This window comes from Ensifer sp. NM-2 (assembly GCF_003024455.1).
In the GTDB taxonomy this organism is placed as follows: domain Bacteria; phylum Pseudomonadota; class Alphaproteobacteria; order Rhizobiales; family Rhizobiaceae; genus Ensifer; species Ensifer canadensis.
Genome location: NZ_PVZR01000002.1, coordinates 1 through 115,343 on the forward strand (window position 1 = coordinate 1; position 115,343 = coordinate 115,343).

The window sequence follows — 115,343 nt, forward strand, 5'->3', positions numbered from 1 at the left end:
GCGCCTTGGCCATGTCCCCTTCCGAAATCGCCTGGCCGTGGGCGTCATAGGCAGAACCGCCGACGAGGCCTTCGTCCGTCACGAAGCCGGCGCCAAGCTCGGCATTCATGTAGGCGATGATTTTGCGCACTTCCGCCATGGCTTCCGGGCCGATGCCGTCGCCGGGAAGGATGAAAAGCTTACGATCGGCCATTTCGGCACTCCTGTCGTTTCAGTGTTTGTGTTGGTGCAGGGCGGCTCATGCGGTGACCTTCGGCCATGGCCGCTGTTGCGGACGCAGGGTCTCGAATGCTCGTGCAAGGCGCAAGACCCCGATATCGTCAAACTGCTGGCCGATGATCTGAAGCCCGATCGGCAAACCGCTGGCAGTATAGCCGCAATTGACCGAGATCGCCGGCTGTCCGCCCATGTTCACCGCGACCGTAAAGGCGATGTGCTCGAACGGCTTCTGTGGGTCATTGATCGGCGAGGCCCATTCGGCGGGATAGGACGCGGTCGGTGCCGTTGGCGAGAGGATGAAATCAAAACCGGTCAACGCCGCATGGATGGCGTTGCGCATGGCGTCGATCTGGGCGAAGCCGGTATAGACGTCGCGGCCGGAAAAATCCTTGGCCGTCTCGATCCAGTTGAAGATGTAGGGCAGTATCTGCGCCTGCTGTTCCGGCGAAAGACGCGAGACGTCTTCCCAACCGCGCGCACGCCAGAAGCGATCGAGGCCATCGATCATCTCGCGGGTGAGGAAGGGCTCGACAGGCTCAATGATGACACCGGCGTCCGCGAAGAGTTTTGCCGCTTGGCTGACCGCCTGCTCGGTTTCCGCGCTAACCGCCTGGCCAAAGCCGGCATCGAGCCAGAGGCCGATCTTCAATCCCCTGACATCGCGTTTAAGGTCGAGCCAGGGGATATCGGCATAGGGCAACGACATGGTGTCGCGTGCATCCGGCTTCGACAAAACGGACATGTAAAGCGCCGTATCGGCGACAGTGCGGCTCATCGGCCCGGCGACGCGGCCGATGAACGGCGGATTGATCGGGATCCGGCCCGCCGAAGGCTTCAGACCAACGACGCCGCACCAGCCGGCCGGCAGGCGGACGGAACCGCCGATATCGGTGCCGATATGGAGCGGACCGTAGCCGGCGGCTGCGGCCGCACCTGCTCCGGCGCTCGAACCGCCGGGATTGGTCGACAGGTCCCAGGGATTGCGCGCCAGCTTGTGAAAACTGGAAAGGCCGGAAGACAGCATGCCGTAATCAGGCATGGTGGTCTTGGCCAGAATGACGCCACCCGCCTCGCGGGTGCGCGCCGCCGGCGGCGCATCGGTCACGGCCGGCACCAGCGGCACGGCCGCGCAGCCAAGCGGCACAGCCGTTCCCTTTGTCGCAATGTTCTCCTTGATCGTCACCGGCACGCCATCGATCGCGCCCAGAGGCTCACCCTTGCCCCAACGTGCCTCGGACGCCTTCGCCGCCTTGCGCGCCTCGTCCGGATCGTAGGCCCAAAGCGCATTGAGTTTCGGCTCGGATGCATCGATGCGCGCGATGACAGCATCGACGACTTCGACGGGAGAGAGCTTTCGCAGGCGGTAAGCCTCGACAAGATCGACGGCGGTGAAATCGGCAAGATCGGACATGGGCAATAATTCCTGCAACAAGAGCAACTCCGGAGAATTGCAGAATTTCAAAGAGTTCTAGGCAAAGTGACAGCGGGCGGACCAGGCCGGCGTCACCGGCTTGGCCATGGGCGTTTGGGCGAGACAGATATCCTGCCTGCGCGGACAGACGGCGGCATAGGCGCAGCCCTCTGAGGTCGTGGCGGTATGGACAGGCGTTTGCGGCGGGGCGTTCGACCGGACCCGCTTGCGGCGTCCGGCAAAGGGTTTCGGCACGGCGGCGACAAGCGCCTGCGTGTAGGGGTGGCGCGGGTTGTCGAACACCTCGTTGGTCGGTCCCTCCTCGACGATCCGCCCGAGATGCATGACGGCGACCCGGTCGGTGATGGCGCGAACCACGCCCAGATCGTGGCTGATGAACAGATAGGAGAGCCCGAGCCTCTCCTGCAGATCCATCATCAGGTTCAGCACCTGCGCCTGGATCGAGACGTCGAGCGCCGAAACCGGTTCGTCGGCAACAATCAGCGCCGGTCGGGTGATGAGTGCGCGCGCAATGGCAATACGCTGGCGCTGGCCACCGGAAAACTCGTGCGGATACTTGTCGACTGACGCCAAGGGCAAGCCGACCGCCTCCAGCACCTCCTCAACGCGCCGGTTGCGCTCAAGCGCGCTGGTTCCGCGTTCCAGTGAGACGATGGGTTCGCAGATGATGGTCCGCACCGTGTGGCGCGGATCGAGTGACCCGTAGGGATCCTGGAAGATCGCCTGAAATCCCTTGCGCGCCTCCCGCAACTCTGATCGGTCCAGCGAATAGATATCCTTGCCGGCAATGGTAACCTGCCCCGATTGCGGGCGTTCAAGCCCCATGACGGCGCGCGCAAGGGTCGATTTTCCCGAGCCGCTTTCGCCAACGATGCCGAGGCTCTTGCCGGCGCCAAGCTCGACGCTGACACCGTGCAGCACGCGCAAGCTGGTCTGCTTGGAAAAGATCGATGGGCGCGGCAACTGGTACTCGCGCACCAGATCGATGGTCCTCAGAATGACATCGCTCATGGTGCCACCATCCTTTCGCGTGGATGAAAGCAGGCGGCGCGATGCTCCACATTCCTGTCGGTATCGATCAGATCCAGTGGCGGTATCGCCCGCCGACAGTCGGGCTGAACGAAGGCGCAACGCTCAGCAAAGGAGCAATGGTCCGGCCGCGCAAAAGGATCGGGAACGATGCCCGGGATTGCGTTCAGCCTTGGCCTTCCCCCGATCTGGCGCGGAGCAAGGGCAGCTCCATGAGGAGACGCAGCGAAGAGGCCCCTCGCATAGGGATGCGCCATGCGCGCGAACACGTCGTCGGTGCGCCCCGTCTCGATGACACGCCCAGCATACATGACCGCGATACGGTCGGTCATTTCGGAAACCACGCCGAGATCGTGGGTGATCAGCATCAGGGCCGTACCAGTATCTTCGATCAGGTCATCGAGCAGATCAAGAATCTGTGCCTGCACCGTCACATCGAGCGCGGTCGTCGGTTCGTCGGCGATCAACAGGTCCGGTTCGCAGGCGATCGCCATGGCGATCATCACGCGCTGCCGCTGGCCGCCGGAGAGTTGATGCGGGTAGAGGTCCAGATTGAAGCGCGGCGCCGGCAGACCAACCCTGTCCAGCAAGGATCGCGCCTTCTTTTCCGCATCGGCTCTGGTTTCGCCAAAATGAAGGCGTCGCCCTTCGGCGATCTGGGCGCCGATCGACTTGACCGGGTTGAGGGCGGTCATCGGCTCCTGAAAGATCATCGCAATGCGCCGGCCGCGATATCTGCAGAATTCGGCTTCGGGCAGATCTGCGAGGTTGCGGCCATCGAACATCAACTCGCCGCGCACCCGCATGCGCTGCGGCAGCAGTCCCATCACGGCGAGCGCCGTCATGGATTTGCCGCTGCCGGATTCTCCGACGATACCGAGGCGTTCGCCGCGATTGAGCTCAAGATCGACGTCGGAGACGATATCGACCTGGGTCATGCCCGCTGACAGCTCGACCGACATTCCGACCATTCGTAGCAAGGGTGCCGTCATCTTTGTCGCCTCACGCGCGGATCGAGAATGTCGCGCAGGCCATCACCGAGGAGGTTGAGGCCGAGCACGGCGAACGTGATCGCAAGTCCCGGGAAGATGGCGAGCCATGGGGCCTGATAGATGAAGGTCTGGGCATCGTTCAGCATCTTGCCCCAGCTTGGCATCGGTGGCTGGGTGCCAAGACCGACATAGGAAAGCCCAGCTTCTGCAACGATTGCTAAGGCGAACTGGATCGTCACCTGGACCAGGAGCACGTGGTTGATGTTGGGCAGGATGTGCAGAAAGGTGATCGCCACGTCGCCGCGACCGGCGCAGCGGGCCGCCTGCACATATTCGCGCTTCCAAAGCCCCATCGAAGCGCCACGGGTCACGCGGGCAAAGACCGGAATGTTGAAGATGCCGATGGCGATCATGGCATTGGTCGCGCCGGGGCCGAAGATGGCCGTGATGATGACCGCCGTCAGCAGTGCAGGAAAGGCAAAGGCAAGATCGCTCATGCGCATGACCAGGCCATCGACCCAGCCGCCGCGGGCCGCAGCCCATGCACCGAGCGGCACGCCGATGCCGGCGCCGACGAGCACCGCGACGATCGAGACCGCGATCGAGTTGCGCGCCCCGGCCATGATCATCGACAGGATATCGCGGCCGAAATTGTCGGTGCCGAACCAATGGGCGAGGCTTGGTCCCTGAAGCTTGTCGCGGAAATTCATCGCCGTCGGCGAGAAGGGTGTCCAGACGGTGGAAACCACGGCCATCGCAATGAGGATGGCGGTGACCGTCAGGCCGAACATCAGGCTTCGGCTACCAAAAAGCTTGGCCAACAGGCCTGGTTCCGAAGTGATTGCCGAGGTGCTCATCAGTGGCCTCCCCTCGACAGGCGCGGATCCAGATAGCCGTAAACGAGATCCACGAGAAAATTGATGGTGATGACGGACGCGGCAAGCAGCGTCACGAGCGTCTGCACGGTCACCAGATCGCGCTGCGCGATCGCCTGAAAGACCAACCGGCCGACACCCGGCAGATTGAAGACGTTCTCGATGATGATCGTGCCGGCAAGCAGAAACGAAAACTGCAGGCCGATGATGGTGACGACGGGGATGAGTGCGTTCGGCACCGCATGCCTCCAAAGCGCACCAGCGCGCGAGAGGCCCTTGGCGCGGGCAGTGCGGATGAAATCCTCCCCGAGCGTTTCGATGACGGCCGAGCGGGTGACGCGTCCGAGAATGGCGGCGAGTGGCAGGCCGAGCGCAAAGGCTGGAAGAATGAGCGAGTGGAGGCCGCTCCAGATACCGTCCTGCCAGCCGGCAAAGCCCGAGGCCGGAAACCATGCAAGTTTCAGCGCGAACAGCAAAATGAACAGAAGCGCGAGCCAGAAATTGGGGATGGCGACGCCAACTTGCGCGATGCCCATGACGACCGTGTCGCCGGCCTTGCCGCGATTGGCCGCGGCATAGACGCCAATGGCGATCGCAACCACGACCGAGATCGCCATGGAGAGGAGAGCCAGGGGCAATGTCACCAGGATGCGGGGTCCGAGTAGTTCACGGATCGGCACCGAATAGGTGAGACTCATGCCGAAATCGCCGACGACAAAGCCACCGATCCACTGGAGGTAGCGGATCCAGATTGGCTGATCGAGGCCCAGCTGCCGGTGCAGCGCCGCGATCGCATCCGGGTCGGCGTTCATGCCGAGCATCAGCACTGCCGGGTCGCCGGGCAGCACCTGCATCAGCAGAAAGACGATGATAGAGGCGACCAGGGTCGTCAATATGAGCGACACAAGGCGACCGCCAACAAAGGAAATCACATCAACCTCCCGGAATGAGCGAGCGTTGACCGGCGCCGGGGACGGTCAACGGCTGATCTGCATCCGCCCCCATTTGTGGAGGGGCGGATGCTGGAGCGGGATGAGGAAAAGTGTGTGCGGTTTTCAGCCCGCATACCGCTCCACCTCATGAGAAGCGATCAATTCTCCCAGTAGGTCTGGGTCTGATCGTCCGCCGGCACCGGCATGTTCTTCCACAGACCCTTCACCTTCTTGTTCCAGACGCCGATCTTCGGAAGAGCGTAGAGGAAAACGTTCGGTTCATCGGCCGCCAGTTTACGCTGAAGCTGGCCGACGAGATCGAGCTGCTCAGCTTCCGTCGACGCGAGCGTGAAGGACTTGTAGAGCGCCTTGTAGTCCGGGTTCTGGTAGTTGAAATAGTATTTGTCGCGAGCGTAAATATCGAGATCGCGGGCTTCGGCGTGTGCGATGATCGTCGCGTCGAAATCCGAGTTCTTGAACACCTGGTCGAGCCATTGCGCGAACTCGATCGGAACGAGGTTCACCTTGACGCCGACTTCGCTGAGCATGGCCGCGATGATCTCGCCGCCGCGCCGGGCATAGGCGGGTGGCGGCAGCATGATGGTCATTTCCAGACCTTCGACACCGGCCTCCTGCAGCAGTTGCTGCGCTTTGCCCGGGTCATAGGGATAGGTTTCGTTCAGATCGACATAGCCGGGCTCCACCGGGGAATAATGCGAACCGATCGTCTCGCCGAAGCCCGAATAGGTGCCTTCGACCAGGGTCTTCCGGTCGATCGCATGGGCAAGCGCCTGACGAACCCTGACGTCGTCAAACGGCTTGCGCGCATTGTTCAGCGCAAGAACCACCTTGCCGGAGGTGCTGCCGACCTCGACCTGGAGGTTGGGATCGCTTTGGAACTGGCTGACGAGTTCGGCGGCCTGGAACATCGGGAACGCATCGACGTTGCCGGCAAGAACGGCGGCTGCGGCTGCGGACGGGTCGCTGATGAACTTGAAGGTGACTTCCGTCAGCTTGGCCGGTTCGCCCCAGTAATCGGCGTTCTTGTTCAGCACGACCTTGTCGCCCTTCGCCCATTCCTTGAACGCGTAGGGGCCAGTACCGACAGGCTTGGTCTTGTTGTCGGCGGCCGATGACGGCGCGATCATGACCGCGTCACCCCATGCCATGTTGAACAGGAAGTTGGATGCCGGGCGCTTCAGGGTCACGACTGCGGTTGCCGGATCCGGGCACTCGGTCTTTTCGATCGGCTCGAAGAGGCCCTTCTGCGCATTGGTGGAGTCCGCTGCGACGGCGCGCTCATAGGAGAATTTGACGATCGAGCAGTCGAATGGCGTGCCGTCGTGGAACTTGACGCCCTGACGAAGCTTGAACGTGTAGCTTTTCTGGTCGTCGGAGATCGCCCAGCTCTCGGCCAGGAGCGGCTTGACGGTGCCATCTTCAACCACGCGCACCAGGCCTTCGAACAGGTTGCCGTAGGTGATATAGCGGATCGGCGCGGCGGCGCCCGCGGTCGGGTCGAGGCCCGGCGGTTCCAGCACCTGGCCGACGGTAATCGTGTCCTTGGCCAAGGCTGTGGTCAGCGATGCGGCGATGAAGCACGAAGCAAGTGCCCATTTCGTCAAGTTAAGCATGGTTCCCCCGCTTTGCGGTTTGGTTGTTTATGGTCCCACTGCATGTTTCCATTAATCGCATCCGATTGAAGGAAACATGCAGTCAATCAAAGTGCCGCGACTTTCGTGCGCCCTAAGAGACGCGCGGCGCTGTCGTCATCAGATCGAACGCCCGCCATCGACGTCAAGTGCAACGCCGGTGATCATCGACGCCTGCGGCGATGCGACGAAGGCGGCGGCCTCGGCGAGATCCTCGGGCTTCAGCAAGCGGCCCAACGGAATGGAATCGCGGAACTTCTGGCGAATTTCCTCGGTATCCTCGCCCATGAAGGTCGTCAAAAGCGGCGTCTCGCCGGCAACCGGATTGAGGGCAACGACGCGAATGTTGAACGGAGCAAGTTCGATCGCCAGCGCCTTGGTCGCGGAGACCACCCAGCCCTTCGTCGCATTGTACCAGGCAAGGTTCGGCCGCGGCCGGTTGGCGCCAGTCGAGGCGATATTGACGATCACGCCTGTCTTGTTCTGTTTCATGTGCGGCAGCAGCGCGCGCGTCATGAGATAGACGCCACGCACGTTGACGCCGAGGATCCTGTCGAACTCGTCCGGCTCCACCAGTTCGGCGTTTTGTGGCTTGTGGCCGATGCCGGCATTGTTGATGAGAATGTCGACGCGGCCGAACTTCTCGAGGCTCGCGGCAACGGCGGCGTCGACGTCCGGTGATTTGGAGATGTCGCAGACGACGGCAAACGCATTGCTGCCGAGTTGCTTGGCCACGCGCTCGGCCCCTGCGGCATCGCGGTCGACAACGACCACCTTGGCACCGCCGTCGATGAAACGCTTCGCAATGCCCTCGCCGAAACCGGAGCCTGCACCGGTGATGAGAGCGATCTTACCTTCTAGTGACACTTGTTCCTCCCGACGCTGAACTAGCCGTGGTAAACCGAGATGGTTTTCATGCTGGCGAAGCCGTAGAGGGCTTCGAAACCCTTCTCGCGGCCATGGCCCGATTTCTTGACGCCACCGAAGGGCAGCTCGACGCCGCCGCCTGCGCCATAATTGTTGACGAAGACCTGACCGGCATGGACGGCGCGCGCCATGCGCAGCTGCCTACCACCGTCGTTTGTCCAGACCCCGCAGACGAGACCATAGGCGGTGCCGTTTGCGAGGCGAACGGCCTCCTCTTCGCTGTCGAACGGCATGATCACCTGGACCGGGCCGAAGATTTCGTCCTGTACCGTGCGGTGCTCGTGCGGCACGTCGCGCAGCAATGTCGGTGCGACATAGGCGCCGTCAGCGGGTGCGTCGGCGACGATCTCGCCCTCAGCCGCGATCTTCAGGCCATCCTTGGCGGCATCGGCAAGGAAGCCCTCGATGATCGCCTTTTGCCTATGCGAGACCACCGGGCCAAGCGACAGATCGGCGCTGGCCGGTCCGACCCTGAGCGCGCGATATCTTTCGCTCATCTGCGCCACGACCTCTTCGTAGATGGCGCGCTCGACGAGGATGCGTGACGAGGCCGAACAGGTCTGCCCGGCGTTCTGGATCCCGGCGTTGACCAGGAATGGCACGGCGCGGTCGAGGTCCGCATCGGCAAAGACGATCTGCGCCGACTTGCCGCCGAGTTCAAGCGTCACCGGCACTGCATTCTTCGCCGCCGCCGCCTGCACCATCTCACCGGTGCGCACCGAACCGGTAAACGAGATGTGGTTGACATCAGGGTGTTCGGAAAGCGCGGCACCCGCCTCCGCGCCCAGCCCGGTGACGACGTTCAGCGCTCCGGGTGGCAGGCCCTCTTCTTCGGCAATGCGCGCAAATTCCAGGATTGTCAGGCACGCCTCCTCGGCAGGCTTGACCACTGCCGCATTGCCCATGGCAAGGGCTGCGCCGAGGCTCCGGCCAAGGATCTGCATCGGATAGTTCCACGGGATGATATGACCCGTAACCCCATGGGGCTCGTAAATGGTCAGCACGGTGAAGCCGTTCTGATAGGGAATGGTGTCGCCATGCACCTTGTCGGCGGCGCCGCCATAGAATTCCAGATAGCGCGCGAGCGCGACGACATCAGCCCGCGCCTGCGTCAGGGGCTTGCCGACATCCTGCGCTTCGAGCTCCGTCAGAAGGTCAATGTTGCGCAGCACCGCTGTCGAGATCCGGCTGAGCACCCGTCCGCGTTCGGTTGCCGTCATCTGCCCCCATTGGCCGCCAAGCGCCGAGCGCGCCGAGCGCACGGCCAGGTCGATGTCGTCCCGGTTTCCCCGGGCAATGCGCGCGAATATCTCACCGTTGGAGGGATCCCTGACGGCGATGTGCTCGCCGCCAATTGCGTCCTGCCACGTGTTCGCGATGAAATTGCCGTAAGTCTTCACATCATGCCTCATTGCCAGTCTCGCCCTGCGGGAGGAGCGTTTTCAATCTCATGGCCGTCGCATGGATATGCGCGCGCGCCAGCTTCTCAGCCTGATCAGGGTCCCTTGCCGCTATCGCCTCGACAATGAGCCGATGCTCGGCAACGGCAGTGCTGGCGCGTTCGCTGGAAAGCGAAAAGGCCGGAGCGAAGACCTGAGAGGTCATCCGCAGAAGCGGCCCGAGCGACGCCAGCGACGCATTGCGCGAAGCACTGACGATTGCCTCGTGAAAGACGACGTTGGACTGGGTGTAGGCGCCGGGATCCCAGCGCTCGACGACCTTCTGTTGCTGATCGATCTGTTTCGCGAGTGCTTTGATTTCGGATGCTGTGGCGCGCTCGGCGGCATTGCGCGCCGCCACGCCGTCCATCGCCTCGCGCACAGCATAGGCATCGAGAAGCTTCGGCAGGTCGGCGGTGGCCACCCTGACACCGCTGCCCGGTTTGTTCACAACGAGCCCGTCGCGCTCCAGCACCCGCAAGGCCTCGCGAAGCGGCGTACGGCTGATGCCGAATTCGGCAGCGATCCGCTCCTGGCGCAACGTCGCTCCAGGCGCATAGACGCCGGCATAGATGCGCTCGCGAAGCGCCTGGGCAACTTCGTCGAGCAGGCGCGATTGGCTTCGCCATTCAAAGGTTTGACTCATCGATCCCTCCCAAGATCGAGGCAAATTGTATCCAGGATACAGACGATGTCAATTGCGATTGATGGGCCAGCGAACCGCCACGCGGGATCGGGACCGGAAGAGGCGTGATTTTCCGACGCAGACCCCTCGCTCAACGACAAAATTATTTACGGTTGACAATCGCAGTCTAAGACATCAATCTTGCAACTAAGATATCAGTTAGCGGATAGATATGTCTGAGATTGTCACCATACCGGCACTTCCACTTGACGAGCTCCTTCGGCCGTCCCTGATCGAGGGTGCGGGCAACACGACGTCAAAGGTCTATCGCCTGCTTCGGCAACTGATCGTCGAGGTGAGGTTGCTGCCTGGCCGCGCGTTGCCGGAAAAGGAGGTCGCCGCGATCCTCAACGTCAGCAAGACACCGGTTCGCGAAGCGATCATCCGCCTCTCGGAGGAAGGCCTGATCAAGGTCGTGCCGCAGGGCGGCACGTTTGTCGCGACGATCGAGGTCCAGCGCTATATCGAGGCGTGCTTCATTCGCTTTCGGTTGGAGGCCGGAGCGGCCGCAGAGGCGGCCAAGCGCCACACGTTCGAAGATCTCGGCCGCCTTGAACTCTGCCTCAACCAGCAGATTGCAGCCGTAGAGGGCGAGGATTACACGAATTTCTTCGAGCTCGACGAGAGCTTTCATAAAGCCATCTTCGCAGCCGCGCGTCTGAGCGGTGTGTGGACCTTCGTCAACCAGGCGAAGGGCGAGATCGATCGCATGCGCCATTTGAAGATGGTCTTCGGCGTTCGCCGCACTGCAGAAGTCATCGAGGAACATCGGGCGATCGTCGATGCCATTCGTGAAGCTTCGCCGGATGCGGCCGTGGCGGCAATGAGCCGACACCTCGGCTCGCTCGAAAGCAAGATTACCGAGCTCTCACGCGACCCGAAGCTGTGGAGCTACATTGAATCGATCAATGCGACAACGACAGAAAAACGGAGGCCGCGGCGCAACCTGACCTAAGGGGTTCGCGCCGGCGGGAGGAATCAAATGTCTGCAGTTGAACTGAACGACGTAGTGAAACGCTACGGCGCACTCGAAGTCGTGCACTCCATCAAGCTGTCGGTATCACCGGGAGAGTTCGTCGTTCTGGTCGGACCGTCGGGCTGCGGCAAGTCCACGACCCTGCGCATGGTGGCCGGGCTCGAAGACATTTCAGATGGCACGATCTCGATCGGTGGCCGCGTCGTCAACCGGGTCGCGCCGAAAGATCGCGACGTCGCCATGGTGTTCCAGAACTACGCGCTCTACCCGCACCTCAATGTCGCGGAAAACATCGCCTTTGGACTGCGCGTCCGTGGCGAGAAGAACGACGTCGTCGAAGCCGCTGTCAACGAGGCGGCCGCCATTCTCGATCTGATGCCCTATCTGAAGCGCAAGCCCGCGGACCTTTCGGGCGGCCAGCGACAGCGCGTGGCGATGGGTCGCGCGATTGTGCGAAAGCCACAGGTGTTTCTGTTCGACGAGCCGCTGTCCAATCTCGACGCCAAGCTGCGCACACAGATGCGCGCGGAGATCAAGCGGCTGCACAAGCGCATGGACGTCACCAGCATCTACGTGACGCACGACCAGGTGGAGGCCATGACTCTTGCCGACCGCATCGTCGTCATGAATGGCGGACGCGTCGAACAGGTCGGCTCGCCCATGGAGCTTTTCCTCAATCCGGCCAATGCGTTTGTTGCGAGCTTCCTGGGATCGCCGCCCATGAACCTCGTGGCAGCGCGCGTAGAAGCGGCAAACGGCGCTGCCGTTGCCTGCGTCGACGGCAACGGTCCGGTCCAGTTCCGCATGCCGGCTGCAATCGCCGCCGGCATGCGCGCCGGCCAGAAAGTTCTCGTCGGCCTGCGTCCCGAACACCTCGATATCGAAGTCGGCCGCCCGGGGGCCGACACCCAGGAGATAGCGACGGCCGTGGACCTCGTCGAGCCTCTCGGTTCGGAAGCGCTGCTTCATTGCAGGATCGGCGGCCAGCCGGTCGTCGCCAAGGTCGATACGCCCGTGGACGGGAGAAGCCTGTCGGATGTCGCCAGGCTGGCGATCCCCACCGCCAGACTTCATGTCTTCGACGTGGAGACCGGCAAAGCCATCAACGGACAGGCGTGAGGCAGATGATGGGATCGAAGATCGCCCAGCATATCAAGGACCTGGCGGAGGATCTTCGCCGAGACTGGCAGCTTTATGTGTTGTTGTTGCCGATGCTCGTCTGGTTCCTGCTTTTCCTCTACAAGCCGATGGAAGGCTTGCAGATTGCCTTCAAGGACTTCAGCCCGTTCCGTGGCGTTGCCGGCAGTCCCTGGGTCGGGTTCGAAAATTTCCGGACGCTGCTCAATGACCAGATCTTCATCCGCGCCTTCATCAATACGATCACCATCAGCGGCCTGGGGCTGATCTTCGCCTTCCCGGTGCCAATCATCCTGGCCTTGATGTTCAATGAGCTGCAGAGCGAAGTCGGCCGGCGTTTCTCACAGACCGTCGTCTACCTTCCACACTTCATTTCGGTGGTGATCGTTGCAGGCATCGTCATCAACCTGCTGTCGCCAACCACGGGCGTGGTCAACCTCGTGCTGTCCAGCCTCGGCTTCGATCCGATCTACTTCCTGACACAGCCGGAATGGTTCCGCACCGTGTTCATCGGCTCCAACGTCTGGAAGGAGGCAGGCTTCGAATCGATCGTCTATCTCGCTGCCATCGCCGGTATCAGCCCGACACTCTACGAATCCGCCCGGGTCGACGGCGCCTCGCGCTGGCAGATGATGTGGCGCATCACCCTGCCCTGCATTCTGCCGACGATCATCATCATGCTGATCATCCGCATCGGCAACCTGGTCGAGGTCGGTTTCGAATACATCATCCTACTCTACCAACCGGCCACCTACCGCACCGCCGACGTTGTCTCGACTTATGTCTACCGGACCGGCCTGCAGGGAACCCAGTACGACCTGGCGACTGCCGCCGGCCTGTTCAACGCGGTCATCGCGTTTGCCCTCGTCTTCACGGCCAACCGGATCAGCCGGAAGGTCTCATCAACCTCGCTCTGGTGAATGTCATGGCCACTTTCAGCCTATACTCGCGCGGCGACCGTATTTTCGGATATGCGAATGCGGCCCTGATCGGACTGTTCGTCCTGTCGACCCTTTATCCGTTCATCTATCTGCTGGCGGTATCGATCTCGTCAGGTGCGGCGGTCACCTCCGGGCAGGTCATTCTGTTTCCCAAGGACCTGACGCTTGCGGCCTATGAATTCGTGCTGTCCGACCGCCTGTTCTGGATCGCCTACGGCAATACCTTCATCTACACGTTCGGCGGCACCGCGGTCAGCCTGGCGATCATGATCCCCGGCGCCTATGCGCTGTCGCGCACAAGGCTGCGCGGACGCAAATTCCTGAACCTGATGGTGGCATTCACCCTCTGGTTCAATGCCGGCATGATCCCGTTCTTCCTGAACATGCGCGACCTTGGCCTCCTGGATTCGCGTTTCGGCCTGATCATCGGCTTTGCCTGCAATGCCTTCAACGTCATCCTGCTGCGCAACTTCTTCGAGTCCGTGCCGAAATCCTTCGAGGAAGCGGCGAAGATGGACGGCGCCAGCGAATGGCAGCTGCTCTGGAAGGTATTTATTCCGCTGTCCAAGCCGGCCATCATCACCGTCGGTCTGTTCTGCATCGTCTCGCGCTGGAACAGTTACTTCTGGGCCATGGTGCTGCTGCGCGGCGAGGAAAAGATCCCGCTCCAACTCTACCTGAAGCGCATCATCGTCGACCTCACCGCCAACGACGAGTTTGCCAGCAGCCTGCTGAGCTCGCGCTACTCATTCGAAACCGTCACAGCCGCGATCATGATCGCCTCGATCATTCCGGTGCTGCTGATTTATCCGAGCATCCAGAAATACTTCAACAAGGGCATCACCCTTGGTGGGGTCAAGGAATAACGGCCAATTCTGTTTAAGGAGGAGAAATGGAATGAGACGTTTTGGGAAAAGGCTTTCGCTACTTGCCACCTGTGCGCTTCTGCAATTGGGCAGCGCCGCCGCCGAGGACGCGTCGACGAAGATTGTCGACGATCCGCTCGAACTGACGATCCACTTCCATTTCCGCGACAAGTACGTCTACACGGAGAACTGGCCCGTTGAGAAAAAAGCGGCCGAATGGACCGGGATCCATGTCAAGAACGTGGCCTCGCTTGCCACCAGCAACAGCCGCGACGCTTTCAACCTGTTGATGGCGTCTGGCGATCTGCCTGATATCGTGGGAGGCGATGTGACAGGCGGCCTCAAGGACGACTTTATCCGCTACGGCATGGAAGGCGCCTTCCTGCCGCTTGACGACCTGATCGCCGAAAACGCCCCCAACCTGAAGAAGTTCTTCGACGATCATCCCGTGGTGCGCCGCGCCATCAGCGCGCCCGATGGGCATATCTACTTCATCCCTTATGTTCCGGAGGGAGAGTATTCGCGCGCCTGGTTCATCCGGCGGGACTGGCTGGACAAGCTCGGTCTCAAGGAGCCGCAAAATGTCGACGAGCTCTACACCGTGCTCAAGGCATTTCGCGAGAAAGATCCCAACGGCAACGGCAAGAAGGACGAGGTTCCCTATTTCGCCCGCGAGCCGATCGAGGCGGTGCGGCTCATCAATATGTGGGATGCGCGCGTCTCGGGGTCGGAACGCTACGGCGACTTCATGGTCGAGGACGGCAAGATCGTCCACCCGTGGACGACGGCAAACTACAAGACCGGGATTTCAAAGGTTGCCCAGTGGTTTGGCGAAGGGCTCATCGACACGGAAGTCTTTACTCGCGGCGCACGCGTTCGCGAATACATGCTCGGTAACAATATCGGCGGCATGACCCATGACTGGTTCGCCAGCACCTCGAACTATACCGAGGCTCTGAAGGACAGCGTTCCCGGTATCAATTTCGCACCGATGCTGCCACCGAAAACGGTATCGGGAAAGCGCTTCGAGGACAGTCGGCGTGCGACCGTTCAGCCTGCCGGCTGGGCGATCTCCTACACCAATCAGCACCCCGCCGAGACGATCAAGTACTTCGACTTCTGGTTCTCCGAAAAGGGTCGCATTCTCTCCAACTGGGGTGTCGAGGGCGTCAACTACGACATGAAAGACGGCAAACCGGTCTACAAGGACAGCGTCCTCAAGAACCCAAAGCCGGTGAACGCCCAGATGTGGGAGATCGGCGCCGGCGTGCCGCGCGGCTACTGGGCCTCCTACCCGTCCGAACAGCAGTGGACCAACAAGATGGCCCTCGACGGGATCGCCATGTACGAGAAGGAACCCGGCCTGCTGCAGCCCGAATTCACCGGCGTCTCGATGAGCGCCGAGGAACGGGCGGTCTACGACAAGTACTGGCCGAGCCTGCTCACATACATGACCGAGATGCAGCAGACCTTCGTGCTCGGCGCACAGAATGTCGACGCCTCCTGGGATGCCTATCAGGCTCGCCTCGAACAGCTCGGCCTGCCCGAGGTCATCAAGGTCATGCAGACGGCCTACGACCGCCAATACGCCAAGAACTGACACATCAGGGCGCGGCGCGGCCGCGCCCTATTCACTCCCCGACTTGTTAAAGGACGTCATTTTCGATGCCCAAAGCTGACGAAGCCCCACGACTGCATTATCTCGACGAGCCGAAACCCGGCACGCTGACGATCACCTATCAGCCGAACGGCTCCGCCATCCAGGAGAACCCGCCGCGTTTCAGCTGGCTGCCGGCGCTGGACGACAATGCCCGCTATGCCCTCAAGGTGTCGCGCGATCCATCCTTTCCGCCGGCCGATACACTGCTGTTCGAAGACCTTGCCTGGAACTTCTTCACGCCGGACGTAACCTTCGAACCCGGCGTCTATCACTGGGGCTTCGCGCTGTGGGATAACGCATCCAAAACCGTTGTGTCCGCCTGGAGCAGCGTTCGCACATTCGAGATCCTGCCCGGCTTGCCGGAAACGCCGCTGCCGCGCGCGGAAACCCGTTGGGAGGCTGCGGATCTTCGCCATCCCCGACTTTGGCTCGGTCCGAGCGAGGTCGGCGATTTCCGCGAGTGCCTGAAGAAAGACGCAGATCATTGCGGTTGGCAGGGCTTTTTCGACAAGTCCGTCACCCCGTGGCTCTCGCGCGATTTCATCGCAGAGCCTGCCCTCTATCCCAACAACGTGCGCGTCGCGAAACTCTGGCGGCAGATGTACATCGATTGCCAGGAAGCCATCTACGCGGTGCGCCATCTGGCGATCGCCGGCGTCATTCTCGACGATCCCGCGTTGATCACCAGGGCGCGTGAATGGCTGCTGGCGATCGCGCGATGGGATCGTACGGGCGCCACCGCGCGTTCGTACAACGACGAGGCAGCCTTCCGCGTCGTCACCGCACTCGCCTGGGGCTACGACTGGCTGTGGGATCATCTCGACGACACGGAACGGACGGAGGTCCGCGACGTCCTGCTGGCGCGGACGCGCGAAGTTGCCGATCATGTCCTGTGGCGCGCGCGCATCCATGTCTTCCCCTATGACAGTCACGCCGTGCGCTCGCTATCGGCCGCATTGACGGCCGCCTGCATCGCTCTTGCTGGAGAAAGCGACGAGGCAGAAGGCTGGCTCGACTACACGATCGAATTCCTGTTCACACTCTATTCCCCGTGGGGCGACGCGGATGGCGGGTGGGCCGAGGGTCCGCATTACTGGATGACAGGCATCGCCTACCTGACGGAGGCCGCCAACCTCATCAAGAACTTCCTGGACGTCGACCTCTACAAGCGGCCGTTCTTCCATAAGACCGGCGACTTCCCGCTCTACACCAAGGCGCCGGGTACCCGTCGCGCCTGTTTCGGAGACGATTCCACCCTCGGCGACCCGCCGGGCGTGAAGGTTGGCTACAATGTCCGCCAGTTCGCAGGCGTCACCGGCAATCCCTACTACCAGTGGTACTACGAGCGCCTGAAAGCCGACGCCGCCGGAACCGAAATGGAGTTCTACAATTACGGCTGGTGGGACCTCAATTTCGACGATCTCGTCTACCGCCACGACTATCCGCAGATCGCAGCCCAGGCGCCCAGCGACCTGCCGCCGGTGAAATGGTTCAAGGATATCGGGTGGGTCGCCATCCAGAAATACATGGACGATCCAGCGCGGCATATCCAGTTCCTGTTCAAGAGCAGCACCTTCGGCTCGCTCAGCCACAGCCATGGCGACCAGAACGCTTTCCTGCTCTATGCCTTCGGCGAAGATCTGGCCATCCAGAGCGGCTATTACGTGGCCTTCAACTCCACCATGCACCGCAACTGGCGACGCCAGACCATTTCCAAGAACGCCATCCTCATCGACGGCAAGGGCCAGTATGCCGACGGCGACAAGACGATTGCAAAAAAGGCCGGGGGACGGATTGTCACCGTGCGCGAGGAGCCGTCCCATGTCTTCATCAGCGGCGATGCGACGGCGGCCTACCGGGCTGCAGATCCTGACGTATTGCGGGCCGAACGCGACGTCTACTTCACCGCAAGCGATTTCGTCGTTCTGGTCGATCGCGTCGAGTGCTCCGGGCCAAAGCCCGTTCAATGGCTGTTTCATGCGACACGACCGATGGACGTCGGCACCAACAGCTTCCGCCTGACCGGAGAGCGCGCCGGCCTTTACGGGCAGTTCGTGCACTCGACCTCCGGCCCGCCCAATGTTCGCCTGGTCGAAGGTTTCGAAGGTGTCGATCCCGCCGACGTCGAGGGCATGGATACCCAATACCATATCGAGGCCAGCCTGCCCTCGGCGAGCAAGCACACGCTCGTCACCCTGCTCGTTCCCTATTCGCTCGATGAGCCGCGGCGGGTCTTTAACTTCATCGACGACCAGGGGTTCAGCGCCGACATCTACTTCACCGATGTCGACGACAACCAGTTGCGCATCGTCATCCCAAAGAACTTCTGATCACGAAAGGATATTTCCATGAACGGACTGAAAGACAAAGTCGTGCTGGTCACCGGCGGCGGACGCGACATCGGCAAGGCTTGCGCCGAGCGACTTGCCAAGGAAGGCGCAAAGGTCGTCGTCACCTATTTCGGCTCCGCGTCAGGCGCCGAGCAGAGCGTCGGCGCGATCAAAGCGGCGGGCGGCAAGGCGGTCGCACTTAGAGCGGACATGACCAATGCGGCGGATGCCCAGGCTGCGGTCGACAAGGCCCTGTCGGAATTCGGCAGGCTTGATGGCCTCGTGCACGTCGCCGGCGGCATCATCGCCCGCAAGACGCTGTCCGAGATGGACGAGGCGTTCTTCCGTGAAGTGATCGACGTCAATCTGACGTCGTTGTTCAACGCAACCAAAGCCGCGGTGCCCGCCATGAATGAAGGCGGCTCGATCGTCACCTTCGCGTCCCAGGCCGGCCGTGACGGCGGCGGTCCCGGCGCCGTCGCCTACGCGACCTCCAAGGGGGCCGTGATGACGTTCACGCGTGGCCTGTCGAAGGAACTCGGCCCGAAGATCAGGGTGAACGCCGTCTGCCCTGGCATGATCTCCACGGCTTTCCACGACACCTTCACGAAACCGGAAGTGCGCGAGCGGGTTGCGGCAGCGACACCGCTCAAGCGCGAGGGACAATCGGCCGAGGTCGCAAGTCTGGTCGCCTTCCTTGTCTCCGACGAGGCTGCCTTCATCACTGGCGCCAGCTACGACGTCAATGGCGGCACGTTCTTCTCGTAGGACCAGAACATGACAGTCACATCTCCGATCCATGGGAGCAGGGTCGCCCTGCTCGGGACCTCGCTCGTCCAGCAGAATCACCAAGCCGGCGAGCGGCATATCCGATCGTCGGCCAGGGGCTGGTCGACATGGGCGGAGGTGCTGACCCATGGCCAGCTCGATATCACCGTCTTCCACGACCCACGCGTACATCCTGGCTGGGAGCCGAGCGGGCGGGTGGGTGACTCGCGCGGCTTCGGTGGCCTTAACGCCGGTGTCTCCGGCCAAAAGGCCCTAGATATCGCCAACCGGATCGACCAGGTCCTTGCGCTTGATTTCGACCTCATCATCGTTGACGCGGGAACCAACGACATGATGGTGGAGACCAAGGAAACCATTCAGGCGATCCGCGAGGCGATCGTGTCCCGCCTGCTCGATGCCGGCAAGCTGGTCATCCTGCTGCCGATCCTTGCCCGCGGGACGCAAAAATGGTCGGCCGGCGGATCGGAGCGTGCCAAGGCGCAATGGATCAACCAGAAGAGCCGTGCCTTCGCGGCGCGAAGACCCCGTTGCCACATCTTCGACTGGAACGGCGCCTGGGTCGACTGGCATAGCGCGGACGGCGTTCCACACGCAGGATTCTCCGATGACGGCACGCATTTTTCCGTGCCGGGCGGTCATGCCGTCGGCAAGGCGTTGGCCGAGTACCTCCGCGGGCTGCTTGCTCCGCACGTTCCCGAACGGTGGGCGCGGGACGATCGTTTCAACCCGGTTCACAATCCCCTCGGAAGTTTTGTTCCCGATCCGCTTCCGGGCAACGCAAAGGCGTTTGCCCGGCCGCCGTCCGATTGCGACGTCACGGCCAGCCGTGCCGTAAGCAGCACCGGTCATCCGGCAGGCTGGCAAGAAATCAGTCTGGAAGGCGGCCATTGCGTCCTGGAGATCTTACCGGAAGGATTCATCAATCCGCTGCCGGCCGGCGCCTGGGTCCGGGCGAGCTGCGCGGTCGAGGTCGACGCACATGACGGCTGGCGGGACATCTCCCTTGTGCTTGAAGACTGTGGCCCGGAAGGTCTGACTGCACAGGCACTTGCACCTTTCGATCTCGGCGACGGCAACCTCGCGTCCTATCCGACCGAGGCATGGTCAGGCATGCTGAGGACACCGCCGATCAAAATCAAAACGCCATCCCAGAGGCTTCGGCTCGCGCTCAACCTGCGCATTGTCTCATCTGGGCGCCCGGCAACGATGCGTTTCTCCACGCCGCTACTACGCCAGGTCGACCCGCCCAGGCCGAACCGATTGACCGGTTCGCCGTCTGCAGGACATTCCCGGTGCCGCGAGTGACTTCGAAGGGACCCGCCTATCCAGACGCGCCCGCTGCGAAAGCGACAACGCGGTCAGGGGCCGATTTGAATCAGGCCTCTTTTGCTATCACCGTCGAGAGTGTCCATGGCCGCGAACAAACGCTCGCGCTCGATGAGCCAGGGCTTGAACTGCTCATTCACGTCCAGGACGAACACCAGATCTTCGGCCTCCAGATATCCCGCCACGGGTGAGTGGTGTCCTGCTCCCGCTCCAAAAATCGTCCTACGATCGAAGTTGATGATGTAGCGACGGTCGGGATCGTTAGCGTGCGTCATGTGCTCACGGAACTGCTCGGCGGTCAGGTTCCGCAGCACGGTGACCTGGCGGCTCGTCTTCTTTCGCGCAAGCTCAGCCAGCTCGTCCAAAGTGAGCCCTATTATGCAGTACCCCGTCCAGCACGTACCTGTTCCGGACAGGACGTCGGCCTCGGTCGTTTCGTCTTCACCGATCGAGCGGAAGCTGTTTGCAAGGCTTGCAGGTCCACACCGCGAACCGTTCGACTGCCACGTGACGCGTTTGTCAAAGGCAGAAGCGACCGGGAGGTTCCAGGCTTTTTCGAGAAGATCTGAACTGCGAATGACAGATGTCTCGATCGCTTTGGGAGCAACGGATGTCTGAGAAGGCACGACGAATGTCGCCGCAACGAGCAAACCCAAGGCGGCCGCAAAGCCAAGCACGACCCGATGTTTCATTGTCTGATCCCACAAGGCAAGGACGATCAGAAACAATGAACCAGGGACAAGATGTCATCAATGGAGGCCGATCTGCCTTGCACCTTCGCGAAACAGCGTCTGCTGTTCGGGCCCCAGATGAAACGCGGTCAGAAAATCGCTCAGGCTGTAACCTGAAAACCGATGGTGGATCGACGCCACGTAGCCACGCCCTTCGTCGAGCCGGCCGATGAGCGCCAGCGATAGCGCCGCGATCGCCAGAATGTGGGCATGGGCATTCGGCCGAGCCGCAGCCTTGACGGCCCAGCCGGCGGCCTCCTCAAAGCGTCCGAGGCGCACGAGTGCCAGCGCCCGGCTTGCCAGCATGCCGAAGAGCAGCGGATCAAATGGACTGAGTTTTCGCGAAAGATCAGCCGCCACAATAGCTGCCTGCGCATCGCCGGACTGAGCCTGGACGAAAGCGAGCGAATAATGACCAAGCGCAAAGCTGGGGCTGAGTTCGACCGCCTGTTCCAGCTCGCCGACGGATTGGTCGTGCAGGCCCCGCAGCCAGAGCGCTCGGCCGATTGCCCAATGCGCGGCCGGGTCGCGATCATCGGCCATCATGCTTTGGCTGGCTGCCCGATACGCGAGCTCGACCTCCACGTCCTGATCCGCCCAGTGCTGGAAGGCGCTTTGAAAATGGGTGAAGGAAAGGCCCGCGTGAGCGCGGGCGAATGTCGGATCGAGGTTTATCGCGGTCTCGAAGAAGTGTTGGGCCTGTTCATTGTTGCTCCTGGTGAAGCGATACATGTGCCAGAGCCCACGGTGATGCGCCTCCCACGCATCGAGAGAACTAGGTGGCTTCAGGATTGCCCGGTTGCTCTCAAGCGATTCGACTTCACGCTCGATGGTGACGACGATCCGGCTGCCGATCTCGTCAAGCAGAAGAAAGGTCTCCGCGGCATCGTACTCGAAGACCTCGGCCCAGACGATACGGGCGCTGTGCGCCTCCGTAAGTTCGACGCAGACGGTGATGCGCCTTCCGAGGCGCTGGAACGAGCCGTTGACGACATAGTCGACGCCGAGCATCCGGCCAGCCTCGTGCGGTGTGTACCGGCGGTCGCGCAGGGCGAACATGGTGCCCTGGGCGATCACGCTGAGGCTTCGCTGTCGGGCGAGCCGTGTGATGATGTCGTGAACGAGCGCATCCGACGACCCACCCGGAATGGCCATCGGCGACGTGTCATCGAAGGGCATGATGGCGATCGAGGCACGGCGATGCGTCTGAGGTGCTGCTGTTTCGCTCGGCGCCGTTTCGGCGACGGGCCCCGGATGCACTATGAACGTCTCGTCAGCCTGAGCCCTGGCCGTGCGCCAGATCTCTCGAAGAGGTTTGCTGTCAACGCCTTCACTATCGAAAAGCTTGGCAGTCGCTGCCAGGTGCTCCTCTCCTTCCCGAACGCGCCCGTCGGCAGCAAGGCTTTGCAGCAGCAGCTCGTGGGGACGAAGGTCAAAGGAGGCAAGGGCAATCCAGCGATCGAGATAGCTGCGCACTTCCTCATGGCCGGCGCGTTGTACGATGTGATCGAGGAGAGCCGCATGGGTATCGCGCAATCGGCGCCGTTGGAAGGCCAGCCAGCTGTCAAATGCCGGGCAGCGCTCAATCGCAAGGCCGTCAAGAAAATCGCCGACAAAAAGATCGGCCAGGGATCGCAACTGTTCCGGTGCAAGCGTCCTGAAGCCGTGTCGATGGGCTGCGGTAACCTCGATCGCATCGACCGAGCAATCCGACAGATTGAGGGCGATCGTATCGCCCTTGGAACGGACGCGCTGCTCACCGATCAGCGACCGGATCTTGCTCAGACACCATCGCAGTTCACCGCGCGGATCGTCGGGAACATCCCACAGAAGGTCGCAAAGCTGAGCCCTGCCAGAGGGATGAGGCGAAAGCGCCAGATAGGCAAGAAGAGCACGCACCTTGCGCGATCCGGGCAACGGCACGTCCACGCCTTCACGGCGAATTGCCAATGGTCCGAGCAGTCGGAGCGTTAACGACGGCATGTCGATCTGCCTTCGCCCGTAAGGTTCCATGGTCATTACCACGCCGGCTCCCACGCCGGTTCCCACGCTCTCTGCCTAAACCAGAAGCCGCGGAAGATCAGATGCTCGAAACAGGCCTGTGACAGACGCACCATGACCCAATCAAACTGCCTTAAGGAGGAAAAAATGTCCACATCCGCAGCTCTAGCCGACCAGAACCACCAGCCTGCCGTCGACTTCGGCGCGCTCAAGGCCCGGCAGCAAAACGCGTGGTCTTCAGGCGATTACGCCGTCGTCGGCACGACCCTGCAAATTGTTGGCGAGAGCCTCTGTGAAGCGCTCGATCTGCGCGCCGGTTCCAAGGTGCTCGACGTCGCCGCTGGCAACGGCAACGGTGCGCTTGCCGCCGCCCGGCGCTGGTGCGACGTCACCGCGACGGATTACGTCCCTGCGCTCCTGGAGCGCGCTCGTGAGCGCGCCAAGGCTGACCGGCTCTCCATCACCTTCCGGGAGGCAGATGCAGAAAACCTGCCCTTTGCCGATCAGTCGTTCGACACTGTGCTCTCGATTTTCGGCGTGATGTTCACGCCCGATCAGGAGCGGGCCGCCGGCGAGCTCCTTCGTGTCTGCAAGCGCGGCGGCTCCATTGGCCTTGCGAACTGGACCCCCGATGGCTTCATCGGGCAGGTGTTCAAGACGATCGGTCGCCATGTCCCACCGCCGGCAGGTGCCCGCTCGCCGGCGCTCTGGGGATCGCGCCCGCGTCTCGAGGAACTGTTCCCGGCCACGTCCGCCTCGGTTGCGGCAATGCCGCGGGAGTTTGTGTTCCGCTACAAGTCGCCCGAGCATTGGCTTGAGGTCTTCCGGACCTTCTACGGCCCTGTTTTGAAGACCTTCGCCGCCCTGGAACCCGCGGGACAGGACGCGCTCGCTACCGATCTGCTGGCGCTCGTTGCACGCTTCAATCGCGCCGATGGCGGCACCATGGTGGTGCCGAGCGAGTATCAGGAAGTCGTTGTTACAAGGCTCTGAGTCAAGGCTATGTTGAACCATGTCACCGCCGCGCACGCGTCTCGATCCGTGCTCGGCGGTGTACATCGAAACGGTCCAACCTTTCGACGATATGTCATCGATGAACCTCCCAAGCGAGCGATCAACGTAACGCCGACGACACTCACCCTCTCACTGGATAGCCCAGCGCCACAAACTGGCTGCTGATGAGGTGCTTCTGTATCGAGCAGCCGCGCGGACGTGCACGCGACCTGTGATCACGTGCCCATTTTCCCGACAACACGCTTGTTTTTCCTTCGGCGGTCGGTCCGCTTGACTCCTCCCTAGAACGCATCTAGTAAGTTGTAGGCCTAACCCTACATTTGGACATCATGACCCGATCAACCTCGAATGCAACTCCCACGCTGTCGCTGACAGACCTGCCAGGTCCGGACGTGCCCATTCGCCGTCTGAGCCATCCTTGGCGCTGGATCAGCGGTGGTGCCGTCATCCTCCTGCTGGCAGTGATCGGTCGCGCCTTTGCGGTTGGTCAAATCCAGTGGACGGTCGTCGGGCAGTTTCTAACGGCCGGCGTCATCATCACCGGTTTCGGCTGGACCCTTTTGATCTCGGCCTGCGCGCTTGCACTTGGCGTGGTCCTCGGCTTCGCCTTCGGGATCATGCGCCTTTCGGAAAATCCAATCCTGCGCTTTGCCGCCTGGCTTTACGTCTGGATATTTCGCGGCACGCCGGTGCTGCTCCAGCTCCTCATCTGGTTCAACATCGCACTCGTCTTTCCCCGTCTCTACATTCCGGGCCTGGTCGACGAGCGCATGGTTGATGTGGTGACGCCCTTTGTCGCTGCCGTTCTTGGTCTCGGCGTCAACGAGGGCTCTTATCTGACGGAAGTGGTGCGCGGCGGAATCTCGTCCGTCGATCGCGGCCAGAAGGAAGCGGCCCACACACTCGGCATGACGCCCGGCCAGACGATGCGGCGCATTATGCTGCCGCAGACCCTTCGGTTGATCCTGCCGGTTCTTGGCAACAGCGCCATCGGCATGCTGAAATTCTCCTCGCTCGCCGCCACGATCGCCATGGGCGAAATGCTGAACGCGGCCCAGCGGATCTACTTCATCAACGGCGCGGTCATCGAGCTGCTGTTCGTGTGCGCCGCCTGGTACCTCGCCGGAACGACGGTCCTTTCCATCGGTCAATATTATCTCGAACGCCATTTCGGCCGCGATGCCGCTGCCAGCAATCGAAGCTGGTTCAAAGGACGGGCGCGGCGTCTCGCCGCTGTGAGGGAAGCATGAGTCTCGCGGTCAAGGCGGTAGGTATCCGCAAGAGTTTCGGCAGCCACGAGGTATTGAAGAACCTCGACCTCGAAGTCGCCTATGGTGAAGTGCTGTGCATCCTCGGCCCTTCGGGCAGCGGCAAGAGCACGTTCCTTCGGTGCATCAACCATCTCGAAACGCCAAACGGCGGTTATGTCTGGGTCGATGGTGCGATCATGGGCTACGCGCTCCATCGCGGCGCCCTGCAGGAGCTGCCCGTCAAGCGACTACGCGCACAGCAGAGTCAGCTCGGCATGGTGTTCCAACACTTCAATCTGTTCGCGCATCTGACGGTGCTCGGCAATGTCATCGAAGGGCCGATGATCGTGCGCGGATTGCGCCGGGCCGAAGCCGAAGCCCGCGCCATGGATCTGCTGGAGCAGGTCGGCATGGCGGCCAAGGCCGAAAGCTATCCGTCGCAGCTTTCAGGCGGCCAGAAACAACGCGTGGCAATCGCCCGGGCGCTCGCCATGGAGCCACGGGTGATGCTGTTCGACGAACCGACCAGCGCGCTCGATCCGGAGCTTGTCGGCGAGGTGCTGGAGGTCATGCGCAATCTGGCGCGCGGCGGTACCACCATGATTGTCGTCACCCATGAGATCGGCTTTGCCCGCGAGGTGGCAGACCGCGTCGTGGTGATGATCGACGGAGAAATTCGCGAGACCGGCGCGCCGGAACAGGTCCTCAGCAACCCCGGTGATCCGCGCGTGCGCACATTCCTCAGCCGCGTTCTGGCCTGAGAAATTTCAGCTTAAAAATGGGAGAACAGAAAATGAAACGACTGCTACCAATAGTTCTGGGACTTGCCTCCACCACATTCATCAGCCTGTGTGTAGCCGGAGGGGCCCATGCCGCGGCCGATGAGAAGCTGGCCGCCGCCCTGCCCGAAGCCGTGCGCGCCGCTGGCAAACTAAACGTCACCATCAGCCTTGCCTATCCGCCGATGGAATACAGCGATGCCGGCTCGACCGACCTGAAGGGTTTCGACATCGATCTCGCCAAGGCCGTCGCCGAGCGCCTCGGCCTGACGGCCGAGTTCCAGAACGTCGAATTCCCGCAGCTCATTCCTCAGGTCGTCACCGGCCGGTCCGACATGATCATGACCGCCTTCTCCGACAAGGTCGAACGCCAGACACAGCTCGATTTCATCGACTACTTCAAGACTGGCAACGTCTTTTATTCCACGGCCGATCAGCAGGGAGAGATCAAGGTTGAAACCGATCTCTGCGGCAAGACCGTGGCCGTGGCGACGGGCACCAGCTGGGTCACATGGGCGGAAAATGTCGGCAAGACCAATTGTGCTGCCGACAAGCCGATCACGGTCATCCAGATCCCCACACAGGCCGAACACATCATGCAGATCCGCCAAGGCCGTGCACAGGCCTCGGTCATCGGCCTGGAGGGCCTGCTCGATCTGATGAAGCAGGAACCGGGCAAGTTCTACCAGATCGGCAAGGTCGACGAGATCAATTACTACGGCATCGCCTTTGCCAAGGCGAATGGCCCCTTGCGCGATGCGGTGCTTGCAGCGCTCGAGGCGCTGAAGGCGGATGGTACTTATGCACAGATCCTCGATCGTCATGGCTTGAAAGATGCTGCCGTGGAAGAGTTCAAGGTGAACGGAACCACGAAGTAACGGAGCCAAACGGAGCCCGCCTTGACCCATCCCTCCATGCCTGACGCCCCCATCGCCGCCGACGACAGATTGTCGAGATTGCGCCTCGATCTCTATTCGAGCGAGCAACTTTACCGGCAGCTCTACCGGGCTCTTCGAGCCGCAATCCTGAGCGGCGATTTTTCCGAGGGGGAAGCCATTCCCTCGGAAAACCAAATGCGTGACCAGTTCGGCATCGCCCGGACCACGGTGCGCAATGCGATGGCTCTTTTGGTGTCGGAGGGACTGGTCCAGCAGGTTCGCGGCCGGGGCACGATCGTTTCGCACCGGCCGATCAGCCACAATATCTGGAACTTCGGCAGCTTTACGGAACTCGCCCGCCGACAAGGCCAACGCCCGACGACGCGGGTACTGGAGCATCGGGTTGAGAACGGTGAACTGTTCCTGGTGCGCGCTCGCGGGCTTGCCAACGGCGAGACCGTCAACTGGCTGAACGTCGATACGTCGCAGCTCGATCTCGCCCTCTATCCAGGCATCGACAGCTACGATTTCGCGGCGCAATCACTCTACGAGGTATTGCGCCGCGACTATGACCGCAACCCCATTCGCTCGGAATTGCTTTTGACGGTTGTGCCGCCATCCGACCGTTTGCGGGAGGTGTTTGCTCCGGCACACGACGTGCCGGGCTATCTTTGCGCCAGCGGGGATGTGCTCGACGCCGACGATCGGTTGGTCGAACGCACGTCGATCGTCTACTCGCCGGCGGTCCAGATGAAATTCGCCACCCGTTGGGGGCGTGATACCGCGCCGGCCTGATGGCGGCGCGACGCAGGAGAACGAACATGAGCCGCTTCGGCGAGACCTTTACGACGCCAAAACCCATTCTCGGCATGTTGCACCTGGCAGGCGACAGCCCAGAGGGCAAACTCGCCCAAGCCGAGGAAGAAGCCCGCATTATGGCGGGTGAAGGTGTCGATGGATTGGTAGTTGAGAATTATTTCGGCCACGCCGAGGATGTGGAGCGGGTGCTGGAGCGGCTGTTCGGCCTTGATCTCGGCACGCGCATCGGCGTCAATGTGCTACGCGATGATGCGCGCGCATTTGAACTTGCCCGACACTATCCCGTCGCCTTCATCCAGGTCGATTCCGTTGCCGGTCATTTGCCGCCCGAGACGGATGCTCCCTTCGCCGCAGACCTTGCCACCCGCCGTGAAGGCGTCTCGGCGCTGCTGCTCGGGGGCGTGCGGTTCAAATATCAACCGGTCCTATCCGGCAGGCCGGAAGCAGAGGACGTGCGCATCGGCGCCTCGCGTTGCGACGGCCTCGTGGTGACCTCCGATGCGACGGGCCGGCCGACCGACATGGACAAGGTGGCGCGTTTCCGTGCCGCAGCCGGGGGTGGTGTACCGCTACTGATCGGAGCCGGCCTTACCGAGGCCAATGCCGCCGAACAGCTTACCCACGCAGACGGCGCCGTCGTCGGAAGCTGGTTCAAGCACGACCATAAGGACACCGGCCGGGTTGAAGCGGCCCACGTCGCCGGCTTGATGCGCGTCGTGCGTGCTGCCAGGAGTGCCGCATGAGCGCTCCGGATGCCGTCCTCGCCCGGCCGGTGACCGCCGAGAACTTTTCGCGGTTCGGTACGACCTACAACCTGACCGACGATTTTGATCCCAAGGCGATATGGACAGCGGGCGACGGCTGGCGCGACGGGTTCACCGCCGCACCGCTGATTGAGGGCTCTGGCCACCTTGGCATCACGCGCGGCGGCGGCGGACCATGGCTCTGCGCGGCAATGGAGCGGCACCTGGGAACCGAAGAGGCGCTGTTCTGCGCATCGCAACCGATCGTGCTGGCCGTCGCGCCCGCATCCGACGCATTGGCACCGCATCGCGATGACCTTGAAGCATTCGTGATTGCGCCGGGGCAAGTGGTAGTGATGCATCGTGGCGTCTGGCACGACGCTTGCCGCGGCGTTTCGGGCCCTGCGCCCTACTATTGGATGGCGATATGTGGCTTCGGTGAAAGCCCCTGGGTGCCTGTGGCTGGCGGACCACGCCTGATCAAGGCGGCCAACCAGGAAGGACTGAGCGCATGACAACCTTTTTCATCGGTGACGTGGCGCTCGACGAATATTACACCGCCGATCGCTGGCCGGGTCGTGCGGACAAGGGCATGGTCGCCGAACTGCCGGCGGAAACCGGCGGCTCTATCGCCAACGCCGCTGTGGTACATGCGGCACTGGGCGGCCGAACGCAGTTCATCTCATTGCTCAACGACAGCCCGCTGTCAAAACGGCTGATTGCCGACCTCGTGGAGAACGGCGTCGGCGTCAGCCACATGCTGACCGACCCTGCTATTCCCGAATCGCGCAACCTGATCTTCCTGGTCGATGGCGAGCACATCGTGCTGACTGTTGAGATGGGCGAACAACCGATGTGGCTGTCACCGGACAGTTTGACGGCGCTGCGTCAGCCCGGATTGATGTATACGACCCTCTATCGTGTCCGCCGGCTGCACGTGCGGACGGAAAGCGGCATTCTGAAACAGGCCGGACTTCTGGCCGACCTGCGCCAGCACGGGCGCCGCGCCATCTTCGATCTCGACGTCGGCGGCTGCACGCCTGAGGACATGCCCTATCTCAAGGGTGCGGCGGTGGTCATCTTCAACCAGGTCGGCTTCCGTACCGCCTTCGGCCATGAAGACCTGTCGTGCATCGGAGACTGGATGCGCGATCATGACATCGACTGGGTGGTGCGCACGCTGGCGGCCGAGGGTGCAGAGGCGCGTAACGGTGACACGATACTGCGCGCCAGTGGGTTTCCGGTCGATGTCGTCGACGTGACTGGCGCTGGCGATACCTTTGGCGGCGTGCTGACCTGGTGTCTTGAGCAGAACCAACCCTTTGCCGATGCCTTGAACTTCGCCGTGGCTGCCGCAGCCCGCTCAGTCACCGTCCATGGTCCCCGCGGCGGCAAGGCCAACGCCGACGAAATCCTTCGCTGGTGCGATGACAGAACCCGGCACCGGCCGCGCCATTGAGCGCGGATTTCGATGATATATTGTCCCGGGCGACGGTACAGATTGCTTGCCAGCAGTCCAAACCCGTCCAGATAGCGGTTGAATCTGTTTAACGGCGTACCTCAACCGCGCTCAATAGTAAGGTGAGACGCACGCTTGTCGCGGACCGTAATAGGGCTGGAATGAATCGTCGTATGCCCTATAGGAACGGTAGCGCGCGTAGCACCAGCGCATATGTGCACTGCCGCCGCCGTAGACTTGGCGGTAGTAGCGTGGCGCATAATAGCGTGGCGCATAATAGCGCTGCCGGTAGTAGTTCCCGCCATAGTAGTTCCCGCCATAGTAGTTATTGCCGTAGTAGTTCCCGCCGTAGTAACCGGGGCCATAATATCTGGGTTGAGCCAGCAGCCCGCCGATAACGGCGCCGGCGGCAAGCCCACCCAGTGCCCAAGCCCAATCGTCACCACCACCGTTGTGATGACGTCCGTGGTTGTACCCGCCATACCCGCCGTAGCCGCCGTAGCCGCCGCGATATCGCCTGTACTGAACCAGCTGGGCTTGCGGCGCCTCAATCCCTGGCGCGGCAATTGTGGGAAATGCCATGACCGGCGGAGCGCTTGTCAGCGCAGTCGCAAGCGACAAGGCAACGATTGCAAACCTTTTCATTGGCTTCACCTTTCCTCTGCAGCGCCACACGTCGAATTCGGCGCGCAAAGGACACTGCAGTCCTTTAGATCGCGGCCTAATTCTACCCTAAAATCGAACTTGAGTTGAGGAATTATATATCGGCCGGAAAGCATCCCGTTCCGCTCATGGACGCTTGAATGAAATGCTTCGAATGCGGGAATGCCTGCCTTCTCCGCAAACCCTGGAAGGTGCCCCGCTTCAACAGCTACCGGTCGCGCTGAGACCGTTCGCACGCAGTTTGTGTTTTCGACCAGGCGATCGCGCTCAAACTGAACGAAATGTCCGCCTGCCCTTTACAAAGCCGTTTCGCCATGGACACATTCGCGTTCGGAGGAATGGAGGAGCGTGGCAGCAATGCCATTGAAGTTCCATGGTTTCACATTCTGAACATGTCCGCGAGATCGAGCGGGTGGGACAGGGCCTGGCAACGGGACGCGACGACATTGTCGTCAAGTCGTGGCTGCGGTGCCTTGATCAGCACAAGCTGGATCCAGCGCAGACATGCGAAGCCTACATCCTGCCTGAACAGCGCCTTCGCGAGCATCGGCAGGAAGCCGAGGACCTTATCAGGATCGCGCGGTCAGGCCTTGAAAACCTCTACAACCAGGTCGCCGGACAGAACTACGTTCTGCTGCTCTCCGACAGGAAAGGCGTGACAGTCGAATTTCTGGGCGATCCTTCCTTCGACAACAACCTGCGCCGGGCCGGCCTCTACCTTGGATCCGACTGGGCCGAAGCGCGGGCGGGTACCTGCGCCGTCGGTGCCTGTCTGGAGACCGGAGAAGCCTTGACGATCCACCAGAGCGACCATTTCGACACAACGCATACGCCGCTCTCCTGCACCGCAGCGCCGATCTACGATACAGAAGGCGGGCTTTCGGCCGTTCTCGACATTTCTCTGCTCAGCTCTCCAATCCTGAAGGCAAGCCAGAACCTTGCGCGCCACCTTGTGGCCGCCACCGTGCGTCGTATCGAGCTCGCCAACCTGATGGCTCGGACGCGCCATGAATGGGTGCTGCGCTTTGCCCGCTCGCCCGAGTTTCTCGACGTCGATCCTGAGGCGGCGATCTCGATCGACGGCCGCGGCCACATCATCGGCATGACCCATGGCGGCGCACGGATCCTGGCGCGTTCGGCCGGGCTCGACTGGCGTGACCCGCAAAACCTCATCGGGCAACCGATGTCCCGTTTCTTCGATATCGGGGTTGATGGCCTGGTGGAGTTGACCCGTTGCAGGCCGACTGAGGAACGGCTTCTGACCGCGCGTGACGGAAATGCTCTCTTTGCCCACGCGATCGAACCGCAGTTTCCTGTCGGCCGGTCGGCCGGCAAGATCGCAACGGCCTCGCCCTCTCGACGGCTCGGCGGCCAGGTGCCGGTGATCGCAGCTCTTCAGGATCGGATCACCAAACTCGCGCCGACCGCATTGCCGGTCCTCATCCAGGGCGAGACCGGTTCGGGCAAGGAGCACCTCGCCCGAACAATCCATGACTGCAGCGGCCTCAAGGGTAAGTTCGTTGCGATCAATTGTGCCGCGTTGCCCGAGCATCTGATCGAGAGCGAACTCTTCGGCTATCTGCCCGGCGCCTTCACCGGGGCATCGCCCAAGGGGCGCAAGGGCCTGATAGAACAGGCCGACGGCGGAACCCTCTTCCTCGACGAGATCGGCGACATGCCCCTCACCCTGCAGACAAGATTGCTACGGGTCCTGGCGGAACGGGAGATCCTGCCGATTGGCGGGCAGGAACCGAAATCGGTGAACCTGCGCATCGTCTCGGCAACGCACCGGCCGCTGCAGCAACTGGTGCAGGAGGGGCGCTTCCGCGAAGACCTGTTCTATCGTCTGAATGCCGTCGTGTTCCATATGCCGCCGCTTCGCGATCGGGCGGATTTCGAATGGCTGCTCGCAACACTCCTCGAAAAACACCGCACCGAGGAGCGACCTTTGCACATCTCGTCGGACGCGCTGGCCGCGCTGAAGGCGCATGGCTGGCCCGGGAATATTCGCGAGCTGGATAACGTTCTCGCCGTCGCCGCTGCCGTCTGCGACGAAAACAGGATTGAACTCGGCGACCTGCCGGACCACCTCACAGCGACGCCGACAGGCAAGACTGAAGGTCCTTCCCCAATCGGAAAGACCGATGACGGCACGGCGCTCGAGATCATGCTCTCTTCCTGCGGCTGGAACATCTCCGAGGCGGCCCGGCGCCTGGGCGTCGATCGCTCCACCGTCCATCGTCAGATCAAGCGCCACCGGCTGCGCGCCAAGCACTAGCATGCAACAGGTGTGGCACCACACCTGTTGCATCCGCCTCAGGTGGACGATGCCCACCAGGTCGAGCTACGCCATTGATTAGCAACGATATTCAAACCTGACCCAGCCCTGGCACGCCCCTTGCTCCGTACTGTCGCAACAAAAGGCAGAACGGAGGAAACATGCGCGCACTCAGATTTCATGCAGCCAGGGATCTGCGGCTTGAACAGATCTCGCCACCCGATCGCAATCCGGGGCCAGGCCAGGTCCTCATCCGCAATCGCTTTGTCGGCATCTGTGGCACGGACCTGCACGAATACGCCTATGGCCCGATTTTCATTCCGAGGGAACCCCACCCGTTCACCGGCGCGCGGGCGCCACAGATTCTCGGGCACGAGTTCGGTGGCATCGTCGAGGCGATCGGCGACGGCGTAAACACCATTGCGGTCGGAGACAGGGTATCCGTTCAACCGCTGATCATGCCGCGATCCGGCGACTACTTTGCCGATCGCGGTCTTTACCATCTCAGCACCGACCTCGCCTTGGCGGGCCTCAGCTGGCAATGGGGCGGGATGGCGGACTATGCCATGCTCAACGAATACAACGTCCAGAAGATCCCCGATGCGATGAGCGACGAGGAGGCAGCCCTTGTCGAACCGACTGCGGTTGCCGTCTATGCCTGCGATCGCGGTGGCGTGACGGCGGGAAGCAGCGTGCTCGTCACCGGTGCCGGACCGATCGGCATCCTGACACTACTGGCGGCAAGGGCAGCCGGCGCCGCACAGCTGTTCGTCTCCGACATCAACGATGCGCGGCTCGATTTCGCAAGATCGATCCTGCCCGATCTGATCACGATCAATCCCAAACGGGACAATCCCGGCGACATCGTTCGGGCGACCTCGGAAGGCAAGGTCGGTTGCGATGTCGCGATCGAATGCGTCGGCAACGAACATGCGCTGAAAGCCTGCGTCGATGCCGTGCGCAAGCAGGGTGTCGTCGTGCAAACGGGTCTGCATCCGCACGAGAATCCGCTCGACTGGTTCCAGGTGACCTTCAAGGACATCGACCTGCGCGGATCCTGGGCCTACCCGACCCACTACTGGCCGCGCGTCATCCGGCTGATCGCATCGGGTCTGCTTCCGGCCGCCAAGGTTGTGACGAGCACCATCCCGCTCGACCGGGCCGTTGCCCAAGGCTTCGACGCCTTGCTCGATCCGGCCGGCAAGCAACTGAAGATCCTGATCGACCTTACAAAATGATCATCCGGGCACGCCGGGGAAGGAGGAGCTTCCCCGGCGTTTGCCACCTGACACCCGAGCAACACGGAGGAGATACCATGCTTGAAGACAGCCCCAACACGAAGATAGACGCAGCCCTTGCCAAGCTCGGCAAGGCGCTGGAGCGCGGAGATGTCGAAGCCGCGGTCAACCTGTTCCAGGCTGACTGCTATTGGCGAGACCTGGTCACGTTCACCTGGAACCTGCGCACAATGGAGGGCCACGACCAGATCCGCGACATGCTGACAAGGCAACTGAAAACAATCAAACCATCGCGATTTCGCCAGGATGAGAAGGAACTGGCAAGCGACGGCGACGGCATCACGCAGGGCTGGTTCGAATTCGAAACGGATGTTGCACGTGGCTACGGTCATATCCGTCTGAAGAATGGCCTGATCTGGACGCTATTGACGACGATGAGCGAGCTCAAGGGGCATGAGGAACCCAAGGGTCTGAAGCGACCGATGGGGGCGGAACACGGCCACGACCCCAATCGCAAGACCTGGAGCGAAAAACGCCAGGCGGAAGCCGCCGGACTTGGCTACGAGACGCAGCCCTACGTCGTCATCATCGGCGGCGGCCAGGGCGGCATTGCGCTCGGTGCGCGCCTGCGCCAACTCGGCGTACCTACGATCATCATCGAGAAGAACGAGCGACCCGGCGACAGCTGGCGCAAGCGATACAAGTCACTCTGCCTGCACGACCCCGTCTGGTACGACCACCTGCCCTACATCCCCTTCCCGGAGAACTGGCCGGTCTTTGCGCCGAAGGACAAGATCGGCGACTGGTTGGAGATGTACACCAAGGTGATGGAGCTCAACTACTGGAACTCGACCACCTGCAAATCCGCTTCCTATGATGAGGACAAGCAGGAATGGACCGTCGTTGTCGAGCGCGATGGCAAGGAAGTGGTGCTGAAGCCGAAACAACTTGTGCTCGCCACGGGCATGTCCGGCAAGGCCAACGTTCCCAAATTCAAGGGACAGGAGATTTTCAGGGGCGAGCAGCAGCATTCCTCCCAACATCCGGGCCCCGACGCTTACAAGGGCAAGAAGGTGGTGGTGGTCGGGGCCAACAACTCGGCGCACGACATTTGCGCCGCACTGTGGGAGGCGGGCGCCGACGTCACCATGGTCCAGCGCTCCTCGACCCACATCGTACGATCGGATTCGCTGATGGAGATCGGGCTCGGCGACCTCTATTCCGAGCGGGCGGTTGCGGCCGGCATGACGACACGCAAGGCAGACCTCATCTTCGCCTCGCTGCCCTATAGGATCATGCACGAGTTCCAGATCCCGCTCTACGACAAGATGCGCGAGCGCGACGCCAAGTTCTACGCGGATCTCGAAAAGGCGGGCTTCATGCTCGACTGGGGCGCCGACGGCTCCGGCCTGTTCATGAAATACCTACGCCGCGGCTCGGGATATTACATCGATGTCGGTGCCTGCGACCTCATCATCGACGGCTCGATCAAGCTGAAATCCGGCTCAGACGTTGATCACCTGACCGAAACGTCGGTGGTACTCAAGGACGGCACGGAGCTACCGGCGGATCTCGTCGTCTATGCCACCGGCTACGGCTCGATGAACGGCTGGGCGGCCGATCTCATCAGCCGCGAAGTTGCCGAAAAGGTCGGCAAATGCTGGGGTCTGGGCTCCGACACGCCAAAGGACCCCGGACCGTGGGAAGGCGAGCAGCGCAACATGTGGAAGCCGACACAGCAGGAAGCCCTCTGGTTTCACGGCGGCAACCTGCATCAGTCACGGCACTATTCGCAGTACCTCTCGCTGCAATTGAAAGCCCGACAAGCCGGCATCGAAACGCCGGTCTACGGCTTGCAGGAGCGCCATCACCGCGGCTGACGCCTTGAGGATTGGCCGGAGCCGGCCTCCGGCCAATCCTGTCGCATCGCTTGCGCTGTATTAGATCAGAAAGGCGCTGGCATTCTCAACTCAACGGAAAGCCCATTGCCGAAACCAGCCTGAGCCACGGCTTGCGCCATCCGCCCTTTTGGTCGGCCGTGTCGAGCGCATACATCGTGACCTGTGCCCCGAGCCAGCGAAAGGGTTCCGGCGGCACGACGTTGGGCAGCTGCGTTGCGAAATCCAGCCTGCTCTCCGAAGTCTTCGAGCCGTCGAGAATGTCGAGCGCTATGCGTGCGCCGAATCTCGACGCGGAGACCCCAAAACCTGAATATCCGCCGGCATAAACGACCTTGCCTGCGTGGTATCTCTGGAAATGCACCGCCATGCGTGTGCTGAGATCTATCGGGCCGCTCCAGGCATGCGTGAAGCGGTGGCCCTGCAACTGCGGAAACGTATCGAAGAACGCGGCCGCCAGCGGCTCATAGGTGTTGACGTCGCTATCGACGCTTGGTGACGTCGTGCCCGCGAAGGCATAGCCGAGCCTTCCCCCGAAGATGATCCGGTTGTCTTTCGTCAGGCGCATATAGTTCATCTGGGTCCGGGTATCGTAGACACCCTGCCGGTTCTTCCAGCCGACCGACGCCAGCTGTTGCTCAGACAACGGCTCGGTCGCGAGCACCCGATCTCTGACGGCGACGACACGGCGCTTGATGCCGGGATGGCCGGAAGCGAATGCGTTGGTGGCCAGCAGCACCTTTGGCGCGGTCACCGAGCCGAAGGGCGTCTTGACCTTGATCTTGGGCCCGACCTCATCGAGCGCCAGCAACTCCGTATTCTCAAAGATCTCAACGCCGAGAGAAAGGGCCGTTCGTTTCAAACCCCAGGCGAGCAAGGCCGGGTGCACCGTGCCGCTGATATCCTTTGACCAGATCCCGGCCTTGTAGCGCGGCGATCCGATCTGCGCCTGGACCGCGTCCTGATCGAGAAACACGGCCTGATGGCCATACTGAAGGTGCAGTTCATGCTCCCTGCGAAGAGATTCGAGATGGTCTGCATCCACGGCAACGGTCAGTTCGCCGCCCCACTCCGCGTGGCAGTCGATACCATGGTCGAAAATGGTCTGCATGAACCCATGCATGTTTTCCTTGCCCAACCGCTCCAGCTCGGCGATGTCGTTGGGGAACACGCGCACCGCATTGGACAGGCCGTGCATCACCGACGTGGAGACGACGCCGCCCGGGCGACCGGAAGCGCCGTTTGCGACGGTGCTCTTTTCGATCAGCACCACATCGAGATCGGGTTGGGCCTGTTTGGCCTGGATTGCGCCCCAGAGGCCAGTGAAACCGCCACCGACGATCAGCAGATCAGCCTTTCGATGGGCCGTCAGCGGCGGCAGCGCCTCTGGAGCATCCGGCCGATCCAGCCAGAACGGCGACATCTTCACGTCGGCAAGCGACGCTACCGACGGTCGTTGCATTGGGTGTGCCATAGGTCACCCGTCAGTCTTTGCTGTATGCAAGACGTAGACTTTGCGCATCGTCTCCAGCACCTCGAACCGGACCTCAACCCCCTGCGGCAGCAGGTAGCTTTCGCCGGCTTGGAACGTCTCCACCGATCCGTCCGGGCTGGTGATCGAGACTTTTCCCGAGAGGATGACGCTGTACTCCACCCCGTCAGGGTAGGAGAGCATTTCGGCATAGGGCGTCGATTGCCATGTACCGACGACGATCGAGCCGTCGGCGCTCTCGAAGTGGACATCGCCCATCTCGTCGGCAAAACCCGACAGGATCGCTTCGACGGGCACGACGCTGCACTTTTCCAGCTCGCGCAGGCCGACGCCATTGCGATCGATTTTCATTACCTTGGACATGTATGCTCCTGAATGCATGGTCAGTGGTTGGCGGGACGGGAGGCTGCCCGGCCCCGCCGGATGCGGTTTGGGGCTGCTATTTCGCCCGATAGACTTCCGTTCCGGCGACATAGGTCGCCTCGACATGCCGCTTGCGAATGGACCGGTCGACGGGGTCGGGAAGCTTGGCGTCGAGCACGACGAAGTCTGCCCATTTGCCGGTCGAAATCGAGCCGATCTCATTGGCCCACGGCGTCATGTTGGCGCCGGCCTGGGTGTAGGCGAACAGGGCCTCGTCAAAAGTGACCGCCTGCTCGGGGTGCCATGGACCATCGCCGAGCCCGAACGGGCTTTCGCGGAAAACGGCATCGTTGATCTGGGTCAGTGGGCTGAGCGGCGATGTCGCCCAGTCGGATCCGAACACGACGGGAACCTTGTGCTCCAGCATCGACTTCCAGACATAGGCATGGCTTTCGCGCTCATGGCCTACCCGCTCGGTGATGTATTTTCCGATCGTGCCGGTTGCGTGGTTCGGTTGCATCGACGCGACGATGCCGAGCTTCTTGAACCGCTCGATATCGGGCGGAGAGATGATTTCGATATGCTCGACGCGATTGGGGTATTTGCCGGGCGACTGGCCTTTTTCGAATGCGTTCAGCGTCATCTGCACGCCGGCATCGCCGATCGCGTGGACGGCAGTCGGGAAACCGTTGTCGTTGGCAGCCTTGATCAGTGCGCTGAGATCAGCCTCCGACTGGAAGGGCTCTCCCTTCCATCCCGTGCGATCCGAGTAGTTTTCAAGCAGGTAGGCCGTGTGGGTCGACAGCACCCCGTCGACGACCGACTTGGCGTAACCGACCGTCAGGAGTGGCCCCTTCACCTTGGTCTCGCCGCTGGCAGCCACGCGGCTGTCGACGGTCTCACGATCCTTTGCCGCCGCCGGAATATTTGCAGCCTTGTCCTCGAAGAAACCGTACCAGACCCGCAATGACAGGTTCTTGTCCTCGACGAGTTTCAGATAGTCGTAGACAGCGGCGATGGACGACATGTCATGAACGCCGGTCAGGCCGACGCTGTTGGCAAACTTCACGGTCTGCAGCAGCGCTTCGGCGCGTTCCTTGTCGGAATAGGCCGGCTTCTTGTTGGTGATGAGGTCGCCAGCGCCTTCTAGCAGGATCCCGGTCGGATCTCCGGTCTTGGCGTCGACGACGATCTCGCCCCCGGCGGGCACCTCGGATTTCGCGGTGACGCCGCCGATTTCCAATGCCTTGGTGTTCACCCAGATCGAGTGGAAATCGATATCGCGCAGAACGACGGGGCGATCCTTGACCACGGCGTCGATGTCTTCCTTCGTCGGAAGCTTGCCCTCCTTCAGCGTATAGTCCCAGCCGCCTCCGGTGATCCACACGCCTGGCGGCAGGCGTTCATCCGCCTCCTTGATCTTCTTCAGCCAAGTTTCCTTGTCTGGGATGTAGGAGAGATCGACACCGGTGACGTAGTCCGTACCGCTTGTCAGATGCGTATGTCCATCGATGAAGCCGGGCGTGACAGTCTTACCGCCGAGATCGAGCACCGTGGTCTTGTCATCGGCGAGCGACCGGATCTCGGCGCTGGTGCCGACCGCCACGAACTTTCCGCCCTCGACTGCAAAGGCTTCCGCTCGAGGCGCATTCGGATCGACGGTCCGCACGTCGCCATTGACGGCGATAAGGTCGGCAGCTGCATTCGCGGCCGTCGACGATGATCCGGCCGCAAGCGCGGCGAGCATGGTGCCAGCCAGAAGCTGGTGCAGCAGAACAGGTGATTTCTTGGTGCGCACGTCTTTCCCTCCCGAGGTCCGAACAGATGAAGCGGATGCATGGAGTAAGCGGCAATGCGGCCGGATGCGGAATACTCCAAAGGGCTAGGTTCGCCGATCGGCGGTTGGCGCGGGCGTTCCGACCATGCCTGCAGCAGGCCATGGCCATGCCTTGCGGCCGTTTCGAAACTGACCTACGCTCGCGCGAGGGAGGACATTTTCATGAACGGGAGTATCGCGACGAGCGAGCCAGGCATGGTGACGCAGTCGCCTGCAATCAATGAACTGGCAATGTCACTGATCGGCAATATCGGTCGGCTTGATTTCCAGGAGCGCTTGACCGAGGCACTGAAGCAGCACGTTTCCGTGGATGCGGGGCTGATCCTGCTCTATCGCGGCGACAGTGCGCCGAAGATACTCTTCAACGATTGGCAGACGCATCGCGGCCTGTCCGACATCCGGCATTACCTTCAGGGCCCCTACCGGCTCGATCCGTTCTATCAACTCGCTGTCGAGAACGAAGATGACGGGCTTTATCGCCTGAGCCAGATCGCGCCTTCGTTCGATCGAACCCAGTACTACCGCGAATACTACCAGCATTCCGGACTTCATGACGAGTTCAACTTCATCGTCAGCCTCGACGATGCCTCGAAGATCGCGATCTCTCTCGGCCGCAAGCGGTCGAGCATCGCGTTCAGCGCACAGGAAGTGCAACTGCTCGAGAGCCTCGCTCCGATCCTGCGCACGGCAGTCATCCGCCATTTCCGCGACCTCAGACCCGAGACGCTTGATGGCGAGGGTTCCGCGTTGCAGAAGGCGCTTGCCCAGGCGATAGGCAATTTCGGCCGCAGCGTCCTGACGGAGCGCGAATGCCAGGTCGCTCAGCTCGTTCTGCGCGGCTACTCCGTCAAAGGGGCTGCGACGCGACTCGGCATCTCGCCGGCAACAGTGAAGCTCCACCGCCGAAATCTCTACTCGAAGCTGGATATCACGTCACAAACGGCGCTGTTTGCGTTGTTCATAGATGCAGTCTCTTCGGCCAGGAACGTCTACGAAGACCCGCTATCCGGCTACCTCGCCAAGCGCGGGCAGCTCACGGGCGAACTTGCCTGCAACTGACGGATGTCCGTTGCAGGCGACTGAGGCCTTATTAACGCTATGGGCTCCGCCACCGGACCGAACGCCTAAACGGCAAGACTGCTCTTTGCCGATGGCCTGGAGACGATGCGTGATGCCACCAGGCCGAAGACGACGACACCAAGGATGATCGTCGAGATGGCGTTGACCTCAGGGGTCACGCCGAACTTGATCTGCGAATAGATCTTCATCGGCAAGGTCGAGGCTCCGGGCCCGGTCGTGAAACTCGATATCACGAGATCGTCGAGCGACAGCGTGAACGACAGCAGCCAGGCCGAAACGAAGGCCGGAACCATGTTCGGCACGGCCACCTTCATGAACGCCAGGAATGGCGGGCAGCCAAGGTCTCTTGCTGCTTCCTCCAGCGACGGGTCGAGTTCGGCCAGTCGGGATTGCACCACCACTGCCGCAAAGCACATGGTGAAGGTGGCATGGGCAAGCGTGATCGTCACCGGGCCGCGATCGACGCCCAACGTCACGAACATCAACAGCATCGACACGCCCATGACCACCTCCGGCATCACCATCGGCGCCACCAGCATGCCGTTGAAGATATGATGGCCGCGAAAGCGCCGAATTCTGACAGTCACGATCGCCGCAAGCGATCCGAGAACGGTCGCGAATGTTGCCGAGATCGCCGCCACGAGAAAGCTGATCTTGGCGCCCTCGACGATCGACTGATTGGTGATAGCGGCCGTGTACCACTGAGTGGAGAACCCGCCCCAGACGGTGACCAGTCGCGAGGCGTTGAAGCTGTAGGCAACCAGAACCGCGATCGGCAGGTAGAGGAAGGTGAGCCCGGCGAAGATGGAAAGCCGGTTGAACCAGGATGGCTGGGGCATAGTCGCTCCTCATTTAGAGGTTCGAGACAAACGTGTCTGAAACAGGACGATGGGTATCACCAGGATGACGAGAAGCAGCACGGTGACGGCGGAGGCCACCGGCCAGTCCCGGTTGTTGAAGAACTCGATCCAGATCGTCCTGCCGATCATCTGGGTGTCCGCACCTCCAAGCAAGTCAGGCACGACGAACTCGCCGATGACCGGGATGAAGACCAGTGCACATCCTGCGGCAACGCCCCTGAGGCTGAGTGGAAAGGTGACGCGCCAGAACGCTGCCATGCGCGAGCATCCGAGATCGCGTGCCGCCTCGATCAAGGTACGGTCGCTGGCACTGAGATTGGCGTAGATCGGCAGCACCATGAACGGCAGGTAGGTGTAGACGATGCCGATATAGATCGCGGTCTCGGTGTTCATGATCCGCAGCGGCTCGGAGATGATGCCGAGGTTAAGGAGCAGCGAATTCAACAGCCCGTCGTTGCGCAGAATGCTCATCCAGGCATAGACGCGGATCAGCATCGAGCTCCAGAACGGCACGATCACGAGGAAGATGAGGAAGGAGCGCGACGCCGGCGCGCAACTTGCAATGCCGTAGGCGAGCGGATAGGCGATCGCCAGCATCAGTATCGTCGAAATCGCCGCCACCTTCAGGCTCGTGAGATAGGCAAGGAGATAGGTGTTTTCGCCCAGCACAAAAATGAAGTTCTCAAGATTGAGGCGAATGCTGAGCAGCGATCCCTGCCAGGCAAATAGCGGCTCATAGGGTGGCATGCCGAGGCGAACGGACGAGAGGCTGATCGCCAGCACGAGCAGAAACGGCATGAGAAAGAAGACGGCCAGCCAGCCATAGGGCACGAGCAGCAGTGCGCGCCGGCCGAGATCAGGTTTTGATTGCATCGTGTCGTTCCCCTAGTCGGCCAGCAGACGGGCGGCCTGCGGCATCCATGAGGCATAAACGGTGTCACCGACCGCCAGATCGTCCTGCGCCCCCAGATTGACGCGCAGCGCGTCCAGCGTTGCCCCGCTCTTCAGGCGCACCCGATAGTGGCGCCCTGCCCCGGCGTAGCTGAATTGTTCGATGGTACCTTCGAGACCGCTGCCCTGTTTGTTGAGCTCGACCCTTTCCGGCCGCACCGATACCCAGAAGCGACCATTGGCGGATATATTGTCACTGGCGGTCGCAAAGATCGAACCGCCGGCCTCGGCACTTTCGACCGTCAGCTCGTTGCCGGAGCGTCTGGACGTGCCGCCTTCGAACACGTTCGCCTCGCCCAGGAATTTCGCGACATAGCGGGAAACCGGCGTTTCGTAGACTTCGGCAGGCGACCCGATCTGCAGCACTTTGCCCTGCCGCATGATCGCGATGCGCGACGACACGGTCATTGCCTCATGCTGGTCGTGGGTGACGATGATGAAGGTCAGCCCCAGCTCCCGCTGAAGCCTGACCAGCTCGTGCTGGGTTTCGGTGCGCAGGTTCTTGTCAAGCGCGCCGAGAGGCTCGTCCAGCAACAGCACCTTCGGCCGCTTGACCAGTGCCCGCGCCAACGCGACCCGTTGCCTTTGTCCTCCAGACAGCTGCTGCGGCTTGCGATCCAGCAGCGCCGTCAGTTGCAGCTTTTCGGCCGCCTCGCCCACACGCTGCCGGATCTCAGCTCCTGCCAGCCGGTCCTGCTGCAGGCCGAAGGCGATATTCTTGCCCACTGACAGATGGGGAAACAGCGCGTAGGACTGGAACATCATGTTCGTTGGTCGGCGATGGGCCGAAACGTCCGTGACATCTTCCCCGTCGAGCCGGACGACCCCCGATGTCGGCGTTTCGAAACCGGCGATCATGCGCAGCAAGGTCGACTTGCCGCATCCGGATGGACCAAGAAGCGAGAAGAATTCCCCCTTCCCGATGCCGATCGAAACATCATCAACGGCGCTGAACAGACCGAAGGACTTGGAGAGATTCTCGATTGATACGTAGGATTGCAACACGGATGTCCTTCTGCTTCCGCTTTTCAGGCAAGACATTCAGTTGCCGGCCCTAAACGCAGTCCACACCCGGGTCCGCTCGCGCGCCTGGCGTGGCGGCAGCGACTTGTCGACGAAGAGCTTGGCGCGGACTTCCGCGGGCGGATAGACGTTCGGGTCCGTGCGGATCGCCTCGTCGACCAGTTGCGTGGCTGCAGCATTGGCGTTTGCGTAGAACACGTGATTGCTGATGTCGGCGACTGTCTTCGGCTCGAGAACGTAGTCGATGAAGGCCAGTGCCTGCTCCGGATCGGGCGCATCGCCGGGCACGGCCATGGTATCGACGGAGATGATCGTGCCTTCCTTCGGGATTGAATAATTGACCGCGATGCCGTTGTTGGCTTCCTCGGCGCGCGCTGCAGCAATGCCCGCGTCACCGCTCCACATCATCGCCAGGCACAGCTGGCCGGATGCCATGTCCGCCACCAGTTGGCCGCTCTGCATGTGCCGGATGTAAGGCCGCAGCGTCAGGAGCAGGTCCTTGGCCTTGTCGAGATCTTCCTGTTTTGTCGAATAAGGATCAAGGCCAAGATAGTTCAGGGCGATCGGAACCACCTCGTTCGGCGCATCGACGATACCGATGCCGCAGTCCTGAAACTTTGCCGCCAGTTCCGGCTTGAAGAACATGTCGAGGCTGTTCGTCGGCGCGTCGCCGACCCGCTCCTCAACGAGCTTCGGATTGTAGGCAATCCCTGTCGTCAGCCACATGTACGGGACGAGGTACTGATTGCCCGGGTCGTGTTCGGCAACGAGCTTCAGGAGATCCTTGTCCAGATTCTTATAGTTTTTGAGACTGGAAGCATCGATCGGCTTCAGTGCACCCGATTGGATGAGCCGCTCGCCGACAGTCGCGCTTGGAAAGGCAACATCGAAACCGCTTCCCCCTGCCAGCAAGCGTGTCTCCAGGACCTCCAGCGAATCGAAGAAATCGACACGCGCGTCCACGCCGCTACGCTTTGCGAAGTTAGAAACTGTGTCTTCGGCAAAATAGTCGGAGAAGTTATAGATAAACAGCTTCTCATCGGCCCTCGCTCCCCCCTGCCCATAGAGCAAGGCGATCGAAGCGATGGCAACCGAGTGCATCAGCGAACGGCACGAACCAGACATGTTCCCTCCCAAGGCAGAATGGCCTTCGTTTCGGGAAAAACTGCGGGGCCAGGCGCAATGGGTCAACACTCCCTTTGGCTAGGCTGGGCGGCTGTTCGATGCCGCTGCACATGATCTTCAGCTTTAAAAGCCCATGTTTCCAAGGGCTCAGCACGACTATGTCGCGCCGGATCCTGATGCTGTGTAGAGGAACGCAGGGAGTGATTTCAGCCGAAGCACAGATTGCCTGCGGCTCCGATTTGAGCGCGTTGCCGGCGACATTGCGCCAGCGGCGTCATTGGCCGAAGCCGCCAGAAAAGGTGACGGGCAAGGGCGCCTCGTCGAGCGAACAGAGACATACGCCTGCCAGCCCGTTTCGGTGTGAATCCTGCAGGACTTGGGCCGAGAGTTACTGTCGTCCCAATTGTTCGTCGGAGCCCGCTATGCCAGGTCTGTTGCCGTTACTGACGGAGATCAGCTTCATGACTTCCTCCAGCGCGGGCATCGACAACCCTGCTCCCTGCCGGGTCACCGCAACGGCGCCGAACGCATTTGCAAGCCGGCAGCATTCGGATCCAGGCAATCCCGACACGCGCCCGATTATATGTCCTGCCGCGAAGGCATCACCTGCCCCTGTCGTGTCGACCGTAGCGACGGAAAACCACGGCGCGCTTTCAGCCCCGGAGTTTTGGTAGAGAGACGAACCCGTGACATCATGCTTGAGCGCGATCCTTCGCACGCCCTGACGCAACAGGGACTTGATCGCCTCTTCAACAGGAATTTCGCAGCCTTCTCCCGCAAGCGGTGCAAGATCGGCCCTGCCGAGCATGATGGTATCGAGCTTCGGCAGCAGATTGCGCACATGCGGCGCGACCGACAACGCAACACCGGCCGGAATATCCAGTGTCACGGGGATCCCGTGCCGCTGCGCAAGCTCGATCGCTCTATATGCTGCGTCGGATTGCGGGTTTTGCAACAAGGCGTAGCCGGAGAGATGAAAGAGCGCTGCATCCTCGAACGGGGCGTCGACGATCGATGCCGGGGACAGGTGTGCGTTGGCCCCGCGATAGGCAAACATCGTTCGCTCACCGCTCTTGCCGACGGTCACGATGTTCGTTTGCGTCGGCTCAGACGGGTCCCGGCCGATCCACGCCGTCGAAACACCGATGTCCTCGAGCCACGACAGCGCCTGCTCTCCCAAGGCATCTTGCCCCACGCGCCCGATCAGCCGGCAGTCGTGGCCGGCGCGTGACAGCGCGATAGCGGTATTTGTGGCCGAGCCGCCCAGCATGTGCCGCTGGGCCGTTGCGATCGCCTCTCCTCCCTCGAGCGGATACTCGGGGATATCAAGCACGAGGTCGATATTGATATCGCCAAGGAGGACGATCGCTGCCATTGCGCAAACCCTAGAGATCGAGATGCATTTGTTCTATCGCCTGATCTACGTCGGCGATGATGTCGTCAACATGTTCGATACCGACCGAGAAGCGCACCAGGCCATCGACAACGCCCATCGCCTCCCGCTCCTGGCTGGGAATATCGAGAAAGGCCATGGTCGCCGGCATCTGCGTCGTGGTGCGCAGTCCGCCGAGGCTTGCCGCGAACGAGCCGAGCTTCAGCCGCTTCAAGAGCCGTACGCCCGAAGCCTCGTCTTCGACGCAGAAGGAGAGCATGGCGCCACCGCCGCGCAACTGCTCGCTCGCCGAGGCATGGTTCGGATGCGAGGGCAGCCCCGGATAGAAGACACGTTTGACCTTGGGATGCGCTTCAAGATGTTTTGCAAGGGCAAGCGCATTGGCGCACTGCTTTTCCAGGCGCAACGCAAGCGTCTGTGCCCCGCGCAGCAACAGCCAGGCATTGAACGGCGACAGCGGCGCGCCAAGCTTGTTGAGCGTATTCCAGCGGACGTCCTCCAGCCAATCCGCAGGCAGGATGTCGGACTTCAGCGTGATCACCCCGCCGACCGCGTCGTTGTGGCCGCCGATGAATTTGGTGGCGCTTTCGACCACGACGTCGACGCCGAATTCGTGAGGCCGGCAAACGGCCGGAGACGCGAAGGTGTTGTCGCAAATGACCACGATGCCGCGCGAATGGGCGAGCTCCACCAGCGCTTTGAGCGGCGGCACCTTCATGGTTGGATTGGCGATCGCCTCGACATAGAGAACTTTGGTCTCATCGGTAAACGCGTTTTCGACCGCTCGGACATCGGTGCAATCGACAAGGCTCACTTTCAGCCCGAAATCGCCAGCGCGGTGATCGAAGAATTCGTGCGTGCTCGAATAGGTGGTGAGATCGGCAACGATGTGGTCGCCCGCTTTCAGGATGCCGAACAGCGCATGCGAGATCGCGGCCATTCCGGAAGCGGTCGCCAGGCATGCCGTGCCGCCTGTTAGCTGGGCGATATGTTCCTCGAACTTGTATTCGGTCGGGTTGCCGCAGCGCGAATAGATGTTCACTTCCTTGCGCGCACCGGCGACGATCTGGTCGTAGATGTCGCCGCCATACTGGAAATTCGCCGACATGTAGATCGGATAGCTGATCGACTGGGAATGCTCTTCGGGCGTGTAGAAGACTGCCCGGCTGGCAAAATCGAGCTCTTTAGGCGACATGAAACTTCTCCTGCATTGGACCCGGACTTGAGCCGGGTCATTAACGGCTATTCCTTGACGGCACCGCCGAGCAAAGCGGCGGTGATCTGGCGTTCGAAAAAGATGAAGAGAACCAGCGGCGCGATGGCGGCGATCAGGATGGCCGCCAGCATCACCGGATAATTGGTGATGTGCTCGCCGACGAAATCCGTGAGGCCCACGGGCAACGTCTTGCGCGCCGGATTGTTGATGAAGACGACCGGAAACAGGAAATCGTTCCAGACCCAGATCATGTTGACGATCGCCGCGGTGAACATCGCCGGGCGCGCGATCGGCAGCGCGACGCGGGCGAAGATGGACCACTCGGAAGCACCATCCATGCGCGCCGCATCGAAGAGTTCGCGCGGCAGCGTGTTGAAAAAGGCCTGCATGATGAAGATCGTGACCGGTACGTTGAAGGCGGCAGTCGGCAGCACGACACCCATATGCGTATCGAGCAGTCCGGCGCCACGAAGCATCACCACCAAGGGCACGAGCGCGACATAGGCGGGGATCGCCATGGCCGCCGTCAGGCTGAGTTCGACGGCAGGCATCCAGCGTGGCCGATAGACTGCCAGCGCGTAACCGGCGAGGGTTGACACCGCCACGGTGAGAACCGTCGCGCCGGCCATGATCAGCAGCGAGTTGACAGCGTAGCCGCCAAGCGCGCCGCCGCTCCAGGCGCCGACATAGGCGTCAAGCGAGAAGCTCGTGGGCAAAGACCAGACCGAGCGCATGAACTCCTTGTTGGTCTTGAAGGTGCTGTAGATCATCCAGATGAACGGGAAGACAACCAGAAGCACATGCAGCGTCAGGAGAACGAGGACCACCGTATTGGTGACTGTCCAGCGGCGAACGGCAGCCATGGCTCAAGTTCTCCCGCCGACGCCGGCTCTTTTCAGATACCGGAAGACGAGCCACGCGCCGACCGCCGTCAGCAGCATCTGCGTGAAGCCGATGGTTGCCGCATAGCCCATCTCGAAACTGCCGAAGCCCATCTTGTAGAGGTAGGTGGAGACCACCTCGCTTGCGTGGTTCGGGCCGCCATTGGTGAGCACAAAGACGAGCGAGAAGGTCTTGAGCGAACCGATGATCGCCAGCAGGGAATTGGCGCGAACCGCGTCGCCGACCATGGGGATGGTGATCGAGAAGAACTTGGTGAAATGGCCGGCCCCATCGATCTCGGCGGCCTCGTAGACGCTTTCGGGCACACTCCTGACCGCCGCCACGAATAGCAGGACATAAAGGCCGAGATAGGTGAAGCTCATCACCACCACTACGGCTGAGAAAGCCGTGCCGGATTCGCCGAGCCAACCGCGCTTCAGGCCATCCAGCCCAAGCGCACCGAATGCCGCGTTCACCAGACCGAAATAGGGATTGTACATGAAGCGCCAGAGCAGCCCGATGCAGATCTCGCTGACCATCACCGGCACGAGATAAAAGAACAGGAATATTCGGCTGAACGCAGGCACGATGCGCACCAGGCAATAGGCGATGCAGAGCGCAAGAAACACCTGAAAGACCATCGCCGAAAGCGCGACGAGAAGGTTGCGGCCAAGCGCCCGCCAGAAGATCGGGTCGCCGGCAAGACGGACGAAATTGCCCGCTCCCTGAAATACCGGCGCAGACGCTCCGTCCCAACTGAAGAGCGAGAGCCAACCGGCATAGACGACGGGATAGGCGACGAAGGCTGCAATGAGCAGGAATGCAGGCGACAGAAACAGGAGCGCCGCTCTGTTGTGGCTGTTGGCAAAGCCCTTGTTGGTACTCATCGTTCTTGGGCTCCATGGAGGGCTCGCGCGGCGAGCGGCTTGCCGCGCAAGCTGGTCATGTTGCTGGCGCCAACTACTTGTCGGTCCGCAGCGCATCCTCGAGGCGCTTGGCCGCATCGGCCGGCGGCACCGAGCCGTCAAGCACACCCTGGAGCGACGTGTAGTAGATGTTGGTCGCAGCCGGCGGCATGGCGGTGTCATAGAAGGGATCGAGGTGGCCTGCCTTCGCCATCAGCTTGCCGCTGATATCGAACAGGACAGGTCCTGCGGCTGCCTCGGTCGTTGCGTCCTTCACCGTCACCATCGTCTTTCGAAGCTCGACATACTTCGTCATGACCTGGCTCGACGTCAGGAACTTGAGCAAGGTCACGGCATCGGCCTTGTTTTCCGCCTTCTGCGAAATGCCGAAGGTGGCGGCGACGCCGGCCAGGACGTCGGACTGGTCACCAGCCCCGTCCTTGACTGTCGGGAATGCGAAATAGCCGAGTTCGAAGCCTTCGGGCGCATCGGCGGACGCGCCGATCTGCCAGGTCCCGTTCAGCATCATGGCTGCCTGGCCGTTGAGGAAGAGCATGTTGGCTTCCTGGTCGCCCATGCCGTTGAAGCCGATCGGGAAATAGCCTTTGCTCGAAAGCGCGGCAACATGTTCCAGCGCCTTGGTCGCCTCGTCGCCGAGCGCGGCCTTGGCATCCTTGTTGACGAAGGCGGAAACGACGCCGGATCCCTTGAGACGCATCTCGAGATACTGGAACCAGAACGTCGCCGGCCAGGCATCCTTGTTGCCAAGCGCAAACGGGACAATGCCCGCGCCCTTGATCGTCTCGGCCAATGCCAGAAGCTCATCGTAGCTCGACGGCACCGTCCAGCCGTTTTCCGCAAAAAGCGCCTTGTCGTACCAGAAGACGACGGAGTCGACATCGACGGGAACGGCGTAGGCGTGACCATCCTTGCTTGTCTGCGCGAGGGCGCTTTCGAGGAAACTGTCGCCCCAGCCGTCCTTGGCAAGGTCTGCGTCGAGCGCGTACATCTGCCCGCCATTGACGAAGGCATTCAGAAAGCCGCCGGGCAGCGTGTAGAATACGTCAGGCGGGTTGCCCGACGCCATGGCCGTGTTGAGCTTGGTCTTATAGGCCGACTGTTCGGCCGCAACGACATCCAGCTTGATGTCGGGATGCGCCTTGGCGAATTCGTCCAGGGCGAAATTGATGAAGTCGACCTTGTCCTGTTGGCCCGCATAGGCGTGCCAGAAGGACAGCTCACCGGCCGCGGCCGGAAGGGCGGTCAGCACCATGGCCGCACCAGCAATCAACAAACGCTTCAGTCCCATGACATCCTCCCAGAAGTCCAGCAGCGCATCTTCTCGCGTTGATGTAGTGATGCCACATCATATAAGTCGTGTCTATAGTGACACCACAACATGACTATGCTAGCCTCTTCGCCAAGGCGCACCGCCAACCCGAAAAAAGGCCCCGTCAATGGTCAATGATTTGCGAGGCAACAGCAGCATTCCGGCCAGCATCCGGCTGCGAAGTGTGTTGCCGAAATTGTCAGATTCCGAACGGCGCGTGGCGCTTTGGATGCTCGACAACAGCGACAGCGCAATCCGCCAGTCGATGTCGGCAATCGCCCAGGCGACGGATGTCAGTGATACGACCGTGCTGCGCATGTGCCGCACCGCGGGCTTTGAGGGATTCACCGATCTCAAGCTGGCGATGGCTCAGGAGCCGCGCATCGTTCAAGCCGAAATGTCGTCCGAGCCGCAGACAAGCGACCTGCAGGCCGCAAGCCGATTGTTTCGCGCAATTGGCCAGGCCCTGACCGATACGCTCGGTGTTCTCGATGAAAAGACCCTGGCTGCGGCGATCGATCTGATGGCCGGTGCCAAGCACATTTTGGTCGGCGGCGTGGGCGGGTCCGGCATCGTCGCGCAGGCATTTTATCAACGCTGTATCCGGCTGGGACTGCGATGCGATGCGCCAGTCGATTCCCAACTGCAGATCATGCATGCGGCGCTGACTGGGCCGGGCGATCTCGCCGTCGCCATTTCCTATTCCGGCATTACAAGCGATCCGGTTCTCGTGCTGCAGGAAGCCAAGGCGCGCGGCGCCTCAACGCTCTGCATCACCGGAAATAGCAGCTCGCCGCTAGCGCGACTCGCCGATGTCGTGCTCGTCAGCGTCTCGCATGAGCAGGGCAGCGAGCCGATGGCAGCGCAGATCGCGCAGATGACATTGGTCGATGCGCTCTATTCCGTTTTTGCCGCACGCAATGCCGAGCGGGTTCAACTCACCGAGGAGCGCATGGTCAAGGCGATCCTCCCGAAATCAATCTAGCCAAAACACGAGCAGGGCATTGAAAACACAAATCTATACCATGCAGACAGTTGCCGAGGCCCTGGCTGCGGCGAAAGTCGGCGTCGACTATCTCGGCCTCACGCCTTCGAACCGGGGCTTGCCCGGCGAGATCAGTTTCGCCACTGCGCGCGAGATCGCCGATGCCCTTAAGGGCAAGGCACAACGGGTGGCGCTGTCGGTGGAGAGTGATCTCGAGGCGATCGCCGAGATGGTGGACGCGGTGCAGCCTGATGTGCTGCATCTGTGTGGCGACATCGAGCTCGTGACCCCTGAGCACGTCAAGACGTTGCGCACGAAGCTGCTGGCAAAATACCCCGACCTGAAGATCCTCCAGGCCATACCGATGACCGGGCCGGAGGCGCTTGATCACGCAGCGCGCTTCGAGCCGTTTGCGGACATCTTCATCCTGGATTCCGTCGCTGCCCATATCGGCGGCATTGGCGCTGCCGGCGTCACCCATGACTGGTCGCTCAGCCGCGAGATCGTAAAACGCAGCAAACGGCCGGTGATCCTGGCGGGCGGCCTCAAGCCGGAGAACGTCGCAGCTGCGATCGAGGCTGTCCGGCCCTGGGCGGTGGACTCACTCACCCATACGAACCGCCCCCTCGCCGAGGGTGGCTTTCGCAAGGACATCGACAAGATTTCGGCCTTCGTCGCTGCGGCCAAGCACGCCTGAAATGATACTTTCATCTCGATCTTCCGGTATGGCTTGACGAACCCGAGCACCCCGGCCGGCCCGGCAGAATGGCGCGGCATCGCAGCACATCCACCTGCGCCCACCGATCCGCCGCTGTCACCGAGCAATAGGATGACCGGCACCCGACTGTATTGACCAACCTTGCGGGGAACGCCCTGGCCGGCCGCTGCAATTTCGAACGCTTGGCACGCCGCTGCAGCAAGACCATCGAAACGGATAGAATACGGCGGGTCACGCGCATATGGGTCTGTTTCAGTGGCGTGCCGGTCTGCCGCCTGTTACTGAAGCAATGTATCGCTTGGTTGAACGAGCGGGACGACAGGACCCCATCAGCCACGAAAGGAAGCGACCATGGCGACGACACCACGAAGACCATCCAATCCAAAAGATGCCGCCGAGGCGCTGTTCAGGCCGGCGAAGAAGGTGGCAGCTCCCGCGGTCGAAAGACCTGCGATCCCGAACACCAAGGAACTCGTATCGCTGAAGATCGACAGCGATGTGCTCGCCCATTTCCAGGCGGACGGGCCCGGTTGGCAGGATCGTATCAACGATACCTTGCGCGCCGCCATGAAACCGTCAGTTTGATCGTCGGCGCTGAACGCGGCGTAATTTCGCGCGCCTTGAGCGTCATCGAACCGCAGATCTCTCACTCATCGCTGCGCGCTATTGCTGCCCCCCGGTGCCTTTGGAAAGGCATCGCCCGTCCGCGAAGGCGCTTCGGGTAGCCGGATGCCCAAATAGCGAGGGGAGCGCGACGGCGCCAACGGCATCATAGGCTAGCCTTGAATGCCGGTGTCAGAAACGACTTCGCCGCTTTGCCGGGCAGGGCGCTGATCTGGCTGCGCAGTTATCCTGTCTGAACGGATCCAGACGGCAAGAAGGTCATAAAAGACGCTGAGCACAATCGGGCCCAGAAACAGGCCGATCAATCCATAGGCAAGCGTGCCGCCGAGCACCCCGACCAGGATGACGAGCATTGGTGTGGAAAGGCCACGAGCGACCAGAATGGGCTTCATAATGTTGTCGATCAACGCGATCGGAACGAGGAGAAGCGTCATGAGCAAGGCTGACTGGAACTCCATTGTCATCCATCCCCACACGATCAGGGGCAGGAAAACAGGAAACGGCCCGATTTGCACGATACACAGGATCATCACGACAAACGCGATCAACCCGGCTGCGGGCACCGCGAAGAGCTTCAGAACCAACGCGCACAATATCGTCTGAATGAAGGCCACGCCGATGACGCCCCTTGCGACGTTTCGGATCGTGGCGGTTGCAAGACGTACGAACCCTTGCCCTCGCTCTCCGGCGATCCTGTGCGCAAACACATTCAAGAACTCGGAGATCTTCAAGCCAGGGCGAAACAGAAAGCCGGTGACAATCACCGACGCAATGAAACCTACAAATCCCAACCCGATGCTGGCAAGAACGCCGATGGCCTTGCTGCCGGCTTGCAGCAGTGCCGGTTGGAACCGGTTAAGGGCGGCCGCCAGATTGTTTGAAGCAAGACTCCAGGCATTGTAGATCCGCTCTCCGATGATGGGCCAGTTCCGAACGGCCTCTGGCGGCGCCGGCATGATTGCCTCGCTACCCTTGAGCTTTTCGTACACCACTTGCGCGCCGTCGAGCGAGCCGAAGATGAGAGCCGACAATGGGCCGATAATGAGGGAAAGGTTCACCAGCGTAATGAGCACGGCCGCGAGCTTTCCGCGACCACCAAGCATTTTTTCAAGCCTGCGATAAAGCGGATACTGCGCGACTGCCAGGATAGCGGCCCATATGCCGATAATGGCAAAGGGTACCACTAGCGTCAGCGACCAATAGGCAAACAGCCCAACAATACCGAACCGGACGAGGTCCGTGATCCGTGTTTCGATTGAGGCCGTCGCCACCGGAGCAGGCGCTAAACTATTGCTTTTACCAAGTCGATCGTCATCCATGACAGCGCCCCCGCCCCCTCGTAGGACGAACATATGGCAAGGCAGTTAGATCCTGCCCTGCCACCATTTCGAGCTAAGCTATTGGCGCTTCCCAGTTCAGGAAGAAGCCGATATCCCCGGGTATCCCTCCAGGGAACGTGACCACCATTGCCTTCAGCTTGTAGCCCTGAGGTTGCGCGGCAGCTTTAAATCGATCGTACAGTTCCTTGGCCTTGCCCTGCAGCGTCTCGGGCCATTGCGGATCGGCATTGTTGATTGCCCTGCCGTTGTCGGTGCAGAAATCGGAGGGAAACGTGTAGACGAGCGCCTCCATCTTTCCATCTGCAACAGCCCGCATGACCACCTTGCGGATGATTGCCCGCTCCGCTTCGCCGACGTGATCCTTGAAGAATTCATCGGCGAACTTCGCGCGTTCCTCACGCTCCCGATCCCTGATCTTGTCGTCGCGTTCCATTGCGGCGAGCTGTTTTTCGAGCAAGTTCTTGCGCAGATCGGCCGCGGTCGGAATGGCGGCGGGCTGTCCTGTATCTTTTTCCGCACTCATCGCTTTATCTCCAACAGATTGTTCGCTCATCGAGTGGTTCAGGCATCGAACGGGGAATGCAGGCGTCCCAGCACCATCGCTCCGTCGTTGCCTGCATTTCTAGTGACCGGCGGATCCCTGGATATCCGGCACCACATTACGCGGGCTCGTGTCTTCAATAAAGCCCGACGGCCGCTTCTGACGCTTACCGAGCTCGGGTTCTTCGAACTTCACGCGCTCGTAGGGTATCGATTTGAGGATGTGCGAGATGCAGTTGATGCGCGCGCGCTTTTTATTGTCCGAGGGAACAATCCACCAAGGCGCGAGTTGGCTATCCGTCATCCGGATCATCTCGTCATAGGCACGCGTATAATCCCACCAGCGGCGATAGGATTCCAGATCCATTGGGCTCAGTTTCCATTGCCTCAACGGGTCATCGATACGGCGGCGGAAGCGACGCTCTTGCTCATCCTCGCTCACTGTCAGGAAATACTTCAGCAAAGTGACGCCATTCTCGACGATCGCCGCTTCAAACCGCGGCAGCGCCTCGAGAAAGTGTCGCGCCTTCTTTTCCGTACAGAACCCCATGACGCGCTCGACCCCCGGCCTGTTGTACCAGCTGCGGTCGAAGATCACGACTTCCCCGGCGGCAGGCAGATGAGCAATGTAGCGCTGCATGTACATCTGGGACTTCTCCCGGTCCGTGGGTGCAGGCAGGGCGACCACACGGAAGACCCGTGGGCTCACCCACTGGGTTATGCGCTTGATGACGCCCCCCTTGCCGGCGGCATCACGTCCCTCGAAGATGATGACGATACGTGCTCCTGACTTTTGCACCCAGGACTGCAGATGCGACAACTCGACCTGCAACTTTACGAGGCGCTTTTCGTAACGGCGCGCCTCTTTCTTCGTTTTTTTTTCACTTTGTGCCTCAATGGGCCTATCGGTTATGTCGTCCATTTCTTTGTCCTCACGTTTCTCCACCCTTCGATTTATTGCCTTGTCGAAAGCACGTCGTTTGCCCGGCTCAACAGGCGCACACGAAGGGATCAGTTCGCGCGTCAATGGAACGCGTCCTGCCCGAAAGCCTTCTTGGCGACCGAATAAGACTTGCTGCGCTCGCCCTTGCCTGTGCGGGTTTCCTCAACGACACGAGTTGAGGGTTCCGCACCCGGTCCGGGGCATCGAATTCGGGGCTTGATTGCATACGGGTAAGCTGTGTTTCTAATTCAGCGTCGGTCGGCGTTGTCGCGCAAGCCGCCTCCGAGCCGCCTTCAATGCCAAAATCCATGTTCTTCCCCCCAAAGTCTTAAGGAGGGCGCACGAGCCAACACCGCCGGTATGCTCGCCGCGTGTTTGCGCTCGTGCCGCACAACGTCAGGCTACATTATTATCTATGCATATGCGAATGTTTTGTCCGGACAATAATGCCTATCATTAACGATCCACGTCGCTCCAAGCCGGAACACTTTGGCGGCACCTTTGACCGGAAGTTATTGCCGTGTCGGACATGGTGATGCGGGAGCCTCTGTGCCAACACGGACCATTCAGAGCGCACCCACGGCATCCAGTTCCAATAATCGCGACGGCTTGCCCGGCGCGCCCATTTTGAAGCGGAGCGCGCCGCGTCTCTACGTCGGCAAATGCGGCGCGATCAACGTCAAAGTGGGGAAATAGGTCCGATAGCGGCCGACATCACGCGTCAGCAACGGCAAGCCGCTGACGGCCGCGTGCGCGCCGATGAAAAAGTCGGGGAGCACGCCGGTCCTCGTCCCACCCGCCTTGCGATATCGGGTAAAGACCTTGCTAGCCAGAAAGAGAGCTTCGCGAGGCACCGATGTCAGTTCCAAGCCTGCCTGGTCGACGAACGTTTCGACATCTTCGATACGGTCGTAGCGAACGGAAAGCTCGGCATAGACGATGTCGTTGATCCACAGTTTCCCACGAAGACTTGCGTTTTCGAGCTGGGTTATGGACCAATCAGCCCATGTCGGATCGTCGGTGACAACGTCGAGAAGAACATTCGTGTCGACAAGTATCACGGTTCGCCACGCGTCAGGGCCATGATCGCGTCAGTATCCAGCCCTTTACCGGCGTGCCCTCGCAGCTTCGAGAAGCGGCTGGGCTGCTGCTTCTTGGCCGCATGTACCAGCACGATGCTTCCATCCGGGGCGCGCTGGAAATCAACCTTGCTTCCAGGCACGATACCCAAGAGGTCGCGCACTGCCTTCGGGATCGTAACCTGCCCCTTGGCTGTAACTGTCGTGGTCATTGTCGGTACCGTTGTAAGGAATGGTTTCATCAAGGTATTACTTCGCAGCCCGGCTTTCAAGAGGAGCGGCCGCACAGTGTCTGGTTGCGACACGCCTCCTCAGGCTAAAGGTCGGCCGACGCAATGGGACACACAATCTCAGCCCGGTGAGGTGCGTGGATTATCCAGACGCCGAGGCGGTGGCGGGTATACGCGTTCAAGTCGATACGCATTCCGGAGTGCAGCAACACTGTGCACGGTTTTCAAACAAAATCGCTCGCGGATGATCGGGAAACCGCTCACCCGCGAATATCCTTACGCCTTGACGCGCAAACCCTTTGGATCATAGGCCGGGGACAGATGCGCGGTCACGGAGAACCGGTCACCAGCAAGCTCGACTTCGAATCTCCCGCCCTCCAGGAATTCCTTGCTGACGCCAGAGGAATGTTCGATCAGGCCAAGGGCGACGGAGCGGCCGAGCGTGTGGCCGTAGGCCGCCGAACGGACTTCGCCGACGGACTTGCCATCGCGAAGAACCAGCTCACCGCCCCATAACATCGGCGACGGATCATCGACGGTGAACTGCACGATGCGCCGCGTGGGCACCCCCTTCCCCTTTGCGGCGATCAACGCGTCACGGCCGAGAAAGCCGTCCGGCTTGTCGAGCGAGAGCGCGAAAGCAAGGCCCGCCTCGTAAGGGTTGACATCCGGCGTCAGCTCGCGGCTCCAGGCGCGATAGCCCTTTTCCAGCCGGAGCGCCTCGAGCGCATAGTAGCCGCAATCGCTCAACCCGAAATCACGCCCGACCTCGTGCAGCGCCTCATAGACGCCGACGGCGAACTCCGTCGGCACAATCAGTTCCCAGCCGAGTTCACCGACATAGGTCATGCGGTTGGCATAGGCCGTGGCATAGCCGATATCGATCTCCCGGATCGTCGCGAAGGGAAAGGCGGTATTGGAGAGATCGGCTGATGTCAACCGGGACAGGATATCCCGCGCGCGCGGACCCATGAGCGCCAGAACCGCGTAGGCAGAGGTGACGTCAGTCAGCGTCACATGCGCTTCGGCCGGCAGGTTCTTGCGGATCCAGTCGGCGTCGTGCACCGGCTGCGCCGAACCGGTGATGAGGAGGAAGCGGTCCGCCGCCAGCCGCAGCACGGTCAGGTCGCTTTCATAGCCGCCGCGCACATTGAGGAGCCCGGTATAGACGGAACGACCGATCGCAACGTCGATATCGGCGGCGCAGATGCGGTTGAGTGCTGCTGCAGCATCGCGCCCCTGGACAAGAAGCTTGGCGAAGGAGGTCTGGTCGAAGATGCCGGCCGCCTCGCGCGTTGCCTTCATCTCGCGCTTTACCGCCTCGTGCCAGTTCTGCCGGCCGAAGGCATAGTCCGTGACCGGCTTTTCGCCCTCGGCCGCAAACCAGTTGGCACGCTCCCAGCCCATTTTCGAGCCGAAGCAGGCGCCCTTTGCCGCAAGCCGATCATAGAGGGCTGAGCGGCGGAAAGGTCGCGCCGTGTCCAGCTCGCGATTGGGCCAGGGCATGGCATAGTGCAGCCCGAGCGTCTCCTTGACGCGGTCATGCAGCCAGCGCGGATTGTTGTTGAAGTTTGCAAAGCGACGGATGTCGACCGGCCAGAGGTCCATGGTCGGCGCGCCGTTGACGATCCATTCCGCCAGCGCACGCCCGGCGCCACCGGCGCTCGCAATGCCCATCGAGTTGAAGCCCGCGCCGACGTAGAAGTTCTTCAGTTCCGGCGCCTCGCCGAGCATGAAGTTGTTGTCGGGCGTGAAGCTTTCAGGACCGTTATAGAACTTCTTCACCTCTGATGTCGCCAGTTGCGGCACCCGTTGCAGGGCGCTTTGCATCAGGATTTCGAACTGGTCCCAGTCGTCAGGAAGCAAGGCGAATTCGAAATCATCCGGAATGCCCGCCATGCCCCACGGTTTTGCTTCCGGCTCGAAACCGCCCATGACCAGGCCACCCACCTCTTCCTTGAAGTAGATGTAGCCATCGGGGTCGCGCATGACCGGCAGATCCGGGTGAACGCCTTCAATCCTGCCGGTTACAATGTACATGTGTTCGGCCGAATGCAGCGGCACCGACACGCCGCACATCAGCCCGACCTTGCGCGCCCACTGGCCGGCGCAATTGACGACGATCTCGGCGGCGATCGTCCCTTGATCCGTTTCCACACCGGTAACCGCGCCATCGGCAGTGACAATGCCGGTGACGCGCACACGCTCGATGATGCGCGCGTCCCGATTGCGCGCGCCCTTCGCGAGCGACTGCGTCAGATCGGTCGGATTGGCCTTGCCGTCACCCGGCAGCCAGACGGCGCCCACCAGGTCGTCGATGGCCATCACCGGCCAGAGATCCTGGGCCTCTTTCGGCGAAATCACCTCGATGGCGACGCCCTGCGCGCGGGCTGACGCGGCCGTGCGCTTCAGCACCGTCATACGGTCGGCCGATCGAGCGACGGAAACGGAGCCGCAATTCTTCCAGCCGGTGGCGAGCCCGGTTTCAGCCTCCAGCTCGCTATAGAGCTGCGTCGAATATTTGATCAGGCTGGTCATGTTCGCATGGCTGCGCAGCTGGCCGACAAGGCCGGCTGCGTGCCAGGTGGTGCCGCCGCTCAATTGCCCTTGCTCCAAGAGCACGACGTCCGTCCAGCCGAGCTTGGTGAGGTGATAGGCGACCGAACAGCCGATAATGCCGCCGCCGATGATGACGACCTGTGCCTGCGTTGGAAAATTCTGAGCCATGAAACAGCCTCCCGAAGCCATGGAAGGCCACACCATAACAACGGAAGAGCAAATAACAAGACAATAAGTTACAAAATATTACATTACGTCGCGACAATCAGGCCTGGACCTCGGCGCTCCAGCGCTTCGCAGATCGCCTGCGGCGGTCGCGCATCGACGATTACCCCGGCTGCCAATTCGAAGCGCGGAATGCGCAGCGGCGTCAGCCGGCCGAACTTCGAGCTATCGAGAATGAAGTAGGCCTTCGCTGCCATCGCGATCATGCGCGAGCGCTGCTCGGCACCATTGCGGGTAAAGTCAGTCACCTCACCGTCCGGCGACAATCCGCCGCCGCCGAGGAAAGCCACATCCACCCGGAAATGGCTGATCGCCTCAAGTGCATCGATGCCGACAGCCGCCTCCTCTGCCGGATCGATCTCACCACCAAGCATATGCACCCGCACCAGCGGCTGGCGACACATCTGCAGCGCTATCGAAAGGGAAGTCGTACAAATCGTTAGGTTTTTTCGCTCTGACAGGGCATGGGCCACCGCAAGCGTCGTCGTGCCGGAATCGAGAAACACGACCATGCCGTCGCGCACGAGACCCGCTGCAGCCCTGCCAATCGATGCCTTCGCCGCAGCATTCTCACCACGCCTCTCCGTGAAGGCGGCCTCGGTCGGCTCGAACAGCGTCGCGCCGCCGTGAACGAGATCAAGTTGGCCTCGCTCCGCCAGGTGTTTCAAGTCACGACGGATCGTCTGGCGCGACACATCGAAAAAATCGGCAAGCTCGGTGATGCTGACCGTGCCATCGGCGGCTAGACGGCGGAGGATTTCGCCATGACGGCGGGGAGCAAGGGCACGAGCGCTTTGAGTATCTGACATGCGGATATCTGCGATCATTTTTGGTGTTTTGACAAGACGCGTCGCAAAACGCGTCACCGCAACCCAACTTCGCCTTCATTCTCCCGGTCTGAAGCGCATCAAACCACGGGCCCGCGCATAATCACGCATGAAAGATGTCTATTTATGTTGCATAATGTAACTCTTCTTTGCATCTTGATCTCAAGCACTCATTGACGCAAAGGGAGGCAGGCAGTGCAACAGGCATGCACACAAGGCCGTCGATTTACCTTCTACCTGCTCGACGGCTTCACGCAGCACGCATTCACCTCCGCGCTTGAAGCGCTTCGCCTCGCCAATGATGTCCTGGGCAGGCCTCACTATTGTTGGCGTACCGTGACACGCGACGGCCAGCCTGCGCTGTCAAGCTGCGGCATGCGCTTGATGGCCGACGCAGCGCTCACCTCTGAGCGGGACGGGCTGCAACAACCTGAGCGTCCCCACATGATCGTAGTCTGCGGCGGCCGCGCCATTCCCCCTGCCGACGGAAAGGCCGAAGGCTGGCTGCGGCTGTCCCGGCGGGGAAGCATTGCCATCGCTGGACTCGCAGGCGGCCTCTACAGCCTGGCACGGGCCGGCGTGCTCGATGGGCGTCGCTGCGCCGTGCATTGGGAGCACTTTCCGGACTTCTCCGAACGGTTCTTCACGACGAAAGCCCGCCAGACGGCCTTCGAGATCGACAGCGACCTCTATACCTGCGCCGGCGGCAATGCCCCGTTCGACATGTTCCTGCGCATTGTCGAAGATGATCTCGGACGGGACGTAGCAAATCGCGTTTGCGAGCTGGCTCTATCGGAACGGGTCCGCAGCGCCGGAGAGCGCCAGCGGCTGCCGCTTCAGACCCGCGTCGGCATCGATAACCGTCTGCTGATCGACATCATCGAGCAGATGGAGGCGAACCTCGCCGATCCATTGAAACTTGCCCACATAACTCCCACGACTGGATTGTCGCGCCGTCAGATAGAACGCCTGTTTCGGCGCGAGATGGGGCGCTCCCCCAAGCGCTACTATCTCCAGCTGCGGCTGGAGCGCGCGCACCTGCTTCTCGTCAATTCATCGCTTCCCGTCTTCGAGATCGCCGTGGCATGCGGATTTTCCTCGGCCTCGCATTTCTCCCGGACCTACAGGGAGACCTACGGCTGTACGCCGCAGCGCACGCGCCTGGCAGACCTGGCGCACCGCCGGCCTTCGCGATCGACCTCAGGAGAGCCTGGTCGTGTGCTGCCCGACATGAAGGTCGCCTAGGCGACCGGCGGGGCCTCAGCCCATTGCCAAGGGAGAAGCCCGGCAGCCGAACGCCACCCTGTCCCGACACCGTAAGGCCTACCGCCACGCCTGCGTGCGCGCGAGTAGCCCGCGTGTGACCCCCGCATGGATGAGCTTGGCGACGACATTGGTGTAGAAGATCATCATGCCCATGGCCGCAGCCGGCGCGATGTCGCCGGCATCATCCATGTTGAGCACGGCGACCGACGCAAGCTTGGTGTCGGTTGAATAGAGAAAGACCACGGCGGAAACCGTCGTCATGGCGTTGACGAAGAGATAGATGCCGATGTTGAGGATCGCCGGCAGGCAGACCGGCAAAGTGACCCGGAAGAACAGCCGGTGGAAGGGCTGCTTGAGCGACGCCCCGACGGATTCGAATTCCGGATCCATCTGCTTTAGCGCGGTCAGCGCCGTCAAATGCGCCACAGTGTAGAAGTGCGTCACCGTGCAGACGACGAGGATCGTCATCGTGCCGTAAATGGAGCTGAGTGGATTGGCCGGGTTGTTGAAGAAGAAGATATAGGCCAGGCCCAGCACCATGCCCGGCACGGCCATCGGCATCATGGCGAGGAAATGAAAGACGCCCCTACCGAAGCGGAACCCGTCGGCCTTCTCGACCATGTAGGCGCCGGCAAAGACGATCACCGAGCCGAAGAATGCCGTCAGCAAGGCGAGCTTGATCGAATTGGCATAGGCCGCCCAACCGCCGCCATCCATCAGGTCGAAGGCGAAATTCTTCGTCGTCAACGTCAAGTCGTAGGGCCAGAACTTCACCAGTGCCGCGATCTGACACATGGCGATCATGCCGAGAATGTACAGGCTGACGAGGCACGAGAAGGCAAAGCAGAAGCCGTCCATGCGGACATTGCGCTTCGGCGCATAGGGCACCGCCCGCGCCGACAGCAGCGCCACCTGGCGCTTCTGCATCCTGCGGTCGACGGCAAAAGCGAGCACCGCCGGCACCAGAAGAATGACCGAGACGACAGCACCCATCTCGAAATTCTGCTGGCCAATCACCTGCTTGTAGATATCGACTGCCAGCATGCCGTATTGCCCGCCGATCACCTTGGGCAGTCCGAAATCGGTGATGACAAGGGTGAAGACCACGAAGGCGGCCGACACCAGACCATAGCGCGCGCCGGGCACCGTCACGGTGGTGAAAGTGCGCCATTTGCTGGCCCTGAGCGACGCCGCGGCCTCATAGTGGCGCGCATCGGCGACGGACAAGGCGGTCAGGATGATGAGGAAGGCATGCGGCAGCGTGAAGAACACCGAGCCGATGACGATGCCGATCGGACCGTAGATGGAATAGCCCAGCAGCCAGTCCTTGAAGACACCCTGATTGCCGAAGAGATAGACCAGCGCAATGCCGGGCAAGAGCGACGGCACGAGGATCGGTATCGTGAGGATGCCCCGGAACAGCCCCTTGAGCGGCATGCAACTGCGCGTCAATGCATAGGCGAGCGCAAACGCGATCGAAACCGTCACCACCGTGCTGATCGACGCCATCAGAACCGAGTTGTAGATCGAACGGGCGAGCGCCGGCGTCGAGAAATAGGTCTTGAAGTTTTCGACGCCGATGGTGCCGGCCGGGCGCAACACAACCCGGCGGAAGGTGGCGGAATCATATTCGCGCCACTCGGTGCCCTTCTCCAGCGTGGAGCCGGCGAGAAACGCCGTATCGTCCGTCATCCCACGAATGCGGTAATGGACGGGGCTGCGAAAATTGAACTGCGGGAAGAATTTCGTAGCGGCCAGGCGGCCGTCCGAATTTGTGGCCAGGTCCTTCTCGGTGACAACGCCGAGTTCCCGGTTGAGCGCATCCGCAGTGACTGCCGTCGCCCAATTCTTCCCCGTCTCGTCGCTCACGTGAAATTCGAAGGTAGCGAGATCGAAGCGGTAGGTTGACATCGACTTCGACAGCATGACGAAAAGCGGCGCGCCCAGTGCGACGATCAGGTAGAGCCCGATGACGGCCATGAAGCCGAGTTTGACGAGGTCGTCGCGCGAGGCCTGCTGGCGCAGTCTTTTGCCCGGTGGGGCGTAGTCGATCGTTATGCTCATTGTCAGATGCCCCTCGGATAGAGCAATAGGCGTTCCCGCGGTATCTCGACCTGGATGACCCCGCCCGTTTCGATGCGCAGCCGGCGCACCGCATTGACCGAGAAATCGGCGACGAGGGGCCTATCTCCGAGCCGCGGCGCGGTCAGCCGCGTCCGCCAGAACATGCCGAGGAACTCCATCTCGTGCACTTCGGCATCGATCAGATTCTGCGGCGTCGCCGGCCGATCGAGCGAATGGACCGCGTGTGCGTCGGCGCCGTGCGGGATGATATCGACAGGGCGGACCACCGCCGTGGTCGGATCCCCGACGGCAAAGCCATCCGTTGGACAACAGAAGGCGGAATTCCCGATCTCGACCTGACCATCCGGCAGGACCTTTGCCTGGAACTGGTTGGTCTCGCCGATGAAGTCGGCAACGAACAGGGTCTTGGGATGGCGGTAGATTTCGGTCGGCGATCCGACCTGTTCGATGACGCCGTGGTTCATCACGACGATCCGGTCGGCCATGGCGAGCGCTTCTTCCTGATCGTGCGTGACCATGATGGTCGTGACACCGAGCTTCCTTTGCAGCGACTTGATCTCATGGCGCAGATGAACGCGCACCTTGGCGTCGAGGGCAGACAGCGGTTCGTCGAGCAGAAGCAGCCCAGGGGATATGGCGATGGCGCGGGCAAGAGCGATGCGCTGCTGCTGTCCGCCGGAAAGCTGGGCGGGATATTTCTTGGCCTGCGCCGAAAGCCCAACTGTTTCAAGCAGTTCGGCAACACGTGCCGCGACGTCCGCCTTCGAGCGGCCGGTGTTTTCCAGGCCGAAGGCAATGTTCTGCTCGATGGTGAGGTTGGGAAAGAGCGCATAGGACTGGAAGACGATGCCGTAGTCGCGCTTCGACGCGGGCAGAACCGAAATGTCGCGGCCATCCTGCCGAATGACGCCGCGTGTCTGCAGATCGAGGCCGGCGATCGCCCGCAAAAGGGTCGTCTTGCCGCAGCCCGACGGGCCGAGGAAACAGACGAATTCACCCTTGCCGATATCGAGCGAGATGTCGCGCAGCGCCGTGAAATCGCCATAGCTCTTCCAGAGATCGCGGATTTCGAGACAGGGGGATGACGGTGTGGTCTCCTGGTCAGAGGCGCGGGGAATGCTCGTGGGTGTCGGTTCGATCGACATGGCATGTCTCATCTGCAAGCTCCGCTGGCTGTCAGGGATTTCTGCAGCGCCGCGCGTCATAAGGGACGCACTAAGGTCACTGTAGCACTTTGAATTGCTGCATGTTTTCATCCTTAAATCGAATGCGACCCAAGGAGAGAATGCGACAGGCGGAGCGCGCATGCGCTCCGCCTGGGCCGATCAGCTCTTCGGTTCCGACTTTGCGTCGTAGCGCTTCTGCCATTCCTTCAGAATGGTGGCGCGATTGTTCGCGGCCCACTCGAAGTCGTTGTCGATCATCTTTGAAGCGATGTCGGTGGGCAGATGCTCGACCGGCTTGGCGACACCCGGATAGGCGACCACGGCATAGCCAGCATTGTACATTTCGTTGGCTTCCTTGGTGACCGACCAGTCGACGAGGGTCTTGGCGGCTTCAAGGTTTGCCGTGCCGGCAATGATCGCCGTCGCCTCGGCTTCCCAGCCCGAGCCCTCGCTCGGGAAGATGATGTCGATCGGCGCGCCGGCGCTCTTGGCCTTGGCGCCGGGGAACTCGAAGGAAACGCCGATGACAGCCTCGCCAGCACCGGCCATCTTGCAGGGCTTCGAGCCGGAATGCGTGTAGGCCGAGATATTCTCATGAAGCTTGTCCATGAAGGACCAGGCCTTCTCCTCACCCCACATCTGCATCCAGCCGGAGACGTCGAGGAAGCCGGTGCCCGACGAGCTCGGGTTCGGCATGACGATGTGGCCCTTGTACTCAGGCTTCGTCAGGTCGTCCCAGCTTGCAGGGGCCTTCAGCCCGAGCTTTGCGCCCTCGACCGTGTTGTAGCAGAGGGCCGCAACATAGGCGTCCATTCCCACCCAGCTCGGCGGTGTGTCACCGTCGACGAACTTCTTGTCGAGCGCCTCGACGCCCTTGGGCTGATACGCCTCCAGCATGCCCTCAGTCTTCAGGAGAAGCAGCGATGTGGCAGCAAGTCCCCAGACGACGTCCGCCTGCGGGTTGTCCTTTTCGGCGAGCAGTTTTGCCGTCATGACGCCGGTTGAATCCCGGACCCAGTTGATCGTGATATCGGGATGCGCCTTCTCGAAGGTTGCCTTGTAGCGATCAAGGTCGACAGCTTCGACAGCGGTGTAAACGGTGAGCTCGGTCTGGGCGGAAGCAATGACGGGAAGAGCCACGGACATGGCGCCGGCAAGCATAAAAAACATGTGTCTGGTCATGCTGAAAATCTCCTCTGGAGGCCTGGAAAAATCCGGGAAGCATGGCTGGCAATCTGTCGCTGCCCTTATGTTGCATGCTTCAGGAGGCATTCTGCGTGGGTGTATTCAATTAGTAAAATTTATTATTCTTATCATTAGCAAAGTAAAATCTATAGGTCTTGCCGTCTCACTGGGCATCTGCTGCACGATTGATGAAGAAACGAACAGCGCCTGCATCAGCCAGCGGCAGATGCAGACAACGTGGCTCGCAACAGGCCCCAAGAAAAAGGGAGCTGTCGGTCGACAGCTCCCAGAAGTGGTGGTCAGGCAGGGGACACCCGGATCACCAGAGCCCTGATCACCAGGGCAGGGAAAACGTCTTGACGTTGGTGAAGCTCTTCATCGCTTCGATCACACCTTCTTTGTAGCCATTGCCGGAATCCTTGATGCCGCCGAAAGGAGACATCTCGATGCGATAACCGGGCACTTCCCAGATGTTCACCGTACCGACCCTGAGACCGGCGATGTATTTCTGCATGCGGCGGAAGTCGTTGGTGCAGACGCCCGACGACAGGCCGAAGGCGGTCGAGTTGGACAGCGCAATCAGGGCATCGTCATCATCGGGTGCCCGCACGATCGGGATGATCGGCGCGAAGGTTTCCTCCATCACGAGTTCGCTCGAATGCGGCACGCGATCGACCACGATCGGCGGCAGCAGGGCGCCGCGGCGGCCGGGATCGTAGAGGATCTCCGCTCCCTCTTCGGCAGCCTTGTGCACGCGACGCTCGAAGGTTTCGGCGGCTCGGGCATGGACGACCGTGCCCAGTTCCGTTGCCCGATCCATCGGGTCACCGAAGCGCAGCTTCTTGGCCCGTTCCAGAACGAGCGGCACGAAGCGGTCGGCCACGCTTTCCTGGCACAGAATACGTTTGACGGCCGTGCAGCGCTGGCCCGAGTTCTTCGTCGCGCCGGCGACCGCCAGGTCCGCCGCCTTTGCCAGGTCGTCATCCGACAGATCATTGAGGATGATCAGCGGGTCGTTGCCGCCGAGTTCGAGGATCTGGCGCTTGTAGTGGGCGTTCGCCGCGATCAGCTTTCCGACTGGCACGCTGCCGGTAAAGGTGATGAGGTCGAAGTTTGGGTTGGTCATCATTTCCATCCCGATATCCGCCGGCCAGCCGGTCACCACCGACAGCATTTCCGGCGGCAATCCGGCCTCATAGAGAATGTCGGCGAAAATGAGCGCCGTCATCGGCGTCAGCTCCGTCGGCTTCAGCACCACGCAGTTGTTGGTGGCAATGGCCGGCGCAACCTTGTGCGCCACCATGTTGAGCGGGTGGTTGAAGGGGGTGATCGCCGAGATGGCGGTCAGCGGCTCGCGCATCGTGAAGATCTTGCGCGCCTTGCCGTGCGGGGTGAGATCGCAGGAGAAGATCTCGCCGTCATCGCGAATGCACATCTGACCCGACAGCGTCAAAACGTCGAAGGCGCGGCCGACCTCGTAGAGCGAGTCCTGCTTCGATATGCCGAGCTCCAGCGTGATGACATCGGAGATCTCCTCCTTGCGGGCGACCAGCATTTCGGCCGCCTTTAGCAAGATGCGCTGGCGCTCGTAGCGTGTCAGCTTCGGCTGGTAGGCCGCCGCGATCTCGAAGGCCCTGCGAGCATGTTCGGCGTTGCCGGCTGGAACGGTGCCGATGACGGCATCGTTCCAGGGATAATGCACCTCGATCAGCCCTTCGGCATCGACGTGTCTGCCGGCGATACGCATCGGCTCATGGCGAATGGCGAATGTCGTTTCCACCTTGGTCATCGTCCGCTCCCTAGTTTGCCGGCTGCGCCGCCGCGACGAGCGCATAGTAGAAGGCGTCGAAGTTGCGCAGCGTGGCCGCGGAAACAAGTTCGGGCAACTTGCGGTTCGAGATGAAGGGCACCTCCTGCTCGGTGAGGCCGCCATGCGAGCGTAGCGGTTCGTTCAGCGCAGCAAGATCGTGGCGATGCTCGCTGGTGCCAAGCGTCTTGTTCTCCGACGAGATGATGACGATATCGCCGATGCGGTCATCCGGCAGTTCGAAACGAATGCAGGCTTCGGGTCGCGACAGCACGAGGTCGATGCCGTCGATTGCTGCCAGCCGCTCGATGACCTCTTCCTTGTCGGCGCGTTCCGGCAGGTAGGCGGTCGCAAACGAACCAAGCGCACCATGGTGCACGACGTAGGGATCCGTGATCGGCAGGATGACGCGGGCAGCGTCCTTTCCGAGCCACTCGTCGAGTACGTCCTGCACGTAGATGACATCGGGAGAACCATCGGCCTTGTGCTTCGGCTTCATGCCGTGATCGGCCGTCACGATGATCGCCGCACCAAGCGCGTCGAGTTGGGTCAGGTACTTGTCGAACATCTCGTAGAAGGCGTTCGCCGCCGGGACGCCCGGCGCATATTTGTGCTGCACGTAGTCCGTGGTCGTCAGGTACATGACGTCAGGAGCGAATTCCTTCAGCAGTTTCACACCGGCTGCAAAGACGAATTCCGAAAGTTCCGCCGAATAGACCTCCGGCACCGGGCGCCCAAGCCAGGCCGAGGCATTATCGATGCCGTGTTCCGCCTTGGTTGACGTGTCGGACTTTTCGGACGAGAAGCAGACCGCCCTGCCCTCGTCGAACTTGAGGCCGTGACCGAGAAGCGCACGGAGCTTGTCCTTGGCGGTGACGACCGCGACCTTCGCGCCGGCATCGTAGAAGGCCTTGAAGATGGTCGGCGCTCGCAGGAAGCGGGGATCGTTCATCATCACTTCGTTGCCGGTCTGCGGTTCGTAGAGGTAGTTGCCGCAGATGCCGTGAATGGCCGGCGGACGGCCGGTCGCAATGGAGAGGTTGTTGGGGTTGGTGAAGCTCGGGATGACGCTGAGCGCGGTGCGCTCCGTGCCCGTCTGGCGCATGCGGGCAAGTGTCGGCATCAACCCGGCCTTGATGGCCTCGTCGAGATAGGCCGGCTCGCAGCCATCGAGGCAGATGGCGATGGCTGGGACGTTTGGCCAGGGATAGCTGCGCCGGTTCGCGGTGACGGCGACGTTGATCTTGGACATCTGGTTCATCGGGAAAATCCTATCGTTCATTCAGGCGGCGAGACGGCTGCGTTCGGCAAGGGCGATCGCCGGAGGCGCAGCATTGGCGACCCCCATTTCGGTGAGGGATGCGCGCGCGGCCTCGACCACGCGGCGCATCACATGTTCATCCATGCGGCCGATGCAGCCGACGCGGAAGCTGTCGACGACCGTCAGCTTGCCGGGATAGATGATGAACCCCTTCTCCTTCATCAGGTCGTAGAAGCGATCAAAGGCGAAAGCCGGATCGGCAGGGCTGAAGAAGGTAACGATGATCGGCGACAGCCACCGGTCGGCAAGCAGGGTCTCGAAGCCTGCCTCGCGCATGCCGGCGACCATGACGTCGCGGTTGCGGGCATAACGCGCGCCGCGGGCGGAGACTCCGCCTTCCTCGCGATGCAGCCGAAGGGCCTCCAGGAATGCAGCGACGACATGCGTCGGCGGCGTGTAGCGCCACTGACCGGTCTTGTTCATGTAGTCCCATTGCGCGTGCACGTCGAGGCTGAGCGAGTGGCTGCGGCCCTTGGCGGCCTCCAGTTCGCTTTTGCGGGCGATGACGAAGCCGAAGCCAGGCACGCCTTCGATGCATTTGTTGGCTGAGGAAACGATCGCCTCGTAGCGGAAGTCGGCAACGCCGGCCGGTACGGCACCGAAGGCGCTCATCGAGTCGACCAGCAGCTTGCGGCCTCTGGCATAGACGACCTCGGAGATTTCCTTCAGCGGATTGAGGATGCCGGAGCTGGTTTCGCAGTGGACGACGACCACGTGGGTAATGGCCGGATCCGCGTCGAGCGCAGCGGCAACCTCGGGTCCGCGTGGCGGCATGTAATCGCCCTTGTCGATCGTCACGTGGTCGCGGCCGAGATAGGCGAGCGTCTGGGCGATGCGCTTGCCATAGGCGCCGTTCATCAGCACCAGCACCTTGCCGTCGCGGGGAACGAAGCTGCCCAGCATCGCCTCGACCGAGAACGAACCGCTGCCCTGCATCGGAACGCAATCGAACTCGCCCTTGGCATCGCCGGCAATATCGAGAAGCTGGCGACGCAGGTCGGCAGTCATCGCACGGAAATCACCGTCCCATGATCCCCAGTCCCTAAGCATAGCCTCCTTGACTTCATAGGCCGTCGTCAGCGGACCGGGCGTCAGCAGATAGGGCTCGCCCAGTCTCGGCGTTTCCAGCGGTGCGATGGTTCTGTCAGAAGCGGTGTTTGGCATTGTCCGTCCTCACGTTGGCGTCTCCGGAACCGACAATGCGGTGGACGGATATATATGTAAAATCGTTCTTTTGTATGAATCTATAAGCTTCACTTATACATCTAAGCCGCCGGAACGAGGCGGCTTTCGAGCAGATCCCCGGTCTCGCGAAGACGGGGATAGGCCATCGTCGTGACCAGTGAATTGAGCTCTTTCAGCGCACGCACGATCTCCAGATGCATGTCGCTCGATTGGATGCTGGCAGCAATTCCCTGCCTCAGCCGCTCAAGGTGGCTTTGACTGCTTTCCTGCACCAGCCGGCGCACGTGTTCCTTCTGGCGCACCATCTCGCGGGCAATCACCGGTTCGGGCGAGACCAGCAGATTGGCGGCAAGTTTCACGTTCGAAAACACTGCGTCATGCAGCGCCGTCAGTTCGTGCCAGCCGGCTTGCGAAAAGGCGCCCGCCCCTTCCAGCCGCTCCTCCGCCATGCGCAACAGGCTCTTCGACACCACGTCGCCGGCATATTCCAGATGAATGGCCGCCTCGGTGAGTTCGATGCCGCGCCGGGACTGCTCCTCCGTCAGCACACCTCTATTAACTGCGGCGATAAAGAGCTTGATCTCGCTATGTGCGCGATGGATGTCGCCGTCGATGCGGCGCAGCGCATCGACCGTCTCGGGCGTTGGCGACGCGATCACCCCCATGACCGGTTCGAGCAAACGCGTGATTAGGTTGCCCATATGGAGCACTTCGCGAGCGGCCGCCGCCAAAGCCTGCGCCGGCTTTTCGATCAGAGACCGGTCGAGCGCACTGACATGCGCTGCAAGACCGGCATCTTTTCCCCCAGCGTTGTCAGGCGTGAGAACGCGAACGATGCGCGCCATCAGACCACACGATATGAGACCCAGGAGCACCAGTGCAGCATTGAACAGCACGTGCAGATTGACGAGCTCGGCAGCGACCGTCGTGCCAGGCAGCCACGCAAAAGAGAGCTGCGCGGAAAACAGCGCAAAGACTGCGGCACTGAACAGCGCGCGAAAGACGAGATTGCCAAGCGGCAGCCGCCTGCCTTCCACCGGCAGGCCTCGGGTCAGCCACAGGGCGATCAGCCCACCACCAAGGTTGACGCCAAGGATCAGGGGAATGCCGACATCGAGCGGCAGCAGGCCCTTTGCGGCAAAGGTCAGGATCAAAAGGATGGCCGCGACGCTGGAATGCAGGCCCCAGGTGAAGACCGCAGCCACGATCATGACCGTGAGAGGGTCTTTGCTCAGCATGTCGATCGCTGCCGGCAGCAATGGGCTTTGACCAAGCGGAAGGGTCGCATGGCCGATCATCTGCAGCGACAGGAGCAACAGGCCGATCCCGAGAACCGCACGCCCGGCCTCGACCGGCTTGCGAGCGCACGCCTTGAGATGCAGGAGGCCGCCGGCGGCAATCAGCAATGGCGCCAGCCAGTGCAAATCAAAACTCAAGATCTTGACGACAAGGGCAGAGCCCAGGTCCGCGCCGAGAAGGACCGCCAGCCCGACTTCGAGGCTCAGAGCTCCGCTCACGGCAAAGCTGGCGGCGAGCATCGCAACCGCCGTCGAACTCTGCAGGGCAATTGCAATCAAACAGCCGTAGGCTGCCGCGCGGGGCCTGCCGCCAGCCCCACCAACGGCACGGGTGACCACGTCGCCGCAGGCAGCTTCGACGCCCTTCTTGACGAGGCTGACGGCATAAAGCAGCAGGACTGTTGCGGCGGTAAGTTCAAGGGCGACAGCCGAAAGATTCATAGGCGCGCTCCGGAAAGGGTTAACTCCGGAAATTATCTTTTGCCCCTTTACATAAATCAAATCGTTCGTTCTGATGGTTCCATAGATAGAATTTATCTGTGGGGATGTTACCGTGCGCTATGTCCAGCTCCGTGCCTTTCACAATGTGGCCATCCATGGCGGCTTCTCGCGGGCAGCCGAGGCGCTCTTCCTGACGCAGCCCGCCGTCTCCGATCAGGTACGCAAGTTGGAGGAGGAATATGACGTCCTGCTCTTCAATCGAAACAAGAAGCAGGTCACACTGACCCAGGCGGGCCAGCAGCTTCTCGAAGTCACCCGGCGCATGTTCGACGTCGAGCAACAGGCACTCGATCTTCTCTCGGAGTCGCGCGCATTAAGGGCTGGAAAGCTGCGGATCGTCGCGGATGCCGCACACCATCTGCTGCACATCCTGGCCGCCTTCCGGCGGGCCTACCCGACCGTGCAGGTTTCGATCGATGCGGGCAACACGGAAACTGTCATCACCAGCCTGCACGCCTATGAAGCGGATATCGGCGTTCTCGGTGAAGTCCCGCAGGCCGGCGACTTCGACGTTCTGAAGCTCAATTCGACGCCGATCGTCGCCTTCGCAAGCCGCGATTATCCATTGGCGACATGTCAGAGCGCCACCTTCGCAGAGCTTGCAAAACATCCGCTCGTCATGCGCGAGCGAGGTTCCAAGACCCGCCAGAAGCTCGAGGCCATGGCCGCACAATGCGGCGTCACGCTGACGCCGCTGATCGAGGCCGAGGGCCGCGAGGCGGTTCGCGAGATCGTCGCTGCCGGCGGCGGCGTCGGTTTCGTCTCATCCGCCGAGTTCGGCCAGGACACGCGTCTCGTGCCGATCAAGATCGATGCCCCGGAAATGCTGATGGACGAAGCGCTCATCTGTCTGCGCGAACGCAGCAACGGGAAACTTGTCCATGCATTCTATGAAATAGCGCGCAAACTTACACAAAGTGCAGAAGACGTCACGGCAGGCGATGCCAAGCCGTCGGGCGCAGCAACTCGCGCCTGACCGGCGATAGACCGCAGGTTTAGGAGCAACGCCTTCGCAGCGGTTCACCACGCAATTGGAGGCATGCAGAAGACCCGCTCCAGCCTTGACGGCAAAAGTGTCGGAATGTGCTGGAGCCGAGATAGTGCGGGCCGAACAGCATCAACCGTCCGAATTCCTATCCGAAATCGGCCATGCCTGCCGAACGGCCACGCGCTCTTCTAGCAGTTATAAACGCCTGCGGCACAGCGCCGGGTCGTGCGCCGCGCGGCACCGGCCACACTGACCGGCGTCAACGGCCGGCCGACCACGGCAACGGCGTCAGAGGTAAAGGTGGGGATCGCGAGAACTGGCACATCCTTCGCCAGCTCGCCGATGCCAAACAGAACTGCCCAAACAAGGCAAATCATTGCTGCGCGCTTACGGAAGGTCATTTTTTATCTCCTACCTTGAAGTTCTCTGGCAATTCACCCAGGTTGTGCTGGAGGTCGTTCACATCGATCTTTTCGGCATTCGACGCATTCTTGAAGTCGAAATCACCCGGCGCAACGGCCGCCCCGGATTTCCAATCCCTGATCTGGATGCTGTATTCCGGCCCACCCTTCACCTGCCCGGAGGTTATGACCAGGCGGCAGGGATAGGGCTCTGCCCCGTGCGCGATCCAGATCTGGAAATCGACATCGTCTTTGCGGAAGGCGAGAGAATCGCACTCCACGCCATTGACGACGCCGCTTCCCAGATCCTTAGAATCATACACCCCTTGCATCAATTCGTCATATGCACCGGTCATCAACAGGTCGGCGGCCGGCAAAGGCAAGTTGTACTTGTCCTTCAGCTCGTCGATCAGATGATCGACTGTCCCGGGTATTTCGACCTGCGTGTATTTGTTGAGGTTCTTGCCCAGGAGTGTCAGCGTCTTTCCATCGAACAGCGCCTCGCTGTCGACAAAGCCGCCCGAACGGGTCGTGTGTACCTTGTCGGGCCGACTGAGGGTCACTGTCCCCGAGCTTGCCAGTCCGAGTTTCTGATCACTGTTGGTGACGACCTGGAAGGTGGAATCATAGCCGAACGACAGGGCATTCTGAGCCGCCAGGTAGTCGGTCATGGCCTTGAGCAGTTTCTTGGCTTCGGCCGAGTCGGTGACCCGGACGAGCTCGACGCGGCGGTTGAGAGCCCGGCCATCGGCCGTATCGTTGCTGGCAATCGGCTGGGCCTGTCCGACGCCTCCCGTCGTCAGCCTGGCGGCATCGATTCCGCGTTCGACGAGAGCCGCCTTGATGACCTCTGCACGCTCGGCGGAAAGGCGCAGGTTGGTCTCCTCATTACCGCTGGTATCGGTATGGCCGACAATTCTCAGGCCCCATTCAGGGAAGTTCTTGAGCGCCGCAGCGATGTCGTCAAGAAGTCCTTCCGCTCCAGGTCGCAATGTCGCTTCCGACATTGCGAAGCGCAGACCGTGAACGTCGTACTGTTCCCTGGTCTCTAGTGCCTGTTGCATCTCTTCCTTGCTGTATTGCTTGGAAGGCTCCTGCATGTTCTGGGCCAAGGTAGGGGCGGCCGCCAAAAGGGCGACCGTCACGAGCAGTCGTCTGACCAACCCGCGATGTCGCGATGTGATCCCGCCGGCTCTCTGTCCGATACCTTTGTGTTCCTTGTAGTCGAGCATCGTTGTGGATGTGCTTAGCATCGAATGACTCCTTCTCACTGACGTGTGAATTTGACTATCGCGCACTGCTTGCTGGTACGAACAACATCTACCTCTGACGGTAGATACCTCGTCGGACGTCTTGCGCCGCAGCGAGCCGAGGCCGTGACTCGCGCAGCGAGAGCGGTTCGCAGTAATTTGCGAACCGCTGTTGGAAAATCTGCCGGCATGCCGGAAGGGGAGTGTTACTTCCCTTTCAGCGCGTTGAACGTATCCACATAACCGCGCCCGACTGCACGGACCCCGCGGCCGATGTCGTCGTAGACATCGTCTGGAAGATTGGCGAAGGAGACGCGGACGCTCCAGTTCGGCGCATCGAAGCCGCCGCCATTGAGCAGCACGATCGAATGATCCTCCGCCAGCCGGTAGACCAGATCGAGCGGATGCACATTCGCTTTCAGCCAGGTCACCATCTCCTCGCCGACATATTTGCGCAGCCAGAACTCGAAATCGATCGTTCCATAGTAGCCGGCAAAGTTTGCATTCGGCTGCAGGTCGAGCGGCAGTCCCTCGAGCAACATGTTCACCCGGTCGGTGCAGATCGCCATGCAGGCCTTCTGGTAAACCTTGTCCGTGTCCATCAGTTCGCTGATCGAGAACATGGTCATCATCACCTGTTGCGGTAACGAGAGCCCCGCGGTGTGATTGAGCGCGACGTCGCGGCTATCGGCAACGATGCGATCGATCATCTTGAGCTTGCGCGGTTCGAGCGTGATCGAGCGGTATCGATTGTCCAGCGCCTCCAGTTCCTTGGCCGGGAGCTTGGTCAAGAGATCGTCGAGAATGTTTTTCTCGTTGATGCCGATGACGCCGAGACGCCATCCCGTGCAGCCGAAATACTTCGAATAGGAATAGACGCAGATGGTGTTGTAGGGCAGCTCGCACATCAGCGAGCGGAAGTTCGGCACGAACGTCCCGTAGACGTCATCGGTCAGAAGGATGAGATCCGGCCGCTTGGTATTGACCAGATCGACCAGCTTTTTCATCGTCTGCGGATCGATTGCCATCGACGTCGGATTGCCCGGATTGACGACGAAGAATGCCTTGATCTTCGGGTCCTCGAGCTTGCGGATCTCCTCGTCGGAATACTGGAAGCGGTGCTCCTGCGTCGCTCTGACATGGACGGCCTTGAACGCATAGTCCTCGAGTTCCGCAATCTCGATATAGGGGGTAAAAATCGGCGTGCCCATCGCGATCGTGTCGCCCTTCTTGAGGATGCGATTGGCGATCAGCGACTTGAAGATGTAGCACATCGCCGCCGTTCCCCCTTCAACGGCGTAGAGATCGAACTTGCCGATCGGCGCATTTGCGCCCATTGCCCACATCAGGTAGCGATGCGCGACTTGCTCGGCATGCACCAGCATCCGGTCCGGGACGGGATAATTGTCGCCGATTATCGAGTCCGTCAGTTCGAAAACGAAGGCGTCGGCATCGAAACCGAACATCTTGACGCCGTGCTCGACCATCCTCGACAGGAAGTCGGCGCCCGGGTCCTCGGCATGTTTTGCCAGCCACGCGTCGAAGCGCGCCGCGATACCCTTCATCTGGGGCATGCCACCGAGGCCCGCCGCCGGGTTGTCCATGGTCCGCCGGCTTTCGGTCAGGGCGAACTGGCCGAAGAGGAAGAACCCCTCGCGCGGGGTCGTTGCGATCCAGTTTGGATTTCCACGGCCGGCATTGAGCAGAGCATTCGTCGATTTCTGTGCGCTGCGCTTGGCAAGCTTCATGAGGCCGTCCTTGATTTCGAACGGGCTCATCTTCTCGTATTCGCGATAGTCGATGTCTGCCATGAGTCATTCCTCCCTGTGAACTGCAAGGTCCGCCGAAGCGGCCAAGTCGAAACAATAGTGAACGAATGCACGATGATCGTGTGGCACGGCCGGCAGCACGCTGCCGACTGTTGCTTCAGAACTTTATTCTGGCGCCGCCCAGAACAGCGAAGCTATCCTGGAGGTCGGCGGTCTCTTGATCTAAGGAGTAGGTCCGGGCTCCAAGATAGAGTTCCGTCTGCAGATAGTCGAGATTCTGGACAATCTGTGCCCCGAAGGAATCGCTGTTGCTGCCCTTGCCCGCAATGTCCTTGCCGAAATAGGCGTCGACCGAAAACGCGGTTTTGCCGACGTCGAAAATATCAGTCTGATAGCCGACCTTCACGTAGCCATAGTGTCCATCGACCGTTTCCTTGTCGGAATAGGCCGCGGCAAGGGTGAGGCTGAGACCGGTATCGATATGCAAGACGGAAACGGACGCGTCGTAAATCGAGTTGCCGTCGCCTGGCCTCGAAAAGGCAACTGCGGCACCGACCTTGAAGGCATCATAGGTCTCATCGTATCGAACCGCCATGTCCCACACGGTAACGTCGGTTTCTTCGGGCACGACCTGTGTGCCGACCGAACTCGCAAAGCTGAATCCGCCATACGAAGGCGTGTCATATCGGGCGCGGAACTTGCGACCGAGACCATCATAGTTGGTGAACGCGTCCTTGACCTTGACCGTCGAAAGCGTCCCGTCATCGTTGCGGAAAAACGGTCCCCCGGCCATATCAGAAACAAGCGAATAGCCTACCACGCCCGTGCCGGACAGATCGACCTCGGCCGTCGAGTCCGACGCCATGCTGCCCTGGCCGAGCCAGAACTTGCCGTATTCCTTCGAGTCGAGATAAATTTCCGCCTTGCGCAGCAGGTCAGTCCCCCAATCATAGTGATCCTTGTTCAACTGGTTCACGTTGGTTGTCGAATAGGGGTTCCATTCCCATTCGAGATTGGCGCCGAACGACCAGCCCTTTTCCATGAGGGTGTAGACGCGAAAGCCCGCCCGCGTGGACGAGTTGCCGTTGTCGACCGGAAAGTAGTTATCCGTTGCCCCGCCGTCATCGTAGACCAGCAGGCCCTTGTTGATCTGACCGTAGAATTCAAAATAGGCATTGTCGTCGCCCAGCCGCAGCTTGGGAATCCAGTGTTCCGGAGCCTTGCTGGCCTCCGTGGCCTGCACCGCCGGTTTTGCCGGCTCCTGCGCCGCCACAGTCCCTGCGCCCGCCAATGCAGCGATGAGAAGCGCAGGCGGAACAATGTATAGTGTCTGTCGCATCAAAAGCACCTTTCAGATCATTGGCGATTCGCATCGTCGATTCGCATTCAGTATTCGTCTTTTTACTGTGAAAGTCTGTTGCGAATTCTAGCATGCAGCAGCGTCGCCGCTGATTGATTAAACCTGCCTATTTTCATCCCGCGACGATACCGACAATGACCGTTCCCCAAGTCGTGAGCAGGATATGGCCGATGGGGACCGCCGGCGTGTAGCCAAGGACGGCAACGGTGCTTCCCGACCTGTCCTGAACGGCCGCCATGCCGGCTGTCATGGTCTGCGCCCCTGCGAGCCCGCCCAGCAGCAATATCGGGTTCATGCCAAGCACGTAGCGCCCGAAGTACAGACCAACGATCAGCGGTATCATGGTAACGATCATACCGCCGAACAGAAGACCGATACCCGCTTCGGCGATGGCGGAGGCAAACACGGGTCCGGCATGAAGACCGGTCATCGCGACAAAGGCGGCAAGACCAAGCGAGGTCATGAGCGACACGGCGGCATCCGGTATTCGGCCGAAGAGCGGGAAGCGCGTGCGCAGATGCCCCACCGTTAACCCAGCCAGGAGCGTGCCCACACTGGTGCTGAGCGAAATCCGCATGTCACCGATGGGAAAAGTGACGAGAACGCCGACAAGCCCACCAAGGAATATCGCAAAACCAAGGACCAGGAAGTCTGTCGCCGTCGTCGGCGCGACCACAACGCCAATGCGCTTGGCGGCGCTCGACACGACGGCTTCCGGCCCCACCAGGCGCAGGATATCACCACGCTCCACCGTAATCCCCGGCGCGATAGGAATATCCTGCCCCCCGCGCGTAATGGCGCGCAGGTAGAGGCTGCGTGTCCAGCTTTCCTTGGCGACATCCGCGATGCTTTTCCCCTTGAGATCAGGGCTTGTCAGCAGCACATCGGAAACCGATACCGGGACATCGAGCAGTTCACGGTCCTCGATCTCCTCGGCGCGCGGCCCAAGGACGCTGACCAGCGCCTCCCTCGTCCCGGATACAGCGACGATATCACCGGGGTTGATCACGACCTCCGGGGCCGCCTCGATGATTGCGCCCCTCCGACGCAGGCGCTGAATGAAGAGCCTGTGCTCTGGATACGTCGCCTCGGCGGCGGCTATTGACAGGCCAGCGACTGGCGCGCCGTCCGCGATCTGGTAAGCGCGAATCTCGAACCTGTGCCAGGCGGAGGAGACACCGGCCACCTTGCGGGTAATTCCGTACTCCTTCTCCAGTTTCAGCGCCTCGGCAACGAGGTCGATGCCAAGCAGCCTGGGGCCGACGACACTGCAAAACAGAATGACGCCAACCGCGCCGAAGACGTAGCAAACAGCGTCAGCCACAGCGATATGCGCCACAAACCGCGCGCGATCCGCCTCGGGCAGCGGCAACGCATTGATCGCTTCGGTTGCCGTGCCCATAGCCGGGCTTTCGGTGAGGGAGCCGGACAGAAGCCCGGCTGCAAAGCCGGGATCGAGACCAAGGATTTTGGCGACCACGACAGACATGAGCAGCCCGGTCACACAGACGACGACCGCAAGGAGTACGGGCTTCATCCCGTCCCGCTTCAGGGCTTGCAGGAACTGCGGTCCGACCGAGTAGCCGATGCCGAAGAGGAACAAGAGAAAGAGCAGCGATTTCGCCATCCCGGCAATCGGCACATGGGCGAACTGCCCGATCAGGATGCCCGCAAACAGCGAGCCGGTAACGGGTCCGAGGCTGAAGCCACCGAACTTGAGACCGCCGATCAGATATCCAATGCTGATAGCAAGGAATACGGCAAGCTCGGGATATTTGATCAGGAATTGCTCGACCCAAACCATGTCCAGATTAGCTCCCCCCTCGCCCCGATCCGGGGCTACGACGCCTTCACTGCCGACCCCAAACGCTCATGCAAAAAGTTAAGCCATAAAAAAGCGACCACGACGCACCGGGTCGTAATCACCCAGCCAACCGCTGTAGCTGGCTGCCGCTCCGGTCGCCCGTGCGCGCTGGATCGCCACGAGAATGACCAAATCGAAACAATTGAGCGCCGATATATCCCGGCGCTACCGTGCTTTTGATTGACGCTTCGCCTTGGTGGCGACTGCGTCTGGCTTGACCAGCTTCAGTCCGCGCGCCTTCTCGTAGCCATGGATCTCCTTCACATCCAGTTTGCGCATGAAGTCGATCGTCTCCTGCGTCAGTACCTGACCCGGCACCATGATCGGAAATCCGGGCGGATAGGGAATGACGAAGTTGGCGGAGACCATTTCCGGCCCGTCCTTCAGGCGCCGATCGCATTCGGCACCGATGAGCGGCACATATTCGCACACAGACGCGTCATAGGCGTTGAAGAAGGCGGCTCGCATATCGCCCTCCGGCGTCGTTCGCCCTGCATCGCTGCGATACACTTCGTGGAAGTGGCTGAAATTGGGAAGGTCGGGCACATCGGTCATCAGCGACTTTACCCGTGCCGCGAAAGCCGCACGCTCGCCCTCCCCGCCGTCGGCCAGGCGCTTCTCGATGCCACGGCAGATCTCGACCAGAACACGGATTAGATGCGCAATATCGCTGCGGGTATTGTTGATGTTGGACTGTAGCAGCACACTGTTGCGCGACGTCTTGTTCAGCTGGATATCATATTCGTTCGCCAACAATCCCTTGAACTGCGTTCCATCAAAACCAGCCGTCCCGCACACCAGCGTCATGCGCGTGGGATCGAGGTAGAACTCGTCCTCGTTCATCGCCTTGACCGCTGTGGCCCAGGTCGAGCCGGGCGCCAGATAGTCCTTGAATCCTGATTGCCGGTACTCCGCCGGGATCATCTCATCGGCACCAAGAACACGGAAGTATTTCGAAATCAGCGGGTGCTCGTTGATCGCCCGGCGGATCTTGAGCGCGATCTCGATCGCGTTCATCACCAGTCCGTAACCGTCGAGTTCCATCTGCCTGCGTGCAATGTCGAGGCTGGCGATCAACTGCTGGTTCGGACTGGTCGAGGCATGGGTGAATACCGCCTCGTGGAACTGGGCCTCGACGTTGTGAAAATCGACATCCTTGACCAGCAACATTGAGCCCTGCCGGATCGCCGACATTGATTTGTGCGTCGAGTTGGTCTGGTAGACCCGAAGGCGGACAAGGCGCGGATCTGGGATCAGGCGAGCGGCGAGCAGTGCTTCATCGGAGGGATCCTTGCCGAGGTCGGCGCGCTGCTTTTCATAAGCGTCGACCGAGGCCGGATCGCGCAGCCAATCCTCGATATCGGCTGCCGCCCCCATGGCCGTGCGTGGACGCAGGAAGGGCGAAAACCGGGCAAACCCGGACCACGCCTCGTCCCAGAGGAAGATAAGGTCTGGCTTGATGGCTAGGCATTCCTCCATCACCCGCCTGACATTGTACATATGTCCGTCGAAAGTGCAGTTGGTGAGGTCAAGCAGCTTCAGCCGGTCGAGGCGCCCTTCCGCCCGCAAGGCCAGCAGCGCGCGCTTGATGGTGGCGAGCGGCACGGCGCCATACATCGAATACTCCGTCATCGGGAAAGCTTCGACGTAATAGGGCTGTGCGCCGGTCAGGACCATGCCGTAATGGTGCGACTTGTGGCAGTTGCGATCGACAACCGCGATGTCGCCGGGCGCCAGAAGCGCCTGCACCGCCATCTTGTTGGAGGTGGACGTGCCATTCGTCACGAAGAAGACGTGGTCAGCGCCGAAGGCGCGTGCGGCCAACTCCTGAGAGCGCTTGATCGTGCCGGTAGGCTCCAGGAGACTATCAAGGCCGCCTGTCGTCGCGCTACTTTCCGCCAGGAACAGGTTGAGCCCATAGAACTCGCCCATGTCGCGGATCCAGTCCGACTTGAAGACGGACTTGCCGCGGGCGATGGGCAGGGCATGAAATGTGCCGATAGGCCGCCGCGCATATTTCTTCAGATTGTCGAAGAAGGGCGTTTCGTAGCGCGCCTGCACGCCTTCAAGGATGGCGAGATGCATCTCCAGCGGTTCCTCGACCGCGTAGAACACACGCCGAACCGCATCTGCGGCCGGATCGCCGGCGATCTTTTCCACCTGACGGTCAGACAGCAGATAGACGTCGAGCTCCGGCCGGATCCGCTTCAACCCGCGCGCCAGACGCAGCGCCGACATGTCCGGTCCCTCGGCTTCTCCAAGCGGATCAAGCACGGAGCGGAGCACCGGCGCGTCGTGACGCGAGCGATAGGGAAAACCCTCGGCGAGCACGACGGCAATGATGGCCGGGTTCAATGCGGCCGCACAGAACGCATCCTCAAAGGATCCCACCAGAACAGGCTCGTAGATGAAGCCATCCTCGGGCCGGCGTAGCCTGCGGATCTCGGCTGCGAACGCCTCCCACCGCACGGCCGGCTGGCTGTTGACGAACAGAACTTCGAAGTATGGCCGGCGGCCGCCCGCTTCCCCGGTTCCGGGAGGCATGATATCGGGCACGTCTGTCACGGACATCTCGTCATGGACATCCCACTCGCTCGGGCGCCCGCGATAGGAATGGGAAAGAAGCCCGTTGGAGATGCGCCGCGCGAGTTTCGCCGCCCCGCCGGCATCGTTGGTGGCGATGCGCTCGGCCAGCGCCGAAAGCAATCGCCCACCCGGATAGGCGTGGTACTCCTCGGCCGGTGCCACTTCGGCGATCGCCGCCTCCAGCGCTGTCCGCTCACCCCGGTTAGCGGCCCAGGCATCGGCCAATGTCGTGATCTCGCGCCAATTATCGGCCCGTGCCGAATGGATGAGCAGAAACTGATCTACATGTGTGGTTTTGCTTGGCATAACGCGCTCCCAACTCTGTTCTGAATCGGCTGTCCACTGTCACCAGTCCGCGGCTCTCACTCAGTGGCAGCTACAATTCCGGTCGCAAAATGAGACTTATGCTCTTCGAAAGACGATCCCTTACGGTCCGAAACAGGTCGCTAGAGCGTTTCCGATTTAAACGGAGTCGCAAACGCGCTATCTCTTTGTCTTTACGCATTTCCTGACAGAAGACCGCTTCGCACTGTTCCTCGAAAAGCTCTAGGTCATCATCATCACAAGCACCATGCCCCAGATCGTCAGCAGGGTGTTGCCGACGGCATAGGTAACGGTATAGCCGAGCCCGGGGATCTGGCTCTTGGCGCGATCGTTGATCATGCCGAGGGAGGCAGTCGTCGTGCGCGCACCGGAGCAGCACCCCAAGAGAATGGCGGGGTGGAACCGGAACACATATTTCCCGACATACATTGCCAGTACCAACGGCACGGTCGTTGCGAAAATGCCCCAAAGGAACAGGCTGAAACCAAGCTGCTGCAGGCCTGCAACAAAGCCTGGCCCTGACGATATGCCGACCACGGCGATGAAGACATTGAGGCCGACTGAATTCATGAACCAGACCGTCGATGTCGGTATGCGTCCGAACTTCGGCCGCACGGAGCGCAGCCAACCGAAGAAGAGCCCGGAGATCAACGCCCCCCCTGATGTGGACAGCGTAAATGGCACATCGCCGACCTTATAGACGAGTGCGCCGATCAAAGCGCCGATTGTAATCGCAGCGCCGATGAACGCGACGTCGGCAACGTCGCTCGGACGGTCGGCCACCCCGAGTGCCTTGGCGGCCGCGGCAGTATCTTGCGTCCGTCCGACGATCGTCAGAATGTCCCCGCGATGGATCTGGGTGTTCGGAAGGATCGGAATTTCCGTCGCCGTGGCACCACGCGCGATCCGGCGCAGGAACACGCCACGCGATGACGGCCATTGCGCCAATTCGGCCAGCGTCTTCCCGTTCGCTTCTTTGGTCGTGACAAGGACATCGACACCTTCCACAGGAACGGCCAGCAACTCGCGATCGTCGACTTCTTCTGCAGCATGACCGATCAGGCTCACCAGCACTTCGCGTCGGCCTGCCACGGCAACGACATCGCCCGCCTGGATGACCGTGTCCGCCGTTGCATCCTCGATCTTCGATCCTCGGCGGATACGCTCGATGAAAACCCGCTGCTCGGGGATCAAGGATTCGGCTTCACGTGCCGTCTTGCCGACGACCGGCCCTCCCTCCCGAACGCGATAGGCGCGCAACTCGTAGTGATGCCAAGCGGTTCCCGCCCCGCCAACTTCCTTCTTGCCGCCCTGTTCCGCCTCGTAGCGCTTGCATTCCGCCTCCAGATCGATGCCCAGCAGCGCGGGGCCGATCAGGGCCAGCACAATAGCCGACCCCACCGTGCCGAAAATATAGGTGACGGCATAGGCGACCGGCATCGCGTCCAGCAGCCGCTTGGCTTCTTCCGGTGCCAGACCAAGACGATTGATTGCGTCCGTTCCCAAACCCATCGACGCGGAGATTGTCTGCGAACCGGCATAGAGCCCCAGCGCGGAACCGACATCATAACCGGCTATCTTGGCGGCAATAAAGGGCGCCCCGAGGCAAAAGACGCACACAACCACGGCGAACAATGCCTGCGGGATGCCATCCTTGGCAATGCCGCGCACGAATTGCGGCCCGACACCGTAGCCGATCGCGAACAGGAACATCAGAAAGAACGTAGCCTTGAGCGGTGGCGATATGGTGATCCCGATCTGCCCGATGATGACGGCAGCAACGAGCGTGGCGGTCACTGCACCAAGGCCCAGGCCCTTGTAGGTGAACGAACCGAAGTAGTATCCAAGCGCCAAAGAGAGAAATATTGCAATTTCGGGATAAGTGCGAAGCGTATTTACAAACCAGTCAATCATAGAGCTTCCCCTGTTACTCGGAAATCGGGAACCAAATCTGACTAAATCCTCATCGCTATTTCTGCGAGAATACACCCTTACACACTCGTTTCAAGGCGTTATTCAGAATAAAAATAGTATGATATCCGAAACTTTCAAATACGGCGCCAAACCAAGGAACACACAGTGTTTTGGTTCTTTTCTGGCCCTTGAACTGATTGATGCGTCATTACTTCCCGAGTTTGGTCGGAAGGCGCATCCACGCCTTGGAACTATGCTCCAGGAGGAGCGGCCGAAAACAAACACAGCGAAGCGCGAAAGCCGGATCCCGGTGCGCCGACACGTCAGGTCGTTGCCGCACCGGGCTGTGACGGCGCGACCGTGAGGCTGTCCTGGTGGTGGCGGATACCAGAGCGGGTATTGAAGAACATGCGGTCAGGGCCAAGCTGGTCGGCAAACCCCGATGCCCTGATATAGGCGAGCACATCCGGGTTGAGGCCTGCGAGCCAGAGTTCGATGCCCCCGCGCGCAAGGCTTCGCTCGCCATCAATGATCATCTGGAGTGCCGAGTATTCGATGTCGAAAACGCGACTAAGGTCCAGCATCAGAACGCGCGGCTTTTGTTCATTGGCCAGCGTACGAATACGGTCGCCGACCTGCTGGGCGTTCACGAAGAAGAGCCTCCCCTCCGGGCGCACGATCAGCATTCCCTCGAAGGTTTCGTCGTCTGGATGCTCGGCCGAAAGCGGCCGCAAGACGTCTGCGCCGCGTTTGCGGCCTACGACATGGACGCGCGGGTTTGCCGCCTGGCCCGAGAGACCGACGAGCGACAGAGTGATAGCGACCAGAATGCCCTGGAGCGTGCCGAACAAGAGCACGCCGAGGAAGGCGGCGAGTGCCCAGCGAAACTCCATCCGGCGAACCTTGCGTATCGAGACGAACTCGGTGGGTTTGATGAGACCGACGGAGTAGACGATGACGATGGCCGCGAGCACGGCCTGCGGCAAGAGGCCGAGCAACGGTGCAAGAACGAGCATCGTCGCCGCTGCCGCCGCTGCCGTGACCAGCGAGGCCTTTTGTGTGCGCCCACCGACGGCGCGCACCACCGCCGTCTGCGATGTGCCGCCGCCTGCCGGCATCGCGCCGAACAGCCCGCCGGCCAGATTGGCAGCGCCCGTCGCCATCAGTTCGCGGTTTGGCTGGATCGGAGGCTCACCCGCGACCGAGAAGGCTCGCCCGGCAGCAATCGTCTCGGTGAAGCTCATCAATGCGATGCCGCACGCCCCAGGGATGAGCTGCAGGACCAGGTCGATATTCGGCAGTACCAATGAAGGCAGAGCCTGCGGAATGTGCCCGACTGTGGCGACGCCTGCCGGTCCAAGGCCCGCCAACCACGAGATCGCTATCCCGGCCGCGACTATAGCGAGCGGAGCCGGAGAATGCGGCCAACGGCCTTCCATGACCAGCAGGAGCACCAGCGCCGTGGCACCGACTGCGAATGTAACGAGCGACGTCTCGGGCAAATGGTGGACGAGGCTCAGAATATCCCGGAAGAACCCCTCCTTGGTAAAATGCAGCCCGAACAGTTTTGGCACCTGGTCCAACACGATGACGAGGCCGATCCCGGCCTTGAAACCCGTGAGCACCGGCGACGAAATGAAATTTGCCACGAAACCCAAACGAAGCGCCGAAGCCGCGATCAAAAGCAGTCCCGTGAGCGCCGTCAGTGTTGCGGTCGCTGTGAGCAATCGTTCAGGGTTCCCATCCGGTACGACGAGCGCAAGCTGGCTCGCGGTCAGGATCGCGAGCGTGGTCGTCGAACTGACGCTGAGCACGCGCGAGGTGCCGAGCAGGGCATAGACGATCATCGGTACAAAGGCGGTGTAGAGCCCGACGCTGACAGGAAGGCCGGCAACGGTCGCATAGGCCATGGCCTTCGGCAGCACCACGGCAGCCGCCGTCAGGCCCGCGATCATGTCCGGACGCAGGGTACCGGCCGATGAATGGGCGGATTGGTCGGCATGCGGTAACGGGACCATTATCTTGCCCTCTTATGGCTATGTGCCAGGTCAAAACGACCATCACTTGCCACGACAGCGCAGAATCATCCGCTCGCCACCCCGGAGATCCCCACGCGCAACAATCTGAACACGATCACGATCGCTCGCCAAGCCCTCTTAGATTTGACGAGGATAAATTTCGGGTTTCGCATTGTGAGCACCGGCGTGCAGGAGGCGGCAGCCAGTTTTGCTCGCCACAAACAATGCATGCTTCAGACGAGAACGTGCGCCTAAATGCAGAACCGTCGGTGCATCGAGGCAAGGCTCGACCAGGCCGGTAACGCGGGTATCCGCTGGCAAACATGAAGGGTATCCCGCGCTCCGTCAGGCGGTATGCCACGGGGGATGATTGTTTGCCGGCCAGGTTGATGTCCAGGATGGCGAAATCGAAGTCTTCATTGTCCGCGGCAGCCAAGGCGACTTCTACCGCATCGCCGGCCCAATGATCTGATGGCCAAGATCGCTGACCGTATCTTCAATGAGCGTGGCAACGAGTATTTCGTCCTCAACAATAAGTATCCGCGCGATTTAGACACCGCCCGCCGCCGGCTTGTAGGCGAACCGACAGATTGCACCGCGCCGCATTGATCTGGCGCTTACTAGTTGACGATCCTGCCAATGTTGTCGGCCATGTACGCTCCACGCGCTCCCATCGGCAGTGGAGCGCCAGTCGTAGTGTCTCGAGATGTCTGGTGCTCGAGTTCGGCATTGAGTTCGGCCCCGACGATCAGAATGCATACCGATAACCAGATCCACATCATAAACCCAACGAGACCGCCTAAAGCGCCGTAGGTTGCATTGTAGTCGGCGAACTTGTCGAGGTACCAGGAAAAGCACAGGGTCATGACTACCCAGGCCAAGGTGGAGAAGAGCGCGCCCCAGGTCAGCCACCTAAGCCTGGCGGGCTGCCGGCTGGGCCCGAAGCGGTATACGGCGGTCATCGCCAGCAACGATACGAGCATGAGGATGGGCCAGCGAACAAGCAACGCCAGCGTTTCCTTCCATGGCTCGAGCCAGACAAGTTGCAGGATCGCAGGCAGTAGCGCCATTACGCCTATCAGGAAGACTGCGGCGAGTATTGCGCAGAACGTAAACGCAAGCGCTATCAGGTTCAATTTGACGAAGCGACGCTTCTCGTTTTCCTCATAGGCCACATTCATTGCGTCAAACACAGCCAAAGTGCCGTTGTGCGTGCTCCAGACAGCGATCATGAGCCCAACGAGGAACGCTATCCCGAGGGTGGTGTCTCGCCGCTCGACAAGGGCATGGAGTTGCTCCGAGAAAACTTCGAACGTTCCGGGTGGAAGCATGCCTGCCAGGTCGCGGAGATGGTCGGAAATAACGGCCGGATCTGCCATCAACCCATAGAGCGATACGAGAGAAGCAAGCGCTGGAAACAAGGCGAGCAGCAAGTAGAAGGTCACTCCGGCCGCAACGAAAGCCACCCGATCTTCAGCAACCTCATGCACGACTCGCCAAAACACATCGCGCAAACCTCGCGCTGGCAATTGTTCCGGCACCGATGCATAGCGTCCGTGCTCATCCTCCACAATCGAATGCTGGTCATTGGACATCGATACTCCTCGCGCGCGTATCGCTGTCTGCCGGGATAAAAGGAAACTGACGGCGACCATCGCTACCGCAACTGCGGCTATTGCCGCCGCAGGATCCGTTGTGATGCGTTTCGGTAACATCAGACGCTCCGATGATTTCAAGGCGTCAACGTTTGACCCTCCATTTGGATGCATTGGGCTTGGCAAATACTACCGGCTTTGGCTCCCTTCATTTTCGAGGCCCAGCAATGGCAATCTGGATCCCGGTGAGTCATTGATGATCGAACCAGCCCCCGCCTGTGGAGGAAACGGAGCCACAACCATGACGAAGAGATCAGGTAGCTGCCTCTGCGGGCAGGTCAAATACGAGGTGAAAGGCGAACCCATCCGAGTTGGTATCTGTCACTGCGCCAATTGCCGTCGGGAGAGCGGATCGGCATTCACATTCTACGCCATTTGGGCCAGAGACGATTTCGCCGCTAGCGGGGAGACGACGCTTGCCCATAACGGACAGCGTTTCTGCACACGCTGCAGCTCCCACATGTTTGCCTATGACGAAGATGAAGCCGAGGTCCAGCTTGGCACCTTGAACGATGCACCGACCAAACTGGTTCCGACCTATGAATTGTGGGTGAAGAGACGTGAGCCCTGGCTTGCCCCAGTGCCGGGCGCCGAGCAACATTGGGAAGACCGCCACACAAGACGAACAGGCGATGACAGCGCTTGACGCGGACGCGTCGAATGGGAGGCAGATTTGACCGGAAATTGGTCAGTGGATGAGCAATTCGAGATCATTCGGGCACTCGGCGTGCCAGGTGCGTTCGATGCAGAGAGGGAAGCAAGAGAGCGGATTGCTTTTTTGGCCGGCTATTTGCGACAGGCAAATGCCCGGGCCTATGTATTGGGTATAAGCGGTGGGGTCGATTCCCTGACTGCCGGCTTGCTTGCACAGGCCGCCGTCCGGGCGTTGCGCGAGGACGGCTATCTCGCGCAGTTCATCGCCGTTCGGCTGCCCTATGGGACACAGGCTGACGAAGCGGCCGCTCGCGAATGTCTGGCGGTGATCAACCCCGATCTTGGCCTGGAAGCAAATGTCAAAACGGCTGCCGACGCTTTGTTCACTGAGGTTCGAAAATCCGCTGGCGATCTTTTTGGCACGGCGCGCGACGACTTCCACCTCGGCAATGTGAAGGCGCGTCAGCGGATGATCTACCAGTACGCGATCGCCGGTGCCGCAAACGGGCTGGTGATTGGAACGGACCATGCCGCCGAGGCCCTGATGGGCTTCTTCACCAAGCACGGAGACGGCGCCGCAGATGTCGTCCCTCTCAGTGGGCTGAACAAGAGACGGGTACGCGCCATCGCCACTTACATGGGCGCACCGTCCGATCTCGTCTCCAAGGTCCCCACAGCCGATCTGGAGACAGACGCCCCGCTGAAGCCCGATGAAGAGGTCTATGGAATTGGCTATGACGCGATCGATGACTTCCTCGAAGGAAAGACCATAAGCAAGTCGGCCGCCGAGCGAATTCTTGCTGCGTATCGGGGGAGCGGACATAAACGTGCGCTGCCGATCGGCCCTGCTTTCGTCGCGGATCCCGCAGCGGCGCCTTGATCAGAGTTCATGGTGGCGCTTCGCCCAGGGCGAATGACAGAGATGCTGCAGCGGCCGGTCCCAGAGGAAGTGACGACGCTACTGGCGGTTTGCTGCCTATAGAACCACAGCGCGAAATGCGCATCTAAGATGCGTCCCTCAACTGTCGCCTTGCGATCGTTGTCAATAAAGGCGGTCTGCGTCGTCACGCCCAACGGGAGATGGGATCGCTATGATCCCGGTCTCCAACCGGGACGCACACGCGTGCCGCCATGGCGCTCGCCGCCGCGATGCCCGGGACGACATCGACCGCAATGCCCCTTTCTTCCAACCGGGCGATCTCCTCGCGGCTACGGCCGACAATCGCCGCGTCACCGGACTGCAACCGGACAACCCGTTTGCCGGCGCGGGCCCAGGAGACCATCATGTCGTTGAGGTCTTCGTGCCTGCAGCTCGCGCGCCCACCACGTTTGCCCACCAGCAGACGCTTCGCCTCGCGCCGGGCAAGCTCCAGCACCTCATCGGAAACGAGACCGTCGAAAAGGATGACATCGGCCGCTTGCAAAGCACGCACCGCCTTCAGCGTCAGGTGCTCCGCGTCGCCCGGCCCGGCGCCGACGAGCGTGACGCGGCCGGTGTCGGTCCGGTTCGCCGCGAAGCGATCCATCTCCGCCACCAGCCGCATCTCGACACCCTCCTCCGGTGTCTCCTGAAAGGCACGATCGACAAAACGCTCCCAAAAGGCGCGGCGTGCCGCGCCGGGTTTGAGGCGCGCATTGACCTTGTCGCGGATCGTTTGCGCCAGCGACGCCCAATCCTTCAGAACCGGCGGAAGCAGGGTCTCGATGCGGCGACGGATCGCCTGGGCAAGAATGGGCGCGGCGCCGTCAGTCGATATTGCGACAATGACCGGCGAGCGATTGACGATGGAGCCGAACTGAAACTGGCAATAGGCCGGTTTGTCGATGATGTTGACCGGCACGCCAGCCGCATTGGCCGCCTCGAAGAAGGACCGCGCGTCCTCATCGCCCTCGCAGTCGGCAATCGCAAGCGCCGCGCCAGCGATCGCTTCCTTTGTCCAGGCCTCGCGGTGATGAGTGAACCTGCCGCCTGGGTGAGAGGAACCGGCCTCGAACAGGCGGGCGCAGGCCTCTCCGATTTCCTCAGGCGGTGCATAGACATGCACCTCGGCACCGCAGGCCGCCAACAGTTCCGCCTTCCAGGCGCAGGCGTCGGAGCCGCCGGCCACAACGACACGGCGGCCTTCGAGCGCAAAGAACACGGGCAGCTTCGCTAAAGGCATCATGCGCGGCGGGTCCGCGCGCAGGCGCATTTCATTCCGCGGCAGCAGCAAGGCATCCATCGACGATCCCCCTGATCTCGGCGCGGCACGAGCCGCAATTGGTTCCGGCATTCAGCGTCTGGCCGATAGCTTCGACCGAGCGGCAGCCGCCACGGACGGCAGCAACGATCTGGTTGATCCCGACATTGAAACAGGAGCAGACGGTTGCTCCCGGATCGGGCTTATCCGCACCCGGTCGGCCGGCGACGAGCGCAAAGCGAAGTCGCAGATCGGCATGCGAGGCCCCGAGCTGCTCCACCGCCCAGCTGCGGGCAACGGCGACGGGTTCTGGCGCGAGATAAAGCGCCAGCAACAGCTTGGCGCCATCGAAGAAGGCAAGCCGGCGATGGCCGGACGGCCCGTCGGCATAGCCGATCGGCTCGATATCCGCCGGGATATCGAAGATGCGTCGGCACCACGCGACCCAATCATCAGGCTCTGTCTGCGATGCCAGTTCGAGCCGCCACCCGGCCCTTGCCTTGGCCAGCGCCCAATAGGCGCAATCAAGCCCTTCCGGCCTTGCGGCACTGACTGCAAATCCATAGGTGGAGGCTGCGAAACGGCGGGCGGAAACGGCAACGTTCTTGGAGGCGGGCTGGCCCGAAACAGGATCGGTGATCGGCGGCACCAAGGCATCGATGCGCGCCTTAGCCGCGAACTGGTCGTTCCAATGCATCGGCACGAAGAGATTGCCGCGCGCCTGGCGGTCGGTGATCAGTGCTCGGACGACCGCCGCACCAAAGGGGCTTTCCAGCACCACGAGATCAGCCGGCGAAAGATCAAGCTCCATCGCATCGCGGGGGTGAATCTCGACGAAGGGTTCGCCGATATGGGCGGAGAGCCGCGCGCTCTTTCCCGTCCGGGTCATCGTGTGCCAGTGGTCGCGAACGCGGCCGGTATTGAGGGTGAAGGGGAAGGCATCGCTCACGCGCTTGGCAATCTGGCTTGTGGTCGCGATGAAGCGCGCGCGACCATCCGGATGGTAGAATCCGCCATCGGCGAAGAAGCGCGTCACAGTACTTGCCTTACCGCGCGGCTGCGGCCATTGGAACGGCATGAGTGCATCATAGCCGGCACCATCGATTTCGGCATAAGCGCCGACATCGAAATCGCGCCGGCCATCGTTCTCGAAACCGGAAAGACCGGCATGTTCGGCAAAGATTTCGGATGCCGATGCGTAGGCAAAGGCGCCGGCAAAACCCATGCGGCTGCCGACTTCGGCAAGTTGCCACCAGTCCGCCCGGGCTTCACCAGGAACCGTCAGGAAACTGCGCTGGCGGGAGATGCGGCGCTCGGAGTTCGTAACGGTGCCATCCTTCTCGCCCCAGCCAAGCGAAGGTAACAGCACATGCGCATGACGGGTCGTATCTGTTTGCCTGATGACATCGGAGACCACGACGAAGGGACAGGCCCTGAGCGCGGCCTCGATCGCATCGGCATCCGGCATCGACACGACCGGATTGGTCGCCATGATCCAGATCGCCTTGATGCGCCCGTCGGCGACAGCGCGAAACATGTCGACGGCCTTGAGGCCCGGTCTTGCGGCGATGGCCGGCGCGCCCCAGAAACGTCTGACCTGATCGCGGTCTCCCGCCTTCTCGATGTCCATATGGGCGGCCAGCATATTGGCAAGACCGCCGACCTCGCGGCCGCCCATGGCGTTGGGTTGGCCCGTCAGGGAGAACGGTCCCATGCCGGGTCGGCCGATGCGGCCGGTCGCCAGGTGACAGTTGATGATGGCATTGACCTTGTCGGTGCCGGAGACCGATTGGTTGACCCCCTGGCTGTAGCAGGTGACGACCTTTTCGCTGCTCTCGAAAAGTCGGAAGAAGGTGGCGAGTTCCTTTTCGTCGAGCCCAGTTAGTCGCGCCAGTGTGGCTTGATCGAAGGCGCTTGCCGCGGCGAGGGCCTCGGCAAATCCGCTGGTGTGTGCCGAGATGTAGCCCTGGTTTACGGCCGGGCTGGAGGCCAGGTACGCAAGGAGACCATTGAAGAGCGCGACGTCGCCATCCGGCCGGACCGCCAGATGCATGTCGGCGATATCGGCCGTCATGGTACGGCGCGGGTCGATCACGACCACGCGCATCTGTGGGCGCGCCGCCTTGGCAGCACCGAGGCGCTGGTAGAGTACCGGATGGCACCAGGCGAGGTTGGAACCCGTCAACACCACGAGATCGGCAAGCTCCAGATCCTCGTAGCAACCGGGAACGGTGTCCGATCCGAAGGCGCGGCGATGACCGGCCACCGATGAGGACATGCAGAGGCGGGAGTTGGTGTCGATATTCCCCGAACCGATGAACCCCTTCATCAGTTTGTTGGCGACATAGTAGTCCTCGGTCAGCAACTGACCGGAGACATAGAAGGCGACAGAATCCGGCCCGTGCTCGGCAATCGCCTGCGAAAAGCGATCGGCGACGAGGTCGAGCGCCTTATCCCACTCCGCGGCCTGTCCACCGATCTCGGGATAGAGCAGCCGCCCGTCGAGATCGAGCGTCTCGCCAAGCGCCGCCCCCTTGGAGCAAAGCCGGCCGAAGTTGGCCGGATGATCCGGGTCGCCTTTCACACCGATGCCGCCGTCATCGCCAACCGTCGCGACCACGCCGCAGCCGACACCGCAATAGGGACACGTGGTTTTGACTTCGGTTGCCATGACTACTCCGCCGCGATCATCAGGCTTTCGAGTGCGATGAACAGCGCACCGCCATCGTTGCGCACTGGGATGGTGCGCACGCCCCCCTCGTCTGCACCCAGCGCCTTGCCGGTTTCGAGCGAGATCACCCAGTTGTGCAGCGGGCAAGTGACCGCCGTGCCGTGGACGATGCCCTGCGACAGCGGCCCGCCCTTGTGCGGGCAATGGTCTTCGATCGCAAAGACCTCGTTTTCGGCGGTGCGGAAGACGGCGATCTTGCCCTCGGGCGTCCGCACGCAGCGTGCGCCGCGAAGCGGGATGTCGGAGATGTCACCGATTGAGATCCAGTTCATGTCCATCCCCTCACTCCGCCGCTTCTGAAAATCCGACCGTCGCCATCGGCCGGAACTCGTGCTTGTCCTTGCCGGAGACACGCTCCGACCATGGGTCGACCTGGGCGAATTTCTGGCTGAAGACGAAGCGGTCGAAGAGCGCCTTGCGCCGTTCGGCATCGTCCATGATCTGCCGGCGGATTTCTTCAAGACCGATGCGCTTGGCCCACTTGTAGATGCGCTCGAGATAACGGGCCTGCTCGCGATACATCTGCGTCAGCGCCACGATATGTTCGAGGGCGTCGTCCGCGGTCCTCACCAGACCAAGAACCTCGGTGCCCTTGATGTCGAGCCCGGCTGCACCGGCGAAGTGGATCTCGAAGCCGCTGTCGACGCAGATGACACCGATATCCTTGCAGGTGGCTTCTGCGCAGTTTCTCGGACAGCCGGAGACGGCCAATTTCAGCTTGGCCGGCGTCCAGGACCCCCACATGAATTTTTCGATGCGGATGCCGAGGCCGGTGGAATCCTGGGTGCCGAAGCGGCACCAGTCGGAACCAACGCAGGTCTTCACCGTGCGCAGGCCCTTGGCATAAGCCTGGCCCGACACGAAGCCGGCCTTGCCGAGATCGGCCCAGACGGCCGGCAGGTCTTCCTTCTCGATGCCGAGTAGGTCGATACGCTGACCACCGGTGACTTTCACCATTGGGATCTCGAACTTGTCGACAACGTCGGCAATCGCGCGCAATTCCCCAGAGTTTGTGACGCCGCCCCACATGCGCGGAACGACGGAGTAGGTGCCGTCCTTCTGGATATTGGCGTGCACACGCTCGTTGATGAAGCGCGACTGATAGTCGTCGGCATATTCGTCCGGCCAGTCGCAGACGAGGTAGTAGTTGAGCGCCGGGCGGCATTTGGCGCAGCCGCAGGATGTCTTCCACTCCAGTTCCTGCATCACGGCGGGAATGGTCTTCAGGCCCTTGGCCTTGATCAGGCGGCGGACATCGTCGTGGCCAAGCTCGGTGCAGGTGCACATCGGCTGGACGGCGGCGGGATTGTAGGTTTCGCCAAGCGTCAGCGACATCACCTGCTCAACGAGCCCGGTGCAGGAACCGCAGGAAGCGGACGCCTTCGTATGCGCCCTGACATCGTCGAGCGACGTCAGTCCCTTGCCCTGGATCGTCGCCACGATCTTGCCCTTGCACACGCCGTTGCAGCCGCAGATTTCTGCATCATCCGGCAAGGCTGCAACGGCCGCCATAGGGTCCAGCGGGGACCCTCCCTGATAGGCCTGGCCGAAAATGAGCGTTTCGCGCATTTCCGAGATATCGGTGGCTTTCTTCTTCAGATCGTTGAACCAGGCGCCATCGGCGGTTTCGCCATAAAGCACTGTGCCGATGATGCGGTTGTCCTTCAGCACCAGCCGCTTGTAGACGCCGCCGGCTGCATCGCGCAGCACGATCTCCTCGCGATCGTCGCCTTCGGCAAAGTCTCCGAGGGAGAACAGGTTGATGCCGGTGACTTTGAGCTTCGTCGGCGTGTCGGAATGCACGAAGGCGGGCGAGCGATCGCCCGCCAGATGCGATGCGGCGATGCGCGCCATTTCGTAGAGTGGTGCGACGAGGCCGTAGACCATGCCGCCGACCTCGGCGCATTCGCCAAGCGCCAGGATATCGCCATCGGAGGTCTGCATGCCGTCGTCGACGACGATGCCGCGATTGACCGCTAGGCCGGCTTCCTTGGCGATGCCCGCGTTCGGCCGGATGCCGACAGCCATGACGACGAGTGTCGCGGGAATGATCGTGCCGTTGTCGAGCTCGATGCCCTCGACCTTGCCATCGCCGATGATTGCCTTGGTATTGGCCTTGCAGATGACCTTGATGCCGCGCTCCTCGACGGCTTTCTGCAAGAGATAACCAGCCGCCGGATCGAGTTGGCGCTCCATCAGAGTTGGCATCACGTGCAGTACGGTCACATCCATACCGCGCGAGGCAAGTCCGGCGGCCGCTTCAAGCCCGAGCAGGCCACCGCCAATGACGACAGCCTTTTCGCGCGACTGCGCGGCAAGCAACATTGCCTGCACGTCATCGAGGTCGCGGTAGGTAATAACACCGGGCAGATCTTTGCCGGGAACCGGGATGATGAAGGGCACTGAGCCTGTCGCGATGACAAGCTTGTCGTAGCTTTCGGTCACACCGTGATCAGAGGTCACAGTCTTCTTCGCGCGGTCGATTGCCACGACCTTGTGGCCTTTGTAGAGCGTGATCCCGTGCTTGATGTACCAACCATCGCCGTGGATGATGATCTGCTCGTAGTCTTTTTCGCCGGAAAGGACCGGCGAAAGCATGATGCGGTCGTAGTTGACGCGCGGTTCGGCGTTGAAGATCGTGACCTGATATTGCCCCGGCGCCTGTTCGAACAGGTGCTCCAGCATGCGTCCGGGCGCCATTCCATTGCCGATGATGACGAGTTTTTCGGGCGTTTGGTGAGCCATGGGAAATTACTCCGCAGCTTCGACGAAACGGTGGCGCTCGTAGAGGAACTTGAGCACCGCTTCGCGGCATTTGAGGTAGGTTCGGTCGGCCGCTAGTTCGATGCGCCGGCGCGGGCGGGCTAGCGGCACATCGAGGATTTCGCCGATGCGCGCCGAGGGACCATTGGTCATCATGACGATGCGGTCGGAAAGCAGCACCGCTTCATCGACATCATGGGTGATCATCAGCACCGTATTGCCGAGCTCGGCGTGGATCTGCATCACCTGGTCCTGCAGATGGGCGCGGGTCAGGGCGTCGAGCGCGCCGAACGGCTCGTCGAGCAGAAGAACCTTCGGTTCCATGGCCAGCGCCCGGGCGATGCCGACGCGCTGCTTCATGCCGCCGGAAATCTCGGACGGACGCTTGTCGGCGGCATGCGCCATCTGCACCAGCTCGAGATTGCGCATGGTCCATTCGTGACGTTCGGCCTTGCCCTTGGTCGCGCGGAAGACCTTGTCGACGCCGAGGCGGACGTTTTCGTAAACCGTCAACCAGGGCAGCAGGGAATGGTTCTGGAAGACGACGGCGCGGTCCGGTCCCGGCTCGTCGGCAACGCGGCCATCGAGGAGCACGACGCCGGTGGTCGCCTGCGTCAGGCCGGCGACGATATTGAGCAGCGTCGACTTTCCGCAGCCGGAATGGCCGATGATCGAGATGAATTCGCCCTTGTCGACGGAAAGCGAAACCTGCTTCAGAACGTCCGTCCTGACACCGCCGCGTTCGAAGCTCTTGTCGATAAGCTCAAGCGAGAGATAGCTCTTGGTCATGGTCTTTGCCTTTCTCACGCAGTTGCCGTGCCGCGGGTGACGACGCGACCGATGAGGGCGATGAGACGATCGAGGAGGAAGCCGACGATGCCGACGTAGATGAGCGCAACGATGATGTCGCTGATCAGCGACGAGTTCCACGCATCCCAGATGAAGAAACCGATGCCGACGCCGCCGATCAGCATCTCGGCGGCAACGATCGCCAACCAGGAAAGACCGATGCCGATGCGAAGGCCAGTGAAGATGTAAGGGGCAGCAGCCGGCAGCATGATCTTGGCGAAATATTCGAAGGCATTGAGCCGCAGCACCTTGGCGACGTTCTGGTAGTCCTGCGGAATGTTGCGGATGCCGACGGCGGTGTTGATGATGATCGGCCAGATCGCGGTGATGAAGATCACGAAGATCGCCGAGGGGGTGCCGTCCTGGAAGGCGGCGAGCGACAGCGGCAGCCAAGCGAGCGGCGGCACGGTGCGCAGCACCTGGAAGATCGGATCGAGCCCGCGCATGGCAAGGGCGCTCTGGCCAACGAGTGCGCCGAGCGCGATACCGACGACAGCGGCGAGCGCATAACCGATCGCGACGCGCTGAAGGCTGGCCGAGATATGCCAGAACAGGCCTTGATCGACGCCCTGTCCGACATAGAACGGATGCGCGATCAGCTCCCAGCTTTCCTCCAGAACACGTGTCGGCGCCGGCAGGCTCGAGTCGGGCGCAGAACAGATCACCTGCCAGGCGACGAGGATAAAGCTCAGGGTCACCACCAGCGGGACGAGGTTGGTCAAGGCTGTGGCGAGTGCTGCCGGCAACCGGGGGCTGCCGCCGGGCTTCGTCGCACGGGTAAAGGCAACGACCCGGGCCACGGGCCGCTGAGCAGCCTCCTGGGGAAGCTTGAGATTGGTGACGGACATACCGTTCTCCTAAAGGTTCAAGTCGAGCGGCGGCGGGCTCGCCCGCCGCCACGAAGGCTCAGGCGACGCGCGAAATGCTCAGGCTCTTCAGGTAAGCCTGCGGATCTGCCGGATCGAACACCTTGCCGTCGAAAAATTTCTCGATGCCGCGTGAGGTCGAGGTCGGGATGTCGGAGACGCCGAGCTCCTTTGCCGCATCGCGCCAGATATCCTCGCGGTTGACCTTGGCAACGAGCGCCTTGATGTCGGTGTCGGGAGCAAACTTGCCCCAGCGGATGTTCTCCGTCAGGAACCAGCTGTCATGGCTCTGGAAGGGATAGGAGGCGTGGTCGCGCCAGAACTTCATGAAGTGCGGGCTCGCCTCGACGACCTTGCCGTTGCCGTAGTCGTATTCGCCCTTCAGCCGGTCGACGATGTCCTTCGGCGGCACGTTGAACCAGCTGCGTTTGCCGACGATCTTCGCCAGCTCTTCCTTGTTGGCCATGTCGTCGCACCATTGCGCCGCTTCCTGGATGGCCATGGTGAGCGCCCTTGCGGCGCGCGGGTTCTTCTCCACCCAGTCCGCCCGCATGGCGAAGGATTTTTCCGGATGCTCGTTCCAGATTTCGGCGGTGTTGACGGCGGTGTAGCCGATCTTCTGGTTGACGAGCTGCTCGTTCCAGGGCTCGCCGACGCAGAAACAGTCCATGGTGCCGACCTTCATGTTGGCGACCATCTGCGGCGGCGGCACGACGATGGTCTCGACATCGGAATCCGGATCGATACCGCCAGCGGCAAGCCAATAGCGCAACCACAGGTCATGCGTGCCGCCGGGGAAGGTCATCGCCACCTTGGCGGCAGCGCCTTCAGCCTTCTTCTTGGCAAAGGCTTGCTTCAGCGCCGATGCATCCAGGCCGACCTTGAGATCGGCATAGGCGCCACCGACCGAGATTGCCTGCGCGTCGAGATTGAGGCGCGCGAGGATCGCCATCGGCAGAGGCTGGTTGTTCTGCGTCACCTTGCCGGTCGAGATCAGGTAAGGCATCGGCGTCAGGATATGGGCGCCATCAATACCGGCGCCGGCCGAACCGAGCACGAGGTTGTCGCGTGTGGTGCCCCAGGAGGCCTGCTTGACCACGTCGACTTCGGTCATGCCGTATTTGTCGAACAAGCCCTTTTCCTTGGCGACGATCAGCGGCGCGGAGTCTGTCAGAGCAATGAAACCGAGAACCGCCTTGGTAGTCTCGGGACCGGCCGACTGTGCAAAGGCGCCGGTCGGGAAGGCCGTCTTGACGGCACCGAGTAGAGCGGCCGTCGCTGTGGTTTTCAGCAGGCCGCGGCGGGTCAGTCCGCCAGTCGAAAACTTGATCATGCGCAGGTTCCTCTGCTGCTGCCGGGCAAAACCGGACATAAAAAAACGCCGCTTGGAGATTGCGTCCGGGATCGGGAGGATTCCTCGGGAAACAAAAACCGTGCGACGTCAGTGTCTCTGGCAAACGCGATCTGGCGTTTGAACTCGCTTCAATCGCCGTTGACCGAAGCAATTTCTTAAAAGCAAGAGCCGTGCCAGTTCGACAAACTAGGAACTAATAGCTTGATATCGAATGATAAAAATACGAACGAGCGTAATTGCCCAGCAAAACAGCTATTGTAGAATCTGCTGAATTATTGTGCGCTGCACACAACCGGCTCGGCCGCTCTGCCCAAACAAGCAGCGGCCGAACCATCAGTTGTCAGCGCCAGATGCGGCCACGCTGCCCTCTGCACGCACAGGAAACGCCTCGACATAGGCCTCAATCGCCGCAGGATCGAAAACATGCCCGTCCATGAAGCGATCCTCAGCGGATGCGCCCTCGATCCTGATATCGGCATCCGCAGGTGCCGCGTCGGCCCCGAGCGCAAGTCGATAAAGGTCCGAGCGATAGGCCGAAGCTGCCGCCGTCATCGCTTCCCGGCTTAGATCGGCCTGTCCCCAGCGCGCCATCTGGCTGTAGATCCACAGTGCGTGGCCCGGGCGGGGATAGTTGGCGAAGTTGCGGTGGAAGACGAAATAGTCGTCGATGACCCGACGCTGTCCTTGAGCGTCGATGGTGAACTCACCGGAAAGCACGCGGCGGATGATTTCGACCGGGGCGCCGACATAGCGCTGGTCGGCGAGCGCTTCGGACAAGGCGTCGCGATTTTGCGGATCGTCGCACCAACGGGCGGCAGCATCCAGCGCCACGATCAACCGCGAAACCGTTTCTGGATTGGCTTCGGCCCACTCGGGGCGCATGCCGATGACCTTTTCGGGCGCCGACGGCCAGATATCCTGCTTGGCGGCGACAATACGTCCGACACCGCGCTCGGATGCGACCATGTTCCAGGGCGCGCCGACGCAGAAACCGTCGATCGCGCCGGCTTCGAGCGCGTCTGTTGTCATCGGCGGCGGCACGACGACAAGCTTGACGTCACGATCCGGATCAACGCCGCCGGCAGCCAACCAGTACCGGAATTCGTAATTGTGCGAGGAGAACGGATAGGTGACGCCCAAGGTCGGCGGCGCATCGCTATTCGCTTTCATGCGCCCAAGTACGGCGGCGAGCGCTTGGGCATTGGCAAGCGCGTCCTCGGCGCCTTCAAGCCCCCCCTCCTCCACCATGCGGGCAAAGAGCCGATTGGACAGCGTGATGGCATTGCCGCCGCGCCCGAGCGAGAAGGGCGTGATCGTCGGCGAAGGATTAGAGCCGAGCCCTAGCATGGCAGCAACCGGCATGGGAGAAAGCATGTGGGCAATATCGAACTGGCGGAAAGCCAAACGGTCGCGGACATTTGCCCAGGACACATCCTTGACCAGGTCCAGCACAAGACCTTCCCTGCGCGCAAAACCGAACTCGCAGGCAGCGATCAGGACCGAGGCATCGACGAGCGGGATGAAGCCGGCACGAAGCGTGCGGGCGCCCTCGCTGCGCATCTTTTGCGGCGCCGGCAAACCGTGACCGGACGAGGTGAGGCCGCTGCCGATATCGCCGAAATTGGCCATGCTGTTCACTCCATTCACTCCTTGCGACCAAGCAGATGCGCCGCGCCCGCCATCACATCAGCAGGCCGGCGGCCGTCACCACGCTTTGCGCGATTTCAGACATCTTCTTTTTTTCGTTCATCGCCGTCTGCCGCAGCAGGGCAAAGGCTTCCTCTTCCGAGAGACCACGGATCTTCATCAGGATGCCCTTGGCGCGCTCGATGACCTTGCGCTCCTCGAGCGCGGACCTGGCATCGGCCAGTTCCCGTTGCAATCGGCTGAAGGCGTTGAAACGACTGACGGCCATGTCGAGGATCGGCTTGACGCGCTCCTTCTTGAGACCGTCGACGATATAAGCCGACACGCCCGCCTCCACCGCCGCCTCGATCGAAGCGGTGTCGGAGCGATCCACGAACATCGCGATCGGCCGCCCGACCGTGCGCGTCAGCTGGAACAGATGCTCCATCATATCGCGATTGGGGTTTTCGATGTCGATGACGATAACATCGGGCCTGAGACTGTCGATGACGCGCGCGACACCCTGAACCTCATGAATGACAGTCACCTTGCGATGCCCGGCCTCATGCAATCCTTCCTCGATGATCGAGGCACGAATGGCGTTCTCGTCGATGACGAGAATGGTGAGGTCGCGGTTTGTCATGAAGCGATCATGATGCAGCGCAGCAATTTCCGCAACAGAATTGCCTATTTTCTTAACAAATTTATCGCTGCCTATTTTTTAGTCGATGCCGCGTCATTTGTAAGGTCGGAACTTTGCTCCAGACAGCGCTTCCGAAGCCATAGGCTTCTTTCCGCGATGCTCACGGGGCATTCTGCGATCGCCTGGCTTCTCAGTGGCGAGGGGCGCCATGCAATTGCTGCCAAGTCTGATCTGCGTCGATATGATGCCCGCAGGGCATAGGCCAGAATTGCGGTAATACCCCCGAGCAATCGCGAGCACGGAGTGTCGGAATCTCGCTTAGTCGATCGTCTTCAAGACAGACGAGCTATGGAGAACAGCGATGACTATCACCATTACCGCATTTGAACGGTCGCCCGATCGCGGCAGGGGCATGGCGCGTGACATGCGCGTTCGCTGGGCGCTCGAAGAAGTGGGCCAACCTTACGACGTTCGTCTTGTTTCGTTCAAAACGATGAAGGAACCCGCGCATTTAGCGCTTCATCCTTTCGGACAGATCCCGACCTATGAAGAAGGCGATCTCGCCCTGTTCGAGTCCGGGGCCATCGTGTTCCATATCGCCGAACGCCGTTCGGGCCTGCTGCCACACGATGCGAATGCCCGGGCACGCGCGATCACATGGATGTTTGCCGCGCTCAACACGATGGAGCCGCCGATCGTGGATCGCGAAATCGCCAGGTATCTGGAAGGCGATGAGACCTGGTACGAGCAGCGGATGTCTGCCGTCGAGGGCCGCATCCGTAAACGGCTGAGCGAACTTTCCGCGAGGCTTGGCACTGCCGATTGGCTCGACGGCGAGTTCAGCGCCGGTGACCTTCTTATGGTGACGGTGCTGCGCAGATTGGCAGGATCAGGCATATTGGACGAATATCCGAACCTCGCCGCCTATATCACCCGCGGCGAAGCGCGACCCGCCTACCAGCGTGCTTTCGACGCTCAATTGGCGGTTTTCACCGCTGCATCAACAGGCGGATAAAGGTCCGCGACGATGGGCGTTCCAGACGGAAATCTTTACCGACCGCCTTCACCCGGAGCTTTTGGGCGAGCATGGACGCGACGGCGGAAAGCGATTGAACACACGGCAGGCTTCCAGGTGACGGTATGCTGGAAACCGCTCCGATGGCCCATCTCGCCACCAACTGCCTGTCTCACAGTTCGCTTATTTCCTCAGGAATAAAGCCGCCGGTCTGGCGTTTCCACAGACGGGCAAACAGGCCATCCCGTTCAACCAGTTCTTCCGGTCTGCCTTCTTCCACGATGCGCCCCTGATCGAGCACGATTATCCGATCCATCATTGCGATGGTCGAAAGGCGATGTGCTATGGCAATCACCGTCTTTCCCTCCATCACCAGGTTGAGTTTTTCCTGGATGGCCGCCTCAGATTCGCTGTCGAGGGCGGAAGTCGCTTCGTCCAGCACGAGGATCGGCGCATCCTTCAGCAGAACACGGGCGATCGCCACGCGCTGCCGTTGACCGCCCGAGAGCTTGATGCCGCGGTCGCCAACGAAGGCGCCATAACCCTTACGGCCTTCGCCATCAGCAAGATCGGTGATGAACACATCGGCCCTTGCCGTCTTGGCCGCCTCTTCGATCTCTTCCTGCGTCGCCTCCGGTCGGCCGTAACGGATATTGTCGCCGACCGAACGGTGCAGTAGCGCGACGTCCTGCGCGATGACCCCGATGTTGCGGCGAAGACTTGTCTGTGTGACATCGCGGATGTCCTGCCCGTCGATCAGGATAGCGCCTTCGTTGATGTCGTAGAAGCGCAGCAGCAGGCTCACCAGCGTGGTCTTGCCGGCCCCGGAAAGGCCGACCAGCCCCACTTTCTCCCCGGGCCGCATCGTCAGCGATAGATTGGCGATGACGGGCTTGCCGGACTTGTATGCGAAGCGGACGTCTTGGAAGCGTATCTCGCCGCTGTTGACTACGAGGGTCTTCGCGTCAGGCCGATCTGTTATGGTCGGCGGCGTCGTCATCACGGGCATCGCATCCTTAATCGTCCCGATCGCCTGGAAGATCTGCTGGCCCATCTGCAGGAACGTGAAAGTGTGCCCGGACAGTCTTTGGAGGATATAGACCGCCCCGACGAACTCGCCGACCGTGAGAAAGGCGTTGACGAGGCCCGAAAAACCAATCGAAAGCATCGCCAGCCAAAGTGCCATGTTCAGCGCCACGACAATGAGTTCCGACGTGCGGTAGATGCGCTGTTCCTTGTGCTGCGTCTGTATGGTTTTGTGAATGATGCGACGGATCGCGCCGGCCTCGCTGTCTTCGGCAGCGAACTGCTTGATCATTTGCATGTTGGTGTAAAGGTCGGTGATGGCGCCTGACACCAAGCTTCGCTGCTTGGCAGTGCTGCGCGAGCGTTCGACAAAAATCGGCGCCATCTTGATGGCGAGTGCCACATTGAGCCCGATCCAGACGATGACGGGCAAGGCGAGCTGCCAGGATAGGGCGCTCAGCAAAACGACGGAACCGACCATCTGCAGCAGGAAACGTGGAATGGACTGGAAGGCGGCGATGATCTGCTGCTGAACGGCGGATGATACTTGTGACAGGCGCGAAGCGACCTGTCCGGCAAAAAGATCGTGGAAAAACGCCAGATCCTGCCGCTCGACCGCCTTGTGACCCTGCCATTGGATAGCGGCCGGCATGCCGACGCCGAGCGTATGCGAGTTGAGTGTGTTCAATAGAAACGAGGCGACCGGCATGGCCGGAAAGATCAGCAGCCCAAGAAAAGTCAGGAGGGGCCATTCGTTGTGCAAGAAGGCGGATGCACCGTTCTGCGATACGCCATCGACGATGACAGAAAGCCCCCAGACGATAGTCAGGTTGATGGCCTCAATCGCCATGGACGAAAGCGCGAGCGCGATCAGCACGCCACGGAACATCGATATGAAATGCAGAAGGACGGTTGCGGGCCCCTTGGACGGCAGCGGTCGGTAAGGAATATCCAGGGGACGGATCAAGGTTTCGAACGGACGGTAGATCGCATCTGAAATCGACATGGGCCACTCGGTCAAATAGCGGATGGGAAGGTCAGCGACGCAGATCGCACCTTACCACCCTCTTCCTGCAATCTTAATTAGAATGTTTTGGTAAAATCCAGGAATTTTGCAACTATTGGGAGGGAGCGAACGAGAGCATCGTGCCGCTGCAAGGCGGCTGTTCGACGCCATAATAATCGGCGATCTTGTTGCCCGGCGTGGTTGCCGGCCACGCACGGTTGGCCGAAAAGCGACCGCGGGCATATGTGCTCGCGATCGGAGGCATCCCAGTGTTCCGGCAAATCACCAGAACGCTGGGATGCCATTCTCTTGAAGCTGACGTACCGGCGGTTACGCGGCCGCTTCCCGCTTGGGCAGCACCCAGTTCGCGCGCGGAAAATGGCAGGTGTAGCCGTTGGGATAGCGCTCCAGGTAGTCCTGGTGCTCCGGTTCCGCTTCCCAGAAATCTCCAACCGGCTCGACTGACGTCACGGCTTTTCCTGGCCACAGTCCCGACGCGTCGACGTCGGCGATGGTGTCTTTGGCTATTCGTCTTTGCTCATCGCCAAGAACGTAGATCGCAGATCGGTACGAACTGCCGATGTCGTTGCCCTGCCGGTCGACCGTCGTTGGGTCGTGAATCTGGAAGAAATACTCCAGAATCCGGCGATAACTGATCGTCTCGGGGTCGAACACGATCTCAATACCTTCGGCGTGGGTGCCGTGATTGCGATAGGTCGCATTCGGTACATCGCCGCCGGTATAACCCACCCGGGTCTTGATGACGCCGGGCAACGCTCGGATGAGATCCTGCATGCCCCAGAAGCAGCCACCGGCCAAAACAGCTTTCTCGGTCATTTGAAAGTCTCCACTTGGTTGAGATAGGCACCATAGCCCTCGGCCTGCATTTCGCCGAGCGGAATGAACCGCAGTGCCGCGGAGTTGATGCAATAACGCAATCCACCCCGATCTGCGGGACCGTCGGTGAACACGTGGCCGAGGTGACTATCGGCATGAGCTGAGCGCACTTCGGTGCGGATCATGCCATGAGTACCATCAGACAATTCGCGAACATTTGCATGTACGATCGGCTTCGTAAAACTCGGCCAGCCGCAACCGGATTCGAACTTGTCGGCAGAGGCAAACAGCGGTTCGCCTGAAACGATGTCGACGTAGATGCCCGGTTCCTTGTTGTCATTGTACGACCCGGTAAAGGGCCGTTCCGTCGCATTTTTCTGGGTCACTTGGTACTGAATCGACGTCAGCCTGGCGATCGCGTCGTCGGTCTTCGTGTACTTCACAGCCATTACTCCTATTGGACTTGCTGCCAGAATATGGCGCTGGGTCGGCGATTTTCCCAATAGAGGGCGTGCATAGATTCAATAGCGATGCCATGGGGCGTTCCGGCGCCTCAGGCCCAATCGTGACGGGCTGCCATCTGGGCGATCTTGCGCATCTCAAGTGGCGTGCCAGAACCGGAAACGGATGCCAAGACCACCTCTCGCTCCAATGACATGCCTTCGATCCTGCGGGTCACTATCCCCTCAACCACGACCGAACGCTCGGGCATAATGCAGATCGCGCGGCCTTCCGCCACCAGTTGCTGGACCCAGTCCTCACGATCGGCACTGAAACGTGGCTGCATCACCGCGTTGTGGTTCATCAGGTGCTCTGTGATCTGGGTATGGAACTCGCAAGCGAGCCGGTCGACATATGGATACGAGGCGAGGGCCTTGACGCTGACGACGTCATTTTCAGCAAGTGGGTGCCCATCAGCGCAGGCGAGGAGAAATCGCTCACGAAACAGCGGCACGATGTTGAGCTTGGGGTTGAAACGCGGCGCTTCCGGAAGGATGCAGGCATGATACTTGCCCGACAGCACCTCCAGCGCACCCTCGCCGGCCGACAACTGATGCATGTTGAGGTTTACGGCAGGGAGTTGGCTGAGCACTTTGTCAAAGAATGCCGTGAACTTGGCGGGGCCGATCGTCGGGGCAACGGCAATGTCGAGAATACGGCGGCGGCCGTGGACCGTGCTTTCTGAATGTTCGCGCACGTTTCGAAGAGCGAGTTCCACCCGCATGAATTCAGCCTGGACGTCGCGACCAAGCGCCGTGAGGCGGCTGTCCTTGCCATCGCGGTAGATCAGTGGACTGCCCAGTTCTTCTTCGAGGCGCTGAATTGCGCGCGTCAAGCTCGGTTGCGACACGCCGCTTCGACGCGCGGCTTCCGTGAAGTTCAACGTTTCAGCCAGATTGAGGAAGTATCCGACCTGATTGATATCCATGTCTGATGCTCCACGTTGGTTGCCTGGCTGCAGTCGCAAAGTTGGCGCGCTTGTCACCCGCGAGAACGCAGCTTGCCGCAACGCTTGGCTCAGGTGAAGGGCACGAGCCGAATGGGTCCGGAACGAATCCGGGTAGCCGCCCGCCGCCGCTCATATAGACTGCGCACATCCCAGCAGCGATGGAGCATTCCTATGGCTTTCAGTTCGCAACGGCTTCAATTTGCCGGCCATTCCGGAGCAGCTCTTGCCGCCCGGCTCGACTTCCCCAGCGGGCCCCTGCGCGCCTACGCTCTGTTTGCCCATTGTTTCACCTGTTCCAAGGACCTGGCGTCGGCGCGCCGGATCGCAGCGGAACTGGCCCGAGAGGGTATCGCTGTCCTGCGTTTCGACTTCACGGGGTTGGGATCGAGTGAAGGCGAATTCGCATCGACGAATTTCTCCTCGAATGTTGCCGACCTTGTCTCGGCGGCCGACTATCTACGTCATCACTTCCAGGCACCCTCGTTGCTGGTCGGTCATTCGCTCGGCGGGGCCGCAGTGCTCGCGGCGGCCAGGGACATTGCTGAAGTCCGCGCGGTTGCAACGATTGGCGCACCGGCCGATGTCGGCCACGTGTTGAAGAACTTGGGCGCGAGCCTCAAGGAGATCGAGACGTCCGGTTCGGCGGAAGTGGATCTCGCCGGACGCAAGTTTCTCGTCAACATGCAATTTGTCGAGGATGCGCGTGCGCACCGCATCAAGGACGCCGTCGCGTCGCTGAAAAAGCCACTGCTCATTTTGCATAGCCCCTTGGACGAAACCGTCGGCATCGACAACGCTACCGAAATCTTCGGCGCAGCCAGACATCCAAAAAGCTTCATATCGCTGGACAAGGCAGATCACCTGCTCACAAATCTTGAGGACGCAGCCTTTGCCGGACGGGTCATTTCAGGATGGATGACGCGCTATCTCGCTGCCGATACGCCGCAAGGCGCGGAGCCGATAGAGCATGTGCGGGTGACGGAGACAGGCGGCGGCAAATTTCAGAACACCGTCCAGGCCGGCAGCCATCGTCTTTTCGCCGATGAACCCAAGGCAATGGACGGCCTCGATTCCGGCCCGTCACCCTATGACTTCCTGTCCATTGCGCTCGGCGCCTGCACGTCGATGACGCTGCGCCAATACGCCGAATACAAGAATCTGCCGCTCGGACGCATCGGCGTTGATGTCTCCCACACGAAGATCCATGCCAGGGATTGTGTGGAATGCACGGAATCTGAGCGCAGCACTGGCGGCAGGATTGATCGCTTCGAACGCGTCATTTCGATCGACGGCGAGGTCTCAGAGGAGCTTCGAGACAAGATCGCTGAAATCGCCGACAAATGCCCGGTCCATCGTACGCTGGAGGGTGTCGCAAGGATAGAAACGGTCGTGAAAGCGCCGTTGCGATAACCGCTCTCGATTGAGGCGCCGCCGCAATCCGCCTGCGCGGATACAAATGATTACAGAAACGCCCCTTGGCAGACATATCCGGTATACGCGATCGCAGGAAGATGGGTTCGTTGGCATCGGATACAAACGCTTGAGAAATCAAGGTTACGTCTACATGCGCAACGAATACCAGTGTTCCAGGTGCGTTATCGATCTGTGTCAAGGCGTCGAGACTTGCCTGCAGGCCATGTGGTTTGGCGGTAAATGGTCGGGGCAAGCAGCACCTGGAACACTGGCCGCGGATTGGGCGCCAATATCAAAGCAAGGCACGTGAAATGTCCGGCATCATCAATCTTTTCCTTGCCTTCTGCGTCGCCGCAGCGGCCTCCCTGTTTTACTCGGGCGATTTCAAGAGGGCACCGTTCGTGCCAATCAGTCGGTCCAGTGCCGGTCTCCTCGCCACAACTGAGGCACACGGAACGCTCGCTCCGCCTTTTCATTTCGAGGATCTCGATGAGGAGTTCTCACCCAGAACCCCGCGCCTCTAGCTGACAAGCACCGGCTGTGATTGATCGCGATCACCAGCGCTCCAATAAACTGCCCCTTGCTGGCCTCAGGCTCCGTTCTTTCGCCCTTGTGCACGCGAGTGGCGGAGTATGTTGACCGCCACCTTTGAAGGTTGGCACATTGGATCCGTGATCAGGCTGTCAGAAAAGACCGACGGATTGGGCCGGTGCCTTCCTCATCGCGACGATGTGCAGCGATGAATAATTTCGAGAAGGCGGTCACAAGACCGCTCGACATATTGCTGAGGACACGTGGCAACGCCCAAAAGCAGACCGGGTTTCGCGAAGGCTGGCGACGCGTGCCATACCGACAAGGGTGCCGGTGCCAGGCCGAACGGTAGCGTTTCGCGCACGATGGAAACATCCGGCGCGCCATCGGGGAGGCGCAACAGAACGGCCAGACCCGCCGTATCAACGATTATCCCGTCTGCGCGCGCCTCCAGACACCGCAGCAATGCGTCTCGGCGTGCCGTGTATGCGCGTTTCGTGCGCCGCAGATGCCGCAAGAAATGCCCCTCGCAAATAAACTCCGCGGTGGCGAGTTGTACGGATGGCCCGGGCGGAGGCGCCAAACATGCCGCCACCTCGGCGAAGCGGGCTTCCAGAGACCGCGGCACGAGGACAAAGCCGAGGCGCAATGTCGGACTTATGGTCTTGCTGAACGAGCCGATATGGATGACCCGGCCTGCACGATCAATCGAGGCGAGTGCCGGCGCGGCGCGGCCTGTCAGTTGCAACTCGCCCAAATAATCATCCTCGATTACCCAAGCTCCCGCCTGATCCGCCCAATCAAGAAGATGCAGCCGTCGCCCGAGCGAAAGCGTCATTCCAGTTGGAGCCTGCTGTCCAGGTGTCACAACGACTAGCCCTGCGTCCGGAGCGATGCGAAGGCCGTAGTCGACATCGATGCCGTCGGCGTCAACCGGGACAGGGACAGGCAACAATCTCGCCAACTCAAGCCCGCGCCGCGTGAACGGAAACCCAGGATCCTCCATCCATGCCTTGCGTCCTTCGAGCCCAAGCGCGTGGAGGGTCAATCCAAGGCCGCTGGCAAAACCGCAAGTGATGAGGATCTGAGAGGGCAAACACTCGATCCCGCGCGCAATGGCAAGATAGGCGGCGATCTCCCGCCGCAGCTCGAGTTCGCCGCGTGGGTCCGGATACATCGCCGGTGCGCTCGCCTCGGCGCGCACACTTTGGGACCGGATCCTGGCGAAGAGTTTTGCGGGAAAGGTCTCCTTCGCCGGCACGCCCATCTGGAAGATTGCCGGGCCCGCGATCATCTCCTGATACCGCTCCATGAAGGAGCCAGGCTCCGGTGGGGAATCCTGTCGCCGGGATAGGATCGGTCGCTCCGTTACACGCGTTCCCGTTGCGCGAGATGCAACGATAAGCTGAGCCGCCGCCAGTTTATCGTAGGCCAGCCGAACGGTGCCACGGGCGACGCCAAGTTGGGCCGCCAAGTCTATCCAGGAGGGTAGGCGCGCGCCTGATGCCAATACGCCACTGTCGATCGCGGCAGTGATGCCCATGCAGATCTGGTCCGCCAGCGGGGTCTTCGCAGTGCGATCAATCTGCAGCTCAAGCGGTTTAGCCATTCCGTCCCGTGGTACAAGATTTTCGTGCGTTCCTGGTGCTTAATACAGGACCAGTCGAGGGGTATTTATAGCGAGTAGATGAACAGGCCACAAAGGAGAAATGTCATCATGAATGCACGATCCATCATCGGTGCAGCCTGCGCCGCAGTCGCCATTGCCGTTGCGATGCCCGTCGCCGCGCATGATCCCCTCGAAACAGTTACGCCGGCCTTCGAGCAGAATATTCCGAACATTCCCGGCAAGTCGGTTCGCGCCGTGGTCGTCGATTACGCTCCAGGCGGAGCGTCACTACCACATGTCCATGCAAAATCGGCGTTCATTTTTGCCTATGTTCTGTCGGGAGAAATCGAGTCACAGGTGAACGATGAGCCCAAGAGGACCTATCGTCCCGGCGAAAGCTTCTACGAGACCCCTGGCTCCAGCCACCTCGTAAGCCGCAACGCGAGCAAGACCGAACCCGCGAAGCTTCTGGCTGTCTTTGTCGTCGACACCGACGACAAGGAACTGACCACCACAGCCAAAGCAAAGGAATGAACCGATGTCAGCCCGTCTGGACTATAACCAAATCGCTCCTGCCGGCGCGAAAGCGCTGGGCGGTGTCTACGGTTACGTCATGCAAAGCGGCCTCCCATCCGTTTTGCTCGAGCTGGTCTATCTGCGTGTTTCCCAGATCAACAACTGTGCCTATTGTCTCGACATGCACACGCGGGATCTTTTGAAGAAGGGGCAGCAGATCGAGAAGATCGCGTTGCTTCAAGCCTGGCGGGAAGCCGGCCCTCTCTTCGACGAGCGCGAGCGTGCGGCGCTCGCATGGGCCGAAACAGTGACGCGCGTGGCAGAGACGGGTGTGCCTAGTGACGCCTATGACGCTGTCAGCGCCGTCTTCAGCGAACGCGAACGCGTCGATCTCACGATCGCGATCAGCCTCATGAACGCTTACAATCGGATGGCCATAAGCTTCAGGAATGTGCCCCACGCGGCGATTGGCAGATAGCCTCGAAACAGCGCTCGCGGACCGCGGCCGATCGCGCGTCCGCAGCGCGGCCCAACGCGATTTGGCGGTGGAGCCCGGGCTGTTTCACTGTGAGCAGCGCGCTCGTCACTGCACTAACATCGAGAGGAAAACACATGCCGGATGTCTCAAAGACCTTCTCAGGAAAGGCATGGCGCGTCCATCAGTTCGGGCCGCCAGATGTAATGCAGTTGGAGCGCGTGGACACCCCAGAGCCAGGGATGAACGAGGTCATCGTCAAGGTCCATGCGGCTGGTGTTGGCCCTTGGGATGGGTGGATTCGCGCCGGCAACAGCGCCCTGCCCCAGCCTCTCCCTCTCATTCTCGGTTCGGACATCTCAGGCGAGGTCGGCGCGGTCGGCGCGGGGGTCCCGCGGTTCAAGGTTGGAGATGATGTCTATGGCGTCACCAACAAGCGCTTTTGTGGTGGATACGCGCAATACGCAGTCGCCAGTGCTTCCATGCTCGATCACAAACCAGTGTCGATTGACCACGTCGCTGCGGCATCGCTGCCCGTGATCGCGGTGACAGCATGGCAGGCACTTTTCGATCAGGCTGGTTTGGAAAGGGGCCAAACTGTGCTGATCCACGGTTCGGCGGGAAACGTCGGCGCCTATGCCGTGCAATTCGCCAGAGAAGCGGGCCTTCGGACAGTGTGCACTGCCGCGTCAGGTGACATCGAAAGCGTTGTTGCTCTCGGTGGCGAAACGGTCATCGACTATACAAAAACCAGATTTGAGGACGAAATTCGCGATGTCGATGCCGTCATCGATCTGGTGGGCGGAGAAACCCAAACGCGATCGTTCCGGGTGCTGAAAAAGGGAGGGCGATTGATTTCGGCCGTTTCGGTTCCGGACCAGGCTCTGGCCGCACAGCACCAGGTCCTGTCCAAATTTTTTCTCGTTGACGTATCGACCGAAAGCCTTGCCCGCATCTCCTCTCTCGTCTCCCGAGGTGCCCTCCGGATGAATGTCGGGGCGACATTACGGTTTGAGCAAGCGAAGGACGCGCACTTGATGCTCGAAGGCGAGCTGCCGAGACCGAAGGGAAAAATCGTCCTGGCAATGGATGAAGCCAACTAACGAAAATCGCGCCAGGCTACCGGAGAAATGGAATGATGGGTCGCTTCAACAGGCCCTTCTTCCATGGAACACACGGATCGCCAGAACGACTCCGGCGATCAGTATCGCAACGCCGGCGCCTTCCAAAACCGTCGGTATTCGAGCATGGACAATGAGCCCACCAATGACGCCGAAGGCCGTTTCTGAAACGATCAATTGAGCCGCCAGCGCGACCGGCAGGCTGCGCGCGGCCACATTCCAGGTCCAGACGCCGCCAACTGTCGCCACCAGAGCGAGCGACACACCCCACAGGTACAATGGTGCAGCGGTGCCCCATCCGAAACCAAGCTTGGGAAGCTGGAACAGCCCCATCGCTGCGCCAATCGGGTAGAAAACCAGCATGAAAATGCCGCCGCCGATGAGGATGAGAGCCGACCACACACCTGAAGGCATGCCCGGTCTGGCGGCCAGTGCTGCCTGGTTAGCGATGGCAAACCATACCCACAACACGACGGCTGCGATAGAAAGTGGAACTCCAATCCAGAGTGAACGCACAGAATCCAATCCGACCTCGGTGAACGCGGCGCTGTTGACAAGAACGAGACCGAACAACACCAGCATGAGCGGCATCATCAAAAATCGCCACGGCAGGGATCCCTGCCGCCGATTGCCGATGAGGGCCAAAACGATCGGGACAAGTCCGAGGAATGCGGGCGCAATCACCGGCCCGGCATAGATGGCCGCGCCCGTAACCGTGAGGAAATAGCCGACATAGCCGATGAAGGCGAGCCACGTGGCGATGAGCCAGTTGCCGGGGGTAAGGTACTGCGCCACCCCCTTGGTGATCACCAAGATATACACGCCAACCACCGCCGAAACGACATGGCGGATCAGAGCAAAATCGAAGGTAGAGTAATCGCCGATGACGAACGGCACGATGAAGTTGAGGGAAAAGGCGAATGCGGCAAAAATCGCCGCGAAAACGCCGATATAAAACTGTCTGTCCATAACTGGCCCCGATCTGCCAAGCCAAGCGAGGCGGTCCCGCCGTCTGCTCGTTCCATGGCCAATGTTTCTCTATGCTACACAGCGATAGAGCCTTCGCGCTTCCCTTGATCTAAGCGTTCGTTCGAGGGCACTGCCGGGCGTCGACGTTGTCGCCCGTGTGCCCTCAATGGTGGTCAGTTGGCCAGGTAGCGGTCGGCGGGTTTGTTCGTAGACAGATTGTCGGCCATCGCCTGGCGGGCAGCCTCGAAGGTGTCCCACTCGCCGACATCGTGAAGGCTGGGGATCGTAACGAATTCGTTGCGGGAGAGACCCATGAGCGCGGCGTCGACCAAGGCATCGGCCGGCATGACGATTTCCTGGGGCAAGTGCTGCACGGGCAAGCCGGCGATATCCCAGAAGTCGGTCGCAGTGGCGCCTGGCAACACGACCTGCACATGAACGTTGCTGTCGGCGAGCTCCTGACGCAGGCTCTGGCTGAAGGCGAGAACAAAGGCCTTCGTGCCGCCGTAGACGCCATTCAGCCTCTCAGGTGCAACCGCCACGATCGAAGCGATATTGATGATAGTGCCCCTGTTCCGCTCGACGAAGGCAGGCACCGCGGCATAGGTGAGGCGCATCAGAGCGTCGACGTTGAGTGCGATCATCGCGCTCATGGCGTGAGCGTCAGATTGGAGCAGAGGCGCAGTTGCGCCGACGCCGGCATTATTGACCAGCATAGTTATCCGCGGATCACCGGCGATCTGCGCCGCGACCCGCGCCACATCGTCCGCGACCGTCAGGTCGGCCGTGACCGTTTCAACCGTGCGGCCCGTCTGCTCGTGAATGGTTGCAGCAGCTCGCCGCAGCCGATCGCCGTTTCGCGCGACGAGGATCAGATCATAACCCTTCCGAGCCAGGCGATCAGCGTAAAGCGCACCGATACCGCTCGATGCACCGGTAATGACAGCTTTTCCCAACGTCTCTTGCATCGTCGTTCCTCTCTGATTGTGGTGAAGGCAGGCCGTCATCGCTGGCGAGCTTCGGTCTCTGCTCATGCCCTTTAGATTAGGCTGGACACCCGGCGACCGGTACTGAGGGGAAATGAGAGCCAGCCTCTCGTTTCGTAGTCTCGGGTCAGACAAGGCGCCGATATCGCGGCGCCAACTCGCCATTCACGAGATCATCGAGCAGCGTCTTGCGCGCGTGTTCGTACCGCGCCCATTGGCTTGCCTTCGCCAGAGAGGGAATGGTCAGCGGCTCGCGGCGGTCGAATCCGACCAATGCGGCATCCACCAGGTCGGC

Annotated in this window: 99 protein-coding genes and 3 pseudogenes (1 of these 102 running past the window's edge); 37 read left to right on the plus strand and 65 right to left on the minus strand. The window is 61.0% G+C overall.

All coding sequences use genetic code 11. The annotated features are described in order from the left end of the window. The 10 genes from C6558_RS05260 to C6558_RS05305 form a co-directional block, all read right to left on the minus strand. The coding region (locus C6558_RS05260) for an isocitrate/isopropylmalate family dehydrogenase (protein ID WP_245449114.1) at nt 1-193 on the minus strand (193 nt) is incomplete at its 3' end. 45 nt (nt 194-238) lie between these two features. Further along, a complete protein-coding gene (locus C6558_RS05265) occupies nt 239-1,630 on the minus strand; it encodes an amidase (protein WP_057207297.1) in 1,392 nt (463 codons plus the stop codon). Between the two features lie 57 nt (nt 1,631-1,687). Continuing rightward, entirely contained in the window at nt 1,688-2,662 is a 975-nt protein-coding gene (locus C6558_RS05270) for an ABC transporter ATP-binding protein (protein WP_082557397.1), read from the minus strand. Further along, a complete protein-coding gene (locus C6558_RS05275) occupies nt 2,659-3,672 on the minus strand; it encodes an ABC transporter ATP-binding protein (protein WP_025430100.1) in 1,014 nt (337 codons plus the stop codon). Before C6558_RS05275 ends, C6558_RS05270 begins: the two co-directional genes overlap by 4 nt. After that, complete coding sequence (locus C6558_RS05280; protein WP_025430101.1) at nt 3,669-4,529, minus strand: ABC transporter permease; 861 nt, start codon at nt 4,527-4,529, stop codon at nt 3,669-3,671. Before C6558_RS05280 ends, C6558_RS05275 begins: the two co-directional genes overlap by 4 nt. Next, the gene (locus tag C6558_RS05285; protein ID WP_025430102.1) at nt 4,529-5,479 is read right to left on the minus strand and encodes an ABC transporter permease; all 951 of its coding nucleotides are present in this window, start codon (nt 5,477-5,479) and stop codon (nt 4,529-4,531) included. The genes C6558_RS05280 and C6558_RS05285 overlap by 1 nt, the downstream gene beginning before the upstream one ends. Before the next feature lie 158 nt (nt 5,480-5,637). After that, the gene (locus tag C6558_RS05290) at nt 5,638-7,113 is read right to left on the minus strand and encodes an ABC transporter substrate-binding protein (RefSeq protein ID WP_107026904.1); all 1,476 of its coding nucleotides are present in this window, start codon (nt 7,111-7,113) and stop codon (nt 5,638-5,640) included. 138 nt (nt 7,114-7,251) lie between these two features. Beyond that, nucleotides 7,252-7,998, minus strand: coding sequence for a glucose 1-dehydrogenase (locus tag C6558_RS05295; protein ID WP_107026905.1), 747 nt, complete (start codon nt 7,996-7,998; stop codon nt 7,252-7,254). A 20-nt stretch (nt 7,999-8,018) separates the two neighbouring features. Continuing rightward, entirely contained in the window at nt 8,019-9,470 is a 1,452-nt protein-coding gene (locus C6558_RS05300) for an aldehyde dehydrogenase family protein (RefSeq protein ID WP_107026906.1), read from the minus strand. Further along, nucleotides 9,460-10,143 (minus strand): GntR family transcriptional regulator, encoded by a 684-nt coding sequence (locus C6558_RS05305; protein WP_107026907.1) that lies wholly within the window; start codon nt 10,141-10,143, stop codon nt 9,460-9,462. Before C6558_RS05305 ends, C6558_RS05300 begins: the two co-directional genes overlap by 11 nt. Before the next feature lie 211 nt (nt 10,144-10,354). On the opposite strand from C6558_RS05305, the gene C6558_RS05310 reads away from it, so the two are divergent. From C6558_RS05310 to C6558_RS05345, 8 genes are all read left to right on the plus strand, one after another. Beyond that, nucleotides 10,355-11,137: a GntR family transcriptional regulator gene (locus C6558_RS05310; protein ID WP_025430107.1), complete on the plus strand. Its 783-nt coding sequence runs from the start codon at nt 10,355-10,357 to the stop codon at nt 11,135-11,137. Between the two features lie 27 nt (nt 11,138-11,164). Beyond that, entirely contained in the window at nt 11,165-12,277 is a 1,113-nt protein-coding gene (locus C6558_RS05315) for an ABC transporter ATP-binding protein (protein ID WP_057217149.1), read from the plus strand. An 8-nt stretch (nt 12,278-12,285) separates the two neighbouring features. Further along, nucleotides 12,286-13,215 carry a sugar ABC transporter permease gene (locus C6558_RS05320; protein WP_025430109.1) on the plus strand — a complete coding sequence of 310 codons (930 nt, stop codon included), beginning with the start codon at nt 12,286-12,288 and terminating at the stop codon, nt 13,213-13,215. A gap of 5 nt (nt 13,216-13,220) precedes the next feature. After that, entirely contained in the window at nt 13,221-14,102 is an 882-nt protein-coding gene (locus C6558_RS05325) for a carbohydrate ABC transporter permease (RefSeq protein WP_057207292.1), read from the plus strand. Between the two features lie 31 nt (nt 14,103-14,133). Beyond that, complete coding sequence (locus tag C6558_RS05330; protein ID WP_057217147.1) at nt 14,134-15,702, plus strand: extracellular solute-binding protein; 1,569 nt, start codon at nt 14,134-14,136, stop codon at nt 15,700-15,702. A 65-nt stretch (nt 15,703-15,767) separates the two neighbouring features. Further along, nucleotides 15,768-18,092: a DUF4962 domain-containing protein gene (locus C6558_RS05335; RefSeq protein WP_107026908.1), complete on the plus strand. Its 2,325-nt coding sequence runs from the start codon at nt 15,768-15,770 to the stop codon at nt 18,090-18,092. Between the two features lie 18 nt (nt 18,093-18,110). Further along, a complete protein-coding gene (locus C6558_RS05340) occupies nt 18,111-18,860 on the plus strand; it encodes an SDR family NAD(P)-dependent oxidoreductase (protein WP_057217143.1) in 750 nt (249 codons plus the stop codon). 9 nt (nt 18,861-18,869) lie between these two features. Next, nucleotides 18,870-20,186 carry an SGNH/GDSL hydrolase family protein gene (locus C6558_RS05345; protein WP_063997105.1) on the plus strand — a complete coding sequence of 439 codons (1,317 nt, stop codon included), beginning with the start codon at nt 18,870-18,872 and terminating at the stop codon, nt 20,184-20,186. Between the two features lie 53 nt (nt 20,187-20,239). Here C6558_RS05345 and C6558_RS05350 read toward each other — a convergent pair whose 3' ends face one another. Beyond that, entirely contained in the window at nt 20,240-20,899 is a 660-nt protein-coding gene (locus C6558_RS05350) for a phytochelatin synthase family protein (RefSeq protein ID WP_057217238.1), read from the minus strand. A 57-nt stretch (nt 20,900-20,956) separates the two neighbouring features. Beyond that, nucleotides 20,957-22,951, minus strand: coding sequence for a transcriptional regulator (locus C6558_RS05355; RefSeq protein ID WP_107027103.1), 1,995 nt, complete (start codon nt 22,949-22,951; stop codon nt 20,957-20,959). 135 nt (nt 22,952-23,086) lie between these two features. Between C6558_RS05355 and C6558_RS05360 the strand changes: the two genes are divergently transcribed. The 8 genes from C6558_RS05360 to C6558_RS05395 all read left to right on the plus strand — a co-directional run bounded on the left by C6558_RS05360 (nt 23,087) and on the right by C6558_RS05395 (nt 29,881). Beyond that, nucleotides 23,087-23,932 (plus strand): class I SAM-dependent methyltransferase, encoded by an 846-nt coding sequence (locus tag C6558_RS05360; protein ID WP_057217139.1) that lies wholly within the window; start codon nt 23,087-23,089, stop codon nt 23,930-23,932. Nucleotides 23,933-24,282: 350 nt separating this feature from the next. Beyond that, entirely contained in the window at nt 24,283-25,203 is a 921-nt protein-coding gene (locus C6558_RS05365; RefSeq protein WP_082523563.1) for an amino acid ABC transporter permease, read from the plus strand. Next, nucleotides 25,200-25,964 (plus strand): amino acid ABC transporter ATP-binding protein, encoded by a 765-nt coding sequence (locus C6558_RS05370; RefSeq protein WP_057207285.1) that lies wholly within the window; start codon nt 25,200-25,202, stop codon nt 25,962-25,964. The genes C6558_RS05365 and C6558_RS05370 overlap by 4 nt, the downstream gene beginning before the upstream one ends. A gap of 32 nt (nt 25,965-25,996) precedes the next feature. Beyond that, nucleotides 25,997-26,860, plus strand: coding sequence for an ABC transporter substrate-binding protein (locus tag C6558_RS05375; protein WP_025430120.1), 864 nt, complete (start codon nt 25,997-25,999; stop codon nt 26,858-26,860). A 21-nt stretch (nt 26,861-26,881) separates the two neighbouring features. Then, a complete protein-coding gene (locus C6558_RS05380; RefSeq protein ID WP_146160870.1) occupies nt 26,882-27,655 on the plus strand; it encodes a GntR family transcriptional regulator in 774 nt (257 codons plus the stop codon). 26 nt (nt 27,656-27,681) lie between these two features. Further along, entirely contained in the window at nt 27,682-28,422 is a 741-nt protein-coding gene (locus C6558_RS05385) for a BtpA/SgcQ family protein (protein WP_057220011.1), read from the plus strand. Continuing rightward, nucleotides 28,419-28,937 (plus strand): ureidoglycolate lyase, encoded by a 519-nt coding sequence (locus C6558_RS05390; RefSeq protein ID WP_107026910.1) that lies wholly within the window; start codon nt 28,419-28,421, stop codon nt 28,935-28,937. The genes C6558_RS05385 and C6558_RS05390 overlap by 4 nt, the downstream gene beginning before the upstream one ends. Beyond that, a complete protein-coding gene (locus tag C6558_RS05395; protein WP_025430124.1) occupies nt 28,934-29,881 on the plus strand; it encodes a carbohydrate kinase family protein in 948 nt (315 codons plus the stop codon). The genes C6558_RS05390 and C6558_RS05395 overlap by 4 nt, the downstream gene beginning before the upstream one ends. 111 nt (nt 29,882-29,992) lie before the next feature. Here C6558_RS05395 and C6558_RS05400 read toward each other — a convergent pair whose 3' ends face one another. Beyond that, entirely contained in the window at nt 29,993-30,526 is a 534-nt protein-coding gene (locus C6558_RS05400; protein ID WP_107026911.1) for a BA14K family protein, read from the minus strand. Between the two features lie 391 nt (nt 30,527-30,917). On the opposite strand from C6558_RS05400, the pseudogene C6558_RS41520 reads away from it, so the two are divergent. The 5 genes and pseudogenes from C6558_RS41520 to C6558_RS05415 form a co-directional block, all read left to right on the plus strand. Further along, a pseudogene (locus C6558_RS41520) lies at nt 30,918-31,436 on the plus strand (GAF domain-containing protein); the annotation flags it as partial. A gap of 537 nt (nt 31,437-31,973) precedes the next feature. Next, nucleotides 31,974-32,363 (plus strand): annotated as a pseudogene (locus C6558_RS41525) (sigma 54-interacting transcriptional regulator); the annotation flags it as partial. A 348-nt stretch (nt 32,364-32,711) separates the two neighbouring features. After that, nucleotides 32,712-32,822, plus strand: coding sequence for a helix-turn-helix domain-containing protein (locus C6558_RS41530; RefSeq protein ID WP_371412240.1), 111 nt, complete (start codon nt 32,712-32,714; stop codon nt 32,820-32,822). Nucleotides 32,823-32,983: 161 nt separating this feature from the next. Further along, nucleotides 32,984-34,060, plus strand: coding sequence for a 2,3-butanediol dehydrogenase (locus C6558_RS05410; protein ID WP_107026913.1), 1,077 nt, complete (start codon nt 32,984-32,986; stop codon nt 34,058-34,060). Nucleotides 34,061-34,137: 77 nt separating this feature from the next. Next, the gene (locus C6558_RS05415; RefSeq protein WP_107026914.1) at nt 34,138-35,940 is read left to right on the plus strand and encodes an NAD(P)/FAD-dependent oxidoreductase; all 1,803 of its coding nucleotides are present in this window, start codon (nt 34,138-34,140) and stop codon (nt 35,938-35,940) included. Nucleotides 35,941-36,025: 85 nt separating this feature from the next. Here the strand turns inward: C6558_RS05415 and C6558_RS05420 are convergent, their stop codons facing one another. The 3 genes from C6558_RS05420 to C6558_RS05430 all read right to left on the minus strand — a co-directional run bounded on the left by C6558_RS05420 (nt 36,026) and on the right by C6558_RS05430 (nt 39,611). Next, nucleotides 36,026-37,420: an FAD-binding oxidoreductase gene (locus tag C6558_RS05420; protein WP_107026915.1), complete on the minus strand. Its 1,395-nt coding sequence runs from the start codon at nt 37,418-37,420 to the stop codon at nt 36,026-36,028. Nucleotides 37,421-37,435: 15 nt separating this feature from the next. Beyond that, nucleotides 37,436-37,813, minus strand: a complete 378-nt coding sequence (locus tag C6558_RS05425) for a cupin domain-containing protein (protein WP_158268916.1) — start codon at nt 37,811-37,813, stop codon at nt 37,436-37,438. Nucleotides 37,814-37,889: 76 nt separating this feature from the next. Continuing rightward, on the minus strand, nt 37,890-39,611 hold the full coding sequence (locus C6558_RS05430; protein WP_199196974.1) for an amidohydrolase: 1,722 nt from the start codon (nt 39,609-39,611) through the stop codon (nt 37,890-37,892). A gap of 201 nt (nt 39,612-39,812) precedes the next feature. Here C6558_RS05430 and C6558_RS05435 point away from each other — a divergent pair, with 201 nt between their 5' ends. Beyond that, nucleotides 39,813-40,709, plus strand: a complete 897-nt coding sequence (locus C6558_RS05435) for a helix-turn-helix transcriptional regulator (protein WP_158268917.1) — start codon at nt 39,813-39,815, stop codon at nt 40,707-40,709. A 65-nt stretch (nt 40,710-40,774) separates the two neighbouring features. Here the strand turns inward: C6558_RS05435 and C6558_RS05440 are convergent, their stop codons facing one another. The 9 genes from C6558_RS05440 to C6558_RS05480 all read right to left on the minus strand — a co-directional run bounded on the left by C6558_RS05440 (nt 40,775) and on the right by C6558_RS05480 (nt 50,394). Beyond that, on the minus strand, nt 40,775-41,569 hold the full coding sequence (locus C6558_RS05440; RefSeq protein ID WP_107026918.1) for an ABC transporter permease: 795 nt from the start codon (nt 41,567-41,569) through the stop codon (nt 40,775-40,777). A 9-nt stretch (nt 41,570-41,578) separates the two neighbouring features. After that, nucleotides 41,579-42,463 (minus strand): ABC transporter permease subunit, encoded by an 885-nt coding sequence (locus tag C6558_RS05445; protein WP_107026919.1) that lies wholly within the window; start codon nt 42,461-42,463, stop codon nt 41,579-41,581. 12 nt (nt 42,464-42,475) lie between these two features. Then, nucleotides 42,476-43,546 carry an ABC transporter ATP-binding protein gene (locus C6558_RS05450; RefSeq protein ID WP_245449118.1) on the minus strand — a complete coding sequence of 357 codons (1,071 nt, stop codon included), beginning with the start codon at nt 43,544-43,546 and terminating at the stop codon, nt 42,476-42,478. Nucleotides 43,547-43,582: 36 nt separating this feature from the next. After that, nucleotides 43,583-44,689 carry a polyamine ABC transporter substrate-binding protein gene (locus C6558_RS05455; protein WP_199196976.1) on the minus strand — a complete coding sequence of 369 codons (1,107 nt, stop codon included), beginning with the start codon at nt 44,687-44,689 and terminating at the stop codon, nt 43,583-43,585. A gap of 388 nt (nt 44,690-45,077) precedes the next feature. Further along, nucleotides 45,078-46,064, minus strand: coding sequence for a carbohydrate kinase family protein (locus C6558_RS05460; protein ID WP_057207269.1), 987 nt, complete (start codon nt 46,062-46,064; stop codon nt 45,078-45,080). A 10-nt stretch (nt 46,065-46,074) separates the two neighbouring features. Then, nucleotides 46,075-47,277 (minus strand): PLP-dependent aspartate aminotransferase family protein, encoded by a 1,203-nt coding sequence (locus C6558_RS05465; RefSeq protein ID WP_025430136.1) that lies wholly within the window; start codon nt 47,275-47,277, stop codon nt 46,075-46,077. 47 nt (nt 47,278-47,324) lie between these two features. Beyond that, complete coding sequence (locus tag C6558_RS05470; protein ID WP_025430137.1) at nt 47,325-48,161, minus strand: carbohydrate ABC transporter permease; 837 nt, start codon at nt 48,159-48,161, stop codon at nt 47,325-47,327. Between the two features lie 3 nt (nt 48,162-48,164). Further along, entirely contained in the window at nt 48,165-49,067 is a 903-nt protein-coding gene (locus C6558_RS05475; RefSeq protein ID WP_025430138.1) for a carbohydrate ABC transporter permease, read from the minus strand. Nucleotides 49,068-49,140: 73 nt separating this feature from the next. Then, nucleotides 49,141-50,394 carry an ABC transporter substrate-binding protein gene (locus C6558_RS05480; RefSeq protein ID WP_107026922.1) on the minus strand — a complete coding sequence of 418 codons (1,254 nt, stop codon included), beginning with the start codon at nt 50,392-50,394 and terminating at the stop codon, nt 49,141-49,143. A 148-nt stretch (nt 50,395-50,542) separates the two neighbouring features. On the opposite strand from C6558_RS05480, the gene C6558_RS05485 reads away from it, so the two are divergent. The 3 genes from C6558_RS05485 (at nt 50,543) to C6558_RS05495 (ending at nt 52,703) form a co-directional block, all read left to right on the plus strand. Continuing rightward, nucleotides 50,543-51,400: a MurR/RpiR family transcriptional regulator gene (locus C6558_RS05485; RefSeq protein WP_107026923.1), complete on the plus strand. Its 858-nt coding sequence runs from the start codon at nt 50,543-50,545 to the stop codon at nt 51,398-51,400. 19 nt (nt 51,401-51,419) lie between these two features. Next, nucleotides 51,420-52,097: a phosphoribosylanthranilate isomerase gene (locus C6558_RS05490; protein WP_057207268.1), complete on the plus strand. Its 678-nt coding sequence runs from the start codon at nt 51,420-51,422 to the stop codon at nt 52,095-52,097. A 372-nt stretch (nt 52,098-52,469) separates the two neighbouring features. Then, on the plus strand, nt 52,470-52,703 hold the full coding sequence (locus tag C6558_RS05495; protein WP_025430141.1) for a BrnA antitoxin family protein: 234 nt from the start codon (nt 52,470-52,472) through the stop codon (nt 52,701-52,703). A gap of 191 nt (nt 52,704-52,894) precedes the next feature. Here the strand turns inward: C6558_RS05495 and C6558_RS05500 are convergent, their stop codons facing one another. From C6558_RS05500 to C6558_RS05530, 7 genes are all read right to left on the minus strand, one after another. Further along, nucleotides 52,895-54,061 carry an AI-2E family transporter gene (locus tag C6558_RS05500; RefSeq protein ID WP_107026925.1) on the minus strand — a complete coding sequence of 389 codons (1,167 nt, stop codon included), beginning with the start codon at nt 54,059-54,061 and terminating at the stop codon, nt 52,895-52,897. A 73-nt stretch (nt 54,062-54,134) separates the two neighbouring features. Then, nucleotides 54,135-54,635: a hypothetical protein gene (locus C6558_RS05505; RefSeq protein ID WP_371412234.1), complete on the minus strand. Its 501-nt coding sequence runs from the start codon at nt 54,633-54,635 to the stop codon at nt 54,135-54,137. Between the two features lie 69 nt (nt 54,636-54,704). Next, nucleotides 54,705-55,544, minus strand: a complete 840-nt coding sequence (gene ppk2 / locus C6558_RS05510; RefSeq protein ID WP_057207266.1) for a polyphosphate kinase 2 — start codon at nt 55,542-55,544, stop codon at nt 54,705-54,707. 671 nt (nt 55,545-56,215) lie between these two features. Beyond that, nucleotides 56,216-56,626, minus strand: a complete 411-nt coding sequence (locus C6558_RS05515) for a type II toxin-antitoxin system VapC family toxin (RefSeq protein WP_107026926.1) — start codon at nt 56,624-56,626, stop codon at nt 56,216-56,218. Next, nucleotides 56,623-56,856 carry an AbrB/MazE/SpoVT family DNA-binding domain-containing protein gene (locus tag C6558_RS05520; protein WP_107026927.1) on the minus strand — a complete coding sequence of 78 codons (234 nt, stop codon included), beginning with the start codon at nt 56,854-56,856 and terminating at the stop codon, nt 56,623-56,625. The genes C6558_RS05515 and C6558_RS05520 overlap by 4 nt, the downstream gene beginning before the upstream one ends. 294 nt (nt 56,857-57,150) lie before the next feature. Further along, nucleotides 57,151-59,601 (minus strand): FAD-dependent oxidoreductase, encoded by a 2,451-nt coding sequence (locus C6558_RS05525; RefSeq protein WP_107026928.1) that lies wholly within the window; start codon nt 59,599-59,601, stop codon nt 57,151-57,153. An 83-nt stretch (nt 59,602-59,684) separates the two neighbouring features. Then, nucleotides 59,685-60,467 (minus strand): DeoR/GlpR family DNA-binding transcription regulator, encoded by a 783-nt coding sequence (locus C6558_RS05530; RefSeq protein ID WP_057207335.1) that lies wholly within the window; start codon nt 60,465-60,467, stop codon nt 59,685-59,687. Between the two features lie 213 nt (nt 60,468-60,680). Here C6558_RS05530 and C6558_RS05535 point away from each other — a divergent pair, with 213 nt between their 5' ends. After that, nucleotides 60,681-61,730 (plus strand): GlxA family transcriptional regulator, encoded by a 1,050-nt coding sequence (locus C6558_RS05535; protein WP_107026929.1) that lies wholly within the window; start codon nt 60,681-60,683, stop codon nt 61,728-61,730. Nucleotides 61,731-61,808: 78 nt separating this feature from the next. Here C6558_RS05535 and C6558_RS05540 read toward each other — a convergent pair whose 3' ends face one another. From C6558_RS05540 to C6558_RS05550, 3 genes are all read right to left on the minus strand, one after another. Next, nucleotides 61,809-63,815, minus strand: a complete 2,007-nt coding sequence (locus C6558_RS05540; protein ID WP_107026930.1) for a putative 2-aminoethylphosphonate ABC transporter permease subunit — start codon at nt 63,813-63,815, stop codon at nt 61,809-61,811. 2 nt (nt 63,816-63,817) lie between these two features. Next, a complete protein-coding gene (locus tag C6558_RS05545) occupies nt 63,818-64,993 on the minus strand; it encodes a putative 2-aminoethylphosphonate ABC transporter ATP-binding protein (protein ID WP_057207260.1) in 1,176 nt (391 codons plus the stop codon). Between the two features lie 168 nt (nt 64,994-65,161). Further along, nucleotides 65,162-66,184: a putative 2-aminoethylphosphonate ABC transporter substrate-binding protein gene (locus C6558_RS05550; protein WP_107026931.1), complete on the minus strand. Its 1,023-nt coding sequence runs from the start codon at nt 66,182-66,184 to the stop codon at nt 65,162-65,164. Between C6558_RS05550 and C6558_RS05555 the strand changes: the two genes are divergently transcribed. Further along, nucleotides 66,183-66,521: a hypothetical protein gene (locus C6558_RS05555; protein WP_146160871.1), complete on the plus strand. Its 339-nt coding sequence runs from the start codon at nt 66,183-66,185 to the stop codon at nt 66,519-66,521. The two genes, C6558_RS05550 and C6558_RS05555, sit on opposite strands and share 2 nt — an antisense overlap. Here the strand turns inward: C6558_RS05555 and phnY are convergent, their stop codons facing one another. The 4 genes from phnY to C6558_RS05575 form a co-directional block, all read right to left on the minus strand. Further along, complete coding sequence (gene phnY / locus C6558_RS05560; RefSeq protein WP_057220022.1) at nt 66,522-67,976, minus strand: phosphonoacetaldehyde dehydrogenase; 1,455 nt, start codon at nt 67,974-67,976, stop codon at nt 66,522-66,524. A 10-nt stretch (nt 67,977-67,986) separates the two neighbouring features. After that, nucleotides 67,987-69,255, minus strand: coding sequence for a phosphonoacetate hydrolase (gene phnA, locus C6558_RS05565; RefSeq protein WP_107027106.1), 1,269 nt, complete (start codon nt 69,253-69,255; stop codon nt 67,987-67,989). Between the two features lie 21 nt (nt 69,256-69,276). Then, a complete protein-coding gene (locus C6558_RS05570; RefSeq protein ID WP_057217082.1) occupies nt 69,277-70,479 on the minus strand; it encodes a 2-aminoethylphosphonate--pyruvate transaminase in 1,203 nt (400 codons plus the stop codon). Nucleotides 70,480-70,580: 101 nt separating this feature from the next. Continuing rightward, nucleotides 70,581-72,239 carry a Na/Pi cotransporter family protein gene (locus C6558_RS05575; protein ID WP_057217080.1) on the minus strand — a complete coding sequence of 553 codons (1,659 nt, stop codon included), beginning with the start codon at nt 72,237-72,239 and terminating at the stop codon, nt 70,581-70,583. A 112-nt stretch (nt 72,240-72,351) separates the two neighbouring features. On the opposite strand from C6558_RS05575, the gene C6558_RS05580 reads away from it, so the two are divergent. Beyond that, nucleotides 72,352-73,275 (plus strand): LysR substrate-binding domain-containing protein, encoded by a 924-nt coding sequence (locus C6558_RS05580; RefSeq protein WP_025430158.1) that lies wholly within the window; start codon nt 72,352-72,354, stop codon nt 73,273-73,275. 200 nt (nt 73,276-73,475) lie between these two features. Here the strand turns inward: C6558_RS05580 and C6558_RS05585 are convergent, their stop codons facing one another. From C6558_RS05585 to C6558_RS05625, 9 genes are all read right to left on the minus strand, one after another. After that, the gene (locus C6558_RS05585; protein WP_025430159.1) at nt 73,476-73,688 is read right to left on the minus strand and encodes a hypothetical protein; all 213 of its coding nucleotides are present in this window, start codon (nt 73,686-73,688) and stop codon (nt 73,476-73,478) included. Next, nucleotides 73,685-74,920, minus strand: a complete 1,236-nt coding sequence (locus C6558_RS05590) for a DUF2092 domain-containing protein (protein ID WP_244445529.1) — start codon at nt 74,918-74,920, stop codon at nt 73,685-73,687. The genes C6558_RS05585 and C6558_RS05590 overlap by 4 nt, the downstream gene beginning before the upstream one ends. Before the next feature lie 224 nt (nt 74,921-75,144). Then, the gene (locus C6558_RS05595; RefSeq protein ID WP_057217074.1) at nt 75,145-76,749 is read right to left on the minus strand and encodes a bifunctional aspartate transaminase/aspartate 4-decarboxylase; all 1,605 of its coding nucleotides are present in this window, start codon (nt 76,747-76,749) and stop codon (nt 75,145-75,147) included. A gap of 115 nt (nt 76,750-76,864) precedes the next feature. Continuing rightward, a complete protein-coding gene (locus C6558_RS05600) occupies nt 76,865-78,046 on the minus strand; it encodes a porin (protein WP_245449121.1) in 1,182 nt (393 codons plus the stop codon). Nucleotides 78,047-78,179: 133 nt separating this feature from the next. After that, nucleotides 78,180-79,871 (minus strand): aspartate-alanine antiporter, encoded by a 1,692-nt coding sequence (gene aspT / locus C6558_RS05605; protein WP_107026933.1) that lies wholly within the window; start codon nt 79,869-79,871, stop codon nt 78,180-78,182. 225 nt (nt 79,872-80,096) lie between these two features. After that, nucleotides 80,097-82,823 (minus strand): decarboxylase, encoded by a 2,727-nt coding sequence (locus tag C6558_RS05610; RefSeq protein WP_025430164.1) that lies wholly within the window; start codon nt 82,821-82,823, stop codon nt 80,097-80,099. A 240-nt stretch (nt 82,824-83,063) separates the two neighbouring features. Beyond that, nucleotides 83,064-84,755, minus strand: a complete 1,692-nt coding sequence (gene aspT, locus C6558_RS05615; RefSeq protein WP_025430165.1) for an aspartate-alanine antiporter — start codon at nt 84,753-84,755, stop codon at nt 83,064-83,066. A 323-nt stretch (nt 84,756-85,078) separates the two neighbouring features. After that, nucleotides 85,079-86,773, minus strand: coding sequence for a SulP family inorganic anion transporter (locus C6558_RS05620; RefSeq protein WP_025430166.1), 1,695 nt, complete (start codon nt 86,771-86,773; stop codon nt 85,079-85,081). A 620-nt stretch (nt 86,774-87,393) separates the two neighbouring features. Beyond that, the gene (locus tag C6558_RS05625; RefSeq protein WP_371412235.1) at nt 87,394-88,488 is read right to left on the minus strand and encodes a YihY/virulence factor BrkB family protein; all 1,095 of its coding nucleotides are present in this window, start codon (nt 88,486-88,488) and stop codon (nt 87,394-87,396) included. Between the two features lie 181 nt (nt 88,489-88,669). Between C6558_RS05625 and C6558_RS05630 the strand changes: the two genes are divergently transcribed. Together C6558_RS05630 and nadE are read left to right on the plus strand one after the other, a co-directional pair. Continuing rightward, a complete protein-coding gene (locus C6558_RS05630) occupies nt 88,670-89,074 on the plus strand; it encodes a GFA family protein (RefSeq protein WP_025430168.1) in 405 nt (134 codons plus the stop codon). Nucleotides 89,075-89,119: 45 nt separating this feature from the next. Next, nucleotides 89,120-89,962 (plus strand): ammonia-dependent NAD(+) synthetase, encoded by an 843-nt coding sequence (nadE, locus tag C6558_RS05635; protein WP_239637611.1) that lies wholly within the window; start codon nt 89,120-89,122, stop codon nt 89,960-89,962. A 199-nt stretch (nt 89,963-90,161) separates the two neighbouring features. On the opposite strand, the pseudogene cysG reads toward nadE, so the two are convergent. The 9 genes and pseudogenes from cysG to C6558_RS05680 form a co-directional block, all read right to left on the minus strand. After that, a pseudogene (gene cysG, locus C6558_RS05640) lies at nt 90,162-91,304 on the minus strand (siroheme synthase CysG); the annotation flags it as partial. Further along, complete coding sequence (locus tag C6558_RS05645; protein ID WP_107026935.1) at nt 91,276-93,933, minus strand: nitrate reductase; 2,658 nt, start codon at nt 93,931-93,933, stop codon at nt 91,276-91,278. The gene C6558_RS05645 and the pseudogene cysG, both read right to left, overlap by 29 nt. A gap of 2 nt (nt 93,934-93,935) precedes the next feature. Beyond that, nucleotides 93,936-94,271: a nitrite reductase small subunit NirD gene (nirD, locus tag C6558_RS05650; protein WP_025430172.1), complete on the minus strand. Its 336-nt coding sequence runs from the start codon at nt 94,269-94,271 to the stop codon at nt 93,936-93,938. A gap of 4 nt (nt 94,272-94,275) precedes the next feature. After that, a complete protein-coding gene (gene nirB / locus C6558_RS05655; protein WP_107026936.1) occupies nt 94,276-96,738 on the minus strand; it encodes a nitrite reductase large subunit NirB in 2,463 nt (820 codons plus the stop codon). 6 nt (nt 96,739-96,744) lie between these two features. Further along, the gene (locus C6558_RS05660; RefSeq protein ID WP_057225826.1) at nt 96,745-97,545 is read right to left on the minus strand and encodes an ABC transporter ATP-binding protein; all 801 of its coding nucleotides are present in this window, start codon (nt 97,543-97,545) and stop codon (nt 96,745-96,747) included. A 14-nt stretch (nt 97,546-97,559) separates the two neighbouring features. Beyond that, nucleotides 97,560-98,453, minus strand: coding sequence for a nitrate ABC transporter permease (gene ntrB / locus C6558_RS05665; protein WP_107026937.1), 894 nt, complete (start codon nt 98,451-98,453; stop codon nt 97,560-97,562). A gap of 58 nt (nt 98,454-98,511) precedes the next feature. Continuing rightward, on the minus strand, nt 98,512-99,804 hold the full coding sequence (locus tag C6558_RS05670) for a CmpA/NrtA family ABC transporter substrate-binding protein (RefSeq protein WP_025430176.1): 1,293 nt from the start codon (nt 99,802-99,804) through the stop codon (nt 98,512-98,514). Nucleotides 99,805-100,158: 354 nt separating this feature from the next. Next, the gene (locus C6558_RS05675; RefSeq protein WP_371412241.1) at nt 100,159-101,385 is read right to left on the minus strand and encodes a CmpA/NrtA family ABC transporter substrate-binding protein; all 1,227 of its coding nucleotides are present in this window, start codon (nt 101,383-101,385) and stop codon (nt 100,159-100,161) included. Between the two features lie 121 nt (nt 101,386-101,506). Then, nucleotides 101,507-102,094, minus strand: coding sequence for an ANTAR domain-containing response regulator (locus C6558_RS05680; protein ID WP_025430178.1), 588 nt, complete (start codon nt 102,092-102,094; stop codon nt 101,507-101,509). Nucleotides 102,095-102,103: 9 nt separating this feature from the next. Between C6558_RS05680 and C6558_RS05685 the strand changes: the two genes are divergently transcribed. Both C6558_RS05685 and C6558_RS05690 read left to right on the plus strand, forming a co-directional pair. Further along, nucleotides 102,104-102,355 carry a hypothetical protein gene (locus tag C6558_RS05685; protein WP_107026939.1) on the plus strand — a complete coding sequence of 84 codons (252 nt, stop codon included), beginning with the start codon at nt 102,104-102,106 and terminating at the stop codon, nt 102,353-102,355. A gap of 100 nt (nt 102,356-102,455) precedes the next feature. After that, nucleotides 102,456-103,109: a glutathione S-transferase family protein gene (locus C6558_RS05690; RefSeq protein ID WP_107026940.1), complete on the plus strand. Its 654-nt coding sequence runs from the start codon at nt 102,456-102,458 to the stop codon at nt 103,107-103,109. 172 nt (nt 103,110-103,281) lie between these two features. On the opposite strand, the gene C6558_RS05695 is transcribed toward C6558_RS05690, so the two are convergent. The 4 genes from C6558_RS05695 to C6558_RS05710 form a co-directional block, all read right to left on the minus strand. Continuing rightward, complete coding sequence (locus C6558_RS05695; protein WP_107026941.1) at nt 103,282-105,141, minus strand: ABC transporter ATP-binding protein; 1,860 nt, start codon at nt 105,139-105,141, stop codon at nt 103,282-103,284. Between the two features lie 330 nt (nt 105,142-105,471). Beyond that, nucleotides 105,472-105,978, minus strand: a complete 507-nt coding sequence (gene msrA / locus C6558_RS05700) for a peptide-methionine (S)-S-oxide reductase MsrA (RefSeq protein ID WP_025430181.1) — start codon at nt 105,976-105,978, stop codon at nt 105,472-105,474. Beyond that, nucleotides 105,975-106,421, minus strand: a complete 447-nt coding sequence (gene msrB / locus C6558_RS05705; RefSeq protein WP_025430182.1) for a peptide-methionine (R)-S-oxide reductase MsrB — start codon at nt 106,419-106,421, stop codon at nt 105,975-105,977. The genes msrA and msrB overlap by 4 nt, the downstream gene beginning before the upstream one ends. A gap of 110 nt (nt 106,422-106,531) precedes the next feature. Then, nucleotides 106,532-107,407, minus strand: a complete 876-nt coding sequence (locus tag C6558_RS05710; protein ID WP_084813990.1) for a LysR family transcriptional regulator — start codon at nt 107,405-107,407, stop codon at nt 106,532-106,534. A gap of 192 nt (nt 107,408-107,599) precedes the next feature. On the opposite strand from C6558_RS05710, the gene C6558_RS05715 reads away from it, so the two are divergent. Both C6558_RS05715 and C6558_RS05720 read left to right on the plus strand, forming a co-directional pair. Then, a complete protein-coding gene (locus C6558_RS05715; RefSeq protein ID WP_107026942.1) occupies nt 107,600-108,838 on the plus strand; it encodes a bifunctional alpha/beta hydrolase/OsmC family protein in 1,239 nt (412 codons plus the stop codon). Nucleotides 108,839-109,152: 314 nt separating this feature from the next. Beyond that, entirely contained in the window at nt 109,153-109,365 is a 213-nt protein-coding gene (locus C6558_RS05720; protein WP_025430185.1) for a hypothetical protein, read from the plus strand. 194 nt (nt 109,366-109,559) lie between these two features. Here the strand turns inward: C6558_RS05720 and C6558_RS05725 are convergent, their stop codons facing one another. Continuing rightward, nucleotides 109,560-110,981, minus strand: a complete 1,422-nt coding sequence (locus tag C6558_RS05725; RefSeq protein ID WP_057220032.1) for a PLP-dependent aminotransferase family protein — start codon at nt 110,979-110,981, stop codon at nt 109,560-109,562. A gap of 108 nt (nt 110,982-111,089) precedes the next feature. On the opposite strand from C6558_RS05725, the gene C6558_RS05730 reads away from it, so the two are divergent. The 3 genes from C6558_RS05730 to C6558_RS05740 all read left to right on the plus strand — a co-directional run bounded on the left by C6558_RS05730 (nt 111,090) and on the right by C6558_RS05740 (nt 113,075). Next, entirely contained in the window at nt 111,090-111,515 is a 426-nt protein-coding gene (locus C6558_RS05730; protein WP_107026943.1) for a cupin domain-containing protein, read from the plus strand. A 4-nt stretch (nt 111,516-111,519) separates the two neighbouring features. Beyond that, the gene (locus tag C6558_RS05735) at nt 111,520-111,975 is read left to right on the plus strand and encodes a carboxymuconolactone decarboxylase family protein (RefSeq protein ID WP_025430188.1); all 456 of its coding nucleotides are present in this window, start codon (nt 111,520-111,522) and stop codon (nt 111,973-111,975) included. 134 nt (nt 111,976-112,109) lie between these two features. After that, entirely contained in the window at nt 112,110-113,075 is a 966-nt protein-coding gene (locus C6558_RS05740) for an NADP-dependent oxidoreductase (protein ID WP_107026944.1), read from the plus strand. A gap of 45 nt (nt 113,076-113,120) precedes the next feature. Here C6558_RS05740 and C6558_RS05745 read toward each other — a convergent pair whose 3' ends face one another. From C6558_RS05745 to C6558_RS05755, 3 genes are all read right to left on the minus strand, one after another. Continuing rightward, a complete protein-coding gene (locus C6558_RS05745; protein ID WP_107026945.1) occupies nt 113,121-114,062 on the minus strand; it encodes a DMT family transporter in 942 nt (313 codons plus the stop codon). Nucleotides 114,063-114,235: 173 nt separating this feature from the next. Then, nucleotides 114,236-115,030 (minus strand): SDR family oxidoreductase, encoded by a 795-nt coding sequence (locus C6558_RS05750; protein ID WP_057217031.1) that lies wholly within the window; start codon nt 115,028-115,030, stop codon nt 114,236-114,238. 145 nt (nt 115,031-115,175) lie between these two features. Then, on the minus strand, nt 115,176-115,343 hold the end of the coding sequence (locus tag C6558_RS05755; RefSeq protein ID WP_057217029.1) for an SDR family oxidoreductase. Its footprint extends 624 nt past the window's final position; only the last 168 of its 792 coding nucleotides appear in the window; the start codon falls outside the window, past its right edge — the gene reads right to left on this strand; the stop codon is at nt 115,176-115,178.

Coding starts and splice junctions, on each gene's coding strand:
- C6558_RS05575 (WP_057217080.1), bottom strand. CDS start 72,239: ATGAATCTTTCGGCTGTCGCCCTTGAACTTACCGCCGCAACAGTCCTG.
- C6558_RS05485 (WP_107026923.1), top strand. CDS start 50,543: ATGGTCAATGATTTGCGAGGCAACAGCAGCATTCCGGCCAGCATCCGG.
- C6558_RS05385 (WP_057220011.1), top strand. CDS start 27,682: ATGAGCCGCTTCGGCGAGACCTTTACGACGCCAAAACCCATTCTCGGC.
- C6558_RS05725 (WP_057220032.1), bottom strand. CDS start 110,981: ATGGCTAAACCGCTTGAGCTGCAGATTGATCGCACTGCGAAGACCCCG.
- C6558_RS05480 (WP_107026922.1), bottom strand. CDS start 50,394: ATGGGACTGAAGCGTTTGTTGATTGCTGGTGCGGCCATGGTGCTGACC.
- C6558_RS05345 (WP_063997105.1), top strand. CDS start 18,870: ATGACAGTCACATCTCCGATCCATGGGAGCAGGGTCGCCCTGCTCGGG.
- C6558_RS05690 (WP_107026940.1), top strand. CDS start 102,456: ATGACTATCACCATTACCGCATTTGAACGGTCGCCCGATCGCGGCAGG.
- C6558_RS05590 (WP_244445529.1), bottom strand. CDS start 74,920: ATGCTCGACTACAAGGAACACAAAGGTATCGGACAGAGAGCCGGCGGG.
- C6558_RS05715 (WP_107026942.1), top strand. CDS start 107,600: ATGGCTTTCAGTTCGCAACGGCTTCAATTTGCCGGCCATTCCGGAGCA.
- C6558_RS05325 (WP_057207292.1), top strand. CDS start 13,221: ATGGCCACTTTCAGCCTATACTCGCGCGGCGACCGTATTTTCGGATAT.
- C6558_RS05350 (WP_057217238.1), bottom strand. CDS start 20,899: ATGAAACATCGGGTCGTGCTTGGCTTTGCGGCCGCCTTGGGTTTGCTC.
- phnA (WP_107027106.1), bottom strand. CDS start 69,255: ATGAACCAGATGTCCAAGATCAACGTCGCCGTCACCGCGAACCGGCGC.
- C6558_RS05630 (WP_025430168.1), top strand. CDS start 88,670: ATGACGAAGAGATCAGGTAGCTGCCTCTGCGGGCAGGTCAAATACGAG.
- C6558_RS05620 (WP_025430166.1), bottom strand. CDS start 86,773: ATGGTCCCGTTACCGCATGCCGACCAATCCGCCCATTCATCGGCCGGT.
- C6558_RS05740 (WP_107026944.1), top strand. CDS start 112,110: ATGCCGGATGTCTCAAAGACCTTCTCAGGAAAGGCATGGCGCGTCCAT.
- C6558_RS05420 (WP_107026915.1), bottom strand. CDS start 37,420: ATGCAACGACCGTCGGTAGCGTCGCTTGCCGACGTGAAGATGTCGCCG.
- C6558_RS05540 (WP_107026930.1), bottom strand. CDS start 63,815: ATGAGCATAACGATCGACTACGCCCCACCGGGCAAAAGACTGCGCCAG.
- C6558_RS05610 (WP_025430164.1), bottom strand. CDS start 82,823: ATGCCAAGCAAAACCACACATGTAGATCAGTTTCTGCTCATCCATTCG.
- C6558_RS05570 (WP_057217082.1), bottom strand. CDS start 70,479: ATGCCAAACACCGCTTCTGACAGAACCATCGCACCGCTGGAAACGCCG.
- C6558_RS05335 (WP_107026908.1), top strand. CDS start 15,768: ATGCCCAAAGCTGACGAAGCCCCACGACTGCATTATCTCGACGAGCCG.
- C6558_RS05495 (WP_025430141.1), top strand. CDS start 52,470: ATGGCGACGACACCACGAAGACCATCCAATCCAAAAGATGCCGCCGAG.
- C6558_RS41530 (WP_371412240.1), top strand. CDS start 32,712: ATGCTCTCTTCCTGCGGCTGGAACATCTCCGAGGCGGCCCGGCGCCTG.
- C6558_RS05290 (WP_107026904.1), bottom strand. CDS start 7,113: ATGCTTAACTTGACGAAATGGGCACTTGCTTCGTGCTTCATCGCCGCA.
- C6558_RS05310 (WP_025430107.1), top strand. CDS start 10,355: ATGTCTGAGATTGTCACCATACCGGCACTTCCACTTGACGAGCTCCTT.
- C6558_RS05735 (WP_025430188.1), top strand. CDS start 111,520: ATGTCAGCCCGTCTGGACTATAACCAAATCGCTCCTGCCGGCGCGAAA.
- C6558_RS05415 (WP_107026914.1), top strand. CDS start 34,138: ATGCTTGAAGACAGCCCCAACACGAAGATAGACGCAGCCCTTGCCAAG.
- C6558_RS05550 (WP_107026931.1), bottom strand. CDS start 66,184: ATGACCAGACACATGTTTTTTATGCTTGCCGGCGCCATGTCCGTGGCT.
- nirB (WP_107026936.1), bottom strand. CDS start 96,738: ATGGCTCACCAAACGCCCGAAAAACTCGTCATCATCGGCAATGGAATG.
- msrA (WP_025430181.1), bottom strand. CDS start 105,978: ATGACCGAGAAAGCTGTTTTGGCCGGTGGCTGCTTCTGGGGCATGCAG.
- C6558_RS05645 (WP_107026935.1), bottom strand. CDS start 93,933: ATGGCAACCGAAGTCAAAACCACGTGTCCCTATTGCGGTGTCGGCTGC.
- ntrB (WP_107026937.1), bottom strand. CDS start 98,453: ATGTCCGTCACCAATCTCAAGCTTCCCCAGGAGGCTGCTCAGCGGCCC.
- C6558_RS05465 (WP_025430136.1), bottom strand. CDS start 47,277: ATGTCGCCTAAAGAGCTCGATTTTGCCAGCCGGGCAGTCTTCTACACG.
- C6558_RS05375 (WP_025430120.1), top strand. CDS start 25,997: ATGAAACGACTGCTACCAATAGTTCTGGGACTTGCCTCCACCACATTC.
- C6558_RS05680 (WP_025430178.1), bottom strand. CDS start 102,094: ATGACAAACCGCGACCTCACCATTCTCGTCATCGACGAGAACGCCATT.
- C6558_RS05520 (WP_107026927.1), bottom strand. CDS start 56,856: ATGACCACGACAGTTACAGCCAAGGGGCAGGTTACGATCCCGAAGGCA.
- C6558_RS05600 (WP_245449121.1), bottom strand. CDS start 78,046: ATGCGACAGACACTATACATTGTTCCGCCTGCGCTTCTCATCGCTGCA.
- C6558_RS05395 (WP_025430124.1), top strand. CDS start 28,934: ATGACAACCTTTTTCATCGGTGACGTGGCGCTCGACGAATATTACACC.
- C6558_RS05300 (WP_107026906.1), bottom strand. CDS start 9,470: ATGAGGCATGATGTGAAGACTTACGGCAATTTCATCGCGAACACGTGG.
- C6558_RS05625 (WP_371412235.1), bottom strand. CDS start 88,488: ATGTTACCGAAACGCATCACAACGGATCCTGCGGCGGCAATAGCCGCA.
- C6558_RS05475 (WP_025430138.1), bottom strand. CDS start 49,067: ATGAGTACCAACAAGGGCTTTGCCAACAGCCACAACAGAGCGGCGCTC.
- C6558_RS05730 (WP_107026943.1), top strand. CDS start 111,090: ATGAATGCACGATCCATCATCGGTGCAGCCTGCGCCGCAGTCGCCATT.
- C6558_RS05595 (WP_057217074.1), bottom strand. CDS start 76,749: ATGGCAGACATCGACTATCGCGAATACGAGAAGATGAGCCCGTTCGAA.
- C6558_RS05675 (WP_371412241.1), bottom strand. CDS start 101,385: ATGCGCAGCGAGGGCGCCCGCACGCTTCGTGCCGGCTTCATCCCGCTC.
- C6558_RS05500 (WP_107026925.1), bottom strand. CDS start 54,061: ATGGATGACGATCGACTTGGTAAAAGCAATAGTTTAGCGCCTGCTCCG.
- C6558_RS05455 (WP_199196976.1), bottom strand. CDS start 44,689: ATGTCTGGTTCGTGCCGTTCGCTGATGCACTCGGTTGCCATCGCTTCG.
- C6558_RS05460 (WP_057207269.1), bottom strand. CDS start 46,064: ATGGCAGCGATCGTCCTCCTTGGCGATATCAATATCGACCTCGTGCTT.
- C6558_RS05440 (WP_107026918.1), bottom strand. CDS start 41,569: ATGCCCCAGCCATCCTGGTTCAACCGGCTTTCCATCTTCGCCGGGCTC.
- C6558_RS05530 (WP_057207335.1), bottom strand. CDS start 60,467: ATGTCAGATACTCAAAGCGCTCGTGCCCTTGCTCCCCGCCGTCATGGC.
- C6558_RS05390 (WP_107026910.1), top strand. CDS start 28,419: ATGAGCGCTCCGGATGCCGTCCTCGCCCGGCCGGTGACCGCCGAGAAC.
- C6558_RS05365 (WP_082523563.1), top strand. CDS start 24,283: ATGACCCGATCAACCTCGAATGCAACTCCCACGCTGTCGCTGACAGAC.
- C6558_RS05315 (WP_057217149.1), top strand. CDS start 11,165: ATGTCTGCAGTTGAACTGAACGACGTAGTGAAACGCTACGGCGCACTC.
- C6558_RS05280 (WP_025430101.1), bottom strand. CDS start 4,529: ATGAGCACCTCGGCAATCACTTCGGAACCAGGCCTGTTGGCCAAGCTT.
- C6558_RS05710 (WP_084813990.1), bottom strand. CDS start 107,407: ATGGATATCAATCAGGTCGGATACTTCCTCAATCTGGCTGAAACGTTG.
- nirD (WP_025430172.1), bottom strand. CDS start 94,271: ATGGACATGAACTGGATCTCAATCGGTGACATCTCCGACATCCCGCTT.
- C6558_RS05445 (WP_107026919.1), bottom strand. CDS start 42,463: ATGCAATCAAAACCTGATCTCGGCCGGCGCGCACTGCTGCTCGTGCCC.
- C6558_RS05585 (WP_025430159.1), bottom strand. CDS start 73,688: ATGACCTTCCGTAAGCGCGCAGCAATGATTTGCCTTGTTTGGGCAGTT.
- C6558_RS05660 (WP_057225826.1), bottom strand. CDS start 97,545: ATGACCAAGAGCTATCTCTCGCTTGAGCTTATCGACAAGAGCTTCGAA.
- C6558_RS05685 (WP_107026939.1), top strand. CDS start 102,104: ATGATGCAGCGCAGCAATTTCCGCAACAGAATTGCCTATTTTCTTAAC.
- C6558_RS05470 (WP_025430137.1), bottom strand. CDS start 48,161: ATGGCTGCCGTTCGCCGCTGGACAGTCACCAATACGGTGGTCCTCGTT.
- aspT (WP_025430165.1), bottom strand. CDS start 84,755: ATGATTGACTGGTTTGTAAATACGCTTCGCACTTATCCCGAAATTGCA.
- C6558_RS05410 (WP_107026913.1), top strand. CDS start 32,984: ATGCGCGCACTCAGATTTCATGCAGCCAGGGATCTGCGGCTTGAACAG.
- C6558_RS05555 (WP_146160871.1), top strand. CDS start 66,183: ATGCTGAAAATCTCCTCTGGAGGCCTGGAAAAATCCGGGAAGCATGGC.
- C6558_RS05330 (WP_057217147.1), top strand. CDS start 14,134: ATGAGACGTTTTGGGAAAAGGCTTTCGCTACTTGCCACCTGTGCGCTT.
- C6558_RS05370 (WP_057207285.1), top strand. CDS start 25,200: ATGAGTCTCGCGGTCAAGGCGGTAGGTATCCGCAAGAGTTTCGGCAGC.
- C6558_RS05340 (WP_057217143.1), top strand. CDS start 18,111: ATGAACGGACTGAAAGACAAAGTCGTGCTGGTCACCGGCGGCGGACGC.
- C6558_RS05275 (WP_025430100.1), bottom strand. CDS start 3,672: ATGACGGCACCCTTGCTACGAATGGTCGGAATGTCGGTCGAGCTGTCA.
- C6558_RS05670 (WP_025430176.1), bottom strand. CDS start 99,804: ATGATCAAGTTTTCGACTGGCGGACTGACCCGCCGCGGCCTGCTGAAA.
- C6558_RS05425 (WP_158268916.1), bottom strand. CDS start 37,813: ATGTCCAAGGTAATGAAAATCGATCGCAATGGCGTCGGCCTGCGCGAG.
- C6558_RS05545 (WP_057207260.1), bottom strand. CDS start 64,993: ATGAGACATGCCATGTCGATCGAACCGACACCCACGAGCATTCCCCGC.
- C6558_RS05265 (WP_057207297.1), bottom strand. CDS start 1,630: ATGTCCGATCTTGCCGATTTCACCGCCGTCGATCTTGTCGAGGCTTAC.
- C6558_RS05525 (WP_107026928.1), bottom strand. CDS start 59,601: ATGGCTCAGAATTTTCCAACGCAGGCACAGGTCGTCATCATCGGCGGC.
- C6558_RS05305 (WP_107026907.1), bottom strand. CDS start 10,143: ATGAGTCAAACCTTTGAATGGCGAAGCCAATCGCGCCTGCTCGACGAA.
- C6558_RS05355 (WP_107027103.1), bottom strand. CDS start 22,951: ATGGAACCTTACGGGCGAAGGCAGATCGACATGCCGTCGTTAACGCTC.
- aspT (WP_107026933.1), bottom strand. CDS start 79,871: ATGGTTTGGGTCGAGCAATTCCTGATCAAATATCCCGAGCTTGCCGTA.
- C6558_RS05750 (WP_057217031.1), bottom strand. CDS start 115,030: ATGCAAGAGACGTTGGGAAAAGCTGTCATTACCGGTGCATCGAGCGGT.
- C6558_RS05400 (WP_107026911.1), bottom strand. CDS start 30,526: ATGAAAAGGTTTGCAATCGTTGCCTTGTCGCTTGCGACTGCGCTGACA.
- C6558_RS05360 (WP_057217139.1), top strand. CDS start 23,087: ATGTCCACATCCGCAGCTCTAGCCGACCAGAACCACCAGCCTGCCGTC.
- C6558_RS05505 (WP_371412234.1), bottom strand. CDS start 54,635: ATGAGCGAACAATCTGTTGGAGATAAAGCGATGAGTGCGGAAAAAGAT.
- C6558_RS05270 (WP_082557397.1), bottom strand. CDS start 2,662: ATGAGCGATGTCATTCTGAGGACCATCGATCTGGTGCGCGAGTACCAG.
- C6558_RS05720 (WP_025430185.1), top strand. CDS start 109,153: ATGTCCGGCATCATCAATCTTTTCCTTGCCTTCTGCGTCGCCGCAGCG.
- C6558_RS05745 (WP_107026945.1), bottom strand. CDS start 114,062: ATGGACAGACAGTTTTATATCGGCGTTTTCGCGGCGATTTTTGCCGCA.
- C6558_RS05435 (WP_158268917.1), top strand. CDS start 39,813: ATGAACGGGAGTATCGCGACGAGCGAGCCAGGCATGGTGACGCAGTCG.
- C6558_RS05695 (WP_107026941.1), bottom strand. CDS start 105,141: ATGTCGATTTCAGATGCGATCTACCGTCCGTTCGAAACCTTGATCCGT.
- C6558_RS05320 (WP_025430109.1), top strand. CDS start 12,286: ATGGGATCGAAGATCGCCCAGCATATCAAGGACCTGGCGGAGGATCTT.
- phnY (WP_057220022.1), bottom strand. CDS start 67,976: ATGACCAAGGTGGAAACGACATTCGCCATTCGCCATGAGCCGATGCGT.
- ppk2 (WP_057207266.1), bottom strand. CDS start 55,544: ATGGACGACATAACCGATAGGCCCATTGAGGCACAAAGTGAAAAAAAA.